Here is a 110,044-nt window from a genome sequence, read left to right as displayed (position 1 = left end):
TGGCCGAGGTCGAAGAAGAAGTGGTTGGAGCCCGGGTAGTCGCGGTTCTCGAAGATCTCCGTCAGGGGGAACCCCAGCACGCCCTGGTAGAACTCGATGGTCTCCACCACGTCCTGGGCGACGACCGCGAAGTGGTGCAGGCCGCGGGCACTGGACGGCGGGCGTGCGCCTGCGGGCCGCAGGTAGGTCTCGCGGATGCGTTCCCGCTCGGCCTCGATGGCAGTCAGGTCGATCTGGGTCATGGCGGGCTCAAATCCTGAAGAAGGTGTTCAAGAAGCGGTCGGCGACGTGGCGGTCGCCCCTGATCGTGCCGGCGTTGCTGCGTCCGAAGGCCGTGAGCACGAAGCTCCCGGGATCGAACTCCAGCACGGTCGTGTCGTCGACCTCTCCGGCGGCGTACGAGAACCCCTCCTCGGTCAGCGAGATGCGCGTGTCACCGGCATTCGGCCCCGACGTGATCCGGATGCCGACCTCGTACGGCCCGTCCGGCGAGAGCGCGTTGCTCGTGTACTGCCACAGCACGAACATGAAGGGCGTGAGCAGGTCGGCCGCCTCACCGGACAGCCCGTGCGCCCGGCCTGTCCCCTGCCGGACGTCCCAGGAGTGCACGCCGTAGTCCATGAGCTGGAAGGCGGGGTAGAAGAAGGCCGGCAGCGGGCCCATGTAGAAGTGCGGGACCTGCAGGTCGGTCCAGTCCTCGTCGCTCAGTCCCTCGAACGTCGCCATCATCGCGTCGTGGTCGGACCGCGCCCGCTCGACCAGCTCCCCACGCGGGACGGACCGGAACCGTTGAGCCATCTCGTCGCAGCGACGCGCCATCCCCGGGAGGCCGTACGCCGGGTCGACCTGCCGCTGGTCGCGGGCCGCGTCGAAGGACACGAAGTAGGCCTCGGTCGTGTCGACGAGGTGCCCGACGAGGTCACGGACCTGCCAGTGACCCGCGCCCGTCGGCGCTTCCCAGGCCTCCTCACTGTCCACGAGGTCGAAGAACTGCGCCGCTTCCTGGCGCACGACACGCAGGATCGTGTCCTTGGCCTCCGGGGTCATCGCGTTCCAGGTGCCCATGACCATCCTCTCCGTGCCAGAGGTCTTGGTTGCACGCTCAATCAGGCTAGCCCTGCAGCGGACCGCCCTGCCAGTGCTCCAGGTGGGTGAGTTCCTCCACGGGGACCCGGGTCAGCCGCGTGAGCTGGCGCACCGGCCTGCCCAGCGGCACGACGGCCGCGACGGCGTACGGCTCCGGGATGCCCAGCAGCTCCTTGAGGGCCGGTTCCTCGGCCACGGCCATCGTCGTGATGGTGCCGCCGAACCCCTCGTTGCGGGCGGCCAGCAGGATGTTCCAGACCAGCGGGTAGACCGAGGCCCCCGCCACGACCCCGACGCGGTCGAGGTCCTGGTCGAGGGCCGCCACCGCGCGGAGGTCCACGCAGACGACCAGGACGACCGGTGCCCGACGCAGGGGGTCGGTGACCTGCGCCGGCACCTCGGTCTGCTCGACCTGCTCCCGGGTGACGCTGCTCGGGGTCCAGGCGCTCCACGGCGTCTCCCCCGCGGCCCGCTGTGCGTGGTAGCGCCGCGCACCCGGCTCCGTGATCTCGACGAGCCGCTCCCGCGTCGCCGGGTCACGGACCACGACCACCTGGCTGCCCTGGCGGTTGCCGCCACTGGGGGCGAAGCGGGCGTTGTCGAGGATCGTGTGGAGAACCTCGTCCGGCAGCGGGTCGTCGGTGAACTCGCGGACCGCCGCGGTCGTCCGCATCACCTCGTAGAGGTCCATGGACCGCAGCCTACGGTCCCCCGTGACGAGTGGTCCTCAGCAGCTCACGCGCTCACGAGCCGGTGCACGAGCTGGATCGCGATCGAGCCCTCGCCGACCGCCGAGGCGACGCGCTTGACCGAGCCGTGGCGCACGTCCCCGGCCGCGAGGACCGAGGGGACGCTGGTCTCCATCGCGAGCGGGCGGCGCCCGAGCGCCTCGAACGCCGCGCCGCCCACGTCGTGGCCGGTGAGCACGAAGCCTCCGTCGTCGCGCTCGACCACCGGCGGCAGCCAGTCGGTGTGCGGCTTGGCCCCGATCATCAGGAACAGGTCGTCGGCCTTCACGACCTCCTCCTCGAGGGTTCCGCGGCGGCGGAGCGTGAGGTGCTCGAGCCATCCGTCTCCCCCGCCGTCCACCACCTCGGTGTCCGTGCGGACCTCGATGTTGGGGGTCGCCCCGATCTGCTGGACGAGGTAGTGCGACATCCCGATGTCGAGGCTCGACGCCCGGACGACGAGGGTGACCTGCCGGGCGTAGTGGGCGAGGTGCAGGGCCGCCTGCCCGGCGGAGTTCGCGCCGCCGACGACGAAGACCTCCCCGCCGCACACCGTCGGCGCCTCGGACGCCGCCGCCCCGTAGAAGACGCCCGCCCCGCGGAGCGCCTCGAGGGGCTCGACCCCCAGGAGCCGGTAGCGGGCCCCCATCGCCAGGATCACGGCGCGCCCGATCGCCACGCCCCCGCTGCTGAGCGTCAGCGCGATGCCGTCGCGCTGCTGCGCGAGACCGGTCACGCGCTGCATCAGGGCGAACCGGGTGCCGAACACCCACGCCTGCTGGTAGGCCCGTCGCGCCAGCTCCCCGCCGCTGACGCCGCGGGGGAAGCCGAGGTAGTTGCGGATCGCCGAGCTGGCCGTCGCCTGTCCACCGATCCCGCCCGAGTCGATCACCAGGGTGCGCAGGCCCTCCGACGAGCCGTAGACGCCGGCCGACAGCCCGGCGGGGCCCCCGCCCACGATCACGAGGTCGAAGTGGTCACCGTCCGGGTCGATCGTGGTCCCCGAGGCCTGGGCGATCTCGGCGTCGCTCGGGTCCTCCAGGACGTGCCCGTCGGGCATCACGATGAGCGGCAGCCGCGTGGTCCCCGCGGCGGCGATGAGGGCTCGTCCCTGCTGGGAGGTGGCGAGGTGGAAACGGTGCGGGAGCGCACAGCGCCCGAGCACCTCGCGCAGCTCGGACGCCCGACCGGACCACGTCCGGCCGATCACCTCCACGGTGTGCGGGGCCCGCTGCCCGCCCTCGGCCCACCTGGCCAGCGAGCTGGAGACGCCCTGGTGGAACTCCTCGTCCGGCGGGTGCGACGGCGCGATCAGGAAGTGGTCGAGGCGTCCCCGCGAGATCGCGTCGAAGACCGCGTCCCCGACCAGCGGATCGGTGAGACGGCCCCACCCGACGAGCAGGACGCGCTGCGCCTGCGGGTGGGCGTGCTGGACCTCCGCCAGCAGCGCGGTCCCGGACGTCTCGCCCTGCAGCTCGCCGGCGAGCACCAGCGCCACCTGCTCGCCGGCCGCCGCCAGCTCCCCCAGTGCGGTGCGAGCCTCCTGCGCCGAGCCCAGGCAACGGACGCGGTAGTCGGCCGCATAACGCTTCTCCAGCTCGCGCATCACGTTACCGAGGAGATGCGGGTCGTCGGCGACGGCGATCAGGAGCGGACCGCCTCCCGGCGGTGACGCAGGTCCGGCCTCGCTCGCCGACATGCGATCGATGCTAGGGGACCTCGTCGGGCCCCACCAGAGGCGTGCGGGACCCGACGTCCTCACCCCGGGGACCGGCTCGGGGTGCGGTCAGGGGTGATCCCCATGGCGCGCGACGCTCCTGGGGAGCAGGCTGGGTACATCAGTCATCCCGATCGGAGGATCCCCAGTGAACGCCATCAGCACCGCCTTCGCCCAGCAAGGTCTCGTCCGCCCCCGGGACGGCCGGGTCCTCGGCGGGGTCTGCGCCGGTCTCGGGCGCCGCTTCGGCCTGACGCCGTGGATCGCACGGCTCCTGTTCGTGCTGCTGCTGATGGTCCTGCCGGGCAGCCAGCTGCTCGTCTACCCCCTGCTGTGGATCCTGATGCCGTCCGAGGAGGACGTGCCCCTCACCCGCTGAGGCTCCGCGCCCGCCCGGGTCACTCATCCCCGCGGCAGCAGCTCCCGCTCGCGGGCCGCGCGCACCGCGCCGTTGCGGCTGTTGACCCCCAGCTTGCGCAGGATGTTGCGCACGTGGGTCCGCACCGTGTTGACCGACACGTACATGGCCGCCGCGATCTCCTCGGTGGTGAGGAGCTCCGCGAGGTGGACGAGCACCTCGCGCTCCTTGCCGGTGAGCGCCTCGACCATCACCGGCGGCTGGCGGACGGCGCCCGCTGGTGCCGGGCGGCGGGGGGACGGCACCGCACGGCCCGCCAGTGCTCCGGTCTCGAGGAGCCACGGGTGCTGGGTCGTCAGCCGGGGGTCGTGGAGGAACAGCTGCTGCACGGCCGCGGGCGCCTCGTGGAACGGCCGGCGCAGGCGCTGGCTGGCGGCCAGCTCCAGCCCCGTGGCGAGGGCTCGGCGCGCCCGCGGCGTCGACCCCCGACCCAGCTGCCGGGCGCACTCGGCCAGCCATCCGGAGACCCGCACCGCGGGAGGGACCTGCCGCCCCAGGACGTCGACCATCGCGGTCTCGGCCGCGGCCGCGTCCCCCCGGCGCAGGTGCGCCTGCACCAGCACCAGCGCGGCCTCCGCCTCGGCCCCGGTGCGGCCCACGTCGGCCACGACCGCCAGGGCCGCCCGCGGCTCGCGACCGGCGACCAGCAGCCGCGCCTCCTCCACCCGGAGGCGGTCGACGAGCCACCGGTGCTTGTCGCCGAGCCCGTGGGCCACCTCGCGCACCCTCGCGAGCGCTCCCCCTCGGTCCCCCCGTGCCTCCTGCACCCGCGAGGTGACCAGGGCCAGCAGGCACCGCGGGACGGGGTCGCCCAGCAGGAGACCGGCGCGCTCCGCCGACCGCACCTGCTCGGCAGCCACCCGGAGCTCGTGGTGCTCCACGGCCGCCCAGGCCCCCGCCACGTACGGCGCGGCAGGACGGTCGGCCGGACGGATGCCCGCGTCGTCGGCCGCGGCCAGGGCCCGGACCGCGAGCGCCTCGGCGTGCGTGACCTCCCCTGCGCAGCAGGCGATGAGAGCCAGGTGTCCGAGGCACTCCACCACGAGCGGGTGGGTCGACGCCCGCAGCGCAGCCTCGACGCCGTGCTCGAGCGCGACCCGCGCGTCCTCCAGCCGTCCCAGCCGCATCGCCGCTGCGCCCTTGCTGGCGCCGACCAGCGCGGCGACCTCGGGCGGGACCGCGGGCGAGGACCCGGTCCCGGCCGCCTTGAGGGACCGCTCGGCCACCTCGGCGAGACGCCAGGCCTCCCCGGCATCGTCGTCGGACCGGGCGTGGACCGCCCGCAGGACGGCGACGGCCACGGAGACCGGCTCCGCCGTCGGCGTGCCCGCACCAATCCGGTCCAGCGCCCCGAGCAGGTGGTCGGCACGCCCGGTGTCCCCGTCCACCAGCTCCAGCGTCGCCCGCACGACGTGCGCCGCAGGATCGTCGACGGCGGCCGGCATCGCCCTGAGCGCCTCCACGAGCGGGTGGGTGCGGTCCGCGAGCAGCAGCTGCCCCACGGCCAGCCGGTCGACGACCAGCTGCGCAGCCTGTCGCCACGCCCGGGCTGCGACGAGGTGGTGCACGGCGGGGGCGAGCATCCCCTCGTCCGCGAACCACCCGGCGGCCCGGCGCTGGAGAGGCTCCACCGCATCGGGGTCGGCATAGTCGAGCTCGGCCCGTAGCAGCTCGCGGAACAGCGGGTGGTAGCGGTAGCAGCCGGGGTGTCCGGGCACCTGCTCGAGGAACGCGTTGCCCCGCGTCAGATCGGCCAGCGCCCGCGAGGCGCCCCTGCCGGCGAGCGCCTCGGCCAGGCCCGGGCAGACGATGTCGGGGATGCTGGTGGCCATCAGCACCCGGCGCAGCTCCGGCGGGTGCGCCGCGAGGACCTCACCCATCAGGTACTCCGCGATGTTGCCGGTGTGTCCCGCCACCTCCGCGGCGCCGGCCTCGGGGTCGTCCCGGTGCGCCAGCATCTTCGCCGCGAACCGCAGTCCGGTGACCCACCCCCGCGTCTTGCCGGTGAGGACGTGCACGGCCTCCGTCGACAGGGGCAGGTCCATCCCGCGGAGCAGCTGCGCCGCCTCCTCGTCGGTGAAGGCCAGGTCGTCCATGCGGATCTCCGCCATCGCGTCCTCCAGGCGGTAGCGGTAGAGCGGCAGCAGCGGGTCGGCGCGGGTCAGCAGCACCAGCCGGAGGCGACGCCCGCTGTGCCGCAGGAGGAAGTCAAGGTCCGCGGCGACCTCCGCGGAGTCCGGGAGGTCGCCGTCCAGCACCACCGTCACCGGCGACTCCTCCGCCGCCACGGTCGCCGCGATCCGGTGGCGCATGCCCGGCTCCAGCGCGGATGTCCCCGCGGGCGGCGAGGTCGCCGACAACGGCACGCCGAGGCCCACCAGGGCGTCGACCAGGCCGGGCCACACGCCGGTGGCGGGGTCGTCCAGCGTCAGCCAGGCGACCCTCCCCACCGGCCTCGACGACACCCAGTCGGCGACGAGGGTGGTCTTGCCGCTCCCGGCGGGCGCGCTGACCAGGACGAGCGGACCGTCGCCGCGGCCGAGCTCCTCGAGCAGGCGCTCACGCCGGACGTGGACGCGGGGGACGCCAGGGACGCCGTACCACCCGTCCCGGGTGCCCAGCAGGTCCCCGGGGTCCGGCGGGTGTGCTGCTCCCGGCGCCGGCTCCGCCGCTCCACTCATCACGAGGTCCTCTCAGCCGCTTCGAGCGTAGGACGGGCGCGACGGGACGGACCCAGAGGCGAAAGGCCCGAGAAGTCCACCCGTCCGGGGTGATCTGCGGGGGACCTCCGCGCTGGACGATGCCCCGCAGGAACGTTGCGAAGGAGGTCGTCATGACCGGTGCAGGCGCGAGCACGAGCGACGCAGGCAGGCGTCGTACGTCGAGCAGGGCCGCCGTCGTGGTCGGCCAGTTCGCGGCCGTCATGCTGCTGGTCACCGCGTCGGTCGAGGTGCTCCAGGGGGTGGAGGCCATCAGGAGCGGCGAGCTGCTCGCCACGAGCGGCAGCGAGGTCTACGAGATCGACCTGACGGTGTGGGGCTGGATCCACGTGGTCATCGGCGTCCTGCTGGTCGCGGTCGCCGTGGGCATCCTCCGCCGCAGGTCCTGGGGACAGGTGACCGGGCTGGTCGTGGCCGGGCTGTCCATGCTGGCCAACTTCGCCTTCCTCCCCTACTACCCCTGGTGGTCGGTCGTCTCCATCGCCTTCGGCGGGCTCGTGGTGTGGGCGCTCTGCACCCAGCTGCGGGACGCCGCATGAGGCGCACGGACCCCACCGACTCACCCCTTTCGGGTGGCTCGTCCGCACCGCTCGCGCCGCATGCTCGTCGCGACGGAGCGCTGCCCCCGCTCCGGACCTGCGACGACGGGAGCTGTTGATGACGACGGAGCGCTCCACCGCCGGGACGGTGGCACAGGTGGATCCGGTGGCCACCGACGTGTCGGGCGTGGCCCGCGCCCTCGGGGTCGTCCCCGAGGTCGGGTTGTCCGCGACCGAGGCCGCCTCGCGGCTGGGGTCCATGGGACCCAACCGGCTCGCCGAGGGCAGCAAGGAGTCCGGCCTGCACGCGTTCCTGCGGCAGTACCAGGACTTCATGCAGATCGTGCTGCTGGTCGCCGCCGCCGTGAACCAGGTCGTCACGCAGGAGACCGGGACCACGGTCGTGCTGGCCGGCCTGACGGTCTTCAACGCCGTGATCGGCCTGAGGCAGGAGTCGAAGGCCGAGGAGAGCGTCAAGGCCCTGGCCCAGATGATGAAGACGATCGCCCGCGTACGCCGCGACGGCCAGGCGCTCGAGGTCGACGCCGAGGAGCTGGTCCCCGGCGACGTGGTGCTGGTCGAGGCCGGCAACCTGATCCCGGCCGACGGGCGGATCTACCTCGCCGCCACACTGGAGATCGAGGAGGCGGCGCTGACCGGCGAGAGCCTCCCGGTCGGCAAGTCGGTCGACCCCGTGGTCGGGGACGACGTGCCGCTGGGCGACCGGACGTGCATGGCCTACATGAACACCTCGGTCACCCGCGGCCGTGGGGAGCTCATCGTCACCGCCACCGGCATGGACACGGAGATCGGCCACATCGCCGACATGCTGGCCAACACCGAGGCCAGCAAGACACCGCTGCAGAAGCAGCTCGACTCGTTGTCCAAGATCATCGCGGGCATCGCCGCCGTGGCCCTGGTCCTCGTCATCCTGCTCGGCCTGGGACGCGGCGAGTCGTTCGACACCCTCTTCGTCACCGGAGTCGCCCTCGCCGTCGCCGCCATCCCGACCGGCCTCCCCGCCGTGGTGACCGCGCTGCTCTCGATGGGCACCCGGGAGATCGCCCGTCGCAACGCGATCGTCAAGCGGCTGCCGGCGGTGGAGACGCTGGGCTCGACGTCCGCGATCTGCTCGGACAAGACGGGCACGCTGACCCTCAACAAGATGACCGCCCGCGAGCTGCTCATCCCCGGCCACAACCGCTACACCGTCTCCGGCGAGGGCTACAGCACCGTCGGCGAGTTCACGCACGTCGGCGGCCAGAACCACGACCTCGACCCCTACCTGCTGCCGATGGTGCTCTGCGCGGATGCCGTGCTCGACGGCGAGAACCTGATCGGGGACCCCACCGAGGGCGCCCTCATCGTCCTGGGCGCCAAGGGCGGCCTGGACATCACCGAGACCCGCGCGTCGCTCCCTCGGGTCGCGGAGGTCCCCTTCGACTCCGACTACAAGTTCATGGCCACGTTCCACGAGATGACGGCCGACGACGGCCGCCCGGTCGTCCGCTGCTACGTCAAGGGCGCCCCCGACGTGCTCATCGCCCGCGCCTCGACGATCCGCAACCCCGACGGCACGCTGATGCCGATCACCGCGGAGAACCAGCACCTCGCCCTCGAGGCCAACGACCGGATCGCCAACGCCGGCGAACGGGTGATGGTGGTCGCCCAGCGTGACATCGACCCGGCCGAGCTGCACGCGGTCCCCGCGATGATCGACCACGTCCACGACCTCACCCTGCTCGCCATGGTCGGCATCGTGGACCCGCCCCGTGCCGAGGCCCGGACGGCCATCGCCGAGTGCCGGGACGCGGGGATCCGCGTGCGCATGATCACCGGCGACCACGCCACGACGGCCGCGGCGATCGCCGGCGAGCTCGGGATCCCGGGCCGGGCGGTGACCGGGGCCGAGTTCGCGGCGATGAGCGACGAGGAGCTGCTCGCCCAGATCGACGACATCGGCGTCGTCGCCCGCGTCGCGCCCGAGGACAAGGTCCGACTCGTCAGGCTGCTCAAGGAGAAGGGCAACGTCGTCGCGATGACCGGCGACGGCGTCAACGATGCACCGGCGCTCAAGACGGCCGACATCGGGGTGGCGATGGGCATCACCGGCACCGAGGTCTCCAAGCAGGCCGCCGTGATGATCCTGACCGACGACAACTTCGCCACGATCGTCGGCGCGGTCTCGTACGGCCGCACCCTCTACGACAACCTGCTGAAGTACCTGCGCTTCCAGATGTCGACCCTGGTCGCCTACATCGCGGTCTTCCTCGGGGCCGGGATCTTCGGCATCGCCAACGGCGCCCCGCTCAACCCGCTGCAGATCCTCTGGCTGAACATGGTCGTGGACATCCCGCTGGCCATCGCACTGGGCTTCGACGAGCCGGCGCGCGGCCTCATGGCCCGACCGCCGCGTCCGGTGGGCGCGCCGGTCCTCTCGCGCGCCAACTGGATCAGGCTCGGCGTCCAGGGCGCCGTGATGACGGTCGGCTCCCTCGCGGCGTACCAGATCGGCGACGAGCAGGGCGACGCGGTGCTCGCGGCGACCATGCTGCTGACGACGCTCTCGCTCTTCCACCTCGCGGCGGCACTGCTGTGCCGCGACCAGGAGAACACGATCTTCGACCGGGACGCGATGCCCGCGGTCGTGCAGCTGCGCCGCTACGGCCTGGCCCTGCTGGCGATCGTCCTGGTCACCTCGCTCGACTTCCTCCAGCGCATCCTCGGGACCACCGCCCTCACCTTCGCCCAGTGGTGCACGTGCGCCGGCATCGCCGCGTCCCTCGTCGTCGTCGAGGAGCTGGTCAAGCTCGTCCTCCGGCGTCGCCGACCCGCTCCTGCGGCGACCGCCGCGACCGTCCGCCAGCTGCAACCCGCCTGAGAAGGGAACCCGCATGTCGTTCAACCTCCGCCACCGCAGCTTCCTCAAGGAGCTCGACTTCACGCCGCAGGAGCTCCGGTTCCTCCTCAAGCTGTCCGCCGACCTCAAGACCGCGAAGTACGCCGGCTACGAGCAGCCGCGCCTGACGGGCAAGGACATCGCGCTGATCTTCGAGAAGACCTCGACGCGGACACGCACCGCCTTCGAGGTCGCGGCGCGGGACCAGGGGGCGCACGTCACCTACCTCGAGCCCACCGGGTCCCAGATCGGTCACAAGGAGTCCATGAAGGACACGGCCCGGGTGCTCGGGCGCACCTTCGACGCCATCGAGTACCGCGGGTTCGGCCAGGACAAGGTCGAGATCCTGGCGGCCCACGCCGGGGTGCCGGTCTGGAACGGGCTCACCGACGAGTACCACCCCACCCAGGTGCTCGCCGACGTGCTCACCATGACCGAGCACTGCGACAAGCACCTGCCCGAGATCTCCTTCTGCTACCTCGGGGACGCCCGCAACAACATGGGCAACTCGCTGATGGTCGGCGGCTGCAAGTTCGGCATGGACGTGCGGTTGTGCGCACCCCGGGACCTCTGGCCGCACGACGACCTGATCGAGACCTGTCGCGGCATCGCCAAGGAGACCGGCGCGCGGCTGACGCTCACCGACGACGTCGACGAGGGCGTGTCCGGCGTCGACTTCCTCTACACCGACGTCTGGGTCTCGATGGGCGAGGCCAAGGAGGCGTGGGCCGAGCGGATCCGCCTGCTCACGCCGTACCAGGTCAACAACGAGGTGGTCGCCCGGACCGGCAACCCGCACGTGAAGTTCATGCACTGCCTGCCCGCCTTCCACAACCGCGAGACGACGGTGGGCGAGGACATCTACCAGCAGTACGGGATGGACGGTCTCGAGGTCACCGACGAGGTCTTCGAGTCCGAGCACTCCATCGTCTTCGACCAGGCCGAGAACCGCGTCCACACGATCAAGGCCGTCATGGTCGCCACGCTCGGGGACTGACGGGACCGGGACGAGAGGAGGACGCGATGCGAGTGGTGGTGGCGCTGGGCGGGAACGCCCTGCTCAAGCGCGGCGAACCGATGACGGCCGAGAACCAGCGCGGCAACGTGCGGACGGCAGCGCCTGCGCTGGCCGACGTCGCGCGGGCGCACGAGCTGGTCGTCTCCCACGGCAACGGTCCCCAGGTCGGACTGCTGGCGCTGCAGGCGGCGGCGTACACCGAGGTCGACCCCTACCCGCTGGACGTGCTCGGCGCGCAGACGGAGGGGATGATCGGCTACGTCCTGGAGCAGGAGCTGCGGAACGTCCTTCCTCCGGAGGAGGAGCTCGCCACCATCCTGACGATGGTGGAGGTCGATCCGGACGACCCGGCCTTCGCCGACCCCACCAAGTTCGTGGGCCCCATCTACTCCGACGAGCAGGCGCAGCGGCTCGAAGATGAGAAGGGCTGGCCGTTCCGCAGGGACGGCGACTCCTGGCGGCGGGTCGTGCCCTCCCCTGCTCCCCGGCACATCTTCGAGATCGGGCCCATCCGCCAGCTGATCGACCGCGACGTCGTGGTCATCGCCGCCGGCGGCGGCGGGATCCCGACGCTGCGGATGCGCGGCGAGGGCGCCGGGCTCGCGGGGGTCGAGGCGGTCATCGACAAGGACCTGGCGAGCGAGCTGCTCGCGCGTGAGCTGTCCGCCGACGTCTTCGTGATGGCGACCGACGTGGACGGCGTCTACACCGGCTGGGGCACGCCCGAGCAGGCCCGCATCGCCACGGTGACACCGTCCGACCTGCGTGCGCTCGACCTGCCCGCCGGCTCCATGGGACCGAAGGTCGACGCCGCGGTGCACTTCGTCGAGTCGACGGGCGGACGGGCGGCGATCGGGAGCCTCCACCACGTGCGCGAGCTCGTCGAGGGAGTGGCAGGCACCCAGGTGGTGCCCGGATGAGGGATGGCCGAGTCAATGACGTGGGAGTGAGGAGAGAGCGATGACAGAGCTGGGAGTCCACTCAGAGGTGGGACGGCTGCGCAAGGTGATGGTGCACCGGCCGGAGCTGAGCCTGCGACGGCTCACCCCGACCAACCACGACGGGTTGCTGTTCGACGACGTGCTGTGGGTGGAGCGCGCCCAGCTCGAGCACGACCGCTTCGTGGCGAAGATGCGCGACCGTGGGGTCGAGGTCTTCCTGCTCCGGGACCTCCTCACCGAGACCCTCGCGGCCAGCGAGACGGCCCGGCAGAGGCTGGTCGAGCTCACGGCCTCGGAGTTCACCGTGGGGGTCTCGATGGTGGACGAGGTGCGGTCGGTCCTGTCCGCCATGCCGCCCGAGACGCTGGCGCGCCACCTCATCGGCGGCCTCACCGTCGCCGAGTCGGGCCTCGACCTCGGCAGGCTGCGCTCGCAGTCGGTGATCGCTGCCGCGATCGACGACGAGAGCATGTTCGTGCTGCCTCCCCTGCCCAACACCCTGTTCACCCGCGACTCCTCCTGCTGGATCTACGGCGGGGTCAGCATCAACCCGATGTACTGGCCGGCCAGGCGGCTCGAGGCCTACAACGTCGCCGCGATCTACCGCTACCACCCGATGTTCGCCGAGTCCGACTTCGAGTTCTGGTATCCCGAGCTCGGGGACGACGACCGCTTCAACGTCGTCGACTTCGGACGCGCGTCGCTGGAGGGCGGGGACGTCCAGCCCATCGGCAACGGGACCGTGCTCATCGGCATGAGCGAGCGCTCCCAGGCCCGGATGATCGAGCAGGTCGCCCGCGCGCTGTTCGCCAAGGGCGGCGCCGAGCGCATCATGGCCGTGGTGATGACCAAGGACCGCGCGCACATGCACCTCGACACGGTCTTCACCATGCTCGACCGGGACGCCGTGACCGTCTATCCCCGCGTGATGGACAACGTGCGCGCGATCAGCCTCCGACCTGGGGTCAACGGCGCGGAGTTCCACGTCACGGAGGAGAAGAGCTTCCTCTCCGCGGTGGCCGACGCCCTCGCGGTGCCCGAGCTGCGGGTGATCGAGACCGGTGGGGATGCCTACCAGCAGGAGCGCGAGCAGTGGGACGACGGCAACAACGTCGTCGCCCTCGAGCCCGGGGTGGTCGTGGCCTACGAGCGCAACACCTACACGATCGCCAAGATGCGCGAGGCAGGCATCGAGGTGGTCACCATCGAGGGCTTCGAGCTGGGCAAGGGTCGCGGCGGGGGCCACTGCATGACCTGCCCCCTCCAGCGCGACCCGCTCTGAGGAGGCGCCATGACGACGTCGCTGCGCTGGGCGGTCGCCGTGCTGGCGGCCCTGCTGGTCGTCGCGCTGCTGGTGTGGGCGCGCGGCGAGGACCACCACCGGGGTGACGACGTCGGCGCGCTCGCACGCGTGCCGTCGGTCGCGGCGGGCCGGTGAGCGGGTCGTGGCGCGCAGGCGTGCGGCGACCAGCGGCCCGAGGCCTCCCAGCCTGCTCGACGCGCTGGCACCGATCGTCGTCCTGATCGCCCTCCTGGCCACGACCATCGTGCTGTTCGGGGTCAGCGCCACGGACGGTCCGCTCCAGGTCGCGCTGCTGCTGAGCGCCGCGTTCGCCAGCCTGGTCGCCTTCAAGAACGGGTACACGGTCGCCTCGGTCGCCGAGGCGGCCGTGGGCGGCGTGACGGTCGCGATGAGCGCGGTCTTCATCCTGCTCGCCGTCGGCTCGCTCATCGGCACGTGGAACATGGCCGGCACGATCCCCACGGTCGTCGACCTCGGCGTCAGGCTGGTCAGCCCGAGCTGGTTCTACGTCACCGCCGCCGCCGTGTGCGCCGTGGTCGGCATGGTGACGGGCAGCTCGTGGACGACGGCCGGGACGCTGGGCGTCGCCTTCGTGGGCATGAGCAACGTCCTGGGCCTCGACGAGGCGGTCGCCGCGGGCGCGGTGATCTGCGGCGCCTACTTCGGCGACAAGATGACTCCCCTGTCCGAGACCACGATCCTGGTGCCCCAGCTCGTCGGCGGCGGACTGACCGTGGGTCAGCACGTGCGCAACATGGTCTGGACGGCGGGACCGGCCCTGGGCATCAGCCTCATCGCGTTCTTCTTCCTCGGCCGGGCGGCCGACACCGAGGCGGAGGTGAGCACCGACCGCGCGCGCGAGGCGCTGGCGTCCGCCTTCGACATCTCCGCCCTCAACCTGCTGCCCCTGCTCCTGCTGGTGGTGCTCGCAGTCATGCGGATGCCGCCGTTCCTCTCCATCCTCGGCTCCGCCGTGTTCGCCGCCGTGCTCGCCCCGTTCCTCCAGTGGGACGCGGTCGTGGCCTTCGTCGACGACCCCGAGCTGGGCAAGGTCGCGACCGCGGTGAAGGCCGGCTACGCGGCGATGGCGTCCGGCTTCGTCAGCGACTCCGGGGTGCCGCAGATCGACGACCTGTTCTCCCGTGGCGGCATGACGAGCATGCTGACCACGATCTGGCTCGTCCTGGGGGCGCTCTCGTTCGCGGCCGTGATGGAGCGCGCCGGCTTCCTCCAACGGCTCCTGGAGCCGATCGTGTCCCGTGCCCGCCGGCGCGGCTCGCTGATCGCCGCGGTCACCGGCAGCGGCGTCGGCCTCAACGTGATCGCCGGCGACCAGTACGTCGCCGACGTGCTGCCGGCGCGGATGTTCCGGAGCGAGTTCGCCCGCCGCGGCATCGCCCCGCAGGTCCTCTCCCGCGCCGTCGAGGACTCCGGCACCGTCACCTCGGTCCTGGTGCCGTGGAACACGTGCGGCGCCTACATGGCCGGGGTGCTCGGCGTCGCCACCGCGGCGTACTTCCCGTTCTGCTTCTTCAACCTGCTCAGCCCGCTCCTGGACATGGCCTACGGCTACCTCGGCTTCAAGGTGCCGGACGCCGCGGAGCCGTGGGAGGACGAGGCACACACAGCGGCCCTGGCCGCCGTCACCGGAGGAGACCACCATGACTGACCCAGCGACCACCGCGGACGTCGAACCCTCGAAGGGGTTCAGGCTCCCCTCGGCGTACACCATCCTGTTCGGGCTGATCGTCGTGATGGCGATCGCGACGTGGATCATCCCGGCGGGCGTCTACGACCTCGACAAGGACGGCAGCCCGGTCCCGGGCACCTACCACTCGGTCGACTCCAAGCCGGCCCGGATCCTGGTCGACTCGCTCACCGCCCCCATCAACGGGCTCTACGGCATCGAGAACGCCAAGGGCAACATCAACTACTACAACTCCGGCGTGCTCTTCGGGGCCATCGACGTGGCCCTGTTCATCATCGTGATCGGTGGGTTCCTCGGCGTCACCATGCGCACCGGTGCCATCCAGGCCGGGATCGGGCGGCTCGTCGCCCGGCTCCAGGGGCGCGAGCGGTGGATGATCCCCATCCTGATGACGGTCTTCGCCCTGGGCGGGACGACGTACGGCATGGCCGAGGAGAGCCTGGCGTTCTACGCCCTGGTCATCGCCGTGATGATCGCGGCGGGCTACGACGCCCTCACCGGTGCCGCCGTGGTGCTGCTGGGGTGCGGCATCGGGACGTTCGCGTCCACGATCAACCCCTTCGCCACGGGCATCGCGTCCGGATTCGCGGGCGTGTCCATCAGCGACGGGCTGGTGCTGCGGCTGGTCATGCTCGTCCTCGGGCTCGCCGTCGGGATCTTCTTCGTGCTGCGGTACGCCGACCGGGTCAAGGCCGACCCGTCGCGGTCGGTGGTCGCCGACATGCGCGAGGAGAACGCCCGGCACTTCAGCGTGGATGCCGGAGAGGGCGGCATCGTCATGACGGGGCGGCAGAAGGCGATCCTGGCCACCTTCGCCATGGCCTTCGTGCTGATGATGTACGGCGTCATCCCGTGGGAGGACCTCGGCCTCTCCCTCCCGACCCTGTGGTGGTGGTTCCCGGAGATGACGGCGTCGTTCATCCTGTTCAGCATCATCATCGGGATCATCGGCCGGATGTCCGAGGCCGACCTCACCGGCGCCTTCGTCGACGGGGCGCGGGACCTTCTCGGCGTCGCCCTCATCATCGGCATCGCGCGGGGCATCACGGTGATCATGAACAACGGGCAGATCACCGACACCGTCCTCAACTGGGCCGAGCAGGCGCTCGGCGACGTGGGGCAGGCCGGCTTCGCCGTCGTGATGTTCCTGCTCTTCCTTCCGCTGTCGTTCCTGATCCCCTCCTCGTCCGGTCTCGCCACCGTCGCCATGCCGATCATGAGCCCGCTGGCGGACTTCGCCGACGTACCGCCCGAGCTGGTCGTCACCGCGTTCCAGAGCGCCTCGGGGATCATGAACCTGTTCATCCCGACCTCGGCGGTGGTGATGGGTGGCCTCGCGATCGCGCGCGTGCCCTACGGGACCTACCTGCGATGGGTCTGGCCCCTGCTCGCGATGCTCGGCGGGCTGAGCGTTGTCGCGCTCGTGGTCGGGGCGCTGGCGACCGCCTAGGCCCTGGAGATGGTCGGCCTAGAGGTCCAGCCGCTCGGTCGACGACGCAGCCGGCTGGGGCAGCCGTGACATCCGCAGCGCCAGGAACAGGCCCAGCAACGCGGCCACCAGCGGCACCAGCAGCGCCACCTGGAGTGCCCGCGGCCGGACGTCGGTGTTGATGCGGACGATCTCGTCGCGCACCTCCTCCGGCTGGCCGGCCAGCTGCTCCTCGAGCTGGGTGTTGCTCATGACCTGGGCGTCGTCCTCCAGCGCCTGGGCGACGCGTTCCTGGTCCGCGGCCGGCAGGACCTCGCTGCCGGTCGCCTCGGCGGTGAACGCCCACGACAGCGTGGCGAGCATGATGGCGCCGGCGAAGGCCAGGCCGAAGGACAGTCCGAACGACCCGGCCGCGGAGTTCACCGCCGCCGCCTCGCTGACCCGCTCCTCCGAGATCGGCGACAGCGTGTAGTTGTTGAGCTGGGACACGAGCAGGCCCAGGCCCGAGCCGACGACCAGGAGCGGAAGGACCATGTCCCAGCCGGAGTCGGAGCGGGGAACCCGCCAGATGAGGACGGAGAGCCCGAGCACGAGCAGGACGAAGCCCCACCGGATGATGCCGCTCGGGGGCCGGCCGACGGCTCGCTTCCCCGCCAGGGCGGAGAGGGCGAACATGCTCAAGGACAGGGGGGCGAGCGAGAGCCCGGCCTGGAGAGCGTTGTACTCCAGGACCATCTGGAAGTAGATCGGCAGCGCGATCATGGCCCCGCCGAGCGCGACCTGCTGGAGCAACTGGCCGGAGACGCCGAGCCGGAAGTACGGCGAGCGGAACAGCCCCGGGTCCAGCAGTGCGGCCGCGCCTCGGCGCGTCCTGCGCACGAGCCACAGGACGAGGCCTGCCATGGCCAGGAGCCCGAGCACGATCAGCCCGGCGACCCGCTCCCCGCCCTCCTGCCACACCAGGATTCCGAGCACCAGGCCCCCCATCCCGAGCACCGAGAGCACGGACCCGACCAGGTCGATGCGTCGCGGACCCGAGTAGGGCACGTCCTTGACCAGGCGCAGGCCCGAGAGCACGACGAGGATGATGACCGCCTCCAGCAGGAAGCCGACGCGCCACGACAACGTGGTGGTGAGCAGGCCGCCGACGAGGGGCCCGACGGCAGCGGCGATGGCGGCCGCCGCGCCGACGAGGGCGTAGACCCGCTTCTGCGCGGCCCCCTCGAAGTTGCCGTGGATCAACGACTGCATCCCCGGCAGGAGCAGGGCCGCGCCGATCCCGCCGATGATCGCCCAGAAGACGATGATCGCGGTGAGCCCCTGGGCGAGGGTCATCGCCAGGGCACCCAGTCCGTAGCCGCACAGGCCGAGCGCATAGGCCCGCTTGCGCCCGATCAGGTCACCGACCTTGCCGCCGATGAGGATGAAGGCCGCGGAGACGAGGGCCTCCAGCGCGATGGCCGACTGGACCCCGCTGACCGTGGCGTCGAGGTCCGTCACCACCGCCGAGATCGACACGTTCATGAGGGAGGTGTCGACGACGAGCACGAACATGGCCATGGCGAGCAGGACGGCCAGGCGGCGGTTGAAGGGCACCTCGACGGCACCGGCCTCCGACCCTGCCATGGTGCCTCCTCCCGTCTCCGCGGCACTCCCCGGGCTCCCGAGACGGCTGCGTCAGCATAGGAACGCCGCAGATGCCCGCGGACCACCCGCCGCGGGTGAGGTGCGACCGTCCGCGAGGCGCCCACGATCGAGGTCTGGTCGACCGACGAGCGGCACCAGGGACCGAGGCGATCTGTGGGAAGGAGTCCGGGTCATGACCCGTTCACGTGGAGTGCTGCGAAGGACGCGGCGGCGCCTGGCCGCCGCCGGGCTGGTGGTGGCTCTGGTCGCGACCGGGGCCGGGTGCGGGTCCGACGACGACGGCGACTCGGCCGACGAGCCGACCGCCGCCGAGTCGTGGGCCGATGACCTCTGCACCAGCGTCGGGGCCTGGACGACGACGATGGAGGAGGCGCGCACCACGCTGTCCGAGCCGCGCGAGCTCAGCGCCGCCGACCTCGAGGCCACGATCGACCAGGTCAGCAGCTCGACCTCCACGCTCGTCGGTGACCTGGGCGACCTGGGGGCCCCCGACACCGAGGCCGGCGACGCCGCGCAGGAGCGGCTGACGGCCCTGTCGGACGAGATGGAGAGCCAGTCCGCGGTGGTCGAGGAGGCCGCCGGGTCCGAGCCGGGCAACCTGCAGCAGCTGCTGGACCGCGTCTCGACCGTCACCGGCGCCGCGGCCGCCATGCTGTCGGAGGCCAAGGCGGCCGTCGCCGACCTGCGGGAGCTCGACGGCGCGCAGGAGCTGCAGGACGCCATCGAGGGCACCGCGTCCTGCCAGGACCTCCGCGGCTGAGGTCCGCGGCCGGGCCCGGCTCACCCGTTCGGGGTGAGGCAGGGACGGGGGCGCCTTGCGGATGCTGAGCCATGGACTTCTGGGAGGTCGTGGGGCTGCTCGTCGCAGCCTTCGTGCTGGCGGCGTACATCGTCGTTCTCTTCGAGGTGGTTCGCGACCTGCTCCGGGACCGCGACCTCACCGGCTGGGCGAAGGCGCTGTGGCTCGTCGCGCTCGTCTTCCTGCCGATCCTGACGACGATCGTCTACGTGGTGGTCAGGGGCGGCACGGGGACCGGGCCGTACGGCGGCGACGTCGCAGGGAGCGCCGAGGCGCGGCAGGCGCAGTACGCGCGGTCGGTCGCCTCGCCCACCGAGGAGATCTCCCAGGCCAAGGCCATGTGGGACAGCGGCGTGCTCGACAAGGCCGAGTTCGACGCCCTCAAGATGAAGGTCCTGTCGTGACCGGCGCGCGGCCCCGGCCGAGGACCTGAGGGGCGGGAGGTCGTGCCCGGGTCGAGCGGGCGGCGGGTGGACGAGCCCGCGCCCGACGTGCTCCTCGGTGTGGCGGGGCTCCTCGTCGAACAGCTGGGGAGGGCCGGCCACCTGGTCGCGCGGGGCGCGCGGCCCGGGGTCCTGCTCGTCCTCGACCCGCCGTTCGTGCCGACGGCCAGGCGGCCGATGCGGCTCGTCGAGGCCCTGGCCCGGCGCGGGCGGGCCGAGCGCGCCGCCGTCGGGCGTGGCCTCGACCGCCTCGTGGCGACCCGCGTGCCGGCGCTCGTCGACCACGTGGCCGTGCTCGTGCCGCTGACCGACCTCGTCCGCGAGCACGTGGACCTCGACGCCCTCGTGGCGTCGGTGGACCTCGACGCCGTCACGGAGGCGATCGACCTCGACGCGATCGCCGCGCGCATCGACATCGAGGCCGTCCTGGACCGCATCGACCTCACCGACCTCGTCATGAAGCGGGTCGACCTCGACGCGATCGTCCGCAGCGTCGACCTCGACGCCGCGGTCCGCGGGGTCGACCTCGACGCGATCCTGGCGAGGATCGACCTGGAGGCCCTGGCCAACGACGTCATCGCCGCCATCGACCTGCCCGAGATCATCCGCGACTCCAGCGGCTCCCTCACCTCCGAGACGGTCCGCAACGTGCGCATGCACAGCATCGACGCCGACCGCGCGGTCGACAAGGTCATCGAGCGGCTCAAGGTCCGCCGGCACCCGCGACCCGGCGACGTGCACCCCGGCGGTGCCCCGACGTGAGCACCCAGCCGCCTCCGGACGGGGACATGACCATCCCCGTCGAGGCGCGCGCCCACCAGGGACGGGAGGCCGGCATCGTCAGCCGTCTGCTCGCCGCGGGCCTCGACCTCGTGGTGGTGACGGTGGTGCTCGTGGCGACATACGGCGGCTGGTGCGTGGCCCTCTTCGTCCTCCGCCCGAGGTCGTTCACTTTCCCCCAGCCGTCCTCGGAGCTCGTGTTCGTCGCCTACGTGCTCGTCGCCGTGGCCTGCCTCGCGCTGCCCTGGTGGATCGACGGCCGCTCCTACGGCCAGCACGTGATGGGCCTGCGGGTGACCACCCTCGACGGCGAGCTCATGCGGCTCCCCCGCGCGGTCCTGCGCGCACTGGTCTGCGTCGCCTTCCCGCTCGGACTGCTCTGGGTCGTCGTCAGCCGACGGGACGCCGCGCTGCACGACGTGCTCCTGCGGACGACGGTCCACTACGACTGGACGACGTGGAGGGACCGCTGAGGGGGCTGTCCGCGGCATCAGGCCACCTCGACCCGCGCCTCCTCCTGCTCCCGATCACCACGGATCCTCCTGCCGAGCCACCCCGGGTCCATGGCGAGGACCTGTCCGAGGACGGCGGTGACGAGGACGCAGAAGGCCACGACGTACAACCAGGCCAGGTAGGTGAACGCCACGCCGATCGAGCCGTAGCGCTCCGCCGAGACGTCCAGCGCCCGCGGGAGCCACAGCGCCGACGCCGGGCGGACGGCCAGCATCACGGCCGCGAAGAGCAGGGCCCCGGGCACCAGCCGCCGGAGTCCGACGGCTCCCGACAGCAGCAGCCACGGGACCAGCACCATGATCGCCGTGTCGAGGCACAACGCCACGACGCGCTGCCAGACCCCGCTCGGCGGGACCGCGGCGGCGTACTGGCTCAGCGCGCGGACCACGACGAGGGAGAGGGCCAGCGAGACGACGACGGCCAGCCACCGCCACGCCGAGCGCAGCGAGCTCTTGGGTCGCGGCAGCAGCCAGATGGCGGCGAAGGCCCGGGTCAGGGCGCGCGACAGGCTGGTCGCGGACGCCAGCACGATCAAGGCGCCGACGACGCCGAAGGTGGAGCCCCCGGCCTGCTCGAGCGCCTCGTCGAGGACCTCCCGGGACTCGTCGGGCATGTCCACGGCGTCCGCGATGGCGCCGGAGTCGGCGGCGCCCAGGATGCTGGCCAGCAGGATCAGGATGGGGAACACCGAGGTGAAGAACTGGGCGGCGATGGTCATCGACCGGTCGAACACCTCGATCCGGATGCAGGACGCCGCGCTGCGCAGCGCCACCCGCCCCGGCCACCGGTGCAGCAGCCGGACGAGCACCCGCTGCACGCGCAACGGCATGCGCTCGAGGACCTCGGCCAGCGCCGCCTCGCCCGCCGTGTCCTCCCTCATCCCCGATGCCTATCGCAGCGGTCGCCGCCGCTCCTCACCCGAACAGGATGAGGCCCTCGTCCCCGGGGCCGGGGAGCATCTGACCCAGCGCCCCCCGACGACGTCGACGCAGGGAATCGGACATGACGGGACCGAACGACGCACCACCCCCGACACCGGACACGGCACCGGAGGCCGCGCCGCCGGCCGCGACACCATCAGCCCGTGCGCCGGCGGACGCCGAACGGCCGTCCCGCGCCAGGGCGATCGCAGCCGGTCTCTGCCTCGTCCTCGCGGCACTGCTGACCGTGCCGGCGGGACTCGCCTACTGGGGCCAGCGCACCATCAACGACGGACAGCGGTACGTCGACACCGTCGGCCCCCTCGTGGACTCGCCCGAGGTGCAGGCCGCCGTCGCGACGAAGGTGACCGAGGCGATCCAGAAGCAGGTGGACGTCGAGGCGATCCTCAACGAGGTCTTCACCGACGTCATCACCGACCGCCCCCGCCTGCAGGCGCTCGTGGGACCGCTCTCCGGTGCCATCAACGGACTGATCGACTCGCAGGTGCGGGAGTTCATCGCCTCGGACGCCTTCGAGGACTTCTGGGTGGCGGCCAACACCCGGGCCCAGGCCCGCATGGTGCAGCTGCTCAAGGGCGAGGAGGCCGGGGCGCTCTCGATCCAGGGCGACGAGGTCGTCCTCGACGTCTCCGAGGTCATCGACCAGGTCAAGCAGCGCCTCATCGCACGGGGGCTGACCATCGTCGAACGGATCCCGGTCCCCGACGTCGACAAGCAGATCGTGCTTCTCGAGGCTCCCCAGCTCGAGCAGGCCCGCACGATCTACGCGTTCTCCAACCCGATCGCCCAGTGGCTCATCCTCGTCGTCGCCGCGCTGTACGTCGTCGCCTACGTCCTGGCCCGCAACCGCCCCCGGATGGCGACCGCGATCGGTGCCCTCGTGGCCGCCAACGCGCTGCTGCTCGGGCTGGCGCTCTCCGTCGGTGAGCAGCTCTTCGTCAACCACCTCTCCGGCACCGTCTTCGGCCCGGCGAGCCGGGTGTTCTACGAGCAGCTCCTCTCCTACCTCGACCGGGGCCAGCAGGTGCTGCTCTGGCTGGGCCTGGTCCTCGTCCTCGCCGGTCTGTTCGCGGGCCGCAGCGCCCCGGCCGTCGCCGCCCGGTCGACGGTTGCCGGTGGCCTGGAGTCGGTGGGCGGCCAGCTCGCGCACGGTCGCACCGGCCGCGCCGGGCACTGGGTCGCCGCCAACGCCGGCTGGCTGCGGTACGCCGTGGGCGCCCTGTCCGTCGTCGTGCTGCTGTGGGGCAACCAGGTCTCGATGTCGCGGCTGCTGTGGGCGGTGGTGCTCGTGGTCGTGCTGCTCGCCGTCGTCCAGGTCCTCGTCGGGGCCGGCCGGGGACGCCGCTCGGTCACCCTCCCCGGGTGAGGCGCCCTGCGCCACGTCGTACGAGGGTGGGCACCGGACGCTCGACCGCGCCGCGCTGAGAGGGGACGCCAGATGTCACACACCACCACGCCAGGTCCGCACGGAGTGCAACCCACGCAGGTGACTGCCTGGGTCGGCTGGATCGCCTTCGCGGGCGTCATGATGGCCCTCGTGGGCTCGTTCCACGTCATCCAGGGCCTCGTCGCCCTCTTCCGCGACGAAGTCTTCCTGGTCGGCAGCAGGGGACTCGTCGTCAACGTCGACTACACCGCCTGGGGCGTCACCCACATCATCGGCGGCGCCGTCCTCGTGGCCGCGGGCGTGTGGGTGTTCCGGGGGAAGGTGTGGGCCCGCACGGTCGGAGTCGTGATGGCGATGCTGAGCGCGGTGATCAACATCGGGTTCCTGGCCGCCTACCCCATCTGGTCCGCCATCATGATCGCCGTCGACGTCATGGTGATCTGGGCGCTGACCGTCCACGGCGGCGAGCTCAAGGACTAGTCGCGTCGCCTCACCCGGCGACCGTCACGGACTCCCCCACGCCCAGCACCACCGGCCGGCAGGGCGGCTCCAGCGCCGCCTCGAACGCCGGCCCGGCCGCATCCATCCAGCCCCGGGGCCGATCCCGGCCGCCGGGCAGGTGGAGCGTCGCCCAGTGGTAGGGAACGGCGCAGCGCGCACCGACCGCGCGACATGCCTCGGCGGCCTCGTCGGGGCCCAGGTGCCCCGCGGACAGCCGCGGCCCCCAGCCGCCGACGGGCACGATCGCGACGTCGACCGCGGCGCCGGCCAGCCGCGGGAGCTCCACCAGGCCGGGGAAGAGCTCGGTGTCCCCGGCTATCCACACGACGCCCGACGACGACCTCACCAGGTGACCGTTGGCGGCGTTGGGCCGGTGCGGCATCGGTCTCGAACGGTGCACCGCTGGGACGAGGCGGACCTCGACCGACCCGTCTCCCACGCGGATCCACCCACCGCCATCCGGGACCTGCGCGAGGAGTCCCTTGCGGCGTACCCACCGCGCGTTGTCGCCGGCGGTGATCACGGGCACCCCGGGGAGCATCCGCAAGGACCGGACGTCGGCGTGGTCGAGGTGCAGGTGCGAGAGGAGGACCGCACTCGTGCCGGCCCACGTCGCCGCGTCCGGGGGCGGCGTACGACGACGCAGGACGCCCGCGTGCGGCCGCAGGAGGGGGTCGGACACGAGGCGGGTGCCGTCGACGTCGAGGACGACGGTGGCGTGTCCCAACCAGGTGACGTCGATGCTCACCGGCGCGCTCCGTCCACCACGGTCGGAAGTCAACGCGTGCCGGTCCCCCGTGGCGTCACCCGGTCCGGGTGAGGAGCCTCGGGCGCTCCTCCGCGACAGTTGACGCGTGAGCACCGGCGTGAGCGAGCCGACGTCGCGCGGACGCTCGGCGTGGCGCCTGAAGCGCCTTCGCGGCGCCGACGTCGCGAGGCTCGTCGCGTCCTGGGCGCTCAGCTTCCTGGCGCTCCTCCTCACCGCCGAGCTGCTGCCGGGCTTCACCTACGACTCGTGGGTGCCCCTCGCCGTGGCTGCGGCAGTCACCGGTGTGGTGGGCATGGTCGTGCGACCTGTCCTGGTCCAGCTGAGCGCGCTCATCGGCTGGCTCGCGGTGGCCCTGGCGACCCTGTTCGGCCAGGCCGTCATCATGCAGCTGGCGCTCGCCCTCGTTCCGGGCGCGCAGTTCGACTCGTTCTGGACCGCCGTCGCCGCCTCCTGGATCAACGCGGCCTTCGGGACCCTGCTCGCCTGGCTCATGAGTGCGGGGACCGACGAGTCCTTCGTCGTCGGCCTGCTGCGCCTCCCTGCCGCGGAGGTCGCGGACCGCGACGTCGACGGTGTCGTCTTCGTCCAGCTCGACGGGGTGTCCTTCCCGGTGATGCAGTGGGCCCTGCAGTCGGGCACCATGCCGACGCTGCGTCGATGGGTGGACGACGGGTCCCACGAGGTGCGCGAGTGGACGGTGCAGCTGCCGTGCACCACCCCGGCCAGCCAGCAGGCGGTCCTGCACGGGACCTCCGACGGCGTGCCCGCCTTCCGCTGGTACGACCGGGAGCTGGGCCGGGTGCTCGTCGCCAACCATCCCCAGGACGCGGCCGTCATCGAGGCCCGGGCGTCCGACGGCCGGGGGCTCCTGGCCGACGACGGCGTCTCGATCTCCAACGTCTTCTCCGGTGACGCGCCCCGGGCGGCGATGACCATGAGCCGGCTGGAGCCCACCCGCGGGTCGCGCCGCACCCGGCGGGTGGTGGCCCACTTCCTGCTGCGCCCCGACGGCCTGTCGCGCAGCCTCTACCGCACCCTGGCCGAGGTGGTCCGCGAGCGCTTCCAGGCCGTCCGGCAGGTGCGGCTGCGGGTGTACCCCCGCGTGCACCGCTCCTGGACGTTCGCCGCCCTCCGCGCGTTCAGCAACGGCCTGCTGCGCGACCTCAACACCGAGATGGTCGCCGAGGAGATGATGCGCGGCGCCCGCAGCGTCTACGTCGACTACGTGGACTACGACGAGGTGGCCCACCACGCCGGGGCGACCAGGATCGAGTCGCTCGCGGCGCTGACCGGGCTGGACCGGGTGCTGGCGGCACTGGAGCAGGTGGCGGAGCGGGCCCCGCGCCGCTACCACTTCGTGCTCCTGAGCGACCACGGCCAGGCGCAGGGCGAGCCGTTCGCGTCGCGGTACGGCACCGAGCTCAGCGAGCTCTGCGCGTCCCTGACCCACTCGGAGACCACGGGGGTCGAGGGGAGCGTCGAGGGCTGGGGACGGGTGGACTCGGTGCTGGAGGACATCAAGCCGACGGGGTCCGACAGCGCCGGCACGAAGGCGACCCGTCTCGTCGACCGGCGCATCAAGCCGGAGGAGACCGCGGACGGCGCCGACCTGGTGGTCCTCGGGAGCGGCAACCTCGGCCTGGTATACGTCCCCGGACCGGAGCGCCTGAGCCTGGAGGAGATCGAGGCCCGCTGGCCCTCCCTCGTGCCCGGCCTCGCGGGCCATCCGGGCATCGGCTTCGTCGCCGCCCTCGGCTCCCGCGGGCCCGTCGTCATCGGCGAGAAGGGACGGCACGAGCTCGTCAGCGGCGTCGTGGAGGGCGACGACCCGCTGCTGCCCTTCGGGGACCATGCGGCCGGGATGCTGCTGGCGGCGACGTTGATGGGTCGGGCTCCGGACCTCTACGTCAACAGCGCCCTGGACGCCGGCACCCTCGAGGTCGGCGCCTTCGAGCCCCTCGTCGGGTCGCACGGGGGCCTGGGCGGGTGGCAGGACCGCGGCTTCCTCCTCACCCCGACCGGGTTCACCCCCACCGGTCCGCTCGTGGGCGGCGTCCAGGTGCACCACCACCTGGTGGGGATCCTCGACTCGCTGGGCCACCGGACGAGCCTGCGCAGGAGCGTCCCATGACGCTGTCGCGCAACGTCACCGTGCTGATGGCCACCGCCGCCATGGTCGTCGTCGTGGCCGGGCTCCGGTCGGCCTCCGACATCGTGGGCCCGGTGGTGCTGGCACTGGCGCTGACGATCGTCTTCCACCCGCTCCGCCGCGGCCTGGAACGGCGGATGCCGGGGTGGGCGGCGTCCGTCGTGTTGCTGGTCTGCGTCTATGCCGTGATCCTCGGGCTGGCGCTCTCGCTGCTGGTCTCCGCGGGACGCCTCGCCGCGCTGGTGGCGGAGTACGCCTCCGAGGCGGACGACCTCGTGGCGAACGTGACCGGCTGGCTCGCCGACCGCGGCGTGGGCAGCGACCAGACCGACGCCGTCGCCGGGTCCCTCGACGCCTCGCAGCTCGCGGACACGGTCACGTCCCTGCTCGCCGGCTTCGGTGCCCTCCTGTCCAACTTCTTCTTCCTCGTGACGCTGCTCTTCTTCCTCACCTTCGACGCGGCGCAGGTGCCGCGACTCGTCGACCACGTTCGCGACCACCGGCCCGAGCTCGTCACGGCGCTGTCGTCCTACGCCAGCGGGACGCGCACCTACCTCGGTGTCTCGGCCGTCTTCGGCCTCATCGTCGCCGTCATCGACACGGTCCTCCTGTGGGCGATGGGCGTCCCCGGCGCCTTCGTGTGGGGCGTGCTCGCCTTCGTCACGAACTTCATCCCCAACATCGGGTTCGTCATCGGCCTCGTGCCCCCGGCCATCATCGCGCTCCTGGAGGGCGGTCCCGGGCTGGCACTCGCGGTGGTCGTCGTCTACTGCCTCGTCAACGTCGTCATCCAGTCGTTCATCCAGCCCCGCTACGTCGGCAACGCCGTCGGCCTGTCGACCACCCTCACCTTCCTGTCCCTGGTGTTCTGGACCTGGGTGCTCGGCCCGCTGGGCGCGCTCCTGGCCGTGCCCATGAGCCTGCTCGCCAAGGCGCTCCTCGTCGAGGCCGATCCCGCGACCCGCTGGATGGAGCCGCTGGTCAGCGGTCACCCCGACGAGCATCCCGACGCCCGGCCGGTGGAGGTCCAACCCGGACAGGCTGCGCCCGGGACGGAGCCGACCGCGGCGGGGACCGAACACGCCGCGGACCCCGAGCCCCGCTCCCCGTGACTCACCCGGTCGTGGAGATGAGCCAGACGCCCTCGATCACCAGACCGTGGGACTCCAGCAGGGCGACGAGCCCGGGCAGGTCGTCGGCAGCCGCCCACAGCGTCGTGCACGCGACCGCTCCGGCGCTGCACTCCAGGCGCAGGGCGCGTCGCAGCACCGGCCCGAGGGCACCCTCGACGGTGACCTCGTAGACCCCGCCGGCACCGACCGGTCGAGCACTCACTGCCCCACCGTCCCCTCCTCGTCCTGCCCGGCAGGCGCGCTGGGTGTGGGGGGCTCGACGCGACGCCGCACCTCCACCACCTCCAGCCCGAACGCCCGCAGCCGCGCGAGAAGACCGTGGAGCTCGGCCTGGTCCGCGAAGTGACCCAGGAGCGATGTCCTCACCTCGTGGGAGACGACCTTCACGGGGTCGAGCAGGGGCACCAGCTCATCGGGCACGAGGCCGCTGACGCGTACCTCGAACACCTGACACGCGTCCTCCCGTCCGGCAGCGCGGTGGGGTCCAATCCGGGGTCCTGCGCCTGAGGCCATCTCCATCATCCGCCGTCCCTGCTTCGCGCCATTGGTGGGGAGTCTGGGCGGTCCACCGGGTGCGGGCATCGTCCCGGACAGATGATTGACGGCCTCCGACAGGCGCCCGGGTCACCCGCGAAGGGTGACGCCGGTCGTCGCGCGCGGGTGCATGCTGACGCGCACGGCCGGAGCAGGAGGGCCGAGCGAGGAGGGTGAGATGCGTCAGCAGGCCGATCCCAGGTCCCTTGCCGGCACCGCGGTCGACGCCGGGACCCTGCGCGACGTGCTCGCCGGGACGGTGCTGGGGGCCGGGTGGATGTGCGCGGCGGTGACGTGGAGCTGGCTCCCGCTGGTGTCCGTGACCGCCGTCCTCGTGCTCACCCTGTCCGTCACGGTGGCGGTGCTGACCGATGCCACGCTCGGGCCGGTCCGCGTCGTCGCGCTCGGTACCTCGGCGACGCTGTGGATCGTGGGGGCGACCGGTCTGGTCACCGTCCTCAGCTGGACAGGGCTGCTCCTGCTGCTTGCCGTCGTCGGCTCCTCGACGACGGTGCGGACCCTGCTGCCGCGAGTGCTGCGGCGGCGTACGACGCGTGCCCGAGCCGGCCGGACACCCTCGTGGACACCCCCCTGGTCGCCCTCGCCGGGTCCGTCCGTGGCGTCGCCGGTCCAGGCCGAGCCCGACGTGGTGGCACTGGACGACGAGGCGCTGTGCCTCGCGTGGCGGCAGAGCTACATGCGTCTGCGTGGGCCGGCGACCACGGCGACCCGCCTGGCCATCGTCCGCCGGCGACAGGAGTACCTCGACGAGCTGCAGCTGCGTCACGGGGAGGCGTTCGCGCGGTGGCTCGCCACCACCACCTGCGCCTCGAGCGACCCGCTGCCCTACATCCGGCGTGAGTCGCGCAGGCGCAGGCGCCGCCGCTCGTCCCGACGGTGAGCGAGCCGCACGTCGGCCGCGTGCCGACCACGCCGCGGCGCTGGAGGGTCGGACTGCTCGTCGTGCTCCGGATCATGCTGACCTGGACGGCGCTGTCGGCGGCCTACTTCTTCCTCCCGACCCCGGAGCGTGCTCCTGACGCGCGGTGGATGGCCGTCCAGCTGCTGGTCTTCCTGGTGGTCGGGGCGTTCCAGGTGCCGGCCATCATCCGTTCGAGGTACCCCATCGCCCGAGCCGTCGAGGCGCTCGCGCTGACGGTGCCGCTCTTCCTGCTCATCTTCGCCCGCATCTACCTCGAGACGTCGCTGCACGACGCCGGAGCCTTCAGCGAGCCGCTGGACCGGACAGCCGCCCTCTACTTCACCGTCACCGTCTTCACCACCGTCGGCTTCGGGGACATCGTGGCCGAGACCAGCAACGCACGGTTGATGGTGGTCGTCCAGATGCTGCTGAACCTGGTGGTGCTGGGCGCCGGCATCAGGCTCCTGGCCTCCGCGGCACGGCGTGGCGTCGCGCGCCGAGGAGGCGTGCCCGACGGGCCGGGGACGACCGCAGGTCACCCGTAGTGGACGAGGCGCAAGGGCGCTGGTCGGAGGCACGGTGGGGGCCCGAGCTGTGGAGGTCATCATGAGCGGCACGAGCCAGCACGCGGCACGACGTGCGAAGGGCGACGAGGCGTACGAGGGTGGTCCCGTCCCGACGGGATGGGTCGGGTGGATCGTGTTCGCCGCCCTGATGCTGGTGATGCTCGGCATCTTCCACGTCATGCAGGGACTGGTCGCCCTCTTCCGCGACGAGGTGTACGTCGTCGGGTCCAGCGGGCTGGTGGTCAGCGTCGACTACACGTCGTGGGGCTGGACCCACGTCATCGGCGGCGCCATCGCCATCGTGGTCGGGGCCTGCCTCCTGGCCGGGCAGATGTGGGCACGCGTGGTGGCGGTGGTCGTGGCCCTGCTCAGTGCCTTCGCCAACATCATGTTCCTCCCGGCCTACCCGGTGTGGTCGATGATCATGATCGCTCTCGACGTCCTCGTGATCTGGGCCGTGACGGTGCACGGCGCCGAGGTGAAGTGACGGCCACCCACCTCACCCGAAGCGGATGAGGTACCCCTGCGGTTCGCCCGCCTAGCGTGCGCAAGGACCGACGCCGAGAAAGGGCACGAGATGAGCGACGAGATGGACGAGCTGGACCTGATGGGACCGGTCGACTACCTGGTCCTGGAGTTTCCGGGTAGCAGGATGACGGGCGAGGGCCTGCCGATGCTCCTCGACCTCGTCGACCGAGGGATCATCCGCATCCTCGACCTGGCCTTCGTGACCAAGGGCACCGACGGGTCCGTGGCAGGCATCGCGATCACCGACCTCGACGCCGACGGCGAGCTCGACGTCGCGGTCTTCGAGGGAGCACGCTCCGGGCTGGTGGACGACGACGACCTCGCCGAGGCGGGCAGCGTCCTCGAGCCGGGGAACTCGGCGGGAGTGCTGGTCTACGAGAACCTGTGGGCGGCACCCCTCGCCCGTGAGCTGCGTCGCGGTGGTGCCCAGATGGTCGCCAGCGGGCGCATCCCCGTGCAGGCGCTGCTGGCCTCCATCGAAGCGGCCGAGGCACAGAGCCCGCAGGCCACCGCCTGAGACCGATACGTGAGAAGAGGGAGAAGGACATGCCAGGTCTGTTGAGAGGTGTGGCGCGCACGGCCGTCGTCGCCGGTACGGCGACCGCGGTGTCCAACCGCGTCTCGCGGCGCCAGGCCGGCCGCTGGGCCGAGCAGTCGGCGGCGCAGGCGCCGCAGCAGTACGCACCCGAGCCGCAGTACGCCCCGCCGCCGCAGCAGTACGCCGCGGCGCCGCCTCCCGAGGAGGACCCGATCGAGCAGCTCAAGGAGCTCGCGGCCCTCAAGGAGCAGGGGATCCTCACGGAGGCGGAGTTCGCTCAGCAGAAGGCGCGCATCCTCAACCGCTGACGCGCCCACGGCCGCGGGCCGCCGGTCGGCAACCTGCCGCCGGGGGTCGGTGATCGGGTGATCGGCGACCGGGTGTCGGGCGGAGCGTCCGCACCACCGTGGAACATCCGACGGCCCTTGGCCGTCAAAGGAACCGCGGCAAGCCCCGAGATGCGGGGCCATCCCTTGGCTGGGAGCAAGCCTCGAAACCCCTGTCCACAGAACGCCGGTTTCCGGGGGTCCGTTGTCGGTGGTCCCTGATCCAATAGGACCCATGAAGACGCCCGCCGCTCCCGCTCTGCCGGACACTCCGGCCGAGCTGTTGCGCGCGGTGCGCGAGCGCAAGCAGGCCGCCGATCGCAACGACGTGGAGATGATGCGGCTCGGGGTGCACTGGGCCGACCTGCACCTGACGGACCCGGAGCACGCGGAGGCGTGCTTCACCTCCCCCAAGACCTTCGCAGGCGAGGGGTCCCCGTCGATCGATGAGTTCTGCGTCCCGGAGTTCGCGACCATGCTCGGTCGCACGTGCGACAGCGCGGGGCGGTTCCTGACCGAGTGCGTGGAGGTCGCCTACCGCCTCCCGCAGCTGTGGGGCGCAGTCCAGGCCGGACTGGTGGCGGGGTGGCGGGCGCGGGTGATCGCGCAGACCACCCTCGACCTGACGCTCGAAGCGGCGACCTACGTGGACTCGCAGGTGTTCTGGTGCGCCAACCGCCTCACCCCGTCCGCGTTGGGGCGGGTGGTGGACGAGGCCCGGGTGCGGCACATGCCCGACGCGCTCGAGAAGGCGCTGGAGAAGAGTGCGGACAAGCGCAACGTCACCTTCGACACCCAGCAGGTCTCCTTCGACGGCACCATGCACCTCGAGGCCGACCTGGAGATCCCCGACGCCCTCGCCCTGCGCGAGGCCGTCGCCTCGGGTGCGGAGCACCTCGCCAGGCTCGGCTCGACCGACACCGTCGACGGCCGCCGGGCCACCGCGCTGGGGGACCTGGCGCGCCGGCAGCTGACCCTCGGCTTCGACCAGACCGACGACACCGACGGTGGCGACCACGTGTCGGCGGTGGTCGGGGTGCGAGCCGCGAAACCGGCCGCGCCGGTGACGCAGATCGTCATCTACGCCCACCTGTCCGCCGACGCCATCACCGGCCTGGATGGGACAGGGTCTGGGACCGGGGAGGCACTGTGCGCCCGCGTCGAGCAGGCCGGCCAACGCCTGCTCTCGGCCGAGCAGATCCGCCAATGGTGCGGCCGCCCCGACGCCGCGGTCGTGGTCAAGCCGGTCATCGACCTCCGCGAGCGGCTGGAGACCAAGGGCTACACCCCGACCGCGGCGATGCGGGACTACGTGATCGTCCGGGACGGCACGTGCGTGTTCCCGTGGTGCGGCCGCAACGCCCGCCTCGGCGACATCGACCACATCGTCCCCTACGACCACGACCATCCCGACCGTGGCGGACAGACAAGCACCGACAACCTGGCCGCTCTGTGCCGGCGACATCATCGGCTCAAGACCAAGGGGCGCTGGCGCTACCGGATGACCGAGCCGGGTGTGTTCGACTGGACCAGCCCGCTGGGCTGGACCTACCGACGCGACCACACCGGCAGCCGGAGCACCGGCAGGGCCTGGCCCGAACCCGGGTCCGACGACAGCGACCAGCGGCACGGGCAACACGACGTCCCCGACCTGCACCCGCCGGACCAGTAGCCACCACGCCCCGCACCCCGCCACGGCAGCACGGCGGGGCCACAGGCGTGTCCGGGCCGAGCGCAGGAACAACGGAACGTCGGAGAACCGAGGAACGAGGCGTCTCGAAGGGCTCGCGCCTCCATCACCGGAGCTGGCTCAGGTGGGCTCAGTCGTCGGGGATCGTCAGGACCTCGACCACGGTGATGCCGAGCGAGCTGAGCAGATTGAGGACGCCCTGCAGCTCCTCCTGGTCCGCCACCCGACCCGTCAAGGTGGTCTGGGCGCGGTGGTGCCGGGGTGTGAGCTGGGGGAAGGCGCTCGACAGCTCATCGGTCAGGTCGGCGTCGACCCTGATCATCACTCTGGTGTCCACGGCTGTCGTCCTCCGCCACTCCGCTCGGCGTCCACCCCGCGTGCCCGACGGTAGGCGGCAATAGAGCCTCCGGGCCTCACCTCAAACGGGCGAAGCACGCGAGCTGTCCTCCGGGGCAGGGTCGGGTCCGTCGAAGGATCCCCGACCCCACAAGGAGAACCCCATGGCACACGGCACGTTGACGGTCTGGAAGTTCAACACCCCAGAAGGTGCGGAGGCCGCATCCCGGACCCTGCAGGACCTGGCCAAGAAGGAGGTCATCACGGTCCACGACGCTGCGACGGTGTCGTGGCAGGAAGGTGCGAAGAAGCCCAAGACCAAGCAGCTCACCCCGACCACCTCGGCCGGCGCACTGGGCGGGACGTTCTGGGGCCTGCTCTTCGGCCTGATCTTCTTCGTGCCACTGCTGGGGGCCGCGATCGGAGCAGCGTCGGGCGCCCTGGCCGGGTCCCTGTCGGACGTGGGCATCGACGACGCGTTCATCAACCAGGTACGTGACCAGGTCACCCCCGGCACGTCGGCGCTGTTCGTGCTGACGTCCGACGCGGTGATCGAGAAGGTCAAGGAGGCCTTCGCGGGCCACGAGCCGGACGAGCTCATCTTCGCCAACCTCGACCCGGAGCAGGAGGCGGCGCTGCGCGAGGTGTTCGCTGCGTCCTGAGGTCGGCACCCCGGTCGGCCCGACCCTCTGAACTGCGTATGGCCACGACGCCGACGTGCCCCCACACTGGGAGGCACGTCGGTCCGGGAGGGGCCGACCCACCACGAGGGGGCGCGATGGCGTCAGGTCCGAGGCACGTCTCGCGGCCTCGCTCGTCCTCCGACCCGCTCCCCCCGGGCCCCGGGCCGTCGGTGCCCGCCCCACGAGCCGTCGAGGACCTCGTCGCCCGCGGCGTGCCGGAGCCACCCGCGTCCTTCGTCCCGGTGCCGGGCGTCTCGGACTTCCTGGAGCGGGTGCCCGACATGCGCGTCAGCGTGGTGGTGTCGCCGGCCGGCACCGGCAAGACGACCATGGCGGCCGCCTGGGCGACGCGCGAAGCGAGTGACGTCCGGGTGCAGTGGGTCGACCTGGGGTCACTCGACAGGGTTGCTTCCGGCCAGCGCCAGCACCCCCTGTGGGGCGCGACGTCTCCACGGGACGACCCGACGCACGGCACCGCCCACGTCGTCGTCATCGACGACGCCCACCTGCTGACCACCGCGGACCGGGCGTCCCTGACGCACGAGCTGGAGGCAGGAGTAGGCGACACCCACTTCCTGATCCTGTCGCGCGACGACCTCTCCCTCGTCCCGGTCTCGCTCGAGCTCGCCGGCGACGTCCAGACCCTGCGCTTCCCCGAGCTGCGCCTCGACGATGCGACCGCCGCCGAGCTGGTGCGCCTCCACCACTCCTCGGCCACGCCGGACCAGGTCGCAGAGGTCGTACGACGCAGCAGCGGCTGGGCGGCTGTCCTGGTGCTCGGCGCCCGGTCGCTCCACGGGTCGGCCCCTCCCCCGCCGCTGAGCCGGGTGCCGTCGCACCCCATCCTCGACTTCGTCACCTCCGAGCTCGTCGACGAGCTGCCCGACCCGCTCGTCGAGGTGCTGGCGGCCACCTGCTGGCAGCCGGACCTCACCGACGAGGACGCCGTGGTGCTGTCGGGCGACGCCGGTGCACCCGACGAGCTGGCCGCAGCGGCCGCGGACGGCCTGGTGGTCTGCAGGGCGCACGGTGCCGGCCACGGCCGGTCCACCCGGTGGCGGGTGCACCCGCTCGTGGGCGAGGCACTGCGACGTCGCTCCGCCCCCGGCGGGCGCGGTCGGGCCGCCGTCGTCCGTGGCCACGAACGAGCGCTGCACCACTACGAGCGCACCGGCGACCTCGCGGCGGCGCTCCGCCACGCCACCTTGACCGGTGACGCGACCATCCAGCTGTCGACCCTCACCAGCCACGCCTTCGGCCTGATCGCCCACGATCGGGTCGCGCCGGTGCAGGAGGCCCTGGCCCACCTGCCGCCGGAGGTGAGGCAGTCGGATCGCAGCGCCCAGGCGCTCGACGCCTTCATCCTGCGCGGAGCGGGACGGTGGGAGGAGGCGAAGCGGCTCGCCGACCTGGCCCTGTCCCCCGTGCCCGTGGCGGAGCCGGGGCAACGACCGGACAGCAGGGACGCTGACCTCGCGACCGACCTCGCGATCCTGGACACCTGGCGCGCGAGGTTCGGGGGCCGACCCATCGGCCCCGCCCTGGTCCGCGCCTCGGCTGCGCTCGGCTGCCAGCACGACGCAGACCCCCCGGAGCTCGGTCACGACCCGCCCGGAGGCACCACCCTCCGGACGGGCTGGCTCATGGTGGAGACGGCCGAGCTCCAGGTGTGGGCCGACCAGCTGGACGCAGCGGCGGTGCACGTCCACGACGCGGCGCGCGTGTTCGCGACGTACGACGTCCCGCGGGTGACCACCGCGCTCCTCGTCGTCCGTGCGACGCTCGAGCTCGTCCAGGGTGCCTACCAGACCGCGCTGGGGACCGCGGACGACGCGCTCGCCCTGGCCGCGGAGGCCGGGTACCCGCCGACCGAGCTCAGGGTTCGTGCCCACCTCGTGCGCGGCTGGGCCAGGTTCCACGACTACGACGTCGAGGGTGCTCGCGCCGACCTCGCGGACGCAGTCGTTCAGCACGTGCCGCTCGACCCGCTCTCGCAGGGCTACCGCGACATCCTCGCCGGAAAGGTCGCCATGGCCGAGGGGGCCGTGGAGGAGGCTCGGCGACTGCTCGACGCCGAGGCGTTCGGTCCGCTCCCGCTCTACCTCGAGCGCCACCTGCGGATCGCGCGGTTCCGCGCGGCTGGCTTCATGGGCGACCTCCCCGCCATGGAGGCGGAGGCCAACGCCATGCGTCACGCGGGTCTCGAGTGGGAAGCGGTGCTCGTCCACGCCGTGGTGCTCGGCCTCGACGGGCACGAGCAGGAGGCCATCAGGATGCTCGACGCGCTGCTGGCCCGCACCGACTCCCGCGGCCGGCAGGTCGTGCGTCTCACCCCCGAGGTGGCGACCTTCGCCGCTGCCATCCGGGTGGCGCTCCTCCAGCGGCTGGGCACCGCGGACGCACTCGACAGGGCGGCGTCGCTCGTGCCGGACCTGCTCACCAGGACGGCGACGCACCGGCTGCTGTGGGTCCTGTCGGGGGGACGAATCGCCAGTCCGGCGTTCCTCGACCTCCTCATGGGCGAGGCGGCCAGGCCCGACGGCCACCCGTTCGCGACCGAGGCGCTGGAGACGCTGGCCCGACGGGAGCGTCCCTACCCCGCCGAGCTCATCGTGCGAAGGGATGACCTCGGCGCCGTCCAGGACCTCGGGGAGACCCTGGCAGTCGGCCTCACCCGGCGCGAGCACGAGGTCCTGCGCGCCGTCGCACTCGGGGGCTCCAACGCGACGGTCGGCACCTCGCTGTTCATCTCCGAGAACACCGTCAAGACCCACCTCGCCGCCCTCTACCGCAAGCTCGGGGTCCAGAACCGCGAGGAGGCGGTGGCGCAGGCGCGTCGGCTGGGTCTGGTGTGAGCCTCACAGGTTGGCCCATTTCGGGCGAACGCCCGCCCCCGGTCCGGGCCTAGCGTCGTGGGTGTCCGATCCCGGGCCGTCGGGGTCCGCCAAGGGAGGAGAGGCAGATGAGCACCTCAGGTCCGGGTCGCAGCTACAGGTCCTCGACGAAGGGTGCGGTGGCCGCCGGAGGCACGACCTTCGCCGGCATCATGCTGGCCACCGTGTCCGGCTTCGGCTTCCTGCAGGGCATCGCAGCCATCGCCAGCGACGAGGTCTTCGTGACCGGTATCGCCTACACCTACGAGCTCGACGTGACCGCCTGGGGCTGGATCCACGTAGGACTCGGCGTCGTCGGGCTCCTCACCGGCATCGGCCTGGTGATGGGGCAGGCGTGGGCCATGCTGATCGGCCTGGCCATCGCCCTCCTGAGCGCCGTGGCCAACTTCGCGTTCATGCCCTACTACCCCTTCTGGTCCTTGGCGGTCATCGCCTTCGACGTCTTCGTCATCTGGGCGCTGTGCCAGGAGCTGGCCCACGCGGACGAGGTCTAGACCACCCTCCTCACCCGGGCTCCTCACCCGTGGCGGGTGAGGTGGTCCCCGTCGCGGTCTTCCTAGCCTTCGTCGAGAGGGGCGTGCAGCAGGTGCTGCCGCCCGAGTGCCACGTGCACAGGCCGACAGGGGGACGAAGCACATGGTCCAGACCGAGCCGCAACATCGCACGCAACAACGTCCGGCCATCCCGGCGCAACGCCAGCGGCCCGAGGCCCCACGACTGCCCCGCACGTACGTCGCCCGCAAGCGCCTGTGGGAGCGCCTGGACGAGGTGGTGTCCGACTCCGCGGTGACCCTGCTGGTCGCGCCGGCGGGGGCCGGCAAGACGCTGGGCGTCGGCGGCTGGCTCCGGGAAGCGGCCGACGACGGCGACCCCCGTCACCGGGCCGTGTGGGTCCAGGGCGACCCCACCTGGGACGGCGAGGCGGTGGCGGCAGCCCTGGACGACGCCGCCATGGGCGTCCCGGCTCCCGCCCTGCTCGTCATCGACGACGCCCACCGGCTGCCGCCGTCGGCCATCCGCGTGCTCGACGACCGGCTCGGCGAGGCGCCCGACACGATGCGCGTGCTGCTCCTGAGCAGGTGGGACCTGCCGCTGAGCCGGCTGGTCCCGGAGCTGCTCGGCCACTTCAGCATCCTGCGGGGCGACGTCCTCCACATGGACGACGACGAGTGCGCCGCGCTGGTGACCGCGCACGCCCGGACCGACGCCCCGGAGGTCATCGAGGCGATCACCGCCTATGCCCGGGGGTGGTGCGCGGCGCTGGTGCTGGCCTCGCGGGCCGTCGCCTCGGCAGCCGACCCGGTCGCCGCTGCGCGGCGCTACACCGGGAACGACGCGCGGGTGGCCGACCGGCTGGCGAGCGGGGTGTTCTCCGCCCTGGGCCCACGGGAGCGGCACCTGCTGCTCTGCACGGCGACGGAGGGCGAGGTGTCCGGGTCGACGGCCGCCCACCTCTCCCACGACGAGCAGGCCGGTGAGCTGCTCGCCGACCTCGCGACGACCGGCTTCCTCGTCACCAGGGTGGGCGACGACCGGGCCGACCGGTCACCTCTGGACGTCGACCCGACCGGTGCCGCCGCCCACGAGGACCGCTACCGCATCCATCCGCTGCTCGCCGAGGTCGTCCGCCGACGCCTGGTCGCGGGGGGCGTGGACGTCTCGCGCGCCCGGGCGACCGTGCTCCGCGCCGTCCGGCTCGACGTGGCGCGCGGGGACACCGGCGACGCCTTCCGCCGGCTCAAGGACATGCACGACCTCGACGCGGCAGCCGAGCAGCTCGCCGCGGACGGGCACTCCCTCCTCGCGCAGGGCCAGGGCGGCGCCGTCCACACGTTCGCCCTGCACCACCCGCAGGTCATCGACACCCACCCCGGGACCTGGTACTTCCTGGCCCTCGAGCGATGGCTGGCCGACGACATCGACGCTGCCTCCCACTGGATGGAGCGTGTCCTCGCCGACGCCGACGGCCCCGCCGACGCGGACGAGGAGGCGACGCACGTGGCCCGGGTGGCGACGGTCCGCCTGATGCGCGGTCGGCTCGGGCTCGAGTCCCTCCTCCGAGCGGTCGAGCACGCCGAGGCGGTCGTCGCGCCCGACGTGGTCCACCTCGTGCCCCGCACGACCCTCGCGCACCTGCTCTGCGAGCTCGGTGCCTGCCAGCTCTGGCTGGGCAGGCTGTCCGCGGCGGAGGCGACCCTGGGCTACGCGTTCCGCACCAGCCGGGACAGCAACATGCCGCTGTACGCCGTGTCCGCGATGACGCAGCTGGCCACCTGCCTCTACCTCGCCGGCAAGGAGACGGCCGCGCACACTCTCGCCCTCGGGGCGCTCGAGGTCATCCGGCGCCGGAGTCCTGTCTCCTCCGGCTTCTCCGCCCACCGCGCCCAGCTCGTCGTACAGCTCACCCAGATGGCGACGCTGCCGCTCCCGTCGTCGCCCGACGACCTCCCGCCCCTCTCGGGGCCGGTGCACGCGTCGGACCTGACGACCGCCTTCTGGTCACGCATCCGGGACGCCCGCACGCACCTCCTGCGCGGCTCGGTCATGGACGCCGAGCGCGCGCTCCAGGCCGACCCGGGGGCTCCGGACCTCCCCGACCACCTGCGCGTCGCGCTCACCGTCGAACGCGGCTTCCTGGCCGCGCTGGCCGACGACCGCCACGGCCTGAGCGGACTGGTGGGTGACCTCGACCCGGCGGTCTGGCCGGGCGAGGCAGCCCTGCTGGAGGGACTCGCCGCGGACCTCGCCGGGGACCTGCGGGCGGCCGCGGACCACTTCGCCACGGCGTCCGAGGCAGCACGCATCATCCAGCCGCCCTGCCGGGCGCTCGCCCTCACGGCGCAGGCCCAGCTGCGGGACGCCCTCGGGGAGGCACCTGCTGCCCTGGAGCTGCTTCGCGAGGCACTCACCATCACCGAGGTGCGGCGCAACGCCGTGCCCTTCCTGGGCTGGAGCCGCCACGGCACCTCCGTCCACGTGCTCCTGGCCCGGCTGCACGAGCAGTCCACCGAGCCCTGGCTGGCCGAGCTGGTCGCGGCCACCGAGGGCATCCCGAGCATGACGACCGCGCTGGGCCCGTGGAACGCGACCGCCCGGGAGCGGACGACGACCTCGGTGGTCGTCCCCGTCCTGACCCCCCGCGAGCGCGACGTCCTCCGCGAGCTCGCCCGCGGGGCGACGTACGCCGACATCGCCGCCCAGCTCTACGTCTCGGGCAACACCGTGAAGACGCACGTCAGCAGCCTCTACTCCAAGCTCGCGGCGACCCGCCGCAGTGAGGCGCTCGCGACCGCTCGCAACCTCAACCTGCTGTGACCGCGGGCGGTGACCCGTGACCACCGACCGCCGGCCACCCGAAACGGGCGAAGCCGCCCACGACCCCGCGGTGCACGATGGCGGCGTCGGTCGCTCGAGCGCGGAGGTCACCATGTCGGACCCGGCCCGCCCCACGTGGGAGTACTCGAGGGAGACCCGCGCCACGCCCGCCGTCCCGTCGATGGCCACCGTCCTCGCCGACCACTGGGGCGTGGTGCTCGCCTCCGGCCTCCTGGCCCTCGGCCTCGGCCTCACGCTGGCGCTGTGGCCCGGGGAGACCCTGGTGGTGGTCACGGTCATCCTCGCCATCCAGCTCCTGGTCGGCGGCGTCCTCCGCGTCGTCGCCGCGGTGGCGGCGAGCGCCCTGGACACCGGTGTCCGCGCCCTCGTCGGCCTGTCCGGGGCGCTCGCCATCGTCGTGGGGCTGGTGGTCCTCCGGGACCCGGTCCGCACCCTGACCGCCATCGCCCTCGTGCTCGGCGTGTGGTGGGTGGTGTCCGGTCTCATCGACATCATCGGCGCGCTGGTGTCCCCCACCCCCGGCCGGCGCGGGATGGACATCGCCAGCGGGCTCGTCAGCGCGGTGACCGGCGGGTTCGTGCTGGTCGCCCCCGACCTCTCGTTCGGGGTGCTGGTGCTGGTGATCTGCATCTGGCTGTTCGCCATTGGCATCATCGCCGTCCTGACCGCCCTCCGGCTGCGCGCCGCCCGGCCCGGGTGATGACCTCACCGCACCCGGGCGGCCCGAGGGCCGACGACCACGAGTCCGTACGTCGGACGCGGCTGGCGCAGCGCCTGGCCGAGGCCGAGCCCGGGGGCCTGCTCTACGGAGCGCTCGTCTCGGCCTCGGTCCTCATCACGGCGAGCGCGCACATCGAGGACTACCAGCGCGTCGGGCTGACGACCCTCGCGGCGCTGACGGTCTACTGGCTGGCCCACGCCTACATCGGCGCCCAGTCGATGCAGTTCGACGGCGACTCCCGGCACGCCCTGCGACGGGTGGCCTCTGCGCTCGGTCACGAGTCGAGCGTCCTCAAGGGCGGCGTCCCCGCCATCGCGGTCTACGCCGGGTCCGTGCTGCTGGGCGCCGACAACGCCAACGCCGCCGGCTTCGCGGCGTACTGCTCCGTGGCCCTGATGGTGGTCGCCGGCTACCTCGCCGCCCACCGGGTCGGACGGCAGGGGCTCGCGCTGGCGCTCGACACCTCGATGGCCGCGGTGCTCGGCCTGCTGGTCATCATCGGCAAGGTGCTCCTGCACTGAGCCCGGCAGCTCCCGGCTCACCCTGCTCGGGTGAGCCACCCCGGCCGCGCGGGTGTGATCGTGCTGGGCATGGACACCGACCGCCCGCCCCTCGCGAACGACCCGCAGGCCGACGCCCCGCCGCGGCGGGTGTGGCGGGGCATGATCGCCTTCGCCTCCTTCATGCTCCTGCTGGTCGGGGGCTTCCACGTCCTCGGCGGCTTCGTGGCACTGCTCGAGGACGACGGCTACGCCGTCGCGTCCGACGACCTGCTGATCCCCATGAGCTACAACGCCTGGGGCATCGTGCACATGGCGCTCGGCGTCGGCATGGTCCTCACCGGGGTGGCGTTGTTCTACCGCCAGCCGTGGACCCGGTCCGCGGTGCCGGCCATCGCGTTCCTCAGCGCGCTCAACAACCTGGCGTTCCTGCCCGCCGCCCCTGCGTGGTTCGGCCTGATGATCGTGCTCGACATCCTGGTCATCTTCGCAGTGGTCGTGCACTTCGACGACGACCCCGACGACTGGTAGTCGGGTCCACCGAGGATCGCGCTAGCGTCGGGACGTGATCAACGACCTCGTCCTCGGAACGATGTACTTCGGCACCCGCACCGACCGGGCCACCTCCTTCGCGCTCCTCGACCGCTTCGTCGAGGCCGGCGGCACCACGCTGGACACGGCCAACTGCTACGCCTTCTGGGCCAGTGGCACCGGCCACGGAGGGCAGAGCGAGGCCCTGCTGGGCGAGTGGCTCCGGGCCAACCCGGGCGTGCGGGACGGTCTCGTCCTCGCCACCAAGGTCGGCGTCGAGCCCGTCGACGGTGGCGGCATCGAGGGCCTGGGCGCCGAGACCGTGCGCCGCGAGGCCGGCCGCAGCCTCGACCGGCTGGGCGTCGACCGGATCGACCTCTACTGGGCGCACGCGCAGGACCTCAACACCCCGATCGAGGAGACGACCGAGGCTCTCGGCGCGCTCGTCGCGGACGGCACCGTCGGCGCCGTCGGGTTCTCCAACCACCCCACCTGGCTGGTGGAACGCTCGCGTGCGCACGCCCGGGCCGCGAGCCTCGAGCCGGCGAGCGCCCTCCAGCTCACCACGTCGTACGTCGAGCCCCGTCCCGGCGCAGCCGTCGAGGGCAAGGACCACCGGTTCGGCTTCGTGACCGACGAGACGATCGACTACCTCGAGCGCAACGAGGGCATCGAGCTGTGGGCCTACAGCCCGCTGGTCCAGGGCAGCTTCGACCGCGACGACCGGCCCTTCCCGCAGGCCTACGACCACCCGGGCACCGCGGCGCGCCTGGCGGTGCTCACCGAGGTCGCCCGGGAGCACGGGGTGGCCCGCAGCCAGGTCGTCCTCGCGTGGCTGCTGCACCGTGAGCCGCAGGTGCGGCCCATCGTGGGCGTCAGCTCGCTCGAGCAGCTCGAGCCGGCCCTCGCGGCCGCGCGGCTGTCCCTCGGACCGGAGACGATGGCCCGGCTGGATCAGCCCGCGTAGTCGTCGATCTCGGCCAGGATCGTGGCCCGGACGTCCTCCGGCGCGAACGACGCCCGCACCGCCGCTCGGGCGAGGTCGGCGACGCCCGCCTCGTCGAGGTCGAGGAGCTCTGCGGCGACGGCGTACTCCCCGTTCAGCGTCGTGCCGAACATCGGCGGGTCGTCGGAGTTGATGGTGACCGGCACGCCGGCCTCGACGAAGGTCCGCAGCGGGTGGTCGTCGAGGGTCTCCACCGCGCGGGTGGCGACGTTGGAGGTCGGGCAGACCTCCAGCACGATGCCGGCCTCGGCCAGGTGGTCGAGCAGGTCCGGGTCGGTGACCGCCGACGTGCCGTGCCCGATGCGCTCGGCGCCGAGCAGCCGGACCGCGTCCCACACGGTCTCTGGACCGGTCGTCTCGCCGGCGTGCGGCACCGAGCGCAGCCCGGCCGCCCGGGCGGCGTCGAAGTGGGGCTGGAACTGCGGCCGCGGCACCCCGATCTCGGGGCCGCCGAGCCCGAAGCCGACGAGCGCGTCCGGCGCGTGGTCGAGGGCGTAGGAGAGCGTGGCCTCCGCGGCCGGGATGCCGCTCTCCCCCGGGATGTCGTAGATCCAGCGCATCACCAGCCCGAAGTCGCGCTCCGCCGCCACCCGGGCGTCCTCGAGCGCCTCGCCGTAGGCCTCGATCGGGATGCCCCGGAGCACCGAGGTGTACGGCGTGCAGGTGAGCTCGGCGTACCGCAGGCGCTGTTCGAGCGCCATCTCCCGCGCCACCTCGTAGGTCAGCACCCTCACGTCCTCGGGGGTGCGGACCAGGTCGACGACGGCGAGGTAGACCTCGATGAAGTGTGCGAAGTCGCGGAAGGCGAAGAACTCGCGCAGCTCGTCGGGGTCGGTCGGGACCCCGGCGGCGGGGTGGCGCTCGGCCAGCTCGGCGACGATCCGCGGCGAGGCGGACCCGACGTGGTGGACGTGCAGCTCGGCCTTGGGCAGGCCGGCGATGAAGTCGGTCAGGCTCACCTGCTCGAGTCTGGCAGCGCAGGCTCAGCCGTGCCGAATCGGCCTCACTGCAGGCCGGCCTCCAGGTTGGCCGCGACCTCGCCGATCGTCGAGCCGGGCACCGGCTCGCCGTCGAGCAGGACCGTCGGGGTGCCGGTGACACCGGCCTCGGAGGCCGCGCCCGTGGCGTTGTCCACCCAGCCCTCGAAGGCGCCGTCCTCGATGCCCGCGGTGACGGCCTCCTCCGAGGCGCCCGCCTCGACGGCCTTCTCGATCAGCCACTCGCTGCCGGGGTGGTCGCCGTCCTCGGCCGGCTGGTCGGCGTACACCGCGTCGTGGAACTCCTTGGCGACCTCGGGACCCTCGGCGTCCAGGACGACCGCGAAGGCGTTGGCCGCGTCCATCGAGAAGTCGCCGTAGCGGCTGAGGAAGTTGACCGGGCGGAACTCGACGCGTGCCCGGCCCTCCTCCACCGCCGCCGTGAGGGCGTCCCCGACCTCGTTCTCCAGCACGCCGCAGACCGGGCAGAGGAAGTCCTCGTAGATCACGACCTCGTGGGTGGCTCCCTCCTCGCCGACCGCGACGCCGTACTCCGCCGTGGCACCGGCCGGAGCTGCGGCGTCGTCGCCGGTGGAGTCGCGCTGGCTCTGGATGAAGAAGCCACCCGCGATGATGATGACGATGCCGGCGACCACCGCGCCGATCGTCAGGTTGCGGCGCATCCGCTCCTGACGCTCCTGCTCCGCCCTCAGGGCTGCGGCCCGGGCGGCGCGCTCAGCGGCCTTGTTGCGCTTCGACATCGAGTTCCCTCTCCGGTGTGTCAGTGGTCTGCCCCGACCGGGTCGGGGAGATGAGTGCGTCCAGGGACCAGCGGCTGCGCGGCCGGACCACCAGCCACAGCGAGGCCAGCAGCAGGCCGACGTCGCGGGCGATCTCGCCGGGATACTTCGCCGAGGCACCCTCGAGCTCGCCGCCGCCGCCGAAGCAGCCGCAGTCGATCTCCAGGCCCCGGGCCCACGCGGAGGCGATCCCGATGATGAACGCGACGAACAGCAGCGCCGAGACGACGGCCATGGGCCGGGTCAGCAGGCCCAGCACCAGGCAGAGGCCCACGACGCCCTCGAGGAGCGGCAGCACCAGCCCGACGGTGGGCACGACCGACTCCGGGAGCAGGTCGTAGGCGCGGACGGCCCGGACGCTGCCTGCGGGGTCGGGCAGCTTGATCAGCCCGGCCACGATCCACACGCCGCCGGTCACGAGCCGTGCGGCGAGCCCGATCCAGTCCTTCACACCCCCGACCCTAGGCGTCCTGCCTGAACCGCGCCTGAGAGCGCTGAAGCCCGGGACCTAGGTCCCGAGACGGCTGGGTAGTGTGGCTGCCTGTGAACGAGCGACTGGTGTGGATCGACTGCGAGATGACCGGCCTGGACCTGGGCGCCGACGCCCTGATCGAGGTCGCCGCCCTGGTCACCGACTTCGACCTCAACGTCCTGGGCGAGGGCGTCGACGTGGTCGTCAAGCCCCCGGCCGAGGCCATGGACCAGATGGTGGAGTTCGTGCGCACCATGCACGAGACGTCCGGTCTCCTCGACGAGCTGGCCAGCGGGGTCTCCCTGGCCGAGGCCGAGGAGCAGGTGCTGGCCTACATCCGGGAGCACTGCCCCGACGGCAGCCGTCCGCCGCTGGGCGGCAACACCGTGGCCACCGACCGGGCGTTCCTGGCCCGCGACATGCCCACGCTGGAGGGCTTCCTGCACTACCGCAACGTCGACGTCTCCTCCATCAAGGAGCTCGCCCGTCGCTGGTACCCCCGCACCTACTTCGCCGCTCCGGCCAAGCGGGGCAACCACCGGGCGCTCGCCGACATCCAGGAGAGCATCGAGGAGCTGCGCTACTACCGCGAGGCGGTCTTCGTCCCGCAGCCCGGCCTCGACACCCCCGGGGCCCGCGAGGTCGCGGCCCGGCACGCCGGCTCGATCACCGGACTCACGGGGGACTCCCCCGATTCCGGGCCCGAGGCCTGATTGCCCTACACTTCTCATCGATCTCGCCGCTCGCGCGGACGAGCATCGTGGTGGGTATAGCTCAGCTGGTAGAGCGCCGCCTTGTGGTGGCGGATGTCGCGGGTTCGAGTCCCGTTACTCACCCCAGTACCGAAGCCCCGGCGCGGATCGCGCCGGGGCTTCGTGCATCCCCGGGACCCTCGGCTCAGGCCGGCAGCCGCACCGTGAACTCGGTGCCCTGCCCGGGCTCGGACTCGACCGTGATGGTCCCGCCGTGCCGCTCGACGATCGCCTTGGCGATCGACAGGCCGAGCCCGCTGCCCTGGATGGCCCGCCCCCGCGCCGAGGAGGACCGGAAGAAGCGGGTGAACAGGCTGGCCTGCTCCTCGACCGGGATCCCCATGCCGGTGTCCTTGACCCGCATGTGCACCTCGTCGTCCTCGGTGGCGAGGCTGGTGGAGACCGCTCCCCCGTCGGGGCTGAACTTCACCGCGTTGCTCATCAGGTTGACCAGGACGCGCTCGAGCTGGTCGACGTCGCCCACGTAGGGCACCTCGCCGTCCGGCACGTCGTAGGCGAAGTCCACACCGGCCCGCTCGGCGGCGGGCGCCACCACCTCGTGGGCGGCCCGCACGACGGCCCGGAGGTCGAGGTCGACGTGGTGGTTCTCCAGGCCGCGGTCCTGCACCCGTGAGAGCACCAGCAGGTCGTCGATGAGCAGCAGCAGACGCCGGCTGTTGGCGTCGATGCGAGCGATGGCGGCGCGCTGCTCCTCGTTGAGCTCGCCGAAGCCGCCGTCCTCGAGCAGCTCGAGGTAGCCGGTGATGCTGGTGATCGGCGTACGCAGCTCGTGGCTGACGCTGGAGACGAAGGTGTCCTTGAGCTGGTCGACCTCGCGCAGCCGCTCGACCGAGGCGCGCTCCCGCGCCAGCGCCAGCTCGAGGGCACGCTGCGTCGCGACGCGCTCGGTGATGTCCTCGGCGGTCGAGACGTAGCCGGTGGGCCGGCCCTGGCTGTCGGTGACCTGCGAGAGGTTCATGAAGTGGATGCGTCGTTCACCGTCCTTGCGGACGAACTCGACCTCGAGGCCCCCGCGGCCCGGTTGCGCCAGCGCGCGTACGACGCTGGGGTAGTCGGCGGGCACGCCGAGGACGGCGGCGAGCCGCCGGATCTCCTCCGGGCGGTGGAAGACCGAGGGGAGCTCGCCCAGGACCTCCTCGGGCGCGTAGCCGAGCAGCGACTCGGCGCCGGGGTTCCAGAGCGTGATGCGTCCGACCTCGTCGGTGCCCACGATGGCGACGCCGCTGGCGTTGTCGACGACCCGGCGCACCGTCTCGGCCTCGGTGGCCGCGCGGCGGGCCAGGTCACGCTGCACCCCGGCAGCCAGCCCGAACGGGAGGGCGCTCAGCACGCAGGTCACCACGAAGAGCTGGGTGATCGTCAGCACCCAGTCCGGGTACTCGTCGCCGATCAGCGCGACCGCCCCGCCCTGCCCCAGGACGGCCGCCGCGCTGGCCCAGGTGGCCACCACCAGCACGCCGACGATGGTGTCGCGGAAGGGCAGCCGCATGGCCGCCCACCCCAGCGCCGGGATGACGGCCATCGAGATCAGCCCGGCGAGCTTGTCGTGGCCGGTGAAGCCGACGGTCATCACGGCCACGACGGCACCCCAGGTGAGGACCCGGCTCCAGCCGTCGACGACGCCGGGATGGGGGACGGTGTCGGTCACGAACGGCAGCAGCACGAGGTAGGACGACAGGTGGGCGAGGAACGTGCCCGCGGCCATCAGGCGCACGTCCGCCCCGAGCATCGCCGGTCCCGCGACCGTGAGCACCGCCGTCGCGGTCGCCGACCCCAGCAGGACGGCCAGGAGGAAGTCGCGGTAGTCGTCGATGTCGCGCAACCGGGGACGCTGCCCCGGGGGCGTCCGGCGCAGGAGCAGGGCCGCCGTCACGGTGGCGCCGCCCGTCAGTGCACCGCCCCACACCGCCGCCACCTGCCACGAGGCCCCCGCCAGGACGTACGCCGAGCCGGAGAGCGCCCCCAGGAGGGGCACGAGCCCCCACCAGGCGCGTCGGTCGGCCAGCACCAGCGCCGCCGCGGCGAACCCGACCGGAGCGCTCTCGCCGACGTGCCGGTCGGGCCACACGGCGCTCACCGCCAGGTGGACCACGACGGCGTACAACGCGACGCACAGGGCGCTGCGCCACGACCGCTCCCACGTCACCGGGCGAGAGTAACCGCCCGGCGTTGCCCGACGAACCTTCCGTCGGGTCTAGGTTGGCCGCGTGACTCCAGCCAAGACCAGCTATGACGTCGTGATCGTCGGGGGCGGGCACAACGCCCTCGTCGCCGCCGCCTACCTCGGGCGGGCCGGGCTCTCGGTCCTGCTCCTCGAGCGGCTCGACCACACGGGCGGGGCCGCCGTCTCGGTGAGCCCCTTCGCCGGACTGCCAGCCCGGCTCTCGCGCTACTCCTACCTGGTCAGCCTCATGCCCGAGTCGCTGATGGCGGACCTGGACCTCGACGTCACGCTCTCCTCGCGCACCACCGCGTCGTACACCCCGTGGGTCCGTGACGGGCGCCACGGCGGACTCCTCGTCGAGCGCCCCGAGGGCGAGGCCACGCGTGCGTCGTTCGCCGAGCTCACGGGGAGCGACGCCGAGTACGACGCGTGGCGCAGGTTCTACGCCGAGGTCACCGACCTCGCGCACGCCGTCGCGCCCACCCTCACCCGGCCGCTCCCCCACGAGCGAGAGCTGCGCGACGCCGTCGACCCGTCGATCTGGGACGACGTCGTCACCAACCCGCTGGGGCAGGCGATCGAGGCCCGCTTCACCGACGACACAGTGCGCGGCGTCGTCGGCACCGACGCGCTCATCGGCACCTTCGCGTCCCTGCACGATCCGTCACTGGTGCAGAACCGGTGCTTCCTCTACCACCTGGTCGGCAACGGCACCGGCGAGTGGCGCGTCCCCGTCGGCGGCATGGGCGCCGTGACCGACGCCCTCGCCCGCGCCGCCACCACGGCGGGGGCCGAGATCCTCACCGGGGCGGGCGTCAGCGCCATCCGCACCGACGGCGACGGCGCCGAGGTCGAGTGGCACGACGGCTCCGGCACCCGCAGCGTCCGTGCCCGCCGGGTGCTCTCGGGCGTGGCCCCCTGGGTGTTGCGGATCCTGCTCGGCGAGGACGCCGACCCCGGCACCAAGCCCGCCGGCTCGCAGCTCAAGATCAACTTCCTCCTGGACCGCCTGCCGCGGCTCAAGTCGGGAGCCGACCCGGCCGTCGCCTTCGCGGGCACGCTGCACCTGGCCGAGGACCACAGCCAGCTCGAGCGTGCCTACGCCGAGGCGGCCGCCGGCCAGGTGCCCAGCACCATGCCGGGCGAGGTCTACTGCCACTCGCTGACCGACCCGTCCATCCTGGGCGACCTCGCCGGGTCGGGCGCCCAGACCCTGACCTACTTCGGGCTCCACACGCCCGCCGCACTGTTCGAGGCCGACCCGGAGGGCGCCAAGCGGCTCGCCGTCGAGCGGGCCATCGCCTCGCTCGACGAACACCTGGTCGAGCCCATCGAGTCGTGCCTCATGCGGGACGCCGACGGCAACCCCTGCATCGAGGCCAAGGTCCCCCAGGACGTCGAGCGCGACCTGGCCATGCCGGGCGGGCACATCTTCCACGGCGACCTCGACTGGCCCTGGGCTCCCAACCGCTCGCGGCTGGAGACCGCCGCGCAGCAGTGGGGCGTGCAGACCGACGACGACGTGGTGCTGCTCTGCGGCTCCGGGGCCCGGCGCGGCGGGGCCGTCTCGGGGCTCGGCGGGCACAACGCGGCGCAGGCCGTTCTCGCCGACCTGGGGTGAGCCGTTCTCGATTTCACCCGCGCCGGGACGGCGTGTAGAGTTTCTCCTCGTTGCAGAGCACGCCCCAGGGCAGCTCTCGGCGGGCGCCATTAGCTCAATTGGCAGAGCAGCTGACTCTTAATCAGCGGGTTCGGGGTTCGAGTCCCTGATGGCGTACCAGACACGAAGGGCCGGTCCACTCAGGGCCGGCCCTTCGTCGTATCCACGGTGCCTCGCGGAGTCTCGGCGTCCTGTGTGTGGCTTCGGTGTCGCCCGGTGACACCGAAGCCACACCTTGCGGGACGTCTGGACCGCCGGCCCTGCCCCTCCTCCCAATTGGGGATGCGCGTGCAGACCGGGCGGACGGCGGCGAGCGGGCGTCCTAGCGTCGTACCGCCACCGGGGGACGTGGTGTCCCCTGCAGACCGAGGAGCCACGATGGCCATCACCGTGCACCTGCCGACGACCGACGCGACGCTGACCGACCGCATCACCCACGAGCGGGGCAAGTCCCTCTTCATCCGCGAGGGCTTCCTCTACGTCCAGGAGGACATGTACGCCGACGAGGCCGCCCACACGGTGGCGGCGTACGCCCCCGGCACGTGGGTGCGGGCCTGCCGCGACGAGAGCTGAGGACCGTCAGGCCGACGGCCCGGTGACCGACGTAGCCGTCGAGCCGCCGAGGTCCATCGGCGGCAGGCCGAGCTTGCGGTGGTCCCACGACCTCGTGCGGGCGACGTCGAGGCGGACGACGACCCGGTTGTGCATCATCACCTCGAGGAACGGGCGCAGGTCGTCGGTGTAGGGACCCTGGTAGCGCTCGAAGACCGCGAGGCACACGCGCTCGAGCAGATCGGCGTCGTCGATGACGACGCCCTCGCCCTCCAGCGCGACGCCCCGCAGCTGGTCGTAGGTGTGGCCGGCCTCGACGAGGAAGCTCATCCGGGGGTCGCGGCGCAGGTTGACGACCTTCTGCGACTTCGGCTTGGTCTCGAGCCAGACGTGACCGTCGAACCACGCGTACCACATGCCGACGAGGTGGATGCGGCCCTGCGGGCCGAGCGTGCCGACGGTGGCGTTGCGCTGCGCGGTGAGGAAGGCGTCCACCTCCTCCGCGGACATGACGACGGCGTCGCGCTGCTTCACGGGTGCCGGTCCTTCAGAGGTAGAGGCCGGTCGAGCCGGCGTCGAGGCGCTCGGCGGCCACCGCGTGCACGTCGCGCTCGCGCATCACGACGTAGACCTCGCCCTGCACCTCGACCTCGGCCTTGTCCGCGGGGTCGAAGAGCACCCGGTCCCCCACCTCGACGGCCCGCGCGTGCGGGCCCTTGGCGATGACGCGGGACCAGGCGAGCCGACGGGCGCCCATCGCGGCCGTCGCGGGGATGACGATGCCGCCGGACGAGCGGCGTTCCCCGGCCTCCTGGTCGACGTCGACCAGGATCCGGTCGTGGAGCATCTTGATCGGCGCGCGATCGCTCATGGCGCTGCCGGTCAGCGGGCGATCCTGCGGATGACCGCGAGGAGCACGAGGGTCCCGACCACCCCGCCGGCGACCTTGAGGATGTTGTCGGTGCGGGGCTCGCCCGTCTCGAGGTCCACGAAGTGCGCCTTCACCGAGGTCACCTCGCGGCCGACGATCGTCTTGGGGTGGGCGCGGTAGGCGAGCTGGTCGATCGTGTTCGCGAGACGTTGGCGCGTCTCCTCGATCTCACGTTCCAGCGAGCTCAGTTCGTTGGTCACGCCGGAAGGCTACCAACCGCGCGCGGGTCGAATCCCCACGGCAGCTCCAGCCGGTTGTCGCGCATCAGGGCCTCGTCGGTCAGCACGTCGAGCGTCTTCCCGTCCGCGACCACGGCGCCGTCGCTCAGCACGACCGACCGCGGGCAGAGCTCGAGGGCGTAGGGCAGGTCGTGGGTCACCATGAGCACGGTCACGTCGAGGCTGCGCAGGATGTCGGCGAGCTCGCGCCGGGAGGCGGGATCGAGGTTGGACGACGGCTCGTCGAGGACGAGGACCTCGGGCTCCATCGCCAGGACGGTGGCCACCGCGACCCGGCGACGCTGCCCGAAGGAGAGGTGGTGGGGCGGCCGGTCGGCGAAGTCGGCCATGCCGACGCGGTCGAGGGCGTCCATCACGCGGCGGTCGAGCGCGGCGCCCCGGAGCCCGAGGTTGGCCGGCCCGAAGGCGACGTCCTGGCGCACCGATCCGAGGAAGAGCTGGTCGTCGGGGTCCTGGAAGACGATGCCGACGCGGCGACGGATCTCGGCCATGTGTTGCTTGTCGACCGGGAGCCCGCTGACCGACACGCTGCCGGCGCCGGCGGTGAGGATGCCGTTGAGGTGGAGGACCAGCGTGGTCTTGCCGGCGCCGTTGGGGCCGAGGAGGGCGACCCGCTCCCCCTCGTGGACGTGCAGGTCGACGCCGAACAGCGCCTGGTGGCCGTCGGGGTAGGCGTAGGCGAGCCCCCGGACGTCGAGAACGGGGGTGCTCATGGTCGGCCCTCGGACGGCAACCGACCGTCGTACCCGCGGGAGAGCATCGCGAGGTGCACCCGCTCGCCGCGCTCGTAGGAGCGGATGAAGAGCGCGCCCATGGCACGGGCCAGCGTGGGCCAGTGCCGCGGCGAGCGCGGCTCGCACCCCCGGGACCTCATGGCCACCATCATGCGCCCCAGCTCCGCGGTGACCACGTCGAGGTAGCGGATCATGAAGCCCATGATCTGCACGACCAGGTCGGGCATCCGCAGGCGCGTCAGGCCCCGCAGCACGTCCTGGGGCTCAGTGGTGGCCGCGAGGGTCAGCGACGCGAGCACGCCGATGGTGCCCTTGACGAGCAGCGCGACGCCCGCGTGGAGGCCGGGCTCGGAGACCGTCAGGCCGAGCACCTCGGTGCGCGGGCCCTGGGCGATGAACGGCATCAGCAGGGCGAACACCGCGAACGGCACCTCGATGACCATGCGCGGCGCCAGGTAGGTCACCGGCACCCGGGAGAGAGCCACCACGCCCAGCAGGACAAGGGCCTCGGCCGCGAACGCGGCGTACCAGTCGTGGGGCGTGGCCACCACGACCAGCATGAAGCCCAGCAACGCCAGCAGCTTGAGGTGTGCCGGCGCCCGGTGGACGGGGCTGTGCCCGTGGAAGTGCAGGCGGTGCCCGTGCCCGGCGCCCATCAGACGCCGCTGTCGACGTGCTCGGCGGGGTCCGCCTTGTCCTGGCGGCGCCGCAGGGCCCAGAAGAGGCCGCTCGACAGGAGCAGCATCACGACCACGCCGATCACGCCGGCGAGACCGCCGCTGAGCCGCTCGTCCTCGACGCCCCGGGTGGAGTAGTCGGCCAGCGGACTGTCGGCCGTGGCGGAGTCCTCGGCGGAGTCGAGGAAGCCGGTCTGCTCCGCGACGTACTCGAGGCCGTCGGGGTGGGAGCTGGCGTAGTAGCTGGCGACACCCGCCACCAGCAGGCACACCAACAGGCCGAGCGCGAGGAAGGTGCGCTGCTTCATCGGACGGGGCTCCTGATCTCGAGCTCGCGGGTCTCCAGCGCCGGGAGCGCGCCACGCACCAGGTCGGGTCGCGTGGCGACCACGCTGGCGACCACGAGGCCCGTCACCACCGCCTCACCGATGCCGATGACGACGTGCCAGGTGACCATCGCGCCCAGGACCGTGCCCGGGTCGACCGGCGCGTTGCCCCCGACGGCGAACAGGAGCGAGAAGACGGCAGCGGCCGCGGGGACGCTCGCCAGGGCACCGATGGCGGCGGCCGGGACGACCGAGGACGTACGACGCGGCAGCAGCCGGCGGACCAGGACGAAGACGCCCCAGCCGACCCAGACCCCGACGAGCGCCATCAGCGTGACGTTGGTGCCGAGCGCGGTGATGCCTCCGTCGGCCATCAGCAGGGCCTGCACGAGCAGCACGACGCTGATGCAGAGCACCGCGGACCACGGCCCTACGAGCACCGCGGCCAGCGCTCCGCCGAGGAGGTGGCCGCTGGTGCCGGCCCCGACGGGGAAGTTGATCATCTGGGCGGCGAACACGAAGGTCGCCACCAGTCCCGCCATCGGGGCCGTGCGGTCGTCGAGCTCGCGGCGCGCGCCGCGCAGCGCCAGGGCCACTCCGGCGACGGCGACCGCACCGGTCGCCACGGACGTCGGGGCGTCCAGGAATCCGTCGGGAACGTGCACGCTGGCCTCCTGGAGCGGTGGGTAGATTGCGGGTGGACGGGGCTCCCCCGAACCACCGTCCACCCTGCTTCACCACCTTATTGCATGCTGTTTGCAACAACCAACTGCCCGCCTGAGGAGCCCACGGATGACCGACCGCCTCGCCCCCGGCGACGCCGCCCCCGACTTCACCCTCACCACCGACACCGGCGACCAGGTGAGCCTCTCCGACCTGCGCGGGCGGAAGGTGATCGTCTACTTCTACCCGGCCGCCATGACGCCCGGCTGCACCAAGCAGGCGTGCGACTTCACCGACTCGCTCGACTCCCTGCGCGGGGCCGGCTACGAGGTGCTCGGGGTGTCCAAGGACAAGCCCGCCAAGCTGGCGAAGTTCCGCGAGCGGGACGCCCTCACCATCACCCTGCTCTCCGACGAGGACCTCGCCGTCCACCAGGCGTACGGCGCCCACGGCGAGAAGAAGCTCTACGGCAAGGTCGTCGAGGGGGTCATTCGCTCCACCTTCGTCATCGACGAGGACGGCAAGGTCGAGGTCGCGCAGTACAACGTCAAGGCCACCGGCCACGTCGCCAAGCTGCGGCGGGACCTCGGCCTCGATTGACGGTCCGGGATGTCGGTGCGCGCCCGTAGCGTGCCGCCATGGGGAAGCGGTTCGTAGACTGCGTTCGCACCAGCCGAAGTGGTGGAACGGCAGACACGCGGCGCTTAGGACGCCGTGCCCCCGGGCGTGCGGGTTCGAATCCCGCCTTCGGCACCGACCGAAAGCCACGTCGCGTGACCCACGACACCACTAGGGTCCGGGCATGGATTCCGCGCTGACCACCGTCGGGCTGCCCATCGCGCTCGCGATCATCATGTTCGGGCTCGGTCTCGACCTGACCGTCGGCGACTTCCGGCGGGTCGGGCGCGCGCCCCGGGCGGTGGCCGTCGCGCTCGCCTGCCAGATCGTGCTGCTGCCGGCGATCTGCTTCGGACTCGTGGTCCTCTTCGACCTGCCGGCCCTGCTCGGCATCGGCATGCTGCTGCTGGCCGCGTCGCCCGGCGGCACGACCGCCAACCTGTTCAGCCACCTCTTCCGCGGCGACGTCGCCCTCAACATCACCCTGACGGCGATCAACACCGTCATCGCCGTCGTCACCCTGCCGCTCATCACGGGCCTCGCCATCGCCTACTACGACCGGCAGGACGACGTCTCGATGCCGCTGGTCGAGATCGTCAAGGTGTTCGCGCTCATCCTGCTGCCCGTCGGCATCGGCATGGTCGTCAACAACCGGGCACCCGGCTTCGCCCGCCGGATGGACAAGCCGGTGCGCATCGGCTCGGCGGTGATCCTGGCGGTCCTCGTGCTCGGGATCCTCCTCGACCAGCGCGAGGACGTGGGCGACTACCTCGCGGACGTCGGCCTGATCGCCGCGCTCTTCTGCGCGATCAGCCTCGTCGTCGGCTACTACGTCCCGAAGGCCCTCGGGGTCACCGGCCCGCAGGCCATCGCCTCCTCGATGGAGGTCGGGGTGCACAACGCGACACTGGCGATCTTCGTCGCGGTCGAGGTGCTCGACGAGGTCGAGATCTCCGTGCCGGCGGCCGTCTACTCGCTGGTGATGTTCCTCTTCGCCGCGCTCTGGGGCGCGTGGGTCAGCAGGCAGGTGGGCGTCCGCGAGGACGCATCAGTCGCCTGACAGGAGGCCCGCGACCCGGGGCGCGAGCTCGCGCAGCGCCCGGCCACGGTGGGAGATGCGGTCCTTCTCGGCAGGCTCGAGCTCGGCGGAGGTGAGGCCCTCGTCGGCGTGCTCGTCGGCGACGAACACCACGTCGTAGCCGAAGCCTCCGCTCCCCCGGACCTCGCGGATGATCCGGCCGTCCATCCGGCCCTCCACGACCAGCTCGCGCCCGTCGGGGTGCACCAGGGCCACGGCGCACGTGAAGTGGGCGCCGCGCCGCTCGTCGGGCACGTCGGAGAGCTGGGCGAGCAGGAGCGCGTTGTTGCGGTCGTCGACCCGGTCCTTGTCGCCGTCGACGGCGCCCGACCAGCGGGCCGAGAGGACCCCCGGCATGCCGTTGAGGGCGTCGACGCACAGGCCGCTGTCGTCCGCGATCGTCGGGAGCCCGGTCACGCGCGCACCGGCACGCGCCTTGAGCAGCGCGTTGCCGGCGAAGTCCGGCTCGTCCTCGACCGGCTCGTCGTACGCCGGGACGTCGTCGAGGCCGACGACCACGACGCCGGGCACGTGCTCGCCCAGGATCCGCTGCATCTCCGCGAGCTTCTTGGCGTTGCGCGAGGCCAGGAAGACACGGCTCATCGGCCCAGGGCCTCCTGCTGGAGGCGGGTCAGGTCGGCGCAGCCCTTCTCGGCCAGCGACAGCAGCGCGTCGAGCTCGGTCCGTGAGAAGGCGGCGCCCTCGGCGGTGCCCTGGACCTCGACGAACGTGCCCTCGCCGGTCATCACGACGTTCATGTCGGTCTCGGCGCGGACGTCCTCCTCGTAGGGCAGGTCGAGGCGCGCGACCCCGTCGATGATGCCCACGCTGACCGCCGCCACCGAGCCGGTGAGCGGCTCGCCGGCCAGGGCGCCCTGCGACCGCAGGTGCGCCACGGCGTCGGCGAGGGCGACGTACGCCCCGGTGATCGCGGCCGTGCGGGTGCCGCCGTCGGCCTGGAGCACGTCGCAGTCGAGCACGATCGTGTTCTCCCCCAACGCCTTGTAGTCGATGACCGCCCGCAGCGAGCGGCCGATCAGGCGGGAGATCTCGTGAGTACGTCCGCCGATGCGGCCCTTCACCGACTCACGGTCCGAGCGGGTGTTGGTCGACGCGGGAAGCATGGCGTACTCCGCGGTGACCCAGCCCAGACCCGAGCCCTTGCGCCACCGCGGCACGCCCTCGGACGCGGAGGCGGCGCAGAGCACCTTGGTGCCGCCGAACTCCACCAGCACCGAGCCCGCCGCGTGGTCGAGCCAGTGGCGGGTGAAGGTGATCGGACGGAGCTGGTCGTCGGCGCGACCGTCGGCACGGGAGGCGGGAGTCGTCATGGGGCCCGACCCTAGCCACGGCCGGGGACGGCACGGCAAACGAGGACGTCGAGCGCGCGTGGGAAGTGCCGGGCCCGGTCGCCCCCGTTGATGACCGGACCCGGCGTGGGTCTCCTCCCCCGAGGTTGACCCAGTCGGTGGGGCTACTTGAACTCGATGCGCAGCAGCCGGGCGATGCCGAGGACGAGCGGGATGACCAGCCAGATCGTCCCGGAGACCGCGATCTGGGCCCACTCCTCGCCGGTGGGCGTGTAGTCGCCGGTGAAGAGCGGCACCTGCGCGGTGTTGAACTCGATCCAGGGCGCGACGTCGGCGAAGCCGGAGCTCAGCGAGCCCAAGATCCCCACGGCGATCGGGAGGATCAGGCTGTAGGCGAAGTAGCCGACGATCGCGGCCGGCGTGTTCATGAGCAGCGTCGCGATGGCGAAGCCGATGAGGACGCCGACGACGTTGGCCAGCACGAACCCGTTGAAGAGGATGTTGCCGTCCACCGACCACTCGGGCGACGCCCCGGCGGCGATCCCGACGAACGTGCCGAGGACCGCGATGAGCGAGGCCAGGACCATGACCGCGATGGCCAGGGCGAAGCCGGCGAGGAACTTGGCGACGACCACGCGGGGGCGTCGCGGCTCGAGGGTGAAGGTCACCAGTCCGTTGCGCTGGCTGGCCTCGCTGGTGACCAGCATGATCACCAGGATCGGCATGAAGTAGCCGAGCACGCCGCCCGCGACGCCGAGGAAGTCCTCGAAGTCGAGCGCGTCGTCGGGGGCGGCGAAAGCGTAGATGACCTCGACGGCCAGCACGAGGCCCAGGATCGCGACGGCGAACCACCGGCCGGCGCGGGTGTCGAGCGCCTTGCGCAGCTCGACCGCCGCCAGGCGGCTCATCGGCACCGGGGTGGTCGAGCCGAGGTCGATGGCGCCCGGCTCGGTGCCGGGGGTGGCAGTGGTGGCGCTCATGACGGGAATCCTTCGAGTACGTCGCGCTGGGTGTCGGGCTGGGTGTCGCGCTGGGTGTCGCGCTGGGTGTCGCGCTGGGTGTCGGCGGTGAGGGAGAGGAACAAGTCCTCCAGCCCGCCCTCGGCGGCGCGCAGGTCGGTGAGGACGACCGCGTGCTCGGCGGCGGCGCGGCCCACCTCGACCGGCGGCGCCTCGACGCGCAGCCCCTGGCCCGCCGCAGCGACGGTCACGCCGCGGTCGGTCAGCACCGTGGCGAGGAGCTCGTTGTCGAGCGAGGTCACGTGGGTCGACTGGTGGTCGGTCCCGGCGAGCAGCGACTGCTTGTCGCCCCGGGCGACGATCCGCCCGCGGCCGATGAGGACCATCTCGTCGGCGATCAGCTCGACCTCGTTCAGCAGGTGGCTGGACAGCAGGACGGTGCCACCGCGGTCGGCGTACCCCTTGAGGAGTCCGCGCATCCAGCGGATGCCGGCGGGGTCGAGGCCGTTGGCCGGCTCGTCGAGGATCAGCACGGACGGGTCGCCGAGCAGCGCGTGCGCGATGCCGAGGCGCTGCTTCATGCCGAGGGAGTAGTTGCGCAGGCGGCGCTTGGCCTCGCGGTCGTCGAGGGAGACCAGCTCGAGCATCTCGTCGACCCGCGAGGTCGGCAGCCCCATGGTCCTCGCGCCGATCGTCAGGATCTCGCGGCCGGTGCGGCCGGCGTGCTGCGCGGAGGCGTCGAGGAGCACGCCGACGTGGCGGCCCGGGTTGGGGATGTCGCGGTAGTGGTGACCACCGATGGTGACCTCGCCCGACGTGGCGGTGGTCAGTCCGACCATGACGCGCATGGTGGTCGTCTTGCCGGCACCGTTGGGGCCGAGGAAGCCTGTCACCCGGCCGGGCTGCGCCTCGAAGGAGACGTCGTCGACGGCGGTGAAGGCGCCGTAGGTCTTCGTGAGACCTTGCACTCGGATCATGTCCCCGAGCCTGCCCGTGCGTGGGGCCGCGGGCATCGGTCGCAGGGCTGGGACCGCCCCCTACCAAAGTAGGTGCCGCGGTCCCGGGCCCTACCCTGTGCGCCATGGACCACCCCACGCCCGAGGAGATCCAGCCTCCGCTGACGTGGCGCAGCCAGGCCTGGCGGCTGGCGGTCTGCGCACTGATCTCCGGCCTGGTCTGGTCGCAGGCGATCGAGGGCGAGCTCGAGTCCCGCCCGGTCCTCTTCTGGGTCGAGATCCTCTTCGGCCTCGCGTCGTACGTCCTGGTGGTCCGGCGCCGCCGGGCGCCGGTGACCATCGCCCTCGTGGTGGCCGGGCTCAGCACGTTCTCCGGCATCGCCGCGGGGCCGGCGACGCTGGCAGCGGTGTCGGTCGCCACCCGGCGCGTCGCGTGGTCGGTGGTCGTGGTGGGCCTCGTCAACTTCGTGGCGGCCACGACGTACACGTTCTACGCCCCCATCGAGCTGCGCGACCCGCTGTGGGTCACCGTCCTCATCAACGCGGTCGTCAACGCCGCGATGATGGGCTGGGGCCTCTACATCGGGTCGCGGCGCGAGCTCATCTGGACGCTGCGGCAGCGCGCCGCGCGCGCCGAGGCCGAGCAGGAGCTGCGGGTGTCGCAGGCGCGCGGCACCGAACGCGAGCGCATCGCCCGCGAGATGCACGACGTCCTGGCCCACCGGATCACCCAGGTGTCGATGCACTCGGGCGCACTCGCGTTCCGCGACGACCTGGCCGCCGACGAGCTGCGCGAGGGGCTGACGCAGATCCAGGGCAAGGCCAACGAGGCGCTCCACGAGCTGCGCGGCGTGCTGGGGGTCCTCCGCGACGCGAGCGGGCAACCGGTAGACGAGCCGCAGCCGCGCTTCGCCGACATCAACGAGATGGTCGCGGAGGCCCGCAGCAGCGGCATGCACGTGACGTACGACGACCGCGTCGTCCAGGACGCGGAGCCCGTGCCCGACGCGGCCGGCCGGACGATCTACCGGATCGTCCAGGAGGGCCTGACCAACGCCAGCAAGCACGCTCCCGGAGCCCACGTCGCCGTCGAGGTGAGCGGCGAGCCGGAGGGCGGCCTCGAGGTGACGGTGCGCAACCCCGTCGGTTTCCGCGCGCCCGGCGCCCCGGGTGCCGGCCTGGGACTCGTGGGGCTCGCCGAGCGCGCGGAGCTGCGCGGCGGCCGGCTCGAGCACGGGCGGGAGGGCGCGTTGTTCGTCCTGCGCGGGTGGATACCGTGGACCGCATGACGGTGGCGGCGCGGGAGTCCATCTCGGTGCTGATCGTCGACGACGACGCCCTGGTGCGCTCGGCGCTGACGCTGATGCTGGGCGGCCAGCAGGACATCGACGTGGTCGGGGAGGCCGGCGACGGGGCCGAGGGACTCAGGCTGGCCGAGGCCCTGGACCCCGACGTCGTGCTGATGGACATCCGGATGCCGGTGATGAACGGCCTCGAGGCGACCCGCGCCCTCCACAGCCGCACCAGCCCTCCGGCGGTCATCGTGCTGACCACCTTCGACGCCGACGACCACGTCGTCGGCGCGGTGGCGGCGGGCGCTGACGGCTTCCTGCTCAAGGACACGCCGCCCACCGAGATCGTCGGCGCCATCCGCGCCGTCGCCGACGGTGAGGCGATGCTGTCGCCCTCTGCCACGCGGTCGCTGCTGCGGCAGGTGCGCGCCGGGGCGCCCGACGACCGCACCGCGGCGGCGGAAGCCCGGATGGCGCGGCTCACCCTGCGGGAGCGCGAGGTCGCCGTCTGCGTGGGACGCGGGATGTCCAACGCTGAGATCGGCCGTGAGCTCTTCCTCTCGGTGCCGACGGTCAAGGCGCACGTCTCGCGGCTCTTCGACAAGCTCGAGGCGACCAACCGGGTGCAGATCGCCATGTGCGTCCACGACGCCGGCCTGGTCTGACCGCCGGCACCGTGTCCATCCGCTCGGCTCATCTCGGCAGGGCGCCCACGAGTGGCTGGACCGTAGGCGTCCTTCAGGATTCCGCTCCACGCTGGAGAGTCGTGCTGCTCGAGCACGTGGACGACGAGGCGTCAGCCCGGCGGCGTGCGGGGCAACTTGCTGCTGCCATCACGACGGGGCACGGGCCCCGCCCGGAGTGACCCATAGAGGGGCCGGCGGCTCAGCCCGTCCCGAGCTGTTCACGGAGGTGGCGGTGGCGCTGCTCGAGCTCGGCGATGATCGCCTCTTGCTCCTCGGCCTGGCTGATCACCAGTGAGCGGTCCTCCGGGTCTGTAGGGCCGGCGTCGTTGAGACTGGCTCGGAGGTCGCGGACGGTCTGCTGCAGGTCCTCGATCTGTCGCTCGATCCGGGCAAGCTCGGTCCGGGGGTCGTCGTTCGGGATGTCGTCTGTCACCTTTGTCACGCTAACGGTCTACTGAAGAGGCGACTACCCGTCGCGACCGCTGGGAAGACGGGACCTTCCGCCTGAGCTGAATTCTCAGCTCCATCTCGTTCGCTGTCGTCGGCATCTTGAGACGTGCGGATCGCGTGAGATCCGGATGTTCGGAAGCGCCCTCGCCCCGGGCGACGCTCAGAGCGTGTAGACAGCCCCCGGGACGGCGAGCTCGAGCGGGCCGTCCCACGTCGTGCGGGCCTCGGCCAGCGCGTTCTCGGCGTCGTGCCACGGCGGCACGTGGGTGAGCACCAGCCGGCCGACGCCGGCGCGAGCCGCGGAGGTGCCGCACTCGGAGCCGGTCATGTGCAGGTCGGGCGGGTTGGCCTCGCCGTCGCGGAACGACGCCTCGCACAGGAACACGTCGGCCCCGGCCGCCAACCGGTCCAGGGACTCGCACGCGCCGGTGTCGCCGCTGTAGGCGACCGACCGGCCGCCGGCGGTGATCCGGAGCGCGAAGGCGTCGACCGGGTGCACGACCGGCGCGGTCTCCACCCGGAACGGCCCCACGTCGACGACGGGCTGGTGCGGCCGGAAGTCGAACTCCTCGGTCATGCCGGGGTCCTCGGGGAGGTCGTAGGCCCGCGCCAGCCGACCGGGCGTGTCCGCCGGGCCCCACACGGGGATCCGTGGCTGCGCGCCGGTCGGGTGGTACTTGCGCATGACGTAGAAGCCGCACATGTCCAGGCAGTGGTCGGCGTGCAGGTGGCTGAGGAAGACCGCGTCGATCGTGAGCGGGTCGGCGTACCGGTGCAGCTGGCCGAGCCCGCCGTTGCCGAGGTCGACGAGGATGCGCCAGGTCCGGGGCTCCCCCGTGCCCGCCTCCGGGGCCTCGGCCTCGAAGAGGTAGCAGCTCGCGGACGACGAGGGACCCGGGTAGGAGCCGGAGCACCCCACGACGGTGAGCCTCACCGAAGACCTCCGGCGAACTGGGAGGCACCGAGGAGCTCGGCGCCGAGGAAGCGCCGGCCGATGGTCTCGAACTCGTCGGGACGGCCGGTCGTGGCGAAGGCGTAGGTCGGCTCGCCGGACTCGCGCATCAGGTCGGCGCGCACCAGCATCTTGTAGACGTCCTTGGCCGACTCCTCGGCCGAGCTCACCAGGGTGACCCCGTCGCCCATCACGAGGGAGATGATGCCCGTGAGCAGCGGGTAGTGGGTGCACCCGAGCACCAGGGTGTCGACGCCGGACTCCACCAGGGGGTCGAGGTAGTCGTGCGCCACGGCCGTGAGCTCGTCGCCGCCGGTGATCCCCTGCTCGACGAAGTCGACGAACCGGGGGCACGCCCGGACGTGCAGGTCGACGTGGGGCGCGGCGGCGAAGGCGTCCTCGTAGGCCATCGACTCTGCGGTGGCCCGGGTGCAGATCACTCCGATCCGGCCGTTCCTCGTGGCGGCGACCGCGCGGCGGGTCGCCGGCAGGATGACCTCGACGACGGGTACGTCGTACCGCTCGCGGGCATCGCGCAGCATGGCGGCACTGGCGGAGTTGCAGGCGATGACCAGCGCCTTGACGCCCTGCTCGTAGAGGTGGTCGAGGCACTCGAGGGCGTACTCCCGGACCTCGCCGATGGGCTTGGCGCCGTAGGGCTGGCGGGCGGTGTCGCCCACGTAGAGGATCGACTCGTGCGGCAGCTGGTCGATGACCGACCGCGCGACGGTCAGGCCACCGAACCCGGAGTCGAAGATCCCGATCGGGGCCTCGCGGTGGATGGTCGGCACAAGCGCCAAGGCTAGGTGGTCGGGGCGGTGGATGGCACGCGCCCGGCCGCGTCGGCCCCGTCACACCGCCGCGTCGGCCCCGTCACACCGCCGAAAGGCCGTTGCTCCTAGGCTCGGGTCCGTGACCCGTCGCCTCGACCTCGTGGGACCGGCCCTGGCGATCCTGGGTGGCGTCGTCTTCCTGCTGCGCGGGTTCGACGGCGAGCTGTCCCGCGACCTGGCGCTCTACGCGTACGCCGGGCAGCGGGTCGCCGACGGCGTCCCGCCGTACGTCGGGGTGATGAACCGTTCGGGCCCGCTCGCCCACCTCGTGCCGGGAGCCGGGGCGTGGACCGGCGACCTCGTGGGCATGGACGACCTGCTGGCGATCCGGGGGTTGTTCATGGTCGTCTCGATGCTGGTCGTGTGGGTGACCTACCTCCTCGTCCGAGACGTCGTCGGGTCCCGACCGGCGGCCGCGGTCGCGGCCCTCTTCGCGGCGATGCTGCCGCCGATCGTCCTCTACGCGGTGGGCGGTCCGCGCGACAAGACGGTGATGATGCTGTTCCTCACCGCGATGCTCCTCGCCACGGTGCGGGGCAGGTGGGCGGTGGCCGGCGCCTCCCTGGCCCTGGCCACCCTGACGTGGCAACCGGTGTTCTTCCTCGGTGCGGCCACCGTCGCGGTCGCGGCCCTGCTGGCGACCGCGCGCCGGGGCGGAGCCCTGCTGCGGGTGGCGGTGGCAGGTGTGCTGACGACCCTCGTGTTCGTCGCCGGGTTCGCGGTCGCGGGTGCCCTGCCGGAGGCGCTGGACGGCTTCGTCCGGATCCACCTGTCCGAGACCTACCAGCCGGGCTTCGGCGACGACCCGGAGGCGACCTGGGAGACCACCCGGGAGGCCTACGGCGCGGCGATCTACCTGCTCGTCGCCGGGCTGGCGGCCCTCCCTCTCCTCGCCGTGCCGTGCCTGCTGCGGCTCGCGCGGCGGCGTACGACTCCCGAGGGCCGGGCCCGCGACGTCGCGCTGGTGGCCGCGACCGCGGGCGAGCTGGTCGGGCTGGCCTGGAGCTGGCGCACGTTCAACGGCTGGGCGGACGCCCTGGTGCTCGTGCCGTACGCCGCCCTGGGGCTCGGCGGGCTGCTGGCGCTCGTGGTCGGACGCCTGCCCCGCAGGGCGGGTGTCGCCGTGGCGGTGGTGGCCTGCCTCGTGCTGCTCGGGAGCGGGGTCCGCTACGCGGTCACGGAGCGTGACACGACGCTGGTCCGGCAGCGGGCCGAGGTCGCCGCGGTCGTCGAGGTCCTGCCCGACGCCTCCATGCTCTCGATCGAGGCGCCGCAGCCACTGGTCCTGGCCCACCGCGTCAACCCGAGCGAGCACCAGATGTTCCGCCTCGGCCTCGAGGCCTACGTCGACCGCACGTGGCCCGGCGGCCTCGACGGGTACGCCGAGTGGATCGCGGAGACCCGCCCGACGATCGTCGCCGTGGGCAGGGGCGCCCACTACGACTGGCTGATGCCCACGCTGCGCGCCGACTACGTCCGGTTCGGCACCAGCCCGGGCTGGTACTGGTACGTCGACCGAGACACCGACCCGGACGTGCTGGCGCGCCTGGAGCGGGCCGTCGGGAGCTGACCCGACGGCTGGCCTCGTGCTGTGACACGATCCCACCCATGACCGACGCCCCGACCCGGCCGTCCCCCAGCAGCGGTCCGGCGGACGCTCGGGACTTCACCTACTCCGTGGTCATCCCGGTCTTCAACAGCGAGCGGATCGTGGCGACCACGATCGATCGGACCGTGGAGGTCTTCCGCGACGCCGGCCTGCGCCTCGAGCTGATCCTGGTCAACGACGGCAGCGAGGACCGGAGCTGGGAGGTGATCGCCGAGAAGGCGCGCACCACCCCCGGTGTGGTGGCCGTCGACCTGCTCACCAACTACGGCCAGCACCATGCCAACGTTGTCGGCCTGCGGGAGTCGACCGGCGACTACGTCATCACGATGGACGACGACCTGCAGAACCCGCCCGACCAGGCGCTCCTGCTCATCGAGCGCGCCATGGAGGGGTACGACGTCGTCTTCGGCCGCTTCGAGACCAAGCAGGCCGCGGGCTACCGCCGCCTGGGCAGCCGGATGATCGGCCTGATCAACCGGCGGGTCTTCGGCCAGCCCGCCAACCTGAGCGTCTCGAACTTCCGCATCCTGCGCCGCGACGTCGTCCAGCGGATCATCAGCTCGCGCACGGCGCACCCCTACATCACCGGCCAGGCGCTGATGTACTCCTCCAACCGCGCCAACGTCGACGTCCGCCACGACCCGCGGCCGGTCGGGTCGAGCAACTACAACCTGCTGCGGATCGTGCGGCTGGTGGCGACCATCCTGTTCAGCTACTCCTCCTTCCCGTTGCGGCTGGGGGCGCTGCTCGGCTTCGTCGTGGCCGGGCTCAGCTTCCTGTTCGGCGCCTACCTGTTGATCGACCGGGTGGTGACCGGCTCGCGGGTCCCGGGGTGGACCAGCCTCATGGTGCTGATGTCGATCTTCAACGGCTTCTCGATCATGCTGCTGTCCATCCTCGGCGAGTACGTCGTGCGCACCCTCAACGCGGTCAGCGACCCGGTGACGTCGCACGTGGCCGACCGCGTCCGCGGACCGTCGGAGACCCAGGGGTGAGCGGGCACTTCCTGGTCGTCGGCGCCCAGCGCTGCGGCACGACGTACCTGCGCACCCTGCTCGCCGAGCACCCCGGGATCGCCATGGCGGAGCCCACCCGTCCCGAGCCCAAGGTGCTGCTCGACCCGGACAAGGTCGCCAGGGGTCCGGAGTGGTACCGGGCGACGTACTTCCCGCACGCCCGGGAAGACCAGCTGCTCGGCGAGAAGTCCACGAGCTACCTCGACGTCCCCGCCACCATCGACGCCGCTCGTGCCCTGCTGGGCGACCCGATGGTCATGGTCCAGCTCAGGGACCCGGTCGCCCGGGCCGTCTCGCACTGGTCCTTCAGCACCGAGCAGGGCATGGAGCGGCGTCCGCTGGACGAGGTCCTGGAGGCCAACCTGGAGGGCCCCCTGCCGTGGGACGGCTCGGGCGCCTCGGTGTCGCCGTTCGCCTACCTCGAGCGTGGGCGGTACGTCGAGAGCCTGCGACCGTGGGTCGCGGCGTACGGCGACCGGTTCCGCGTGCTGCTCCTCGAGGACCTGCTGGAGCGCCCCGGGACGCTCGCCGACACCTACGCGTGGCTGGGCGTCGATCCGGGCTTCCGGCCGCCCTCGACGGGCACGCCGGTCAACGCGAGCCAGAGGGGTACGGCGCCTCCACTAGGTTGTGGCCTGCGCCGGCGCCTCCGGGAGTACTTCGCGGAGTCCGACGCCGAGCTCGCCGAGCTGCTCGGCAGGCAGCTGCCCTGGGCGTCGCAGTCGTGACCGCCCGGTGACGAGACGAGGAGACCGATGACCACCGAGCCCGACCACGAGATCGAGTTCAACGTCCCGACGTGGGTGCCCGCCGAGCTCGACTACGTGCGTGAGTCGCTGACCGGCCGGCAGCAGTCCGCCAACGGCGCGTTCTCCGGGCGCGTGCGGCAGCTGCTGCAGGCCGAGACCGGGTCCGCCGAGGTGCTGCTCACCACGTCCTGCACCGCCGCCCTCGAGCTGTCCGGGATGCTCCTGGACCTCGGGCCCGGCGACACGGTGATCGTCCCGTCCTTCACCTTCACCACCACGGCGCTCGCCTTTGCCCGACAGGGGGCACGACTGCTGTTCTGCGACATCGAGCCGCGGACGCTGGGACCGGACCCCCGGCACGTCGCCGAGCTGCTGGCCGACCCCGTGCACGGCCCGTCCGTGCGCGCCGTCGTGCTGGTGCACTACGCCGGCATCGCGTGCGACGTCGCGGGCATCCGCGAGGCGCTGGCCGACCGACCCGACGTCGCCGTGGTCGAGGACAACGCGCACGGCCTGTTCGGCCGGTGGCGGGGCCAGCCGCTGGGCTCGCTCGGACGCTTCGCGACCCTCAGCTTCCACGAGACCAAGAACCTCAGCTGCGGCGAGGGCGGCGCGCTGCTCCTCAACGAGCCGGACGACGTCGCCCGCTCCTGGGTGCTCTACGACAAGGGCACCGACCGGCAGGCCTTCATGCAGGGCCAGGTCGACAAGTACTCCTGGCGCGACACCGGCTCCTCGTTCGGTCTCGCCGACACGCTCGCCGCGGTCCTGCTCGCCCAGCTGGAGGAGCGCGAGGTGGTCCAGGGCCGCCGCCGGGCGGTCTTCGAGCGCTACCGCGCGGGGCTGTCCGAGCACGCCGACCGGCTCGGGCTGGTGCTGCCGCACGTGCCCGACGACTGCGAGCCGGCGTACCACCTCTTCCACGTGCTGCTGCCGGAGGCGGAACGCCGCGGTGAGGTCATCGCGGCGCTCAAGGCGCGCGGCGTGCCGTCCGCGTTCCACTACGTGCCCCTGCACGACTCCATCGGCGGTCGCCGGTTCGAGGCCGCCCCCACCGAGTGCCCGACGTCCTCGGAGGTGAGCGCGCGCCTGCTGCGCCTGCCCTTCCACCAGGAGCTGTCGGAGTCCGACTGCGACCGCGTGGTGGCGACGCTGGTCGACGTGCTGTCCGGACGGTGACGCGCGTGCCCCCCGTCGAGCAGTCCGGATCGTCCTCGATCGAGCAGACCGGCTACTGGTGGTACGACGCGCGCAACGACCTCCTGCGCGCCGGGCTCGGCGAGTGGGTGGGGCGACCGGAGCGCGTGCTGGACGTCGGGAGCGCCGACGGCCCGAGTGCCCGCTGGCTGCCGCAGCAGGGACGGGTCGCCGTGGACCTCGACGTCCGGGGGCTCGTCCCCGGCCGTGACGCCTGCGCGTCGGCGCTGGCGCTGCCCTTCCGGGACGGGACGTTCGACGTGGTCGCCGCCTTCGACGTCGTCGAGCACTGCGAGCCCGAGGCCACCGCCGTCGCCGAGCTGGCGCGGGTGCTGAGGCCGGGTGGGCGGATGCTGGTCTCGGTGCCGGCCTACCAGTGGGCGTGGAGCGACCACGACGTGCGCGCCGGGCACCACCGTCGCTACACCCGGCGCCGGCTGGTGGCGGCGTTGGAGCGCGAGGGGCTGGAGGTCCGGCGGGCCACCCACGCCTTCGCCCTGGTGTTCCCGATGTTCGCCGCGGAGCGGGTCGTACGACGGCTGCGCCCGCCGGCCCCCGGAGCGAGCCGCCTGCCGCAGCCCGCGCCCTGGATGGACCGGCTGCTGCGCGCGCTGTGCCGGCTGGAGACGCGGCTGCTCGCGCGTCGCGACCTGCCCTTCGGGTCCTCGGTCCTGGTGGCGGCCGTCAAGCCCGAGTGAGGGCGGCCCGGGCGCGCTGAGTGGCCAGGACCAGCAGCAGCCACGCGACTCCCTCGGCCACGACGAAGGCGACCGCGATCGTCGTGATCGGGCTGCCCGGGGAGAAGGCCACGACGAGCGCCGCGGGCGCGAGCGCCACGAGCCAGGCCAGCAGGGAGCGCTGCGGACGGCCGTAGGACAGCAGCACCACGCCCTGCACCAGCGTCGCCAGGGCCAGCACCGAGCCCACGGCGATCGCGACCGACACCCCCTGCTCGACGCGGACCTCGTCGCCGAAGACGAGCCGCACGAGCCACGGCCCCGGCCACGCACCCACCGCCGCACCGACGACCACGCCCACCGCCGTCAGCGCCAGCACCCCGTGCTCGACCCGGGTCACCCGGTCGACACGTCCCGCGACCACGAGCCGGGTGAGCGCGCCGGTCAGCTGGACGACCTGGCCGAGCAGCACGGTGTAGGGCGCCCGGTAGAGGGCCAGCGTGGCGAACAGGACCGTGACCTCGGTCGGCGATCCCCCGAGCAGCGCGAGCAGCACGGGTCCGCCCGTCAGCACGGCCTGCCCGACCACCTGGGCCCCGGCCGCACCCCCGAGGAACGTGCGCGTCGATGCAGCGTCGGCGCCACCGACCGGCTGCGCGTCCGGCGCGGCGTCCGGCCGGGTCCGCCAGGCCGACGGCCAGGCCGCGCACGCGGCGTACCCGAGCACGAGCGCCGCCCCGTAGGCGACGGGGTCGTCCACGTCCAGGACGACGAGCACCCCCGCCGCGACGCAGCGCACGAGGTTCTCGCCGACCAGCACGGCGCCCACCGCGGCGTACCTCCGCCGCGCCCCCAGCAACCCGCGCACGACGCCCATGCCACCTGCCCCGAGGCCCACGAGCACCGTCAGCAGGACGAACCAGGCGTCACCCGCGAACAAGGTCTCGCGGCCCAGCCACGCCACTCCCCCGGCGACCGCCGCCACTCCCAGGACCAGGCGCGCCGGCGTCGCCCAGGCGGCCCGCACGGCGCCCTCGCCGGACGCCGCGGCGGTGCGGGTGATCCAGTGCTGCACCGGGAAGGTCAGGCCCGCCGCCGCGAACCCCCACCACGACCACAGGACCGCGACCGGGGCCGCGTCCTCGGCGCCGAGCGCCCGGGTGCTGGCGGCGAAGAAGACGTAGGCGAGCACGCCGGCGCCCACCGAGCCGGCGGCCAGGCCGGACGCGGCGCGCGACCTGGACGAGGGGCTCGGCGTGGACATCGCCGGAATTCTCCCAGACGCCCGTCAGGAGCTGTCGGGCCCGACGCCCTCGGTCACGGAGCGAGGATGCAGAACTCGTTGCCCTCGGGGTCGGCCAGCACGACCCACGACGCATCCCCCTGGCCGACGTCCACGCGACGGGCGCCGTGGGCGAGGAGACGAGCGACCTCGGCCTCCTGGTCGTCGGGGCGGAAGTCGAGGTGCAGCCGGCTCTTGCCCTGCCTGGGCTCGTCGAGCCGGACGAAGTCCAGCCCCGGCATCCGATCCGGTTCGGGGCGGATCTCGAACTCGTCGGCCGACGTGTGGACGACGACCCACCCGAGCGCGTCGGCCCACCACTGCCCCAGGGCCGCCGGATCCGCGGCGTGGACGATCACCTGTTCCCATTGCAGCGTCACCAGGCGAACCTAGTCGTGGCGAGGACTCGCGACCACGCGATTTCCACGGCGAGTCCGGGGCCCGGTTAGGGTGGCGGCCATGCCCGGACGCCCCGTCGTACGACGATCGCTCGCCCTCCTCGCCGCCGCCGCGCTGGTCGCAGCGGGACCCGTCCCGGTGGGCGCCGAGACCCCCGGCGCCGGGCGTCGGGCGGCGACGGCCGACACGGTGGTGGCCATCTCAGTCGATGCGCTCAACCCCAGCGCGCTGCGCAAGCTGGGCCGTGAGCGGACGCCGCACCTCCACGCCCTCCTCGACGAGGGCGCCGGCACCCTCAACGCCCGCACCGAGCACGAGCTGACCGTCACCCTGCCCAACCACACCGGGATGGTCACCGGCCGCCGCGTCCACGCGGGCTCCGGGGGCCACGGCGTGACGTGGAACGACGACCGTCGCCGACCGCGAACGGTCCAGGCCGCCGCGGGGACGCCGGTCGAGTCGGTGTTCACGGTGGTCGACGACGCGGGACTGTCCGCGGGCTACTTCGCCAGCAAGACGAAGTTCTCCCTCTGGGACCGCTCCTGGCCTCTCGCCACCGACGCCCAGACCATCATCGAGGACAACCAGCGCCTGGTCCGCGCCTTCAAGCGCGACCTGCGGGGCGCCACCCGGGCGTTCCGGTTCCTCCACCTGTCCGAGCCCGACACGGTGGGGCACGACAGGGGGTTCATGGGCCGGGCCTACCTGCGTGCCGTCCGGCGGGCCGACCGCCGCGTCGGCGCGGTGATGGAGGTGCTGCGCACCGACCCCCGCTACGCCGGACGGACCACCGTCGTCCTCACCGCCGACCACGGCGGCCGCGGCGACAACCACACCGACCCGACCAAGGTGTGGAACTACCGCGTCCCCTTCGTCGTCTGGGGCGTCGGCGTCGACCCCGGCACCGACCTCTACGACCTCAACCCCGACTTCGCCGACCCGGGACGGGCCCGGACGTCGTACGACGGGGTCCAGCCGATCCGCAACGGGATGGTCTCCAACCTGGCGCTCGGCCTCCTCGGCCTGCCCGCCGTGCCGGGCAGCGAGCACGACCTGGGCCAGGACCTCGACGTCAGCGCCGACTGAGCGGCGTACGCACGCTCAGCGCTCGCCCGGCAGCGGCCAGGGGTTGAACCGGCACCCCGACAGGCCCTTGGACTGCTGCATCATCACCGGTGCGAGGCGGCCCGGTCCCGGGCAGCCGACGTGGCCGCGACCGAGCCAGTGCCCGGTCTCGTGGTTGACCACCATGTGCCGGTAGTCGCGCAGCGCCTGGCCGCGGACGTTCCACGCGGGCGAGGCGTGCTTCCAGCGCTCCTGGTTGATGACCACGAAGCGACCCACGCGGCACGACCACATCGCCGAGCAGCCTGCGGAGAAGCCCGGGAGCGTCGGCGCCGCGGCGAGGACCAGGGTGAAGTCGCCGCCCCGCGGCACGCGCCGGAACTGGGTGCCGCCCGCCCGCCAGCCGCGGGCGTCGTCGTAGGTCTCCTGCGCCTGGCGGCGGAAGACGGCCACGCTGGTGGTGATCCGACCGCGGGTGGCCACGCTGTAGGTCACCCGACGCCGCACGGGCACGGCGTACGCGACCCTCCGGGTGGGCGCGGAGACCGCGGTGGACCACGCATGGCCCTCCGCACGGACCCGGACCTCGACGCTGATGCGGGCGCCGACGTCGAGCGCACCCAGCCGGTAGCGGCGCTCGCGGGCACCGCGGACGCGCTCGCCGTCGCGCAGCCAGCGGTAGCGCGTCTCGGTGCGCTGCGGCGTCCAGCGTCCGGGGTGGGCGCGCAGCACTCGGCCCTGGCGGGCGCGACCGTCCACGGACGGCGCCTCGATGTTGACGAGCACCGGCGCGAGCCGGGGCTCGGCCGAGGCAGGAGCGGCCACGGCGACGACCGTGGTCGGCAGGCTCAGGAGGAGCGCGACGGCGCCCAGGACCGGGCGCAGGGTGTGGTGCACCCCACCATCATGCCCACAGCTGGCCGTCGAGTCTGTCCTCGGCCTCGTCGACGGTGCCCTCGTAGGCGCCCGTGGACAGGTACTTCCAGCCGCCGTCGCAGACCACGAAGGCGATGTCGGCGCTCTCGCCGGCCTTGACGGCCTTGGCGGCCTGGCCGAGCGCGGCGTGCAGGATGGCGCCGGTGGAGATGCCGGCGAAGATGCCCTCGAGCTCGAGCAGCTCACGCACACGGCGTACGGCGTCGCGCGGGCCGACGGAGAAGCGCGAGTCGATGAGCGACTCGTCGTACAGCTCGGGGACGAACCCCTCGTCGAGGTTGCGCAGACCGTAGACGAGCTCCCCGTAGCGGGGTTCGGCGGCGACGATGCGCACGTCGGGCTTGGCCCGGCGGAAGAACCGCGAGACGCCCATCAGCGTGCCGGTGGTGCCCAGCCCGGCCACGAAGTGCGTGATGCTCGGCAAGTCCTCGAGCAGCTCGGGGCCCGTGCCCTCCTCGTGCGCGAGGGCGTTGGCGTCGTTGCCGTACTGGTAGAGCATCACCCAGTCGGGGTGCTCGCCCGCGATCTTCTTGGCCACCCGGACCGCCTCGTTGGAGCCGCCGGCCGCGGGCGAGGAGACGATCTCGGCGCCCCACATGCGCAGCAGCTGGCGCCGCTCCTCGGAGGTGTTCTCCGGCATCACGCAGACGATGCGGTAGCCCTTGAGCTTGGCCGCCATCGCGAGCGAGATGCCGGTGTTGCCCGACGTCGGCTCGAGGATGGTGCAGCCGGGACGCAGCGTCCCGTCCTTCTCGGCCTGCTCGATCATCTTCAGGGCGGGTCGGTCCTTGATGGAGCCGGTCGGGTTGCGGTCCTCGAGCTTGGCCCAGATCCGGACCTCCGCGCCGTTCGGTTGGAGACCGGGCGACAGCCGGGGCAGCCCGACCAGCGGGGTGCCGCCGACCGACTCGAGCAGGCTGTCGAAGCGGGTCACGCGGTCAGCGCGCCCCACCCGCGACGGCGGGGAGCACGACGACCTGGTCGCCGTCCGAGAGCTCGGCGTCGAGGCCGCCCATGAAGCGGACGTCCTCGTCGTTGATGTAGACGTTGACGAAGCGGCGCAGGTCACCGGACTCGACGAGGCGCTCCTTGATCCCGGGGTGGTTGCCCTCGAGGTCGTCGATGAGTGCCTGCAGGGTGTCCCCGCTGCCGTCGACGGCCTTGGCGCCGTCGGTGTAGGTGCGGAGGATGGTGGGAATGCGGACCTCGATGGCCATCAGGGGGTGCTCTCTTCCGGTACTCGGGGGGCAAGCTGGGCGACGACGGCGACCTCTTCCTCGGTCACCTCGCCGTCGATGATGCGATACGACCTGAACTCCACAGGGCCGTCGTTATTCCCGTGCTCCCGTGTGCTGACGAGCACGTAGTGGGCGTTCGGCTCCATGGCCAGGCCGATGTCGGTGCGGCTGGGGTAGGCCTCGGTCGCGGTGTGCGAGTGGTAGATCACCACCGGTTCCTCGTCCCGGTCGTCCATCTCCCGGTAGAGGTGCAGCAGGTCGGTGGAGTCGAACTCGTAGAACGTCGGGCTGCCCGCCGCGTTGACCATCTCGACGAACCGCTCGGGCCGGTCGCTGCCCTCGGGGCCGGCGACGACACCGCAGGCCTCGTCGGGGTGGTCACGCTTGGCGTGCGCGACGATCGCGTCGTACGTCGCCTGGTCGATGGTCAACACACGATCCAGCGTAGGCACGCAATCGACTTGACCCCACCCCGTCTCACCACATATATCTCGACATCAAGATAGATCCAGCCGTGGGAGACCGATGACGACCAGCCAGGTGCAGCCGCTGACGAGGCGCGGGGTGCCGCTCGACCCCACCCTGCGGATCATGGCCCTGGGGCAGTTCGCCAACCGGTTCGGCGGCGGCGCCCTGATGACCACCAGCGCGCTCTACTTCACGCGTCACCAGGGCTTCACCGCCACGGAGGTCGGTCTTGCGCTGTCCGTCTCCGCCCTGGTGGGCCTGCTCGTCAACGTGCCGGCCGGGCAGCTCGCCGACACCCGCGGACCGACCCGCGTGCTGGCGTGGCTGGTGCTCGGGGCGGCGCTGACGGCCTGGCCACCGGCGTTCGCGACCACTCCCCTGGTGCTCACCGTGCTCCTGTCGGTGCAGGCGGTCTTCCTCAGCGCGTCCGGCGCAGTCAACCAGGGCGTCATCGCCCAGCTCGCGATCGGTGGTCGCGGCGTGCAGTTCAAGGCCTACCTCCGTGCAGTCACCAACACCGCCATCGGCTTCGGCTCGATGGTCGGCGGCCTGGCCCTGCTCGTCGACGAGGACTGGGCCTACGTGTCGGTCTTCTTCGGCCAGGCCGTGCTGACCGGCTTCGCCGCCTGGAACACCACCCGGTTGCCGTACCTCCCGCCGTACGCCCGCCGAGAGGGCGAGCCGCGCCTGGCCGTGCTGCGCGACCGGCCGTACGCCGTGCTGATGACGCTGCACATGCTCTTCGTCACGCACTTCTTCATCATCGAGATCGGTCTCGTCCTCTTCATCGCCGAGCGCACAGCGGCACCCACGGTCCTGGTCTCGGGCACGCTCATCCTCAACACGGTGCTCGTGGCGCTGCTCCAGGTGCGGCTGACCCGGCACATCGACACCGTCACCGACGGGTCGCGGGCCTTCGTGGTCGCCGGCTGGCTGGTCGCGGGCGGCTTCGTGCTCATCGGGCTCGCCCAGGACCTCTCCGTCTGGGCGGCCTGTGCGCTGCTGGTCGTGGGGACCGTCGTGCACGTCTTCGGCGAGATCGTCGGGTCGGGCGGCCAGTGGGCGCAGCAGATGGGGCTGGCCCCGCACGAGCGGCAGGGGCAGTACCAGGGCTTCGCGTCGCTGAGCTTCGGCGCCGCCCGTGTGATCGGGCCGCCGGTCGCGGCCTACTGCTGCGTCGTCATGGGCCGCACCGGCTGGATCGTGCTGGCGGTCGCGATGGTGCTCATCGCCTACGCGATGGGCCCGGTCGCCCGCTGGGCGCTGGCCTCGCGCGCGTCGTACGGCATCACGACCCACTCGGGTTGACCGGCCACAGCACGCGCACGGCGTCGGCAGTTCGCGGCCCGCAGCACGGTGGACGCGCTGGACCGGCCGCTCCGACCGACGAACTGCCGACGCTGTGCGGGGCTCAGCCGGTGAAGCGCGCCTCGCGCTCGTCGGCCAGCGCGTCGGCGACACGCCGGGCCATCGAGGCGGGCATCGGCGGCAAGGCGTCCACGGGGAACCAGCGCACGTCGGTGGACTCGTCGTCGGCGACGTGGGCCTCCCCGCTCACCCAGGTGCAGGCGAAGGTCAGGTCGAGGTACGACGCACGGTCGCCGTTGTCGTAGACGACGTCGCGCATCACCGAGGTCGAGGCCAGCCGGTCGACCCGGATCACCACGCCGGTCTCCTCCAGCGCCTCCCGGGCCGCCGCCACGGCCGGCTCCTCCCCCGGGTCGACGATGCCCGTCACCGGGGTCCACGCCCCGTTGTCGGACCTGCGGACCATGAGGACCTCGTCGTCGCGTCGGACGACGGCCGTGACGCCCGGCAGCCACAACGGGTGGGTGCCGACCATCTCGCGGATCTCGAGGATGAACTCGGGGACGGGGCTCACGACGTGAGCGCCTCGACGAGCGTCTCCTGCAGCCAGCCGACCCACTCGTAGATGTCGTGGGCCTGGGCGCGGGGGTCGTCGTCGGGCAGCGAGTGCCACTTCTCCTCGTCGCCCTCCTCGACGCCGAGCCGCGTGGCCAGGGCCAGCCGGATGTCGGTGAACGAGCGCATCCAGGTCTCGGCGGTCGGCTCGTCGAGCTCGACGTCGATCATCAGGCCGTCCTCGGTGAGCTCGGGCGGCAGGCCAGCCTCCTCGAGGCCGTCGATGATCGCGCACGCCGCGGCGGCCTTGCCGTCGCGCAGCGTCCCCTCGGTGAAGCGCCGGAACTCCGCGGCCGCCTCTTCGTCGTCGGCGTACGCCGTCGGGAAGAGGCGCTGCAGCACCGGGTCCTCGGGAGCCGTCGTGGGGCCGGAGAAGTCCATCATCGCCTCGAACGGGTCGCGGCCCTCGTCGGGCACAGCGGCTTCGTTGCGCAGCAGCTCGACGACCTGCGAGGCCAGGGAGCGCAGCAGGTCGGCCTCGAAGCCGGTGAAGGTGGCGATGACGAGGCGACTCCGGCGGTGGCGGGCGAAGCCCGTCACTGTGCCCACCCCTCGCTGCCGCTCATGAGGCGCGCTCCATCGTCGCCCACAACCCGTACTCGTGCATGGCCTGCACGTCGCGCTCCATCTCCTCGCGGGTGCCGGTGGACACCACGGACTTGCCGTCGGTGTGCACCTCCATCATCAGCCGTTCGGCCTTGGCCTTGTCGTAGCCGAAGTACTTCTGGAACACGAAGGACACGTAGGACATCAGGTTGACCGGGTCGTTCCAGACGATGGTGACCCACGGCTTCGCCAGGAACGTGATCTCGTCCGGCGTCAGCGTCGGATCGACCTCGACAGGGCTTGCAGCAGACACGAGGCCATGGTGGCACAGCACCCGAGCGCTCCTCTCGCGGCGTGCGAGGGTGGGGACGTGACCCGATCGACGGCGCTGCTGACCGACCACTACGAGCTCACCATGGTCCAGGCCTCGCTGCACGCCGGCACCGCCGACCGGCGCTCGGTCTTCGAGCTCTTCCCCCGGCGGCTGCCCGAGGGCCGCCGCTACGGCGTGGTCGCCGGGGTCGGCCGGGCGCTGGACGCGATCGAGTCCTTCCGGTTCACCGACGAGGACGTCGCCCAGCTCTTGGACGTGGTCGATGAGCGCACCTGCGAGTGGCTGGCGTCGTACCGCTTCTCCGGGGACGTCTGGGGGTACGCCGAGGGCGAGGCCTACTTCCCCTACTCACCGCTGCTGGTGGTCGAGGGCGGCTTCGCCGAGGCGGTCGTGCTGGAGACCGTGCTCCTGTCGATCTACAACCACGACTCGGCGATCGCCTCGGCCGCCTCCCGGATGACGTGGGCCGCCGGGACGCGGCCCTGCATCGAGATGGGCTCGCGGCGCACCCACGAGGAGGCCGCCGTGGCGGCCGCCCGAGCGGCGTACGTCGCGGGGTTCGCGAGCACCTCCAACCTCGCGGCCCGGCAGCGCTGGGGGGTGCCGACGACCGGCACGGCCGCGCACTCCTTCGTCCTGCTCCACGACACCGAGGCCGACGCGTTCCGCGCCCAGGTCGACTCGCTCGGCGTGGGCACCACCCTGCTGGTCGACACCTACGACGTCGCCGAGGCCGTGCAGGCCGGCGTGGAGATCGCGGGCCCGGAGCTCGGCGCCGTCCGCCTGGACTCGGGCGACCTGGGCGTGCTCGCGCACGAGGTCCGCGCGCAGCTCGACGCGCTCGGCGCCACCGGGACCCGGATCGTGGTGACCAGCGACCTCGACGAGCACGCGATCGCCGCCCTCGCCGCCGCCCCCGTGGACGGGTACGGCGTGGGCACCGAGCTGGTCACCGGCTCCGGGCACCCGACGTGCGGGTTCGTCTACAAGCTGGTGGCCCGGGCCGGGGACGACGGCGAGATGGTGTCGGTGGCCAAGAAGTCGACGGACAAGGGCTCGGTCGGCGGTCGCAAGCACGCCTCGAGACGCCTCGACGACTCGGGCGTCGCCACCACCGAGGTGGTCGGCACGGCGGCCCCGGACGACGCGCACCACCGGCAGCTCCTCGTCCCGCTCGTCTCGGGCGGCGAGGTGGTCGGCCGGACGACCCTGGACGAGGCGCGCAGACACCACCTGCGGGCCCGCGCGGAGCTGCCGCGGGCCGCCAGCAAGCTCTCCCGGGGCGAGCCGGTCATCGAGACGCTGCACGTCTAGAGCACCCGCCGGGCACGCGGTCGTCCTATGGTGATGCTCCAGCGGTCCAGACCATCGGCTCGCACGACCCCGGGCTCGCCCGGGACCTGGGGGACACCAATGTCGAGAGCACCTCGCACCATCGTCGCGGCGGGCGTCGCCTGTCTGCTCGCCGTCACCCTGACGCCGTCCGCGGCGAGCGGGAGCGGCCACGGCGACGAGGCCCGGAGCGCCTGGGTGCCGGGCGTCCCCACCCAGCTCGTCGTCAACACCGACGGTGGCGCACCCATCCTCAACCGGGACGACTACGTCACCGGCACCCTGACCCTCGACGGCGTCACGCACCCGCTCGAGATCAAGGGCCGCGGCAACTCGACGTGGAACTTCCCCAAGAAGCCCTACAAGGTCAAGCTGGGCGAGGACGCGGCCCTCGTCGGCACGACTCCGCAGGAGGACTGGGTCCTGCTGGCCAACGCGGCCGACCGGTCCGCTCTGCGGACCCACACCGCGTTCGCCGTCGCCGACCGGACCCGGATGTCCTGGACCCCGCAGAGCCGCTTCGTCGAGCTGGTGCTCAACGATGCCTCCCAGGGGATGTACCAGCTCACCGAGCAGGTGGAGGTCAAGCCCGGCCGGGTCGACATCCCCGACGACGCCTACCTCCTGGAGATCAACGAGCGGTTCGTGCGCGACGGGGACCGCGGCTTCCGCACGGTGCGGCGTCGTACGCCCATCGTCTTCAAGGACCCCGACGACCCCACGCGCGGCGACATCATCCGGGTCCGCCGCCACGTCCAGGCCTTCGAGAAGGCGCTCTACGGCAAGCGGTTCACCGACCGCAAGCGGGGCTACCGCCCGTACGTCGACCTCGGCAGCTTCATCGACTGGTACCTGGTCGAGGAGCTCTTCCGCAACCAGGACTCCAACTTCTTCTCCAGCGTCTACGTCCGCTGGACGCCGGGCGGCAAGCTCGAGATGGGGCCGGTCTGGGACTTCGACCTGAGCGCCGGCACCGGGTTCCGCCGGTCGACCCCGCCCCGCGGCTGGCACACCCGGCTTGGTCGGCACTGGATCGCCCGGATGATGAAGGACCCCGCCTTCGCGGCCCGCGTCAAGCAGCGCTGGACCACGCTGCGCCCGCGGATCGACCGGATCATCTCCCAGCTGCCTGCCGCCGCGACCCCGCTGCGCGCCACGGCTGAGGCCGACTGGGCGCTGTGGCACGCCGGGACCGAGCTGGTGGCCGGCAGCAAGCACGCCGAGTCGTTCGACGGCGAGGTCGCCTTCCTGCAGGACTGGCTGTCCCAGCGGGTCGCGTGGATGAGCAACCCCGAGGCCGGCTTCGTCCGGGGCTTCACCAGCGTCCCGGAGAGGGCCCGGGTGCTGCGACCGCGCGTGCGGCTGCTCGGCCAGCACGCGGAGCCGGTGACCGTCGGCTACCAGGTCGTGGGCGGCACCGCCACCGCCGGCGCCGACTACGAGCTCTCCGCCGGCACCCTGGTCTTCGAGCCCGGCCGCTCGGTGCGGTCGATCCCCATCACGCTGGTCGACGACCGCGAGCGGGAGGACCGGGAGACCATCAAGGTCAAGCTCCAGCCCACGCCGGGGGTCATCGTCGGCTCGCCCGCGCGGCTCACGGTCAAGATCGCCGCCAACGACCGGCGTTGACCCCGGCCCCAGCGCCTCAGCCCCAGCGCGTGGCGAGCTCCCGGATGACGCGCGCGTTGCGGTTGGTCGACACGCCGAGGCGCTTCTCGACGTAGTCGTTCGAGAGCCGGGCCCGGTGGTAGCTGTCGCGCTCGTCCATCAGGAGGTGGGCACCCCTCCCCCGCACCACCAGCCGCTCACCCTCGAGCTCCGCCGCCTCGATCGCGCGCTCGATCTCGCGCACCTGGGCGGGCGTGGGCGCCTCCTTGAGCAGCGAGACGTACTGCATCCCCAGGCGCTCGTGCCCGGCGGCCAGCTCGTCCGCGTCCGCCGCGATGGCGACGAGCTCCGCCTGGGTCAGCACCACGGTGGGGACCTCGAAGCCGCGGTCCGCCGAGAAGGCCTCCTCGAGGACGGTGGCGACCCTGGTCGTCGAGCGCAGGCCGGTGGTCAGGCGCACGTTGCCGGTGTTGATGTAGGTCTCGACGTCCCGGGCACCGGTGGACTCGACGACCGCCCGGATCGCGTCCCGGGGGAACTTGCGGGTCGCGCCGAGGTTGATGGCCCGCAGGAACGCCACGTAGGTCGGCATCCGCGCATCATGCCGCGACTGTGTGACGTATGCGACCTTCCTGTGACCTCGCCGGTCTAGGGTGCTCCCATGAATCTTCGATCCATCGCCTCCGGAATCAGTGTCCTCGCCCTCGCCCTCGCCGTCGCGGGCTGCGCCAGGGACGACAGCTCGACCACCACCACCGAGTCGGGCGTGTCGCTCGTCAAGGACGGCACCCTGACCATCTGCACCCACCTGCCCTACGAGCCCTTCGAGTTCACCGAGGGCGGCGAGGTCGTCGGCTTCGACATCGACGTCCTCAAGATCGCCGCGGACGCCGAGGGCCTCGACCACGAGGTCGTCGACATCGGCTGGGAGACCATCGTCTCGGGTGAAGCGCTCAACACCGGCCAGTGCGACGTCGCCGCGGGTGCCATGTCGATCACCGACGAGCGCGAGGCCGTCATGGACTTCACCGACCAGTACTTCGAGGCCAAGCAGGCGCTGCTGATGAAGAAGGGCGCCGGCTACTCCACGCTCGACGACCTGTCCGGCAAGACCGTCGCCGTCCAGGACGCCACCACCGGCGCCGACTACGTGCGCGAGAACGCGCCCGAGGACACCAAGATCATCTCCTTCGAGGACTCCGCCCTCATGCAGCAGGCCGTCAAGACCGGCAAGGCCGACGCGGGCGTCAACGACAACGGCCTGCTCAACTACTTCGCCAGCCAGAACCCCGACGTCGAGGTCGGCGCGGAGTTCGAGACCGGCGACGTCTACGGCTTCTCGGTGCAGAAGGGCGAGAACGACGAGCTGCTGACCGTCATCAACGACGCCATCGCGAGCGACGAGTACGACGCGGCGTACGAGAAGTGGTTCGGCACCTCGGCCAGCTGACGTCTCCCGCTCCCAACCGTCGAAGACCGACCTGACAGAAGGTGACCTGACCCATGGCGAGTCCCCGCCAGCGTGCCGCGAGGCTGCGCTACGTCCAGTACGCCGTCCTCGTGCTCGTCCTGCTGGCGATCGCCCTGTTCGCCGACTGGGAGCAGCTGCGGCGGGCGTTCTGGGACTGGGAGGTCGTCAAGGCCCAGTTCCCCGACGTCATCACGATCGCGCTGAAGAACACGATCATCTACACCGCGTGCGGGTTCACGTTCGGACTGGTGCTGGGGCTGATCCTCGCCCTCATGCGCCTGTCCAGCGTGGGCCCGTACCGGTGGATCGCCACCGGCATCATCGAGCTCTTCCGGGGGCTCCCGGCACTGGTCGTCTTCATCGCGCTCAGCGTCGGCTTCAACCTGGCGTTCCCCGACCGCCAGATCCCCTTCGGCAACCTCGGGATCGTCACCCTGGCGCTCGGCCTGGTCGGCGGCGCCTACATGGCCGAGACCATCCGCGCCGGCATCCAGGCGGTGCCGAAGGGCCAGATGGAGGCGGCCCGGTCGCTGGGCATGTCCCACTCGCGGGCGATGATCAGCGTCGTCGTGCCGCAGGCGTTCCGCATCATCCTGCCGCCGCTGACCAACGAGCTGATCCTGCTGACCAAGGACTCGTCCCTGGTCTACATCCTCGGGCTGGCGCTGAGCGAGTACGAGCTCACCAAGTTCGGTCGCGAGGGCATGAACACCGCCGCCAACCTGACGCCGATCATCGTGATCGGCCTGTGCTACCTGCTGATCACCGTGCCGCTGTCGATCGTCGTACGCCGCATGGAGAGCCGTTCGGAGAGGGCCCGCTGATGACCACCGAGAGCACCGCCCCCAGGGTCGAGGGCGACCGCGCCAACGCCGCGATCGACGTCCAGGACCTGCACAAGTACTTCGGCGACAACGAGGTCCTCAAGGGGATCGACTTCCACGTCGACGAGGGCCAGGTCGTCTGCGTGATCGGCCCGTCCGGCTCGGGCAAGTCGACGTTGCTGCGCTGCGTCAACATGCTCGAGACGCCCACCAGCGGCAGGATCTTCGTCGAGGGCGACGAGATCACGGACCCCGACGCGGACATCGACAAGCTGCGCGCCCGGATCGGCATCGTGTTCCAGAGCTTCAACCTCTTCCCGCACATGACGGTGCTGCGCAACCTGACCATCGCGCAGGAGAAGGTCGCCGGGCGCAAGAAGGCCGAGGCCGTCGAGATCGCGCGCGCCAACCTCGCCAAGGTCGGCCTGGAGGAGAAGGAGGACGCCTACCCGGCGCACCTCTCCGGCGGCCAGCAGCAGCGCGTGGCGATCGCCCGCGCACTGTCGATGCAGCCCGACCTGATGCTCTTCGACGAGCCCACCTCGGCGCTCGATCCCGAGCTGGTCGGCGACGTGCTGGCGGTCATGAAGGACCTGGCCGCCGAGGGCATGACGATGATGGTCGTGACCCACGAGATGGGCTTCGCCCGCGAGGTGGGCGACAAGCTGGTCTTCATGGACGGCGGCGTCATCCTCGAGGAGGGCGACCCGCGCACGGTGCTGGGCAACCCCCAGCACGAGCGCACCCAGGCGTTCCTGTCCAAGGTGCTCTGACGGGTCCGCCCGGCTCCGTCAGCTGAGCCAGCCGCGCGCGGCGCCGGTGACGGCGGCCGTCAGGTCGGCCATCAGCGGTGACTCCAGGCGCCAGTGCTGCCAGAACAGCGGTACGTCGCTGTGGCGCCCGGGCACGATCTCGACCAGCCGCCCACGGTCGAGGTCGGCCCGGACCTGCACCTCGGGGATCATCCCCCAGCCCATCCCCCGCCTGACCGCGTTGTCGAACTCGGCCACCGACGGGATCCACGTCACCGGCGGCGCCAGGTGCCGGCGCGTGACCTTCTTCAGGAAGTCGTGCTGGAGGGTGTCGTTGCGGTCGAAGGCGATGAGGGGCACGCGCGCCAGCGCCATAGGCGTGGCGCCGTCGGGCAGGTGACCCGCCATCCACCGCGGGGTGGCCACCGCGAGGTAGCGCATCGTCCCGAGCCGCACCACGCGGCAGCCGGGCACCGGCCGCGGGTCGGACGTCACCGCAGCCATCACGTCCCCGCGCCGCAGCCGCTCGGTCGTGCGGGACTGGTCCTCCCGCAGGATCTCGAAGGTGACGCGGTGCGACTCCTGCACCTCCATGAGGGCGTCGATGAGCCAGGTGTAGAGCGCGTCGGCGTTGACCGCGATCGGCACCGCCGCGAACGGGTCGTCCTCGTCCGGGTCCTCCCCCTCGAGCAGCTCGGCGACCGCCTCACGCTCCAGCAGCTCGGTCTGCGCAGCCAGCCGGACCAGCACGTGCCCCGCCTCGGTGGCCTCCAGCGGCTTGACCCGGTGGAGCAGCACCCGGCCCACGTGGGTCTCCAGCGCCTTGATCCGCTGGCTCACCGCGGACGGGGTGACGTGGAGCTCCCGGGCCGTCGCCTCGAAGGTGCCGAGGCGCACGGCCGTGGCCAGTGTGCGCAGGGCCACAGGGTCGATCTGGGTGACGTCTTTCATACTTAGAGAGTCTAATGATTCTTCACAATGCTTCGCTGGATTGAAGCCCCGGCCGCACCTAGCGTGGTCTGCATGCTGAGCATCTTCCTCACCGGCGTGCTGACCGGTCTCGCCCTCATCGTCGCCGTCGGCGCGCAGAACGCGTTCGTCCTCCGTCAGGGCATCCGTGGCGAGCACGTCCTGCCGGTGATCGTGGTGTGCATGCTCTCCGACGTGGTCGCCATCACCGCCGGGGTCGCCGGCTTCGGTGTCGTCCTGGAGCGCTGGCCGGCGGTCCTCCCCGTCGCACAGGTCGGCGGCGGGCTCTACCTGCTCGCCTTCGGCGTGCAGTCGGCGATGCGTGCCTGGCGTCCGGTGGCCCTGGACGCCGAGGGCGGCAGCTCGATGACCGTGCGCCGGGCCGTGCTGCTCACCCTGGCGCTGACGTGGCTCAACCCGCACTTCTACCTCGACGCCATCCTGATGCTGGGCACGGTGGCCAACAGCTTCGACGACCAGCGCTGGTGGTTCTGTGCGGGTGCGCTCGCGGCGAGCGCGGTGTGGTTCCCCACGCTCGGGTTCGGGGCCCGGGCGCTGCGGGGCGTCTTCGCGCGTCCCTCGGCCTGGCGGGTGCTGGACTCCGGCATCGCCGTGGTCATGGGCGCCCTGGGCGTCGGCCTCCTCGTGCACTGACCGTGCACCGGCCGGCTCGCGCGCCGAGCCCGCGCCGCACCGACGGGGCGGTCACTCCCCGGCGAAGGCCAGTCCCCGCTCCGCCAGTGCCTCGCGCAACCGGTCGATCGCCACGGGACCGACACCGTGGGTCGCCGCGAGGTCGGTCTCCGTGCAGTCGGCGACCCGCTCGAGCGTGGTGAGTCCGCGCTCGCGCAGGGCGCGGGTGGCCGGGGCGCCGATGCCTCGCGGCAGTGGCGTGCCCTCGTCCCGCGGCGCGCGCACGCGCGGGGCGGGGAGGCCGGCGTCGACCACCGCCGCGCCGCGCGGGGAGAGCAGGTAACCGATGGCGAGCGACTCGGTCAGCCCCAGCTCCTTGAGCTTGCGGACGTCCTTCTTGAAGTCGGCGGTCTCCCGTCCGACCCGGGCCGCGAGGTCGGGCGCGCGCACGCCGGGGTTGAGGTCGATCAGGTCCAGCGTCTCGCGGGTCCACGCGCCGTACGACGACGCCCGGTCCAGCCGCGCCAGTCGCTCCAGGATCCGCTCGATCTCGGCGGCGTCGGGGATGGACTCGCGCAAGGCCTCGCGCGGGTCGGGCCCCGCCCAGGCGAGGCCGACGCGCCACACGGGCTCGTCGGGCCGGACGGCCAGCGCCTGCTTCAACGCCGCGAGGGAGGGCGCCCCCGCCCGCCGCGCGTCCTCTGTCCGGAGACGGGACACGGCGACCTCCTCGACCGACGTGACCTCGAGCAGCCCGACCGCCGTCCGCATCCGGGTCCCCACCACCACCCGCGGCCTGGCCCAGCGCCGGAAGGCCAGGTCCACCGTGCCCGCCTTGATCGCCGCCAGCTCGGCGGGTCGGATCATCATGGGACCAGCCTGTCAGCACCGCCGCGCGATGTCGCGCGGTCGGGCGTCGTACGGACCTCTCGCCCGGATAGTTTGGGACGAAGTCGTGGGCGATCGTGCCGATCCACCTACGAGTTCGTCCCAAACTACGTCGCGGGGCGGCGACGGCCCGACCTCCTCGGGGATCAGTCGCCGTTATCGGTCCCCTCGTAACCTCGGGACATGACTCCCCTGCGGGCCCGGCTCGGGCACGAGATCTTCCGCCGGGTCGCCGGGCCGGACGGGCCGCGCCACCGCGAGCGCATCCACGGGACGCCGGGGCCGCGCTGGTTCGACGCGGACTCCGAGATCGTGCGCGTCCACGCCGACGCGTCGATGTTCGTCGGCGGGATCCGCGCGGTCCTGCTGCAGACGATGCACCCGCTCGCCATGCAGGCCGTGGCCGACCACTCGGGCTTCCGCGGCGACATGTGGGGGCGCCTGGCCCGCACCAGCCAGTTCCTGGCCGTGACGACCTTCGGCACGATCGACCACGCCGAGCAGGCGATCAGGGGCGTCCGCGCCATCCACGACCGGGTGACGGGCACCATGCCCGACGGCACGCCGTACGCCGCGTCCGACCCGCACCTGCTCGCCTGGGTGCATGCGGCCGAGGTCGACAGCTTCCTGCTGGCCCACCAGACGTACGGCGCCCGCCCGCTCGACGCCGCCGGCTGCGACGCCTACGTCGCGCAGGCCTCGCTCGTGGCGCGCAAGCTCGGCGTGATCGACCCGCCGACGACCGTGGCCGAGCTGGAGCGGGTGCTGGAGGGGTTCCGGCCCGAGCTCCGCGCCACCGACGAGGCGCGCAGCGCGATCCGCTTCCTCGCCCTCCACCCCGACCTGCCGCTCGCCGCGCGCCCTGCGTACTCCGTGCTCATGGCCGCCGGCGTGGCCCTGATGCCGGGCTGGACCCGCCGCCCGCTGCGTCTGCCCTGGCTGCCGGTCTCCGAGCGCACGGTCGTCCGGGCGCTCGGCACGCTGGCGACCGGCACGATCCGCTGGGCGATGTCGTCCGGCGTCGACGAGGCGCGCGAGCTGCGCGCCTCGTCGAGCGTCTGACGGAATCACCGCTTCAGCGGGGATTTCTCCGGGCACTCAGAGGTTGCCGCGGGCGTCCTGCTCGCGCTCGATGGCCTCGAAGAGCGCCTTGAAGTTGCCCTTGCCGAAGCCGAGCGACCCGTGGCGCTCGATGAACTCGTAGAACACGGTCGGCCGGTCGCCCATCGGCTTGGTGAAGATCTGGAGCAGGTAGCCGTCCTCGTCGCGGTCGACGAGGATGCGACGCTTCTTGAGCTCCTCGATCGGCACCCGGACCTCGCCGATGCGGGCGCGCAGCTCGGGGTCGTCGTAGTAGCAGTCGGGGGTGTTGAGGAACTCGATGCCGTTGTCGCGCAGGATGTCGACCGAGCGCAGGATGTCGTTGGTCGCGAGCGCGATGTGCTGGCAGCCGGCACCGCCGTAGAACTCGAGGTACTCGTCGATCTGCGACTTCTTCTTCGCGATCGCCGGCTCGTTGAGCGGGAACTTCACCCGGTGGTTGCCGCTCGCGACGACCTTGGACATCAGCGCCGAGTAGTCGGTGGCGATGTCGTCGCCGATGAACTCGGCCATGTTCGTGAACCCGAGCACCTTGTTGTAGAACTCGACCCACTCGTCCATCCGGCCGAGCTCGACGTTGCCGACGCAGTGGTCGACGGCCTGGAAGAGCCGCTTGGGGTGGCCCTCGCGGCGCGCGACGGTGGTGCTGCGGGCGACGTAGCCGGGCAGGTAGGGACCGTCGTACTTCGAGCGGTCGACGAGGGTGTGCCGGGTCTCGCCGTACGTCGCGATGGCGGCCAGACGGACGGTGCCGTGCTCGTCGGACTCGTCGTGCGGCTCGACGAGGATCGTCGCGCCCTGGGCGCGGGCGTGCTCGATGCACTTGTCGACGTCGGTGACCTCGATCGCGAGGTCGACCACGCCGTCGCCGTGCGCGCGGTGGTGGTCGAGGACCGGGCTGTCGGGGGTGACGCCGCCGGTGAAGACGAAGCGCGCGGAGCCCGACTTGAGGACGTAGGACTTCTCGCCGCGGTGGCCGGTCTCCGGGCCGCGGTAGGCGACGAGCTCCATGCCCAGCGCGAGCTGGTAGAACGTGGCCGTCTGCGTGGCGTTGCCGACCACGAAGCACACCGCGTCCTGTGCGACCACCGGGAAGGGGTCGTTGGTGGCGTCGTACTCGACGAGGCCGACGAGCTGCTTGAGCTGCTCGAGGGTCAGGTCGGCCTTGAGCTCGTCGGTCGTGAGCGCGGCACCGGTGGATGCCTGGTCGGTCGTCGGGGACGTGGGGGTCGAAGTCATGCGCACAGCGTGTCGAGAAGCGACAGAGTGTGCAACAGTACGACGAAATGCTGGTCAACCTGCACAGTAGGAGCACCCCTGATGGACGACCTGGACCGCAGATTGATCGAGCTCTTCGCCGACGAGCCGCGCATCGGCGTCCTCGAGGCGTCCCGCCGCCTCGGCATCGCTCGCGGGACGGTCCAGGCCCGCCTCGACAAGCTCACCTCGAGCGGGGTGGTGACCGGTTGGGGTCCCGACCTCTCCCCCGAGGCGCTCGGCTTCCCGGTGATGGCCTTCCTGACCCTGGAGATCCGGCAGGGGTCGGGCCACGACGCCGTGGCCACCCACCTCTCCGGCATCGCCGAGGTGCTGGAGGCCTACACGATCACCGGCGCCGGCGACATGTGGGCGCGGGTCGTGGCGCCCTCCAACGCCGACCTCCAACGGGTCATCGACCGGGTACTGGCGGAGCCGGGCATCGAGCGCTGCACGACCGTCATCGCCCTCGCCACCCAGATCCCGCACCGGGTGCTGCCGCTGGCCCGGGCCGCCGTGGTTTGACGGCCCGGGCCGGCGTCGTTCACTCGTAGTCGGCGCCCGCCGGGTCGGCGAGGAACGCCAGGTCCTCGGGCTGGTCGATGCGGTAGCTGCCGCTGGCGTTGCAGTTGTAGTTGAGCCCGAAGGACGTCACCGCGACGATGATGTTGTCCTCCGCCAGGCCCGGGGTGGTGATGTCGAAGGTGGGTCCGCCCGAGTCTCCGAAGCAGGTGCCTCCGGTGGTGGCCCGGCCCGCGTGGGAGAACATGACCGCGATGTCGCGGTAGCCGTAGGCGCCCTTGAAGCTCACCAGCCTCCGGTCCGCCTTGCGCCGGGTGTCGCCACCGAAGGACGACTTGGGGCTGCTGTCCTCGAGGCCGTAGCCGACCGACTCGAAGAGGCCGTCCTTCTTGGCCGCCTTCGAGTAGTAGCGGTCCAGGTGGTCCTCCTCGGGCAGCGAGCCGTACTCGGTCAGACCGGTGACCGGCTCGCTCAGCTCGACGACACCGAGGTCGTGCAGCAGGAACGCCGCGTCGACGTACTCGGGGTGCGTGAACGTCGAGTCCGCCTCGTGCCACGTCGGGCTCGCGTCCAGGGCCGCGGACCAGTCGTCGTACCGCTCCTCGTTGCGGTCCGGGGCGTACGTCGTGCTGGCCGGCAGGATCGAGTAGTCCGGCTCCTCCTCGACGGAGAACCACACGTCGGTGCCGCCGTACAACGGGTTCTCCGGGGCCTCGCCCTCCAGGCCCACCGCATAGGTGCAGTGGCCGGCGGTGACCACCGTGTCCGCGTCGATGAGCGTGCCGGTGCAGTTGAACCAGCCGCCCGGGTCGTCGAAGCGCGAGTCCACAGCCTCCGGGACGTGGAAGAGCAGCTGGCCGACGTAGGGGTGCTCGCCGGCGTCCGGTGCCCCGCCGACGATGGCGGAGGCCGGCGGGAGGGCGGGCACGAGCAGGAGGACTGCGGTCGCAGGTGCGGCGACCGCAGCACGGCGGAGGTTCTTGATCATGGGCGCTCCTTCGGTGGGATGTCGGATCCCAGTGAGCACGCCCGGCGGCACGCCTGTCATCCCCCCTATGGGGGTGACCCGCACGTCAGCGGGCCACGTCGCCCGCGAGGGCCAGGCGCACCGACTCGGCAGCCGCCAGCACCCGGGGCGCCACGACGCCCTCGTCGATGCCGCCACCGAGGGTCACCACGCCCACCGAGGCCTCCAGCCCGTCGATCCCGCGCACCGGCGCCGAGAGGCCCTGGGCCCCCGTCTGGAGCTCGCCGGCGGTGACGACGTACTGCCCCGCGCTCTCGCGGGCCAGCAGGATCGCCTTCCCGGCGGCGCCCTGGGTGAGGGCGTGCCGGGTCCCGACCCGGTAGGAGACGTGGAAGTCGGTCCAGGACGGCTCCACGACCGCCAGCGCCAGCGCCTCGTCGCCGTCGGCCACCGTGAGGTGGGCGGTGCAGCCGATCGCGTCGGCCAGGCTGCGGAGCACCGGCACGGCGAGGTCGCGCAGCAGCGGCTGCACCGCTGAGGCCAGGTGCAGCACGCCGAGGCCGACGAAGAGCCGGCCGCGCGCGTCGCGGCGTACGAGCCCGTGCTGCTCCAGGGTGCTGATCAACCGGTAGACCACCGTCCGGTTGACCCCCAGGTCCGCCGACAGCTCGGTCACGGTCATACCCTTGGGCGCGGATGCGAGCACCTCGAGCACGCGCAGGCCTCGATCCAGCGTCTGTGAAGTCTCGGCGGCCATGTGGCCAATCTAGTGACAACCAACCAAGGCCGGTCGTCGTCACACCCTCGAGTGCATCTTTCGCACCGACCCCGAGACGGGGTGTCCACACACCAGACGATCAAGGGAGAACCCATGCATCGCCACGTACGCCGCACGTTCGCCACCACGGGCACGACGGCGCTCATCGCCGCGACCCTGCTCACCGCACCGGGTGCGCAGGCCGCTGCCGCCACCACCTGCCAGGGCAAGACGGTCACGATCGACGGCACCGGCCAGGCGACCGTCACCGGTACGCCGGACGCGGACGTCATCGCCGCCAGCCTCGGCGCGACCATCACCGCGCTCGCCGGTGACGACACCATCTGCGTGCTGCCCGGAACGGCCACCACGCCCACCACGATCGACGCGGGCGACGGCAACGACGCGGTCGACGCCTCGACGCTGCCCGCCGGCGCGCGGGTCACCACGACGCTGGGAGCCGGTGACGACTCCTACACCGGGGGCGCCGCCTCCGACCAGGTCTCCACGGGCGCGGGCACCGACACCGTGGCCACCGGCGCCGGTGACGACGGGGTCGGCAGCGGGACCGCCGGCCAGCCCAACGGCGACAAGCTCGACCTCGGCGCCGGCGACGACGTCCTGGACTGGCACGGCACGCAGGAGCCCAGCGGCAAGGTCGAGTTCGGCGAGGGTGCCGACACCCTGGCCGACGGCGACGGCGGCGCGGTCGCCATCGACGCGACCTCGCGGACGGTCAAGCGCGGCGGGACCACGGTCCTGTCGTGGACCGGCTCGGTCGCGACCTACGTCGTGGACTCCAACGCCACGACCGCAGGCTTCGCCGGCACGAACGCCGACGAGACCTTCGTGCTGCGCGACCCTGCGGCGGGCGCCACGCCCACCACGGTCGACGTCGACATGGCCGGCGGTGACGACACGATGACCGTGCGCTCCGCCGTCCTCGACGGCTCGACCTGGAGCGGCGGCGAGGGTGAGGACCTGTTCCAGGTCGCCCACGACTACGACGAGGTCTACCTGGACCTGCGCAGCGGCCAGTTCGAGACCGGTGAGCCGGACGTGACGGCCGACCAGAAGGTCAGCAACGTCGAGAACGTCGACGCCATCTCCGGCCGGGTGACCGTCAAGGGCACCAGCAACGCCAACGTCCTCAACCTGCAGGGTTGCTCGATGTCGGCCGTGGGTCGTGCCGGGGCCGACACGATCGGCTACGGCGTCGACTTCGACGACGCGCCCGCCCTCGCGTGCACCGGCACCAAGCTGGTCGCCCGTGGCGGCAAGGACGCCGACCGCATCTCCGGCAGCAGCGGCAACGACCGCCTCTTCGGCAACAAGGGCGAGGACCTGGTCTTCGCCATGGGCGGCGACGACGTCATCTTCGGTGGCGACGACGACGACCGTCTCCGTGGCGGCGCCGGCGACGACAAGGTCCGCGGCGGCAAGGGCAACGACGAGCTCGGTGGCAACACCGGCAACGACCGCGTCCAGGGCGACAAGGGCAACGACCGCCTGCTCGGCCACCTGGGCAACGACGTGCTGGTCGGCGGTCTCGGCTTCGACCGCGCCAACGGCGGCAAGGGCAACGACCGCGCCTTCTCGGTCGAGCGCGCGTGGAACGTCGAGCGCCGCTGACCCATCGCAGCACAGCATCACCGCATCACCGACGGCCGTCGCCCGCACCCGCGGGCGGCGGCCGCTCCGCGTCACGGCGCGTCGGGCGCGCCTGCGTGCCGACGCGCGCTGGCGTGCCGGCACTGGCGCGCCTGCGCCGGGGTGCTGGTCAGGAGGACTTGCGCACCGCCCACTCGCGGATCCGGTTGATCCGCTCGTGGAGCTGGTCCGCGCTGGCCACCGCCGCGGCCGGTCCACCGCACTCCTTGCGCAGCCGCGCGTGGGTGATCCCGTGGGCCTGTCCCGTGCGGTGGTGCCAGGCGGCCACGAGCCCGTTGAGCTCGCGCCGGAGGATCGCGAGCTGCTCGTGCGTGGACACCGCCGCGACCGAGTCGGCCTCGGGCCGAGCGGCCTTCTGCCGCGCCGCACGTTCGGACTGGCGCGAGTGCAGCAGCTCGCGCACCTGGTCGGGCTCGAGGAGACCGGGGATGCCGAGGAAGTCCATCTCCTCCTCCGACCCCACGTGCACCTCGCCGGAGTGGCCGAACTCGCCGCCGTCGTAGAGCACGCGGTCGAAGGACGCCGTCGACCCGAGCGCCTCCCAGGACATCTCGAGCTCGCCCGAGGCGGACTCCTCGGCGTTGGCGGCGGCCAGCAGGTCGTTCTCGGCGGCGAAGATGTCGTCCTCGTCGGTGACCTTGCGGCCGAGCACGTGGTCGCGCTCGACCTCCATCTCGGAGGCGAAGCCGAGCAGGTGCGGCACCGACGGGAGGAAGACCGACGCGGTCTCGCCCCGCGACCGGGCACGCACGAAGCGGCCGACGGCCTGGGCGAAGAACAGCGGCGTCGAGGTCATCGTCGCCCACACGCCCACGGCGAGGCGCGGGACGTCGACGCCCTCGGAGACCATCCGGACCGCGACCATCCAGCGCTTGTCGGACTCGCTGAACTGGCTGATCTTCTTCGACGACGCCTTCTCGTCCGAGAGCACGACGGTCGGGGACTCGCCGGTGATCTTCTTGAGCAGCCCGGCGTAGGCGCGGGCCTTCTCCTGGTCCGAGGCGATCACGAGGCCGCCCGCGTCCGGGACGTGGCGGCGTACCTCCGTGAGCCGCTTGTCGGCGGCGGCGAGGACCGACGGGATCCAGGACCCGGCCGGGTCGAGGGCGGTGCGCAGCGCCTGCGCGTGCATGTCCTTGGTGAGCGGCTCGCCCAGCCGTGCGGCGACCTCGTCGCCGGCGCGGGTCCGCCAGGTCATCTCGCCGGAGTAGGCCATGAACAGCACCGGACGGACGACGTGGTCGGCCAGCGCGTGGGCGTAGCCGTAGGTGAAGTCGGCGACCGAGCGCGGGATGCCGTCGTCACCGGGCGCGTAGGTGACGAACGGGATCGGGTTGACGTCCGATCGGAACGGCGTGCCGGTGAGCGCGAGCCGCCGCGCGGCCGGCTCGAACGCCTCCCGGACGCCGTCGCCCCACGACAGCGCGTCGCCGGCGTGGTGGATCTCGTCGAGGATGACCAGGGTCTTGAAGCGCTCGGTGCGGATGCGCATGGCCAGCGGGTTGACCGCGACGCCGGCGTAGGTCACCGCGATGCCGACGTAGTCCTGCGACGTCTTGCCCTTGCCGGCGGCGTACGTCGGGTCGATCGGGATGCCCGCCTTGGCGGCCGCCTCGGCCCACTGCGTCTTGAGGTGCTCGGTCGGCGCCACGATCGTGATCCGGTCGACCACCCGGCGCCCGAGGAGGTCGGCCGCCACGGTCAGCGCGAAGGTCGTCTTGCCGGCCCCCGGCGTGGCCACGGTGAGGAAGTCACGCGGGTTGGCGGTGAGGTAGCGCTCCATCGCCGCCTGCTGCCACGCCCGCAGCAGGGGCGCCGTGCCCCAGGCGGCACGCTCCGGCCAGGCCGGAGCCAGGACCGGAGCGGGGGGTACGGCGTCGTGCCGCCCCGTCACGCGTCGGGGCCCTGGTTGCCGTCGCCTGAGCCGTCGCCGCCGGGCTTGATGGACTCCCATATCTCCTTGCACTCCGGGCACACCGGGTACTTCTCCGGCGCTCGGGAGGGCACCCAGACCTTGCCGCACAGCGCGATGACGGGGGTGCCCATCACCATCGCCTCGGTCAGCTTGTCCTTGGGGACGTAGTGGCTGAACCGCTCGTGGTCACCATCGTCGGTCGGCTGGGTGCGACGGTCCTCGATCGTCTCGGTGCCGGGCGAGAATCCGATGGTGCTCATGCGGGCCAGTCTAGGTCAGTCCGAGGTCAGTTGAGGTCCGGGTCGACCGGGCGTGTGGAGTGCCACGCCAGCTGGCCCGGCTGTCGCCGCATCACGTCGCGCCAGAGCTCGGAGGCGTCCTCACGGAACACGTCCCCCGCCTCGCCGGGGGCGACGTACCAGTCCCCCCGGGCGATCTCCCCCTGGAGCTGGTCGGCCTCCCAGCCGGCGTACCCCGCGAAGATCCGCATGCCCGCCAGGCTCTCCTCGAGCAGCGCCACGGGCGTGTCGAGGTCGACGATCCCCAGCCGGCCGAGCACCGACCGGAACCCGACGGGCTCGTCGTCGACGTCGCGCAGGAGCGCGACCGCGATCGCACCCTCCACGCTCACGGGGCCGCCGCGGAAGAGCACCCCGGGCGAGGCCAGCTGCGGGTGCCAGGCCTCCACCTCCCCTATCTCGGCGACCGGCACCGGCGAGGGCCGGTTGAGCACCACTCCCAGGACCCCCTGCTCGTCGGCGTCGAGGAGCAGCACCACCGTGCCGGCGAAGTTGGGGTCGGTGAGCCCCCGCGTCGCCAGCAGCAGCATCCCGGGCGCTACGTCGGTCATGGCCCCATCATGGCCGATCTCCCCGAGGTCCGGCCTGACCGGCGAGCGCTCTCCCCCACCTGAGCGAGGCACCGCCTCGTCGGACGTCCCGAGCAACGCCCGACACCCCGACACCCCGGGCAGCCGCCTCGTCGGACGTCCCGAGCAACGTCCGACGGCGGCACGCCCCGAGAGGGGCCTCCGGCTCAGCGGGTCGGGCTCACTTGCTCCAGGTCACGTTGCCGGAGCCGACCGGGACCAGCTCGACCCAGGTGCGGCCGGGCGGGACGGTGATCTCGCCGCCCTTGGGCCCGGTGAGCTTCAGGGCGCCGGTGAGGCCGTCCTTGCTCCACGTGCCGCGCACGACCTTGCCGCCGTGGAACAGCAGCGCCTGGCCCTTGCCCTCGAACTTCGTCTCGGGCACGGGGTAGCCGGCGGGGTCGCGGTAGCCGGCGTCGCCGACCTGGACCCGCAGCGCCAGCACGGTCGTGGCGGGGAACTCGTCGCCCGTGGCCGCGTAGGAGTTGGTGTTGACGTACTTGCCACCCTGGAACTGCCAGGTCGTGGTGTGCCCGCCGAAGGCCGCGGACAGCGTGCGTGCGGGCTTGCCGCCGGGGGCGTCGCCCTCCTCGCCGAAGGCCAGGTATGGATCCGGGGCGTCGCCGCCCTTGATGGCGCCCGAGATGGCCTTGAGGTCGGCGAACAGGTTGTACGGCGCGGAGCGGCCGTTGTCGCGGTAGACGCCCTTGGCGCCCTCGGTGACGAACGGGATGCCCGCCTGGCGGACCCGGCCCAGGGTGACCGGAGCGGCGCCGCTGGTGACCACGTGCGCCCCGGTCGGGACGATGCCGATGTCGCTGGCGCGCATGGACCGCACGGGCCCGACCACCTGCGGCAGCCGCGAGTAGTAGAACGCGGCGAGCCGGGTCATGCCGCCCTCGACGAGCTCCTCCACCACCATGTCGGCCTGCCCCAGGCCGACCTGCGGGGCGCTGGAGGAGGTGTTGTCGACCTTGGTGACGATGACCGGGTTGCGCGGGGCCTCACCCTCCATCGGGAGCCCGGTGAGCGGCCACAGGGCCGGCTCCTCCGGCTCCGCCGCGGTGGTCTCGCTGGTGGCGTCGCTGGTCGGCTCGGGCGTGCTGGCAGGCTCCTCGTCCCCGCCGCAACCGGCGAGCAGGAGGGTGGCAGCAGCCAGGGTCGCGACGCCGAGGCGCAGGCGGGGAGGACGGGGAAGCACGGGGGAACTCCGATCGGGGGTGTGGAGCAGGTCGAACGCCGTCAAGTGTGACGGCGCGCCCTCCCGGGGACGGGAAGGCGCGCCACACACGAGACGGGACGCGGTGTGACGAGCAGCGCGTCAGCGCAGGGTGCCGGCGAACCAGCTGTCCGTCCACGGGCTGGCCACGGACACGCTGCGGCCGGTGCTGGGCGAGTGGACCATGACGGCACGCCCGTCGTCCCAGCGCACGAAGATGCCGGCGTGGTAGACGCCGCCACCATCGCTGAAGAACATCAGGTCGCCGGGACGCATGTCGCTCTTGGCGATGCGACGCGTCGCGCCGGCCTGCGCGCTCGACGTACGGGGCACCTGGATGCCGGCCCGGCCGAAGCTGTACTGGATGAGTCCGGAGCAGTCGAAGGCGTTGGGACCGGAGGCGCCGTAGGAGTACGGGTCCCCACGCTGGGCGAGCGCGACCGACACGGCCGACTCGAAGCGGCTGGACTCCCTGCGAGCGGCCGACTTGCGGCGCTCGGCGTCCTTCTTCTTGACCTTGCTGAACTGCTTCTCGTTGAGCGCCACGGCCTCCCGGTCGTCGGCCTGGGCGGGGGCCGCGGCGAGCGAGACACCGACGGTGGCGGTGGCGGCGACGGCGAGACTGATGGTGCTGAGCGCGCAGGAACGCGCGACGCGACGGATCGCGGGCATGGTGAAGTCCTTTCCCACGCCTGTGAGGTGAGCTGTCGGGTTGGAGCTGGAAAGTGCCCTGCCACCTCTCGGTGGCTTCACCCCTAGCCGGTCCGGTCGTCCGGTCCGGCGGTGGAACCTGTGGGTCCCCCACTCCTGCCCGATGAGTCGTGTCTCGGGGGTCCACCCCTGGGCGGGCAGGACTCGGCGTTGCCCGGGGGTGGTTGTTGGGTTGTGATGCTCCGCGCCCACACGGGAAGGGCACGGCGACCGTCGATCACCGTAGGTTCACCTGCTCGCAATGTCCAAACACGCCGAACGCCCCCGGGAGGGTTCCCGGGGGCGTCTCAGGCGGGCGCGGACCGGCTCGGCGTGACGAACGTCTCCCCCGTCGGCCGTGTCGTACGGCGTGTCGGCGTGCGTCGGGGCGCTCTCAGCCCAGCTTGGCGCCGCCGTCCACGTAGAGCGTCTGGCCCGTGATGTACGACGCCTCGTCGCTGCACAGGAACGCCGCTGCGGCGGCGATGTCCTCGGGGAATCCGACCCGCTTGACGGGGTTGGCCTCGGCGGCCGCGGCGCGGAAGTCCTCGACGCTCATCTTCACGCGCGCGGCGGTGGCGTCGGTCATCTCGGTGGCGATGAAGCCCGGTGCGATGGCGTTGGCGTTGATGCCGAACGGGCCGAGCTCGATGCCCAGCGTGCGGGTGAAGCCCTGCACGCCCATCTTGGCCGCGGAGTAGTTGGCCTGGCCGCGGTTGCCGAGCGCGGAGACGCTGGAGAGGTTGAGGATCTTGCCGTAGCGCTGCTCGACGAAGTGCTTCTGGGCGGCCTTGGTCATGTTGAAGGCGCCCTTGAGGTGCACATTCATCACGAGGTCCCAGTCCTCCTCGGTCATCTTGAAGAGCAGGTTGTCGCGCGTGATGCCGGCGTTGTTGACCAGCACGTGGATGCCGCCGAGCTCGTCGACGACCCGCTGCACGGCGGCCTCGGCGGCGGCGCCGTCGGCGACGTCGCAGCCGACGCCGATGGCCCTGGCGTCGCCGATCGTCTCGATGCGCGCGGCCGCCTCTTGGGCGCTGGCCTCGTCGAGGTCGAGGATCGCCACGCTGGCGCCCTCGGCGGCGAAGCGCTGCGCCGTCCCGAACCCGATGCCGCGCGCGGCTCCCGTGATGACTGCGACGCGTCCGTCATAGCGACCCATGAGGTGACTCCTTGTGATGTCCGGTGGGCTGTGGCGCGTCGGGGACGCGCGCGGCCGACCCTAGTGCCCGCGCGCGCGACCGGGGTGCGTCGGGGCGCGGCTGTGGGCCCTTGCAGTCATCGGTGCACTGCGACCGCCCACGGCCCCGCGGCCGGTGGTCGCGGCGCACGACGGCGTACGACAGGGGCGACCGCTCGGCTAGGAGTCCAGCACGGCGCGCAGGCGAGCGGCGTACTCGGCGGCCTCGCCGTCGGCGTACTTCGTCCGCGGCCAGAAGAAGCCCCGCAGCCCGTCGCCCTTGGTGCGCGGCACGACGTGCATGTGCAGGTGCGGCACCGACTGGCTGACCGTGTTGTTCATCGCCACGAAGGACCCCTGGGCACCCAGGGCCTCCTTGACCGCAACGGCGAGCTGCTGCGCGGCGGCGAGGAAGCCTTCACGCAGCCCGGCCGGCAGGTCGGGCAGCGTCTCGACGTGCTCGCGCGGGACCAGCAGCACGTGGCCCTTGAACACCGGCCGGGCGTCGAGGAAGCCGACGAACGCGCCGTCGTCGAGCACGACGTGGGCCTGGATCTCCCCCGAGACGATCCCGCAGAACGCGCACTCAGCCATGTCGCGGACAGTAGCGGCTGCCTAGGCTGGCGGGGATGCAGACCTTCCTCCCGTACGCCGACTTCGAGCGGTCCGCGCGCGCCCTGGACACCAAGCGGCTGGGCAAGCAGCGCGTGGAGGCCATCCAGGTCGTCCGGGCGCTCACCGTGCCGGGCTACGGCTGGGCCAACCACCCGGCCGCGCTGATGTGGAAGGGCCACGAGGAGGCCCTGGGGCGCTACGGCATCGTCTGCTGCGCAGTGTGGACCGAGCGGGGGTACGGCGACACGTGCGCCGCCACCATCGCGACCGACCTGCGGGCGGCCGGGGTCGGGTCGATCCGCAGCCAGGCCGAGCTGGCGGAGGCCGGCGCGCTGCCGCCGTGGCTCGAGGGCGAGGACCTGCTGCTCAGCCACCGCTCGGCCCTGGTCCGCAAGGACCCCGAGCACTACCGATCGCTGTTCCCCGACGTGCCCGACGACCTGCCCTACGTGTGGCCGGTGCGCTCGGCGGCGGTCGTCGAGGCCGAGCGCCGACGCGAGGAGAACGCCGTACGACGCGCGGAGCGGGCCGCCGAACGCGCGCGCCTCGACGAGGAGCGTGCCCGCCAGCGCCGCAGCCGGGCCGCGAAGAAGGCCTGGGAGACGCGGCGCCGCAACCACGACGGCGGGGCCTGAGCTGCTGCCGGCCGACGGGCCGCGCGACTAGGGTCGGGACCGTGTCCGGACCCGCGTCAGGCCGCCCCGCTCCGACCGAGGGGCGTCGTACGCTCGCGGAGGTCTACCGGCGGTTCGGCGACGTCGAGGCGAGCGGGACATCGCCGCTCCACGCCCGCATCGCGCTCGCGCTGAGCGAGTCGGACGTGGCGCTGCGCGCCGTCGAGTCCGCGCCGGCGCGCAAGCGGCACCCGGCCGTGATCCTGGCGGCGCTGCACGACCTCGCCCTCGCCGGGCGGGCGCCGACGCTCGCAGCCGCGTACGCCCTGGGCGACCACGACGCCGCCGTGAGCGCGGCGGTCGACACGCTGCTCGGCATGACCGGCGCCGTCGTGGCCGGCGCCGTACGACGCCCCGTGCGGGCGCACGAGGCGGGACGCCACACCGTCCTGCACCCGGCCGTGGCCGAAGCGGCCCGCCGCGTCGGCGCGGACGCGGTCGGGCTGGTCGACGTCGGCTGCTCGGCCGGGCTCAGCCTCGTCGTCGACCGGGTCGGCATCGACTACGGACCGGGGGCCACGGTGGGCGACGTGTCGTCCCCCGTGCAGGTGGCCGCCTCCGTCGTCGGCGACCGTCCCGTCCCTGCGCTGGCGCTGCCGCCCGTCGTGGCCCGGGTGGGGGTCGACCTCGACCCGGTCGACGTGACCGATCCGGAGGAGGCCCGCTGGTTGCGCGCCTGCCTCCACCCGGACCAACCGGGGCCGATGGCGCTGCTCGACGCCGAGATGGCCCTCGCGGCGAGCGACCCGCCGGTGCTCCTGCGGGGCGACGTGCTCGAGGTGCTGCCGGACGCCCTCGCCCGGGTCCCCCGGGACGCGCTGCCCGTGGTCTCCACGACGTGGACGCTCTCGCACCTCCCGCTCGAGCGACGGCTGCGCTTCCTGCACCGGCTCGACGAGGCGGCGGCCGGCCGCACCGTCGCGTGGGTCTCGGTCGAGGGCGTCGGCGTCGCGCCGGCGGTCCCGACGATGGGCGACCGCCACGCCTCCGGGCACAGCGTCATCGGCGTGGCGGTGCTGGAGCACGCCCGCCTGCGGGCCGAGGCCGTGGGACGCTGCTGGTCGCAGGGCCGGGTGCTGTCCTGGCTGGCCGAGGACTGACTCCCCGGCGCCGGCGATCTGAGTACGAAAGCTCTGCACGGGACGACTCCCGGCCCCTGACGATCACGGCATGGCCTCTCCCCTGCCCTCCGCCGGAGTCACCTTGGCGCTCGCCGTCCTGGTCGTCCCGGGCGTCCTCGCCGGGACGCTCGTCCTGCTGCTGGTCGCGGGGCCGCTCGCCTTCCTCGTGCCGACCGCGTCCGGCCTGCTGCTCGTCCTCTACCGGACGGCGGTGCGGACCGCCGAGGACGCCACCCTGCGGGTGCTCGTCCGCGAGCTCGGCGCCGTCGTGCTCGCCCCCGCGGTCGGCTTCGGGACGTGGATGGCGCTGACCGTGCTGGGCATCCTGGTGGGAGTGCTGCCGTTCATCGACCACCCGTCGAACTACCCGCACGCCGACGCGTGGGGCGCGGCCAGCGCGGTGGTCGCGTTCGCCTCCGCCGCCGCCTCGTGGTGGCTGCTCCGGAGGTTCGCCGACCCCGCGCCGGCCGCGCGCCGGTGACGCCCTGACCGGGCGCCGGCTACCCGGTGTGCTGGACCGTCAGAGGAGACGGCCGCAGTTCGGCCACGGGGAGCGGCCGCGGGACTTGTAGAGCAGCTTGGCGCGGTAGGTCTGCTCGCCGGCCGACGCGTGGTGCGGCATGCCGGACCCACCGACGCTGCGCCACGTGGAGGTGTCGAACTGGTAGAGGCCGTAGTAGCCCGCCGCGTTCACCGCGCGGGGGTTGCCGCCCGACTCGCACTGGGCGAGGGCGCCCCAGTTGAGGCCCTCGGTGCCGGGGACCGACCACGGCTGCTGCCCGACGAGCACGCGGCGGGCGCGGGGCTCGCGGACCATCTCGCGGCCCACGACGCGGTACTTGACCGGCTTGCCGTTGTGGAGGGTGCGCACGGCCTCGACCTTGCGGATGCCGGCCTTGCCCTGGCGGACGACCTTGCGGCGGCCGGGGGCGAGCTTGGTGGTGGGCACCTCGACCACGCCGGGGCGGACCCGGGTGCGCTTGGCCTTGCGCTGCTTCTCGACCGCGACCAGCTTGACGGTGTCGCCGTGGCGGACGCGCTTCTTGCGGTCGGCGACCTTCCGGCCGTCGCGGACGACCTGGACGATGTCGTTGCCGTCCACGGCGACGCCGTGGCTCTCGAGCACCTCGCCGGGCCAGGCCTGGGGCTCGACGGCCACCTCGACGGCGGGCTGGGTGGCCACCTTCATGCGGACGGCGACCTGGCCGTCGGCCAGCGCGGCGCGGTCGGTCACGGTGGGACCGGTCTGCGGCTGCGCCGATGCGATGCCGGGCGCGAGGGTGAGCGCCAGGGCGGCCGCGGCGGTGCCGGCGGCGACCCGGCTGGAGCGGGCAGGGAGAAGGGTTCGGTTCGTGGCACGCACGTGCGAGGACCTCACATCGTTCGGTGCGCCGTCGGGGGCGCTCGGACGCGACACCGCCTTGCCGGGCGTCGAGGCCGCGGCGTGCAACACCTCGCGATGGGAGGCGCCTCGTCAGGTCGAGGGCACCGCCGTCGGCCCTACCACCACAACACGCATTTCCAGCGTCCGTCGAATCGGGAACGGCCCCGACCGGGGTCCTCCACGCTGGGAGACGGGCCCGGATGTGAGGTTCTTCACGCGTAGCGCAGCGCGTCCCCCGGCCGGAACCGGACCGCCCGGCGCACGGGCAGGACGAGCACCAGAAGAGCCAGGACGGTCGTGCCCACGAGGGCCACGAGGACGTTGCCGGGCGGGAAGACCACGGGGAGGCGCACGTCGACGATCTCCCACACGAGGCGCACGATCAGGCGCGTGAGCAGGTAGCCCAGCGGGATGCCGATGAGCCACCCGAGGAGCGCCAGCACGATCCCCTCGGTGGTGAAGATGCGACGGACGTCGCGGGCCCGCGCACCGATGCTGCGCAGGATGCCGATCTCGCGGGTGCGTTCGAGCACGTTGGTGGTGATCGCGTTGGCGAGCCCGACCATGCTCATCGCGACGATGAGGAACCCGAGGACGGCGATGGTGGTCGTCAGGGTGCTGTTGGCGGCGACCTCGTCCCGCTCGGCGACGTACCTGATCTCGCTGGAGACCTCGTAGCCCTGGGCGGCCAGCCGGTCCTCGAGGAGCGAGGTGGTGCGGTCCACCTGGTCGGTGTCGCGCGACTCGGTCCGGATCCAGTACGTGCTGGCCGCGGCGGGCCGGTCGAGGAGGTCCCGCGTGGTGGTCAGCGGGACGTAGAGAGCGGTCCCGTCCTCCTGCTGGTTGGTGGCGATGCCGATGATGCGGAAGCTGGCTCCACCGACGGCGGTCCCCAGGTCCACGGTGTCGCCGACCTCGATGCCGGCGAGCTGGGCGATGTTGCGCTCGATCACGGCCACCCGGGCGCCGTCGCGGTCCTCCTCGGCGTCGAACCACCGTCCCTCGGCCAGGCGGTAGTCGAGGAGCGGGTCCTGCTCCACCCCCCAGACGAACGCCTCGCGGCCACCGAGGTCGACGGTGTTCTTGAGCACCGGCTCCGCCTCCGCGACGCCGGGCGTGGTGACGATGGTGAGCCTGGCCCGGTCGTCGAAGGGCGCGCGGTTGCTGGTGGTGATCTGCACGTCCTCGAGGTGCGAGCCCCACGACGCGCGCGTGCTGTCGGTGGCTCCCTGCGCGAGGGCGAGGACCGCGAGCAGGTTGCCGACGGCGAGCGCCACGATGGCCGCGGTGGCCAGGCTGCGGCGCTTGCGGCGACCGACGTTCCGCAGCCCGATCTGCACGACCCGGGGCAGGAAGGACGTACGCCGCAGCGCCCGGTCGAGCGCGTCCGTCCCGCCGGTCGCCGAGCCGGTGGCCTCCAGCGCCTCGCGCAGGTCGACGCTGAGCGCCCGTCTGATGGCCGGCAGCGCAACCAGTGGAGGTGCCACCAGCCCGACCAGGAGGCTGGCGAGGACGACCGTCGGGTCGATGCCCGGGGCGACGTCCACTGCCCAGTAGGTCGAGCCGAAGTAGCGGGCCAGCGCGCTCGACATCAGGATCCCGAGCAGCGTCCCCGCCACCGCGCCGACCGCCCCCAGCAGCAGCGTGGTGCGCAGGTAGACCAGCGCGACCTGCCGTCGGCGGGCGCCGACGGCGCGCATCACCCCGATCTCGCGGGTCTGCTCCGCGACGAGGGTGCTCAGCGTGTTGGAGACCAGGACCGCCGCGGAGATCAGCGCCAGCACCGTGATGACGCCCAGCAGCTGGGAGAACTGCTCGGTGTCGGCCTTGCCCGGCCAGTCACCGGGGGCGCGGATCTCCGGCAGGTTGGTGAAGCCCTCGAACCCGGGGAAGGTCTCGAGCTGGCGGCGTACCCGCTCGACCGTCGCCCGGGCCGCCGCGGGGTCGGTGTCGTCGAGGCGGAGCGCGAGCCCGCCGTACCCGGGCTCGCCGCTCAGCGCGGCCACGGTGGCTGCCGGTGCGTAGAGCACGACGACCTTCTCGTCCTGGACCTGCTCGCCGTCCGGCAGGCTGCGCCCACGTCCGGAGAGGGTGAAGTCGGCCTGCTCGCCCGCCGCACCGACCAGCGTCACGTCGTCGCCGGCGGCGCCGTCGTACACGCCGGTGTTCTCGTCCTGGACGTCGGCCATGAGCTCGCCCGGCCCGGGGGCGGACCCGGACTCCACGCGTACGACGTCGACGTCCTGGTCCGCGAAGTCACGGATCCCGATCACCCGAGCGGGCGCACGCCGTTCCCCGATGAGCACGCGGGCGTCGACGCTGGACCGTGGCTCGACCGCCGCGACCCCCGGGACGTCCTCCAGCGCTGCGAGGTCCGCGTCCGACAGCTCCAGCGGCCGGATCCCGACCGCGACGTCGGCCAGCCGGCCCTCGCGGACCTCGTCCTGCATCGCGTCGTCGATCAGTGTGGGCACCGCGAAGAAGGAGATGCTCGCCACCGCGATCGCGAGCGTCAACAGGGTGAAGATCGTCCGGGCCGGTCGGCGCAGCAGGTCGGCCACCGACACCCGGTGCTCGGCCGACAGCACGTGGCCCCCTCAGCCGCCCACGACGCGTCCGTCGCGGATCTCGACCACCCGTCCGGCGCGGGCGGCCAGGTCGCGGTCGTGGGTCACGAAGAGCACCGTCTTGCCCTCGTCGTTGAGCCGCCCCAGGAGGCGGAACATCTCGTCGGCGGTGACCGAGTCGAGGTTGCCCGTCGGCTCGTCCCCGACGATCAGCCCGGGGTCGGCCGCCAGCGACCGGGCGATCGCCACCCGCTGCTGCTCGCCGCCGGACAGCTCGGCGGGCAGGTGCTCGAGCTTGTCGCCCAGCCCGACGACCTCGAGGTTGTGCCGCGCCCGCTCGAAGCGGTCGTGCTTGGAGCCGCGGCGCAGGAAGTCGAGGGGCAGGGCGGCGTTCTCGAGCGCGGTCAGGGTCGGCAGCAGCTGGAAGAACTGGAAGACGATCCCCACGTTGGCACCGCGCCAGACCGCCAGCTCCTCCTCGCTCAGGTCGTCGAGCCGTGAGCCGTCGACGGTGACCGTGCCGGCGGTGGGACGGTCGATGCCGGTGATGATGTTGAGCACCGTCGACTTGCCGCTGCCCGACGGCCCGACGAGGGCGACCATCTCGCCGCGGTCGATGGACAGGTCGACGCCACGCAGCGCGCGGTACTCCAGCTTGCCGGTCCGGTAGGTCTTCTCGACGCCGGACAGCTCGATCAGCGGTGACCGCACGGTCTCCGCCGCCGCCTGCTGCTGGGTCGTCGCCTCACTCATCTGCCGCTCCCGCACTCGCTCCCCTGCAGGATCGGGCGGGCGAGGGGCGCGGGAACAGGGTCGTTGGACCCGTCAGGCCGGTCCGACGGACCGGTCCGAGCGCCGGCGAGTCATCGCCCCCCTCCCCCTGTCGGGGGAGGTCAACGGATCAAAGCGGGTGGGCGTTCGTCGAAAGCCGTCAGGACGTGAGCAGTCCGACGACCTTCTGCGCGGCCTCGGCGCTGGACGCCGGGTTCTGGCCGGTCACCAGCTTGTCGTCGACCACCACGAAGGGCGCCCACGGCTCCCCTGAGGAGAAGGTGGCGCCGGCCTCGCGCAGGCGGGCCTCGAGCAGCCACGGTGCCTTGTCGGCGAGCCCGGCCTGCTCCTCCTCCGCGTCGGTGAAGGCGGTCAGGTTGCGGCCGGCGAACAGCCAGGAGCCGTCGGCGCGCTTGGCCGGAAGGAGACCGGCAGGGCCGTGGCAGACCGAGGAGACGACCTTGCCGCCGTCGAGCATGGTCACGAGGATGCGACCGAGGTCGTCGTCGACGGCGAGGTCCTCCATCGGGCCATGACCGCCGGGCACGAAGACGGCGTCGTACGAGGCGAGGTCGACATCGGAGAGGACCAGCGTCGACTCGAGCCGGCCCGCGAGGGCGTCGAGGGCCGTGCGCTGCTTCGCCGACTCCTCCTCGCCGATGGTGTCCGCGGCCAGGCTGCCCTCGTCCACGACGGGCGTCCTGCCCTCAGGGCTGGCGAGGTCGACGTCGATCCCGGCGTCGGAGAACACCTCCAGCGGGGACAGCAGCTCCTCGGCCCAGAAGCCGGTCGGGTGCTTGGTCCCGTCGCTGAGGGTCCAGTGGTCGGAACCGGTCAGGACGATCAAGATCTTCGGCACGGGGGTACTCCTGATTCTCGGGGGCGTGGACGCCGTGGGGCGCCCTCCACGACGGTACCCACGACGTGGTCGGCTCGATCCGCCGACGGCACTCGCTGACAGAGCACGAAAGCCGCCCCGACGGGTGTCGGGACGGCTCTCGTTCAAGAGGGCTGGCTCTCGGTGGGGTGACCCACCGGGACCGGCAGTTCTGCGAAGAGTCCGCGCTTATTCTGCGAAGACCCCGTGGTGGAGCTGGCGGGAATCGAACCCGCGTCCTCGAGCGTCGAACCAGGTCTTCTCCGGGTGCAGTCGGTGATGTCGCTTTTCTCGGCCCCGGCGCTCGCACAGACACGTCGCCGACAGGCCCAGTCAGGAAAGAGTCCCGACCGCCCCTCCTGACAGGAGACGGTCAGCAAGTCCTCTAGATGAGGCCTGGGTCCGGGACGAGGACGGGTGCCCGGTCAGACCCTTCGATCACTGCTCAGGCAGCGAGAGCGAAGTCGTTGCGATTGGTGTTGGCAACTATGGTTTTGCAGCGGTCGTTTACGAGATGACGCTGCCTTCTCGACCCGCTTCCCCTGGAACTAACGTCCCAAGTCGAAACCGATCAGCCCCTCTTGAGTTGTACTGCGGTCAGTCTACGGGTCAACACCGACGGACGCCGCATGCATTCCCGTCCACGCACCCCGATCTTGCCTCAGTGGCACACGGTGGCGCAGCGGGCGACGACGCGACCACGCGGCGTACGGGCGTCGAAGTGGTGGGCGTCGGCCACGCCGTAGGTCCAGGAGAACCCGTGCCGGCGCAGGATCGCGACGACCGGGTGGGAGGGGCTGCGCCACGCGACCCGGTGGTGGGACCGGCCCGGCCACCAGGAGTTGGGGAGCCAGCGTCCGCCCACGCGGTAGGGGTTCTCCCACGGGTTGAGGTCGAACGCGCGGCCGTAGGAGTGGGGTGACCGGACGCCGGGCCGGCCGACCACGTCGCGGCAGTTGAAGGCCGAGGTGTTGTCGGCGGCCATCGAGGCGAGGTCGTCGGCGCCACGGAGGTGGCCGGACCAGCCGAAGCGGTCGACGCGGTACATCGAGCGGATCGGGACGCGTCGGTCGTGCAGCTCGGTGAGCGCCCCGGCGAACTGCCCGACGGCCCCGGCGGCGACGACGAGCTCGCCACGGCGCCGGTAGCCGGTGAAGTCGACGTAGTTCACGCGCAGCAGCCGCAGCCCGTCGCGCCCGACCGGGCAGCCGGCGTGCCAGCTGCGCCCCACCATCGAGCGCCACACACCGTCGGGGATCCCCGTGACGACCGGGTTGGCCCCGGCACCCTGGGCCCGGGCCTGCGGCGGCAGGTGGCGTCGCGGACGGGGCACCGCGCGGGAGAGCCGCACGGGCGCCACGGGCGGCAGGTTGTCGACCCGCTTGCGGTCGCTGCGCGACGACCGCACCCAGTCCAGGGCCTGCGCCTCCAGCCGCAGCACGGCGTCGGACCGGGGACGGAGCGTGATGCTCGCCGTGCCCGTGGCGTCGGTCACCAGCCGCTCGACCGTCCGCCACCGGTTCTTGCGGCGCTGCTGCAGCCGGACCTCACCGGCCACCGGTGTGCCGTCGTCGGCACGCCACCGCGCCGTGAGGGTGACCTCCTGCTCGTCGACCACGCGGCCCGGCCCGGACAGCTTGAGCGTCGTGGCGCGGCGCACGAGCTCGACCTGCACGTCGGGCGTGACCGTCGGCGGCGTCGTCGCGTCACCGGCGTACGACGCCCGTACGACGTTGTCGGCCCGGACCGGGCCGAGCCGTATCACCGTCACTGCCCGCCCGGCCGCGTCGGTGACCAGCCCCGCCAGCGGCTGCCACGCTCCCCCGACCCGTCGCTCGACGAGGACGGAGGCGCCCACGACCGGGGTACCCGCGGGGTCGGTGAGAATCACCCCGACCGGTGCGTCCTCCCCGGACCGTGCCGTCCCGACCTCGACGCCGAGGCCGGGGGTGGCCCGGGCGACGATCGCGGGACCGGCGACAGCGGGCGCCAGCAGGCCGGCCGCCAGGATGGCGAGCAGGGCAGCAACGAGGGCGGGAACAACGCGCATGGGGCCTCCGAGTGGTCCGAGGGAACCATCGTGGCAGTCGCGCGGTCTCGATCAGCCGAGGCCGAGCAACGCCGCGCCGTTGTGCCAGCACACGGCACGCAGCCACTCCTCCCCCAGGTCCAGCCGCTCGAGCGCCTCGAGCTGCCGGACGTAGGGGTAGGGGATGTTGGGGAAGTCGGACCCGAGCAGCACCTTGCCCGCCAGGCCGAGGTCGCGCAGCCGCGGCAGCAGGGCGGGCGGGTAGGGCCCGCCCATCTCGGAGAAGAAGTCGGTGAAGGCCATCGTGGTGTCGAGGGCCACCCGTTCGTGCCGCTCGGCGAGGGCGAGGAACTCGGCGTACTCCGGTGCGCCCGCGTGGGCGATCACCAGGCGCAGCCGCGGGTGGCGCGCGAGGAGGGCGGCGACCGGCGCGGGACCGGTGTGCTCGGTCGGCACCGGGCCGCTGCCGGCGTGGAGCACCACCGGCGTGCCGGCGTCGGCCACGAGCCCCCACGCCTTGTCCAGCAGCGGGTCGGTGACGTCGAAGCCGCCGACCTGCACGTGCACCTTGAAGACCTCGACCGCGTCGAGCCGCGCGGCGACGTACGACGACGCGGTCTCCTCGGGGAAGAACGTGCCGCACACCGCGGCCTCGGGCACGCGATCGGCGAAGCCGGCGGCCCAGTCGTTGAGCCAGTCGGCCATCCCGGGGCGGTGCGCGTAGGGCAGCGCGGTGAAGCGGGCGACGCCGAAGGACCGCAGCACCTCGACCAGCGCCTCGTCGGAGTCGCGGTAGTGCAGCGGCCACGGCCGTCCGATGAGCGGCCCGGCGGCGTCGAACTGCGCGCGCACCTTGGTCATCACCGGCGGCGGCAGGAAGTGCGTGTGCACGTCGACCAGCCCCGGCAGGTCCAGGGCCGCGGTCCACGCCCGGACCGACGTCGCCTCGGCACCGACCATCAGTCGCGGTAGCCCTTGAGCCGCCGCTGGACGGCCTGCTCCTTCTCCCTGTTGGCCTGGCGCTCGGCGAGCGAGTGCCGCTTGTCGTACTCCTTCTTGCCCTTGGCCAGGGCGATCTCGACCTTGGCCCGGCCGTCCTTGAAGTAGAGCGACAGCGGGACGATCGTGTAGCCCTTGTCGCTGACCTTGCGCTCCAGCTTGGTGATCTCCGCGCGGTTGAGCAGCAGCTTGCGCTTGCGGCGGGCGGCGTGGTTGGTCCAGGTGCCCTGGGCGTACTCGGGGATGTGCACCCCGTGCAGCCACACCTCACCGCCGTCGAGGTCGACGAAGCCGTCGACCAGGCTCGCGCGACCGGCCCTCAGCGACTTGACCTCGGTGCCCTGCAGGACCATGCCGGCCTCGAAGGTGTCCTCGATGTGGTAGTCGTGGCGCGCCTTCTTGTTCTGCGCGATCAGCCGGTTGCGCTCGTCCTTCGCGGTCTGCTTGGCCATGGCCTCATCCTCTCAGCCGACGGCAACCGGGAATCGCCGGCCCGACCGGTCGACTCAGAACCAGTTCTGCGGGTCCACGGCGCGGCCGTTGGCCATCACCGTGAAGTGCAGGTGGCAGGCGGTGGACCAGCCGGTGTCGCCGACGTACCCGATGACCTGGCCGCGCTGCACCTGCGCGCCGGTGCCCACGGTGTAGCTGCTCGCGTGGTTGTAGATCGTCGCGACGCCGGCGCCGTTGAGCGCCCCGTGGTCGACGATGAGCCGGCGGCCGTAGACGTCGCTCCAGTACGACGACACGACGCGACCCGACTCGGCCGCGTGGATGGGCTGGCCGCACCCGCCGCCGAAGTCGGTGCCGTCGTGGAGGCCCCAGTAGCCGTAGATCGGGTGCGTGCGGAAGCCGAACGGTGAGGTGATCCCGCCGCCGACGGGCATCATCAGGGTGCCGCCGGTGGGGACGCTGCGGCCCTGCGCGGCGGCCTTGGCCCGGGCCCGGGCGAGCGCGGCCGCGGCCCGCTTGCGCAGCATCTCCTCGATGTGGGCGGCCTCCCGCTCGAGCTGCTTGAGCTGGCGCACGTCGGCAGCGCGGGCCTTGCTGGCCTCGGCCCGCGCCGAGGACCGCTCCCCCACGAGCGCGGCCACGGAGGCCTTGGCGGCCTCGGCCTCGCTCTCCAGCTCCTGCTTGACGACCAGGTTGTCGGCCGCCTCCTGCCGCTTGACCGCCACCTCGTCGCGCGCCTCCTCGACCTGGCGCTCGCGCACCTCGAGCAGCACCTCGGCGGCGTGCAGCGCGTCGAAGGCGCGCGACTCGCGACCGATGATCACGTCGCGCACCTCCTCGTGACGGGTCAGGTCGTCGGTGGAGGCGGACTCGAGCATCGAGGAGAAGGCCAGCAGCTGCGGGTCACCCTCCATGTAGATGTCGGACACGGTGCCGGCGACCACGTCGGCCTGCTCGTCCATGTGCTGGCGGCCGGCGGCCAGCTCGGCCTCGGCGGTCGCCAGGTCGGCCTCGGCCTGCACGAGCGCGGCCTGCATCTGCGCGTCCCGCTCCTCGGCGACGGCGAGCCGGCCCCGGGCGGTGGCGAGCTGGCTGCGCGCGGTGGCGAGCTGGGAGCGGGCCGCCTCGAGCCGCGCGCTCGCGGCCTGCAGGCGCTCGCTGGAGTGCTCGAGGTCGTCGTGCGCGTGGCCGATGCTCTTCTCGACCTTGCGCTGCTTGTCCTTGAGGTCGTCGGCGGACGCGTACGGGACGGACACGGTGCCCACCAGCAGGGCGGCAGCGACGGACGCTGCGGCCATGCGCCGGCGAGCGGTACGGGGGAAGGATCGCACCGGGAAGCCTTTGGTCGTTCGGGGAAGAGAACGGACCGAAGGTATCCCGCGGGAATCAGACTTTGAGGTATTTCCTCGTCAGCACGAGTGTCGGGATCACGGTGAGCAGCGGCCCGAGCAGCGCCACGGCGCCCAGCGCCACGACGTACTCCTCCATGCCGATCCACGGCATGAACTTGAGCTGGTCGTTGCCGCGCTGCTCGATGCCGAAGTACATGAAGGCCGCCAGGGCACCCGCCGCGAGCAGCACGCCGATGAGCGCGGTGACCAGCGCCTCGAGGAGGAAGGGCAGCGCGATGTAGAGCGTCGAGGCGCCCACCAGCCGCATGATGCCGATCTCCTTGCGCCGGGCGAAGGCCGCCAGCCGGATGGTGTTGCC

117 protein-coding genes, 3 tRNA genes, 1 other RNA gene and 1 riboswitch (2 of these 122 cut by a window edge) are annotated in these 110,044 nt (G+C 72.4%); of the genes, 60 read left to right on the top strand and 61 right to left on the bottom strand.

Going from position 1 to position 110,044, the window contains the following annotated elements:
* The 4 genes in view from DAI17_RS03550 to DAI17_RS03535 are tightly spaced (at most 46 nt apart) and all read right to left on the bottom strand, a layout consistent with a single transcriptional unit that may run on beyond the window.
* A protein-coding gene (locus DAI17_RS03550) for a VOC family protein (RefSeq protein WP_107771470.1) crosses the window boundary here: on the bottom strand, positions 1-242 show its 5' end (the start). Its footprint begins 256 nt before the window's first position; only the first 242 of its 498 coding nucleotides appear in the window; its start codon is at positions 240-242; its stop codon lies beyond the left edge, outside the window.
* A gap of 7 nt (positions 243-249) precedes the next feature.
* Positions 250-1,065, bottom strand: coding sequence for a maleylpyruvate isomerase family mycothiol-dependent enzyme (locus DAI17_RS03545; RefSeq protein WP_199904915.1), 816 nt, complete (start codon positions 1,063-1,065; stop codon positions 250-252).
* A 46-nt stretch (positions 1,066-1,111) separates the two neighbouring features.
* A complete protein-coding gene (locus DAI17_RS03540; protein WP_107771469.1) occupies positions 1,112-1,777 on the bottom strand; it encodes a nitroreductase family protein in 666 nt (221 codons plus the stop codon).
* A gap of 44 nt (positions 1,778-1,821) precedes the next feature.
* Positions 1,822-3,513, bottom strand: a complete 1,692-nt coding sequence (locus DAI17_RS03535) for an FAD-dependent oxidoreductase (protein WP_107771468.1) — start codon at positions 3,511-3,513, stop codon at positions 1,822-1,824.
* 166 nt (positions 3,514-3,679) lie between these two features.
* Between DAI17_RS03535 and DAI17_RS03530 the strand changes: the two genes are divergently transcribed.
* Positions 3,680-3,910 carry a PspC domain-containing protein gene (locus tag DAI17_RS03530; RefSeq protein ID WP_107771467.1) on the top strand — a complete coding sequence of 77 codons (231 nt, stop codon included), beginning with the start codon at positions 3,680-3,682 and terminating at the stop codon, positions 3,908-3,910.
* Positions 3,911-3,933: 23 nt separating this feature from the next.
* Here DAI17_RS03530 and DAI17_RS03525 read toward each other — a convergent pair whose 3' ends face one another.
* A complete protein-coding gene (locus tag DAI17_RS03525; RefSeq protein ID WP_107771466.1) occupies positions 3,934-6,630 on the bottom strand; it encodes a LuxR C-terminal-related transcriptional regulator in 2,697 nt (898 codons plus the stop codon).
* Positions 6,631-6,782: 152 nt separating this feature from the next.
* Between DAI17_RS03525 and DAI17_RS03520 the strand changes: the two genes are divergently transcribed.
* The 8 genes from DAI17_RS03520 (at position 6,783) to DAI17_RS03490 (ending at position 16,527) form a co-directional block, all read left to right on the top strand.
* Positions 6,783-7,208 (top strand): DUF7144 family membrane protein, encoded by a 426-nt coding sequence (locus tag DAI17_RS03520; protein ID WP_107771465.1) that lies wholly within the window; start codon positions 6,783-6,785, stop codon positions 7,206-7,208.
* Positions 7,209-7,326: 118 nt separating this feature from the next.
* A complete protein-coding gene (locus DAI17_RS03515; protein WP_107771464.1) occupies positions 7,327-10,089 on the top strand; it encodes a cation-translocating P-type ATPase in 2,763 nt (920 codons plus the stop codon).
* Positions 10,090-10,102: 13 nt separating this feature from the next.
* Entirely contained in the window at positions 10,103-11,104 is a 1,002-nt protein-coding gene (gene argF, locus DAI17_RS03510) for an ornithine carbamoyltransferase (RefSeq protein ID WP_107771463.1), read from the top strand.
* A 26-nt stretch (positions 11,105-11,130) separates the two neighbouring features.
* Positions 11,131-12,045: a carbamate kinase gene (gene arcC / locus DAI17_RS03505; protein ID WP_107771462.1), complete on the top strand. Its 915-nt coding sequence runs from the start codon at positions 11,131-11,133 to the stop codon at positions 12,043-12,045.
* 40 nt (positions 12,046-12,085) lie between these two features.
* Positions 12,086-13,348 carry an arginine deiminase gene (locus DAI17_RS03500; protein WP_107771461.1) on the top strand — a complete coding sequence of 421 codons (1,263 nt, stop codon included), beginning with the start codon at positions 12,086-12,088 and terminating at the stop codon, positions 13,346-13,348.
* A 9-nt stretch (positions 13,349-13,357) separates the two neighbouring features.
* Positions 13,358-13,504, top strand: coding sequence for a hypothetical protein (locus tag DAI17_RS20850; protein WP_159081332.1), 147 nt, complete (start codon positions 13,358-13,360; stop codon positions 13,502-13,504).
* 7 nt (positions 13,505-13,511) lie between these two features.
* Positions 13,512-15,038, top strand: coding sequence for a Na+/H+ antiporter NhaC family protein (locus DAI17_RS03495; RefSeq protein ID WP_107771460.1), 1,527 nt, complete (start codon positions 13,512-13,514; stop codon positions 15,036-15,038).
* Positions 15,031-16,527 carry a YfcC family protein gene (locus DAI17_RS03490; protein WP_107771459.1) on the top strand — a complete coding sequence of 499 codons (1,497 nt, stop codon included), beginning with the start codon at positions 15,031-15,033 and terminating at the stop codon, positions 16,525-16,527. Before DAI17_RS03495 ends, DAI17_RS03490 begins: the two co-directional genes overlap by 8 nt.
* Positions 16,528-16,545: 18 nt before the next feature.
* Here DAI17_RS03490 and DAI17_RS03485 read toward each other — a convergent pair whose 3' ends face one another.
* Positions 16,546-18,132, bottom strand: coding sequence for an MFS transporter (locus DAI17_RS03485; protein WP_107771458.1), 1,587 nt, complete (start codon positions 18,130-18,132; stop codon positions 16,546-16,548).
* Positions 18,133-18,325: 193 nt separating this feature from the next.
* Here DAI17_RS03485 and DAI17_RS03480 point away from each other — a divergent pair, with 193 nt between their 5' ends.
* The 4 genes from DAI17_RS03480 (at position 18,326) to DAI17_RS03465 (ending at position 20,648) form a co-directional block, all read left to right on the top strand.
* Positions 18,326-18,913: a hypothetical protein gene (locus DAI17_RS03480; protein WP_159081331.1), complete on the top strand. Its 588-nt coding sequence runs from the start codon at positions 18,326-18,328 to the stop codon at positions 18,911-18,913.
* 71 nt (positions 18,914-18,984) lie between these two features.
* Positions 18,985-19,356 (top strand): PLDc N-terminal domain-containing protein, encoded by a 372-nt coding sequence (locus tag DAI17_RS03475; protein WP_107771456.1) that lies wholly within the window; start codon positions 18,985-18,987, stop codon positions 19,354-19,356.
* 66 nt (positions 19,357-19,422) lie between these two features.
* On the top strand, positions 19,423-20,157 hold the full coding sequence (locus tag DAI17_RS03470; RefSeq protein ID WP_107771455.1) for a hypothetical protein: 735 nt from the start codon (positions 19,423-19,425) through the stop codon (positions 20,155-20,157).
* 26 nt (positions 20,158-20,183) lie between these two features.
* Complete coding sequence (locus tag DAI17_RS03465; RefSeq protein ID WP_107771454.1) at positions 20,184-20,648, top strand: RDD family protein; 465 nt, start codon at positions 20,184-20,186, stop codon at positions 20,646-20,648.
* 17 nt (positions 20,649-20,665) lie between these two features.
* Here the strand turns inward: DAI17_RS03465 and DAI17_RS03460 are convergent, their stop codons facing one another.
* On the bottom strand, positions 20,666-21,568 hold the full coding sequence (locus tag DAI17_RS03460; protein WP_107771453.1) for a YihY/virulence factor BrkB family protein: 903 nt from the start codon (positions 21,566-21,568) through the stop codon (positions 20,666-20,668).
* 122 nt (positions 21,569-21,690) lie between these two features.
* On the opposite strand from DAI17_RS03460, the gene DAI17_RS03455 reads away from it, so the two are divergent.
* Together DAI17_RS03455 and DAI17_RS03450 are read left to right on the top strand one after the other, a co-directional pair.
* A complete protein-coding gene (locus DAI17_RS03455) occupies positions 21,691-22,995 on the top strand; it encodes a hypothetical protein (RefSeq protein ID WP_159081330.1) in 1,305 nt (434 codons plus the stop codon).
* 120 nt (positions 22,996-23,115) lie between these two features.
* Positions 23,116-23,496, top strand: a complete 381-nt coding sequence (locus DAI17_RS03450; protein ID WP_199904914.1) for a DUF7144 family membrane protein — start codon at positions 23,116-23,118, stop codon at positions 23,494-23,496.
* Positions 23,497-23,506: 10 nt separating this feature from the next.
* Here the strand turns inward: DAI17_RS03450 and DAI17_RS03445 are convergent, their stop codons facing one another.
* Positions 23,507-24,265, bottom strand: coding sequence for an MBL fold metallo-hydrolase (locus tag DAI17_RS03445; RefSeq protein WP_107771450.1), 759 nt, complete (start codon positions 24,263-24,265; stop codon positions 23,507-23,509).
* A 106-nt stretch (positions 24,266-24,371) separates the two neighbouring features.
* Between DAI17_RS03445 and DAI17_RS03440 the strand changes: the two genes are divergently transcribed.
* A complete protein-coding gene (locus tag DAI17_RS03440) occupies positions 24,372-26,417 on the top strand; it encodes a phage holin family protein (protein WP_107771449.1) in 2,046 nt (681 codons plus the stop codon).
* Entirely contained in the window at positions 26,414-27,547 is a 1,134-nt protein-coding gene (locus tag DAI17_RS03435) for an AI-2E family transporter (protein WP_199904913.1), read from the top strand. Before DAI17_RS03440 ends, DAI17_RS03435 begins: the two co-directional genes overlap by 4 nt.
* Position 27,548: 1 nt before the next feature.
* On the opposite strand, the gene DAI17_RS03430 is transcribed toward DAI17_RS03435, so the two are convergent.
* Together DAI17_RS03430 and DAI17_RS03425 are read right to left on the bottom strand one after the other, a co-directional pair.
* Positions 27,549-27,770 carry a hypothetical protein gene (locus DAI17_RS03430; protein ID WP_107771448.1) on the bottom strand — a complete coding sequence of 74 codons (222 nt, stop codon included), beginning with the start codon at positions 27,768-27,770 and terminating at the stop codon, positions 27,549-27,551.
* Positions 27,767-28,015, bottom strand: a complete 249-nt coding sequence (locus tag DAI17_RS03425; RefSeq protein WP_107771447.1) for a hypothetical protein — start codon at positions 28,013-28,015, stop codon at positions 27,767-27,769. Before DAI17_RS03425 ends, DAI17_RS03430 begins: the two co-directional genes overlap by 4 nt.
* Positions 28,016-28,280: 265 nt before the next feature.
* Here DAI17_RS03425 and DAI17_RS03420 point away from each other — a divergent pair, with 265 nt between their 5' ends.
* From DAI17_RS03420 to DAI17_RS03395, 6 genes are all read left to right on the top strand, one after another.
* Complete coding sequence (locus DAI17_RS03420) at positions 28,281-29,003, top strand: hypothetical protein (protein WP_107771446.1); 723 nt, start codon at positions 28,281-28,283, stop codon at positions 29,001-29,003.
* On the top strand, positions 29,000-29,569 hold the full coding sequence (locus DAI17_RS03415; protein WP_199904912.1) for a potassium channel family protein: 570 nt from the start codon (positions 29,000-29,002) through the stop codon (positions 29,567-29,569). The genes DAI17_RS03420 and DAI17_RS03415 overlap by 4 nt, the downstream gene beginning before the upstream one ends.
* Positions 29,570-29,630: 61 nt before the next feature.
* Positions 29,631-30,077 (top strand): DUF7144 family membrane protein, encoded by a 447-nt coding sequence (locus DAI17_RS03410; protein WP_199904911.1) that lies wholly within the window; start codon positions 29,631-29,633, stop codon positions 30,075-30,077.
* Positions 30,078-30,167: 90 nt separating this feature from the next.
* On the top strand, positions 30,168-30,635 hold the full coding sequence (locus DAI17_RS03405) for a DUF6325 family protein (protein WP_234412150.1): 468 nt from the start codon (positions 30,168-30,170) through the stop codon (positions 30,633-30,635).
* 29 nt (positions 30,636-30,664) lie between these two features.
* Positions 30,665-30,964 carry an SHOCT domain-containing protein gene (locus tag DAI17_RS03400; RefSeq protein WP_107771445.1) on the top strand — a complete coding sequence of 100 codons (300 nt, stop codon included), beginning with the start codon at positions 30,665-30,667 and terminating at the stop codon, positions 30,962-30,964.
* A gap of 253 nt (positions 30,965-31,217) precedes the next feature.
* Positions 31,218-32,654: an HNH endonuclease gene (locus DAI17_RS03395; protein ID WP_107771444.1), complete on the top strand. Its 1,437-nt coding sequence runs from the start codon at positions 31,218-31,220 to the stop codon at positions 32,652-32,654.
* A 148-nt stretch (positions 32,655-32,802) separates the two neighbouring features.
* Here DAI17_RS03395 and DAI17_RS03390 read toward each other — a convergent pair whose 3' ends face one another.
* Positions 32,803-33,009: a hypothetical protein gene (locus DAI17_RS03390; protein ID WP_159081329.1), complete on the bottom strand. Its 207-nt coding sequence runs from the start codon at positions 33,007-33,009 to the stop codon at positions 32,803-32,805.
* 163 nt (positions 33,010-33,172) lie between these two features.
* Between DAI17_RS03390 and DAI17_RS03385 the strand changes: the two genes are divergently transcribed.
* The 8 genes from DAI17_RS03385 to DAI17_RS03350 all read left to right on the top strand — a co-directional run bounded on the left by DAI17_RS03385 (position 33,173) and on the right by DAI17_RS03350 (position 42,640).
* The gene (locus DAI17_RS03385) at positions 33,173-33,670 is read left to right on the top strand and encodes a DUF1269 domain-containing protein (protein ID WP_107771442.1); all 498 of its coding nucleotides are present in this window, start codon (positions 33,173-33,175) and stop codon (positions 33,668-33,670) included.
* Positions 33,671-33,861: 191 nt separating this feature from the next.
* Positions 33,862-36,546: a LuxR C-terminal-related transcriptional regulator gene (locus tag DAI17_RS03380; RefSeq protein ID WP_107771441.1), complete on the top strand. Its 2,685-nt coding sequence runs from the start codon at positions 33,862-33,864 to the stop codon at positions 36,544-36,546.
* 107 nt (positions 36,547-36,653) lie between these two features.
* Positions 36,654-37,079, top strand: a complete 426-nt coding sequence (locus DAI17_RS03375) for a DUF7144 family membrane protein (RefSeq protein ID WP_107771440.1) — start codon at positions 36,654-36,656, stop codon at positions 37,077-37,079.
* A 142-nt stretch (positions 37,080-37,221) separates the two neighbouring features.
* On the top strand, positions 37,222-39,900 hold the full coding sequence (locus DAI17_RS21480) for a helix-turn-helix transcriptional regulator (protein WP_107771439.1): 2,679 nt from the start codon (positions 37,222-37,224) through the stop codon (positions 39,898-39,900).
* A gap of 112 nt (positions 39,901-40,012) precedes the next feature.
* A complete protein-coding gene (locus DAI17_RS03365; protein ID WP_159081328.1) occupies positions 40,013-40,621 on the top strand; it encodes an HdeD family acid-resistance protein in 609 nt (202 codons plus the stop codon).
* Positions 40,621-41,163 (top strand): hypothetical protein, encoded by a 543-nt coding sequence (locus tag DAI17_RS03360; RefSeq protein ID WP_107771437.1) that lies wholly within the window; start codon positions 40,621-40,623, stop codon positions 41,161-41,163. Before DAI17_RS03365 ends, DAI17_RS03360 begins: the two co-directional genes overlap by 1 nt.
* Positions 41,164-41,193: 30 nt before the next feature.
* Positions 41,194-41,673 (top strand): DUF7144 family membrane protein, encoded by a 480-nt coding sequence (locus tag DAI17_RS03355; protein ID WP_159081327.1) that lies wholly within the window; start codon positions 41,194-41,196, stop codon positions 41,671-41,673.
* 34 nt (positions 41,674-41,707) lie between these two features.
* Positions 41,708-42,640 carry an aldo/keto reductase gene (locus tag DAI17_RS03350; protein WP_234412148.1) on the top strand — a complete coding sequence of 311 codons (933 nt, stop codon included), beginning with the start codon at positions 41,708-41,710 and terminating at the stop codon, positions 42,638-42,640.
* On the opposite strand, the gene DAI17_RS03345 is transcribed toward DAI17_RS03350, so the two are convergent.
* From DAI17_RS03345 to DAI17_RS03335, 3 genes are read right to left on the bottom strand one after another with little or no spacing between them, the layout of a single operon-like run.
* Complete coding sequence (locus tag DAI17_RS03345) at positions 42,628-43,638, bottom strand: adenosine deaminase (protein ID WP_234412146.1); 1,011 nt, start codon at positions 43,636-43,638, stop codon at positions 42,628-42,630. The two genes, DAI17_RS03350 and DAI17_RS03345, sit on opposite strands and share 13 nt — an antisense overlap.
* Before the next feature lie 44 nt (positions 43,639-43,682).
* Positions 43,683-44,417, bottom strand: coding sequence for a DsbA family protein (locus tag DAI17_RS03340; protein WP_107771435.1), 735 nt, complete (start codon positions 44,415-44,417; stop codon positions 43,683-43,685).
* On the bottom strand, positions 44,392-44,907 hold the full coding sequence (locus DAI17_RS03335) for a MauE/DoxX family redox-associated membrane protein (RefSeq protein ID WP_107771434.1): 516 nt from the start codon (positions 44,905-44,907) through the stop codon (positions 44,392-44,394). Before DAI17_RS03335 ends, DAI17_RS03340 begins: the two co-directional genes overlap by 26 nt.
* A 92-nt stretch (positions 44,908-44,999) precedes the next feature.
* On the opposite strand from DAI17_RS03335, the gene orn reads away from it, so the two are divergent.
* Together orn and DAI17_RS03325 are read left to right on the top strand one after the other, a co-directional pair.
* Positions 45,000-45,641, top strand: a complete 642-nt coding sequence (orn, locus tag DAI17_RS03330) for an oligoribonuclease (protein WP_107771433.1) — start codon at positions 45,000-45,002, stop codon at positions 45,639-45,641.
* Positions 45,642-45,691: 50 nt separating this feature from the next.
* Positions 45,692-45,767: transfer RNA gene (locus tag DAI17_RS03325), tRNA-His, on the top strand.
* 58 nt (positions 45,768-45,825) lie between these two features.
* On the opposite strand, the gene DAI17_RS03320 is transcribed toward DAI17_RS03325, so the two are convergent.
* The gene (locus DAI17_RS03320) at positions 45,826-47,847 is read right to left on the bottom strand and encodes an ATP-binding protein (RefSeq protein ID WP_107771432.1); all 2,022 of its coding nucleotides are present in this window, start codon (positions 47,845-47,847) and stop codon (positions 45,826-45,828) included.
* Between the two features lie 61 nt (positions 47,848-47,908).
* Here DAI17_RS03320 and DAI17_RS03315 point away from each other — a divergent pair, with 61 nt between their 5' ends.
* The 3 genes from DAI17_RS03315 (at position 47,909) to DAI17_RS03305 (ending at position 50,098) form a co-directional block, all read left to right on the top strand.
* A complete protein-coding gene (locus DAI17_RS03315; RefSeq protein ID WP_107771431.1) occupies positions 47,909-49,486 on the top strand; it encodes a phytoene desaturase family protein in 1,578 nt (525 codons plus the stop codon).
* Between the two features lie 83 nt (positions 49,487-49,569).
* A tRNA-Lys gene (locus tag DAI17_RS03310) sits at positions 49,570-49,645 on the top strand.
* A gap of 258 nt (positions 49,646-49,903) precedes the next feature.
* Positions 49,904-50,098: a hypothetical protein gene (locus DAI17_RS03305; RefSeq protein WP_107771430.1), complete on the top strand. Its 195-nt coding sequence runs from the start codon at positions 49,904-49,906 to the stop codon at positions 50,096-50,098.
* Between the two features lie 6 nt (positions 50,099-50,104).
* Here DAI17_RS03305 and DAI17_RS03300 read toward each other — a convergent pair whose 3' ends face one another.
* Genes DAI17_RS03300 through DAI17_RS03275 form a run of 7 tightly spaced genes read right to left on the bottom strand, consistent with a single transcriptional unit; the run spans position 50,105 to position 53,649 of the window.
* On the bottom strand, positions 50,105-50,611 hold the full coding sequence (locus tag DAI17_RS03300; RefSeq protein WP_234412144.1) for a pyridoxamine 5'-phosphate oxidase family protein: 507 nt from the start codon (positions 50,609-50,611) through the stop codon (positions 50,105-50,107).
* 13 nt (positions 50,612-50,624) lie between these two features.
* Positions 50,625-50,948: a GroES family chaperonin gene (locus tag DAI17_RS03295; RefSeq protein WP_107771429.1), complete on the bottom strand. Its 324-nt coding sequence runs from the start codon at positions 50,946-50,948 to the stop codon at positions 50,625-50,627.
* A gap of 11 nt (positions 50,949-50,959) precedes the next feature.
* Positions 50,960-51,208, bottom strand: coding sequence for a DUF3618 domain-containing protein (locus tag DAI17_RS03290; RefSeq protein ID WP_107771428.1), 249 nt, complete (start codon positions 51,206-51,208; stop codon positions 50,960-50,962).
* Positions 51,205-51,960, bottom strand: coding sequence for an energy-coupling factor ABC transporter ATP-binding protein (locus DAI17_RS03285; protein WP_107771427.1), 756 nt, complete (start codon positions 51,958-51,960; stop codon positions 51,205-51,207). The genes DAI17_RS03290 and DAI17_RS03285 overlap by 4 nt, the downstream gene beginning before the upstream one ends.
* Entirely contained in the window at positions 51,957-52,637 is a 681-nt protein-coding gene (cbiQ, locus tag DAI17_RS03280) for a cobalt ECF transporter T component CbiQ (protein WP_107771426.1), read from the bottom strand. Before cbiQ ends, DAI17_RS03285 begins: the two co-directional genes overlap by 4 nt.
* A complete protein-coding gene (locus tag DAI17_RS21185) occupies positions 52,637-52,966 on the bottom strand; it encodes a PDGLE domain-containing protein (protein ID WP_199904910.1) in 330 nt (109 codons plus the stop codon). Before DAI17_RS21185 ends, cbiQ begins: the two co-directional genes overlap by 1 nt.
* The gene (locus DAI17_RS03275; RefSeq protein ID WP_199904909.1) at positions 52,963-53,649 is read right to left on the bottom strand and encodes an energy-coupling factor ABC transporter permease; all 687 of its coding nucleotides are present in this window, start codon (positions 53,647-53,649) and stop codon (positions 52,963-52,965) included. The genes DAI17_RS21185 and DAI17_RS03275 overlap by 4 nt, the downstream gene beginning before the upstream one ends.
* A gap of 127 nt (positions 53,650-53,776) precedes the next feature.
* On the opposite strand from DAI17_RS03275, the gene bcp reads away from it, so the two are divergent.
* From bcp to DAI17_RS03260, 3 genes are all read left to right on the top strand, one after another.
* A complete protein-coding gene (bcp, locus tag DAI17_RS03270; protein WP_107771425.1) occupies positions 53,777-54,247 on the top strand; it encodes a thioredoxin-dependent thiol peroxidase in 471 nt (156 codons plus the stop codon).
* A gap of 72 nt (positions 54,248-54,319) precedes the next feature.
* A tRNA-Leu gene (locus DAI17_RS03265) sits at positions 54,320-54,400 on the top strand.
* A gap of 49 nt (positions 54,401-54,449) precedes the next feature.
* The gene (locus tag DAI17_RS03260) at positions 54,450-55,325 is read left to right on the top strand and encodes a bile acid:sodium symporter family protein (protein ID WP_107771424.1); all 876 of its coding nucleotides are present in this window, start codon (positions 54,450-54,452) and stop codon (positions 55,323-55,325) included.
* Here the strand turns inward: DAI17_RS03260 and rdgB are convergent.
* From rdgB to DAI17_RS03240, 4 genes are all read right to left on the bottom strand, one after another.
* On the bottom strand, positions 55,314-55,946 hold the full coding sequence (rdgB, locus tag DAI17_RS03255; protein ID WP_107771423.1) for an RdgB/HAM1 family non-canonical purine NTP pyrophosphatase: 633 nt from the start codon (positions 55,944-55,946) through the stop codon (positions 55,314-55,316). The two genes, DAI17_RS03260 and rdgB, sit on opposite strands and share 12 nt — an antisense overlap.
* Positions 55,943-56,674, bottom strand: coding sequence for a ribonuclease PH (rph, locus tag DAI17_RS03250; protein ID WP_107771422.1), 732 nt, complete (start codon positions 56,672-56,674; stop codon positions 55,943-55,945). Before rph ends, rdgB begins: the two co-directional genes overlap by 4 nt.
* 143 nt (positions 56,675-56,817) lie before the next feature.
* Positions 56,818-57,633 carry an ABC-2 transporter permease gene (locus tag DAI17_RS03245; RefSeq protein WP_107771421.1) on the bottom strand — a complete coding sequence of 272 codons (816 nt, stop codon included), beginning with the start codon at positions 57,631-57,633 and terminating at the stop codon, positions 56,818-56,820.
* Complete coding sequence (locus tag DAI17_RS03240) at positions 57,630-58,589, bottom strand: ABC transporter ATP-binding protein (RefSeq protein WP_107771420.1); 960 nt, start codon at positions 58,587-58,589, stop codon at positions 57,630-57,632. The genes DAI17_RS03245 and DAI17_RS03240 overlap by 4 nt, the downstream gene beginning before the upstream one ends.
* Before the next feature lie 104 nt (positions 58,590-58,693).
* On the opposite strand from DAI17_RS03240, the gene DAI17_RS03235 reads away from it, so the two are divergent.
* Together DAI17_RS03235 and DAI17_RS03230 are read left to right on the top strand one after the other, a co-directional pair.
* On the top strand, positions 58,694-59,857 hold the full coding sequence (locus DAI17_RS03235) for a sensor histidine kinase (protein WP_107771419.1): 1,164 nt from the start codon (positions 58,694-58,696) through the stop codon (positions 59,855-59,857).
* Positions 59,854-60,525, top strand: coding sequence for a response regulator (locus DAI17_RS03230; RefSeq protein WP_107771752.1), 672 nt, complete (start codon positions 59,854-59,856; stop codon positions 60,523-60,525). The genes DAI17_RS03235 and DAI17_RS03230 overlap by 4 nt, the downstream gene beginning before the upstream one ends.
* A gap of 220 nt (positions 60,526-60,745) precedes the next feature.
* Here DAI17_RS03230 and DAI17_RS03225 read toward each other — a convergent pair whose 3' ends face one another.
* From DAI17_RS03225 to murI, 3 genes are all read right to left on the bottom strand, one after another.
* Positions 60,746-60,979 carry a hypothetical protein gene (locus DAI17_RS03225; RefSeq protein ID WP_107771418.1) on the bottom strand — a complete coding sequence of 78 codons (234 nt, stop codon included), beginning with the start codon at positions 60,977-60,979 and terminating at the stop codon, positions 60,746-60,748.
* Positions 60,980-61,156: 177 nt separating this feature from the next.
* A complete protein-coding gene (locus tag DAI17_RS03220; RefSeq protein WP_107771417.1) occupies positions 61,157-61,930 on the bottom strand; it encodes an MBL fold metallo-hydrolase in 774 nt (257 codons plus the stop codon).
* Positions 61,927-62,739, bottom strand: coding sequence for a glutamate racemase (murI, locus tag DAI17_RS03215; RefSeq protein WP_234412142.1), 813 nt, complete (start codon positions 62,737-62,739; stop codon positions 61,927-61,929). Before murI ends, DAI17_RS03220 begins: the two co-directional genes overlap by 4 nt.
* 121 nt (positions 62,740-62,860) lie before the next feature.
* Here murI and DAI17_RS03210 point away from each other — a divergent pair, with 121 nt between their 5' ends.
* Genes DAI17_RS03210 through DAI17_RS03190 form a run of 5 tightly spaced genes read left to right on the top strand, consistent with a single transcriptional unit; the run spans position 62,861 to position 68,050 of the window.
* On the top strand, positions 62,861-64,351 hold the full coding sequence (locus DAI17_RS03210; RefSeq protein WP_159081326.1) for a glycosyltransferase family 39 protein: 1,491 nt from the start codon (positions 62,861-62,863) through the stop codon (positions 64,349-64,351).
* 38 nt (positions 64,352-64,389) lie between these two features.
* Positions 64,390-65,385, top strand: coding sequence for a glycosyltransferase family 2 protein (locus DAI17_RS03205; RefSeq protein WP_107771414.1), 996 nt, complete (start codon positions 64,390-64,392; stop codon positions 65,383-65,385).
* Entirely contained in the window at positions 65,382-66,134 is a 753-nt protein-coding gene (locus tag DAI17_RS03200) for a sulfotransferase family protein (protein WP_159081325.1), read from the top strand. The genes DAI17_RS03205 and DAI17_RS03200 overlap by 4 nt, the downstream gene beginning before the upstream one ends.
* A gap of 27 nt (positions 66,135-66,161) precedes the next feature.
* Positions 66,162-67,334 (top strand): dTDP-4-amino-4,6-dideoxygalactose transaminase, encoded by a 1,173-nt coding sequence (rffA, locus tag DAI17_RS03195; RefSeq protein ID WP_107771412.1) that lies wholly within the window; start codon positions 66,162-66,164, stop codon positions 67,332-67,334.
* 5 nt (positions 67,335-67,339) lie between these two features.
* Entirely contained in the window at positions 67,340-68,050 is a 711-nt protein-coding gene (locus DAI17_RS03190; protein WP_234412141.1) for a class I SAM-dependent methyltransferase, read from the top strand.
* Here the strand turns inward: DAI17_RS03190 and DAI17_RS03185 are convergent.
* Entirely contained in the window at positions 68,037-69,293 is a 1,257-nt protein-coding gene (locus tag DAI17_RS03185; RefSeq protein WP_107771410.1) for a hypothetical protein, read from the bottom strand. The two genes, DAI17_RS03190 and DAI17_RS03185, sit on opposite strands and share 14 nt — an antisense overlap.
* Before the next feature lie 53 nt (positions 69,294-69,346).
* Entirely contained in the window at positions 69,347-69,691 is a 345-nt protein-coding gene (locus DAI17_RS03180) for a VOC family protein (protein ID WP_107771409.1), read from the bottom strand.
* A gap of 79 nt (positions 69,692-69,770) precedes the next feature.
* On the opposite strand from DAI17_RS03180, the gene DAI17_RS03175 reads away from it, so the two are divergent.
* Positions 69,771-70,796: an alkaline phosphatase gene (locus DAI17_RS03175; RefSeq protein ID WP_107771408.1), complete on the top strand. Its 1,026-nt coding sequence runs from the start codon at positions 69,771-69,773 to the stop codon at positions 70,794-70,796.
* A 15-nt stretch (positions 70,797-70,811) separates the two neighbouring features.
* On the opposite strand, the gene DAI17_RS03170 is transcribed toward DAI17_RS03175, so the two are convergent.
* From DAI17_RS03170 to DAI17_RS03155, 4 genes are read right to left on the bottom strand one after another with little or no spacing between them, the layout of a single operon-like run.
* Complete coding sequence (locus DAI17_RS03170; protein WP_107771407.1) at positions 70,812-71,672, bottom strand: DUF3152 domain-containing protein; 861 nt, start codon at positions 71,670-71,672, stop codon at positions 70,812-70,814.
* 7 nt (positions 71,673-71,679) lie between these two features.
* Positions 71,680-72,645: a PLP-dependent cysteine synthase family protein gene (locus tag DAI17_RS03165; RefSeq protein ID WP_107771751.1), complete on the bottom strand. Its 966-nt coding sequence runs from the start codon at positions 72,643-72,645 to the stop codon at positions 71,680-71,682.
* Between the two features lie 4 nt (positions 72,646-72,649).
* Positions 72,650-72,928 carry a MoaD/ThiS family protein gene (locus DAI17_RS03160; RefSeq protein WP_107771406.1) on the bottom strand — a complete coding sequence of 93 codons (279 nt, stop codon included), beginning with the start codon at positions 72,926-72,928 and terminating at the stop codon, positions 72,650-72,652.
* The gene (locus tag DAI17_RS03155) at positions 72,928-73,383 is read right to left on the bottom strand and encodes a Mov34/MPN/PAD-1 family protein (RefSeq protein WP_107771405.1); all 456 of its coding nucleotides are present in this window, start codon (positions 73,381-73,383) and stop codon (positions 72,928-72,930) included. The genes DAI17_RS03160 and DAI17_RS03155 overlap by 1 nt, the downstream gene beginning before the upstream one ends.
* 91 nt (positions 73,384-73,474) lie before the next feature.
* On the opposite strand from DAI17_RS03155, the gene DAI17_RS03150 reads away from it, so the two are divergent.
* Positions 73,475-74,725, top strand: coding sequence for an MFS transporter (locus tag DAI17_RS03150; RefSeq protein ID WP_107771404.1), 1,251 nt, complete (start codon positions 73,475-73,477; stop codon positions 74,723-74,725).
* A 103-nt stretch (positions 74,726-74,828) separates the two neighbouring features.
* On the opposite strand, the gene DAI17_RS03145 is transcribed toward DAI17_RS03150, so the two are convergent.
* Genes DAI17_RS03145 through clpS form a run of 3 tightly spaced genes read right to left on the bottom strand, consistent with a single transcriptional unit; the run spans position 74,829 to position 76,199 of the window.
* Positions 74,829-75,299 (bottom strand): NUDIX hydrolase, encoded by a 471-nt coding sequence (locus DAI17_RS03145; RefSeq protein ID WP_234412139.1) that lies wholly within the window; start codon positions 75,297-75,299, stop codon positions 74,829-74,831.
* Positions 75,296-75,880: a DUF2017 domain-containing protein gene (locus DAI17_RS03140; RefSeq protein WP_107771403.1), complete on the bottom strand. Its 585-nt coding sequence runs from the start codon at positions 75,878-75,880 to the stop codon at positions 75,296-75,298. The genes DAI17_RS03145 and DAI17_RS03140 overlap by 4 nt, the downstream gene beginning before the upstream one ends.
* A 22-nt stretch (positions 75,881-75,902) precedes the next feature.
* Positions 75,903-76,199 (bottom strand): ATP-dependent Clp protease adapter ClpS, encoded by a 297-nt coding sequence (gene clpS / locus DAI17_RS03135; RefSeq protein ID WP_107771402.1) that lies wholly within the window; start codon positions 76,197-76,199, stop codon positions 75,903-75,905.
* Positions 76,200-76,205: 6 nt separating this feature from the next.
* Here clpS and DAI17_RS03130 point away from each other — a divergent pair, with 6 nt between their 5' ends.
* Together DAI17_RS03130 and DAI17_RS03125 are read left to right on the top strand one after the other, a co-directional pair.
* A complete protein-coding gene (locus DAI17_RS03130) occupies positions 76,206-77,534 on the top strand; it encodes a nicotinate phosphoribosyltransferase (RefSeq protein WP_107771401.1) in 1,329 nt (442 codons plus the stop codon).
* A gap of 99 nt (positions 77,535-77,633) precedes the next feature.
* The gene (locus DAI17_RS03125; protein ID WP_159081324.1) at positions 77,634-79,181 is read left to right on the top strand and encodes a CotH kinase family protein; all 1,548 of its coding nucleotides are present in this window, start codon (positions 77,634-77,636) and stop codon (positions 79,179-79,181) included.
* A 16-nt stretch (positions 79,182-79,197) separates the two neighbouring features.
* On the opposite strand, the gene DAI17_RS03120 is transcribed toward DAI17_RS03125, so the two are convergent.
* Positions 79,198-79,752, bottom strand: coding sequence for a DUF1697 domain-containing protein (locus DAI17_RS03120; RefSeq protein ID WP_107771399.1), 555 nt, complete (start codon positions 79,750-79,752; stop codon positions 79,198-79,200).
* 69 nt (positions 79,753-79,821) lie between these two features.
* Here DAI17_RS03120 and DAI17_RS03115 point away from each other — a divergent pair, with 69 nt between their 5' ends.
* The 3 genes from DAI17_RS03115 to DAI17_RS03105 are packed head-to-tail and all read left to right on the top strand — an operon-like array spanning position 79,822 to position 82,228.
* A complete protein-coding gene (locus tag DAI17_RS03115) occupies positions 79,822-80,610 on the top strand; it encodes a transporter substrate-binding domain-containing protein (protein WP_107771398.1) in 789 nt (262 codons plus the stop codon).
* A 53-nt stretch (positions 80,611-80,663) separates the two neighbouring features.
* Positions 80,664-81,455, top strand: a complete 792-nt coding sequence (locus DAI17_RS03110) for an amino acid ABC transporter permease (RefSeq protein ID WP_107771397.1) — start codon at positions 80,664-80,666, stop codon at positions 81,453-81,455.
* Positions 81,455-82,228: an amino acid ABC transporter ATP-binding protein gene (locus tag DAI17_RS03105; protein ID WP_107771396.1), complete on the top strand. Its 774-nt coding sequence runs from the start codon at positions 81,455-81,457 to the stop codon at positions 82,226-82,228. The genes DAI17_RS03110 and DAI17_RS03105 overlap by 1 nt, the downstream gene beginning before the upstream one ends.
* 18 nt (positions 82,229-82,246) lie before the next feature.
* On the opposite strand, the gene DAI17_RS03100 is transcribed toward DAI17_RS03105, so the two are convergent.
* A complete protein-coding gene (locus DAI17_RS03100) occupies positions 82,247-83,158 on the bottom strand; it encodes a LysR family transcriptional regulator ArgP (protein WP_107771395.1) in 912 nt (303 codons plus the stop codon).
* Between the two features lie 72 nt (positions 83,159-83,230).
* On the opposite strand from DAI17_RS03100, the gene DAI17_RS03095 reads away from it, so the two are divergent.
* A complete protein-coding gene (locus tag DAI17_RS03095) occupies positions 83,231-83,830 on the top strand; it encodes a LysE/ArgO family amino acid transporter (RefSeq protein WP_199904908.1) in 600 nt (199 codons plus the stop codon).
* Between the two features lie 51 nt (positions 83,831-83,881).
* Here DAI17_RS03095 and DAI17_RS03090 read toward each other — a convergent pair whose 3' ends face one another.
* Positions 83,882-84,679 carry a helix-hairpin-helix domain-containing protein gene (locus tag DAI17_RS03090; RefSeq protein ID WP_107771394.1) on the bottom strand — a complete coding sequence of 266 codons (798 nt, stop codon included), beginning with the start codon at positions 84,677-84,679 and terminating at the stop codon, positions 83,882-83,884.
* A 201-nt stretch (positions 84,680-84,880) separates the two neighbouring features.
* Between DAI17_RS03090 and DAI17_RS03085 the strand changes: the two genes are divergently transcribed.
* Complete coding sequence (locus DAI17_RS03085) at positions 84,881-85,759, top strand: oxygenase MpaB family protein (RefSeq protein WP_107771393.1); 879 nt, start codon at positions 84,881-84,883, stop codon at positions 85,757-85,759.
* A gap of 36 nt (positions 85,760-85,795) precedes the next feature.
* Here the strand turns inward: DAI17_RS03085 and hppD are convergent, their stop codons facing one another.
* Positions 85,796-87,037 carry a 4-hydroxyphenylpyruvate dioxygenase gene (gene hppD / locus DAI17_RS03080; protein WP_107771748.1) on the bottom strand — a complete coding sequence of 414 codons (1,242 nt, stop codon included), beginning with the start codon at positions 87,035-87,037 and terminating at the stop codon, positions 85,796-85,798.
* A gap of 81 nt (positions 87,038-87,118) precedes the next feature.
* Here hppD and DAI17_RS03075 point away from each other — a divergent pair, with 81 nt between their 5' ends.
* Positions 87,119-87,580, top strand: coding sequence for an Lrp/AsnC family transcriptional regulator (locus tag DAI17_RS03075; RefSeq protein ID WP_107771392.1), 462 nt, complete (start codon positions 87,119-87,121; stop codon positions 87,578-87,580).
* A gap of 19 nt (positions 87,581-87,599) precedes the next feature.
* On the opposite strand, the gene DAI17_RS03070 is transcribed toward DAI17_RS03075, so the two are convergent.
* Together DAI17_RS03070 and DAI17_RS03065 are read right to left on the bottom strand one after the other, a co-directional pair.
* A complete protein-coding gene (locus DAI17_RS03070; RefSeq protein ID WP_159081323.1) occupies positions 87,600-88,565 on the bottom strand; it encodes a S1 family peptidase in 966 nt (321 codons plus the stop codon).
* Positions 88,566-88,650: 85 nt separating this feature from the next.
* Positions 88,651-89,301 carry an IclR family transcriptional regulator gene (locus DAI17_RS03065; RefSeq protein ID WP_107771390.1) on the bottom strand — a complete coding sequence of 217 codons (651 nt, stop codon included), beginning with the start codon at positions 89,299-89,301 and terminating at the stop codon, positions 88,651-88,653.
* 114 nt (positions 89,302-89,415) lie between these two features.
* On the opposite strand from DAI17_RS03065, the gene DAI17_RS03060 reads away from it, so the two are divergent.
* On the top strand, positions 89,416-90,933 hold the full coding sequence (locus DAI17_RS03060; protein ID WP_107771389.1) for a calcium-binding protein: 1,518 nt from the start codon (positions 89,416-89,418) through the stop codon (positions 90,931-90,933).
* 148 nt (positions 90,934-91,081) lie between these two features.
* Here DAI17_RS03060 and DAI17_RS03055 read toward each other — a convergent pair whose 3' ends face one another.
* From DAI17_RS03055 to DAI17_RS03025, 7 genes are all read right to left on the bottom strand, one after another.
* Entirely contained in the window at positions 91,082-92,866 is a 1,785-nt protein-coding gene (locus DAI17_RS03055) for a DEAD/DEAH box helicase (RefSeq protein ID WP_267894708.1), read from the bottom strand.
* Positions 92,863-93,147: a DUF3039 domain-containing protein gene (locus tag DAI17_RS03050; RefSeq protein WP_107771387.1), complete on the bottom strand. Its 285-nt coding sequence runs from the start codon at positions 93,145-93,147 to the stop codon at positions 92,863-92,865. The genes DAI17_RS03055 and DAI17_RS03050 overlap by 4 nt, the downstream gene beginning before the upstream one ends.
* Positions 93,148-93,173: 26 nt before the next feature.
* On the bottom strand, positions 93,174-93,737 hold the full coding sequence (locus DAI17_RS03045) for a YqgE/AlgH family protein (protein WP_107771386.1): 564 nt from the start codon (positions 93,735-93,737) through the stop codon (positions 93,174-93,176).
* 199 nt (positions 93,738-93,936) lie between these two features.
* Positions 93,937-94,956: a DUF3048 domain-containing protein gene (locus DAI17_RS03040; RefSeq protein WP_107771385.1), complete on the bottom strand. Its 1,020-nt coding sequence runs from the start codon at positions 94,954-94,956 to the stop codon at positions 93,937-93,939.
* A 120-nt stretch (positions 94,957-95,076) separates the two neighbouring features.
* Positions 95,077-95,646, bottom strand: a complete 570-nt coding sequence (locus DAI17_RS03035) for a C40 family peptidase (RefSeq protein ID WP_107771384.1) — start codon at positions 95,644-95,646, stop codon at positions 95,077-95,079.
* Positions 95,647-95,650: 4 nt separating this feature from the next.
* Positions 95,651-95,806, bottom strand: a riboswitch (cyclic di-AMP (ydaO/yuaA leader).
* 252 nt (positions 95,807-96,058) lie between these two features.
* Positions 96,059-96,826 carry an SDR family NAD(P)-dependent oxidoreductase gene (locus tag DAI17_RS03030; RefSeq protein WP_107771383.1) on the bottom strand — a complete coding sequence of 256 codons (768 nt, stop codon included), beginning with the start codon at positions 96,824-96,826 and terminating at the stop codon, positions 96,059-96,061.
* 198 nt (positions 96,827-97,024) lie between these two features.
* Positions 97,025-97,438 carry an HIT family protein gene (locus tag DAI17_RS03025; RefSeq protein WP_107771382.1) on the bottom strand — a complete coding sequence of 138 codons (414 nt, stop codon included), beginning with the start codon at positions 97,436-97,438 and terminating at the stop codon, positions 97,025-97,027.
* A gap of 35 nt (positions 97,439-97,473) precedes the next feature.
* Here DAI17_RS03025 and DAI17_RS03020 point away from each other — a divergent pair, with 35 nt between their 5' ends.
* The 3 genes from DAI17_RS03020 (at position 97,474) to DAI17_RS20840 (ending at position 99,735) form a co-directional block, all read left to right on the top strand.
* On the top strand, positions 97,474-98,094 hold the full coding sequence (locus DAI17_RS03020; RefSeq protein ID WP_199904907.1) for an MSMEG_6728 family protein: 621 nt from the start codon (positions 97,474-97,476) through the stop codon (positions 98,092-98,094).
* Between the two features lie 41 nt (positions 98,095-98,135).
* The gene (locus DAI17_RS03015; RefSeq protein WP_107771381.1) at positions 98,136-99,233 is read left to right on the top strand and encodes a DUF2332 domain-containing protein; all 1,098 of its coding nucleotides are present in this window, start codon (positions 98,136-98,138) and stop codon (positions 99,231-99,233) included.
* Between the two features lie 70 nt (positions 99,234-99,303).
* Positions 99,304-99,735: a hypothetical protein gene (locus tag DAI17_RS20840; protein ID WP_159081322.1), complete on the top strand. Its 432-nt coding sequence runs from the start codon at positions 99,304-99,306 to the stop codon at positions 99,733-99,735.
* Between the two features lie 39 nt (positions 99,736-99,774).
* On the opposite strand, the gene DAI17_RS21475 is transcribed toward DAI17_RS20840, so the two are convergent.
* The 10 genes from DAI17_RS21475 to ftsX all read right to left on the bottom strand — a co-directional run.
* Positions 99,775-100,617 (bottom strand): resuscitation-promoting factor, encoded by an 843-nt coding sequence (locus DAI17_RS21475; protein ID WP_234412137.1) that lies wholly within the window; start codon positions 100,615-100,617, stop codon positions 99,775-99,777.
* 233 nt (positions 100,618-100,850) lie between these two features.
* Entirely contained in the window at positions 100,851-103,226 is a 2,376-nt protein-coding gene (locus DAI17_RS03000) for an FtsX-like permease family protein (RefSeq protein ID WP_107771380.1), read from the bottom strand.
* Positions 103,227-103,235: 9 nt separating this feature from the next.
* On the bottom strand, positions 103,236-103,958 hold the full coding sequence (locus DAI17_RS02995) for an ABC transporter ATP-binding protein (RefSeq protein ID WP_107771379.1): 723 nt from the start codon (positions 103,956-103,958) through the stop codon (positions 103,236-103,238).
* 178 nt (positions 103,959-104,136) lie between these two features.
* On the bottom strand, positions 104,137-104,835 hold the full coding sequence (locus DAI17_RS02990; RefSeq protein WP_107771378.1) for a type 1 glutamine amidotransferase domain-containing protein: 699 nt from the start codon (positions 104,833-104,835) through the stop codon (positions 104,137-104,139).
* 226 nt (positions 104,836-105,061) lie between these two features.
* Positions 105,062-105,432: a transfer-messenger RNA gene (ssrA, locus tag DAI17_RS02985) on the bottom strand.
* Between the two features lie 82 nt (positions 105,433-105,514).
* Positions 105,515-106,903 carry a M15 family metallopeptidase gene (locus DAI17_RS02980; protein ID WP_107771377.1) on the bottom strand — a complete coding sequence of 463 codons (1,389 nt, stop codon included), beginning with the start codon at positions 106,901-106,903 and terminating at the stop codon, positions 105,515-105,517.
* Positions 106,904-106,954: 51 nt separating this feature from the next.
* Positions 106,955-107,842 carry an amidohydrolase family protein gene (locus DAI17_RS02975; protein ID WP_107771376.1) on the bottom strand — a complete coding sequence of 296 codons (888 nt, stop codon included), beginning with the start codon at positions 107,840-107,842 and terminating at the stop codon, positions 106,955-106,957.
* Positions 107,842-108,333, bottom strand: coding sequence for an SsrA-binding protein SmpB (gene smpB, locus DAI17_RS02970; RefSeq protein WP_107771375.1), 492 nt, complete (start codon positions 108,331-108,333; stop codon positions 107,842-107,844). Before smpB ends, DAI17_RS02975 begins: the two co-directional genes overlap by 1 nt.
* 54 nt (positions 108,334-108,387) lie before the next feature.
* Complete coding sequence (locus DAI17_RS02965; protein WP_107771374.1) at positions 108,388-109,632, bottom strand: M23 family metallopeptidase; 1,245 nt, start codon at positions 109,630-109,632, stop codon at positions 108,388-108,390.
* 88 nt (positions 109,633-109,720) lie between these two features.
* Positions 109,721-110,044, bottom strand: partial view of a permease-like cell division protein FtsX gene (gene ftsX / locus DAI17_RS02960; RefSeq protein WP_107771373.1) — the end only. 588 nt of this gene lie beyond the right edge of the window; the window shows 324 of its 912 coding nt (coding positions 589-912); the start codon falls outside the window, past its right edge; it ends in the stop codon at positions 109,721-109,723.

This window comes from Nocardioides sediminis (genome assembly GCF_003047295.1).
Classification (GTDB): Bacteria; Actinomycetota; Actinomycetes; order Propionibacteriales; family Nocardioidaceae; genus Nocardioides; species Nocardioides sediminis.
Note: the sequence above shows the minus strand (reverse complement) of the source record. Positions and strands in the feature narration are given on the sequence as shown.

Coding starts and splice junctions, on each gene's coding strand:
- bcp (WP_107771425.1), top strand. CDS start 53,777: ATGACCGACCGCCTCGCCCCCGGCGACGCCGCCCCCGACTTCACCCTC.
- DAI17_RS03115 (WP_107771398.1), top strand. CDS start 79,822: ATGAATCTTCGATCCATCGCCTCCGGAATCAGTGTCCTCGCCCTCGCC.
- DAI17_RS03205 (WP_107771414.1), top strand. CDS start 64,390: ATGACCGACGCCCCGACCCGGCCGTCCCCCAGCAGCGGTCCGGCGGAC.
- DAI17_RS03520 (WP_107771465.1), top strand. CDS start 6,783: ATGACCGGTGCAGGCGCGAGCACGAGCGACGCAGGCAGGCGTCGTACG.
- DAI17_RS03100 (WP_107771395.1), bottom strand. CDS start 83,158: ATGAAAGACGTCACCCAGATCGACCCTGTGGCCCTGCGCACACTGGCC.
- DAI17_RS03230 (WP_107771752.1), top strand. CDS start 59,854: ATGACGGTGGCGGCGCGGGAGTCCATCTCGGTGCTGATCGTCGACGAC.
- DAI17_RS03260 (WP_107771424.1), top strand. CDS start 54,450: ATGGATTCCGCGCTGACCACCGTCGGGCTGCCCATCGCGCTCGCGATC.
- DAI17_RS03150 (WP_107771404.1), top strand. CDS start 73,475: ATGACGACCAGCCAGGTGCAGCCGCTGACGAGGCGCGGGGTGCCGCTC.
- DAI17_RS03075 (WP_107771392.1), top strand. CDS start 87,119: ATGGACGACCTGGACCGCAGATTGATCGAGCTCTTCGCCGACGAGCCG.
- DAI17_RS03175 (WP_107771408.1), top strand. CDS start 69,771: ATGCCCGGACGCCCCGTCGTACGACGATCGCTCGCCCTCCTCGCCGCC.
- DAI17_RS03020 (WP_199904907.1), top strand. CDS start 97,474: ATGCAGACCTTCCTCCCGTACGCCGACTTCGAGCGGTCCGCGCGCGCC.
- DAI17_RS03240 (WP_107771420.1), bottom strand. CDS start 58,589: ATGATCCGAGTGCAAGGTCTCACGAAGACCTACGGCGCCTTCACCGCC.
- DAI17_RS03375 (WP_107771440.1), top strand. CDS start 36,654: ATGAGCACCTCAGGTCCGGGTCGCAGCTACAGGTCCTCGACGAAGGGT.
- DAI17_RS03460 (WP_107771453.1), bottom strand. CDS start 21,568: ATGAGGGAGGACACGGCGGGCGAGGCGGCGCTGGCCGAGGTCCTCGAG.
- DAI17_RS03045 (WP_107771386.1), bottom strand. CDS start 93,737: ATGACCGACGTAGCGCCCGGGATGCTGCTGCTGGCGACGCGGGGGCTC.
- DAI17_RS03185 (WP_107771410.1), bottom strand. CDS start 69,293: ATGTCCACGCCGAGCCCCTCGTCCAGGTCGCGCGCCGCGTCCGGCCTG.
- rdgB (WP_107771423.1), bottom strand. CDS start 55,946: ATGAGCCGTGTCTTCCTGGCCTCGCGCAACGCCAAGAAGCTCGCGGAG.
- DAI17_RS03160 (WP_107771406.1), bottom strand. CDS start 72,928: ATGGCCATCGAGGTCCGCATTCCCACCATCCTCCGCACCTACACCGAC.
- DAI17_RS03110 (WP_107771397.1), top strand. CDS start 80,664: ATGGCGAGTCCCCGCCAGCGTGCCGCGAGGCTGCGCTACGTCCAGTAC.
- DAI17_RS21185 (WP_199904910.1), bottom strand. CDS start 52,966: ATGAAGCAGCGCACCTTCCTCGCGCTCGGCCTGTTGGTGTGCCTGCTG.
- DAI17_RS03525 (WP_107771466.1), bottom strand. CDS start 6,630: ATGAGTGGAGCGGCGGAGCCGGCGCCGGGAGCAGCACACCCGCCGGAC.
- arcC (WP_107771462.1), top strand. CDS start 11,131: ATGCGAGTGGTGGTGGCGCTGGGCGGGAACGCCCTGCTCAAGCGCGGC.
- DAI17_RS03245 (WP_107771421.1), bottom strand. CDS start 57,633: ATGAGCGCCACCACTGCCACCCCCGGCACCGAGCCGGGCGCCATCGAC.
- DAI17_RS03405 (WP_234412150.1), top strand. CDS start 30,168: ATGAGCGACGAGATGGACGAGCTGGACCTGATGGGACCGGTCGACTAC.
- DAI17_RS03065 (WP_107771390.1), bottom strand. CDS start 89,301: ATGGCCGCCGAGACTTCACAGACGCTGGATCGAGGCCTGCGCGTGCTC.
- hppD (WP_107771748.1), bottom strand. CDS start 87,037: ATGACTTCGACCCCCACGTCCCCGACGACCGACCAGGCATCCACCGGT.
- rffA (WP_107771412.1), top strand. CDS start 66,162: ATGACCACCGAGCCCGACCACGAGATCGAGTTCAACGTCCCGACGTGG.
- DAI17_RS03360 (WP_107771437.1), top strand. CDS start 40,621: ATGACCTCACCGCACCCGGGCGGCCCGAGGGCCGACGACCACGAGTCC.
- DAI17_RS03435 (WP_199904913.1), top strand. CDS start 26,414: ATGACGCTGTCGCGCAACGTCACCGTGCTGATGGCCACCGCCGCCATG.
- DAI17_RS02975 (WP_107771376.1), bottom strand. CDS start 107,842: ATGGTCGGTGCCGAGGCGACGTCGGTCCGGGCGTGGACCGCGGCCCTG.
- DAI17_RS03465 (WP_107771454.1), top strand. CDS start 20,184: ATGACCATCCCCGTCGAGGCGCGCGCCCACCAGGGACGGGAGGCCGGC.
- DAI17_RS02980 (WP_107771377.1), bottom strand. CDS start 106,903: ATGCGCGTTGTTCCCGCCCTCGTTGCTGCCCTGCTCGCCATCCTGGCG.
- DAI17_RS20840 (WP_159081322.1), top strand. CDS start 99,304: ATGGCCTCTCCCCTGCCCTCCGCCGGAGTCACCTTGGCGCTCGCCGTC.
- DAI17_RS03515 (WP_107771464.1), top strand. CDS start 7,327: ATGACGACGGAGCGCTCCACCGCCGGGACGGTGGCACAGGTGGATCCG.
- rph (WP_107771422.1), bottom strand. CDS start 56,674: ATGACGACTCCCGCCTCCCGTGCCGACGGTCGCGCCGACGACCAGCTC.
- DAI17_RS03090 (WP_107771394.1), bottom strand. CDS start 84,679: ATGATGATCCGACCCGCCGAGCTGGCGGCGATCAAGGCGGGCACGGTG.
- DAI17_RS03120 (WP_107771399.1), bottom strand. CDS start 79,752: ATGCCGACCTACGTGGCGTTCCTGCGGGCCATCAACCTCGGCGCGACC.
- DAI17_RS03295 (WP_107771429.1), bottom strand. CDS start 50,948: ATGAGCGATCGCGCGCCGATCAAGATGCTCCACGACCGGATCCTGGTC.
- DAI17_RS03475 (WP_107771456.1), top strand. CDS start 18,985: ATGGACTTCTGGGAGGTCGTGGGGCTGCTCGTCGCAGCCTTCGTGCTG.
- DAI17_RS03285 (WP_107771427.1), bottom strand. CDS start 51,960: ATGAGCACCCCCGTTCTCGACGTCCGGGGGCTCGCCTACGCCTACCCC.
- DAI17_RS03410 (WP_199904911.1), top strand. CDS start 29,631: ATGAGCGGCACGAGCCAGCACGCGGCACGACGTGCGAAGGGCGACGAG.
- DAI17_RS03480 (WP_159081331.1), top strand. CDS start 18,326: ATGACCCGTTCACGTGGAGTGCTGCGAAGGACGCGGCGGCGCCTGGCC.
- DAI17_RS03535 (WP_107771468.1), bottom strand. CDS start 3,513: ATGTCGGCGAGCGAGGCCGGACCTGCGTCACCGCCGGGAGGCGGTCCG.
- DAI17_RS03025 (WP_107771382.1), bottom strand. CDS start 97,438: ATGGCTGAGTGCGCGTTCTGCGGGATCGTCTCGGGGGAGATCCAGGCC.
- DAI17_RS21480 (WP_107771439.1), top strand. CDS start 37,222: ATGGTCCAGACCGAGCCGCAACATCGCACGCAACAACGTCCGGCCATC.
- DAI17_RS03070 (WP_159081323.1), bottom strand. CDS start 88,565: ATGATCAAGAACCTCCGCCGTGCTGCGGTCGCCGCACCTGCGACCGCA.
- DAI17_RS03050 (WP_107771387.1), bottom strand. CDS start 93,147: ATGAGCACCATCGGATTCTCGCCCGGCACCGAGACGATCGAGGACCGT.
- argF (WP_107771463.1), top strand. CDS start 10,103: ATGTCGTTCAACCTCCGCCACCGCAGCTTCCTCAAGGAGCTCGACTTC.
- cbiQ (WP_107771426.1), bottom strand. CDS start 52,637: ATGGGCGCCGGGCACGGGCACCGCCTGCACTTCCACGGGCACAGCCCC.
- DAI17_RS03385 (WP_107771442.1), top strand. CDS start 33,173: ATGGCACACGGCACGTTGACGGTCTGGAAGTTCAACACCCCAGAAGGT.
- DAI17_RS03130 (WP_107771401.1), top strand. CDS start 76,206: ATGGTGGCACAGCACCCGAGCGCTCCTCTCGCGGCGTGCGAGGGTGGG.
- DAI17_RS03085 (WP_107771393.1), top strand. CDS start 84,881: ATGACTCCCCTGCGGGCCCGGCTCGGGCACGAGATCTTCCGCCGGGTC.
- DAI17_RS03400 (WP_107771445.1), top strand. CDS start 30,665: ATGCCAGGTCTGTTGAGAGGTGTGGCGCGCACGGCCGTCGTCGCCGGT.
- DAI17_RS03060 (WP_107771389.1), top strand. CDS start 89,416: ATGCATCGCCACGTACGCCGCACGTTCGCCACCACGGGCACGACGGCG.
- DAI17_RS03545 (WP_199904915.1), bottom strand. CDS start 1,065: ATGGGCACCTGGAACGCGATGACCCCGGAGGCCAAGGACACGATCCTG.
- DAI17_RS03235 (WP_107771419.1), top strand. CDS start 58,694: ATGGACCACCCCACGCCCGAGGAGATCCAGCCTCCGCTGACGTGGCGC.
- DAI17_RS03125 (WP_159081324.1), top strand. CDS start 77,634: ATGTCGAGAGCACCTCGCACCATCGTCGCGGCGGGCGTCGCCTGTCTG.
- DAI17_RS03395 (WP_107771444.1), top strand. CDS start 31,218: ATGAAGACGCCCGCCGCTCCCGCTCTGCCGGACACTCCGGCCGAGCTG.
- DAI17_RS03035 (WP_107771384.1), bottom strand. CDS start 95,646: ATGCCCGCGATCCGTCGCGTCGCGCGTTCCTGCGCGCTCAGCACCATC.
- DAI17_RS03030 (WP_107771383.1), bottom strand. CDS start 96,826: ATGGGTCGCTATGACGGACGCGTCGCAGTCATCACGGGAGCCGCGCGC.
- smpB (WP_107771375.1), bottom strand. CDS start 108,333: ATGGCCAAGCAGACCGCGAAGGACGAGCGCAACCGGCTGATCGCGCAG.
- DAI17_RS03490 (WP_107771459.1), top strand. CDS start 15,031: ATGACTGACCCAGCGACCACCGCGGACGTCGAACCCTCGAAGGGGTTC.
- DAI17_RS03540 (WP_107771469.1), bottom strand. CDS start 1,777: ATGGACCTCTACGAGGTGATGCGGACGACCGCGGCGGTCCGCGAGTTC.
- DAI17_RS03340 (WP_107771435.1), bottom strand. CDS start 44,417: ATGTCGAAGCGCAACAAGGCCGCTGAGCGCGCCGCCCGGGCCGCAGCC.
- DAI17_RS03365 (WP_159081328.1), top strand. CDS start 40,013: ATGTCGGACCCGGCCCGCCCCACGTGGGAGTACTCGAGGGAGACCCGC.
- DAI17_RS03455 (WP_159081330.1), top strand. CDS start 21,691: ATGACGGGACCGAACGACGCACCACCCCCGACACCGGACACGGCACCG.
- DAI17_RS03105 (WP_107771396.1), top strand. CDS start 81,455: ATGACCACCGAGAGCACCGCCCCCAGGGTCGAGGGCGACCGCGCCAAC.
- DAI17_RS02995 (WP_107771379.1), bottom strand. CDS start 103,958: ATGAGTGAGGCGACGACCCAGCAGCAGGCGGCGGCGGAGACCGTGCGG.
- DAI17_RS03500 (WP_107771461.1), top strand. CDS start 12,086: ATGACAGAGCTGGGAGTCCACTCAGAGGTGGGACGGCTGCGCAAGGTG.
- DAI17_RS03095 (WP_199904908.1), top strand. CDS start 83,231: ATGCTGAGCATCTTCCTCACCGGCGTGCTGACCGGTCTCGCCCTCATC.
- DAI17_RS02965 (WP_107771374.1), bottom strand. CDS start 109,632: ATGGCCGCAGCGTCCGTCGCTGCCGCCCTGCTGGTGGGCACCGTGTCC.
- DAI17_RS03305 (WP_107771430.1), top strand. CDS start 49,904: ATGGCCATCACCGTGCACCTGCCGACGACCGACGCGACGCTGACCGAC.
- DAI17_RS03485 (WP_107771458.1), bottom strand. CDS start 18,132: ATGGCAGGGTCGGAGGCCGGTGCCGTCGAGGTGCCCTTCAACCGCCGC.
- DAI17_RS03420 (WP_107771446.1), top strand. CDS start 28,281: ATGCGTCAGCAGGCCGATCCCAGGTCCCTTGCCGGCACCGCGGTCGAC.
- DAI17_RS20850 (WP_159081332.1), top strand. CDS start 13,358: ATGACGACGTCGCTGCGCTGGGCGGTCGCCGTGCTGGCGGCCCTGCTG.